Annotated in this window: 110 protein-coding genes and 1 pseudogene (2 of these 111 only partly in view); 47 read left to right on the forward strand and 64 right to left on the reverse strand. The window is 71.4% G+C overall.

Translation table 11 applies throughout. From position 1 onward, the window contains the following. A protein-coding gene (locus IAI59_RS16650) for a hypothetical protein (RefSeq protein WP_207414988.1) crosses the window boundary here: on the reverse strand, nt 1-87 show its 5' end (the start). Its footprint begins 369 nt before the window's first position; 87 of the gene's 456 nt are visible here — the first part of the coding sequence; the start codon lies at nt 85-87; its stop codon lies off the left edge, out of view. Between the two features lie 288 nt (nt 88-375). On the opposite strand from IAI59_RS16650, the gene mgtE reads away from it, so the two are divergent. Further along, nucleotides 376-1,740 carry a magnesium transporter gene (mgtE, locus tag IAI59_RS16655; RefSeq protein ID WP_207414987.1) on the forward strand — a complete coding sequence of 455 codons (1,365 nt, stop codon included), beginning with the start codon at nt 376-378 and terminating at the stop codon, nt 1,738-1,740. 182 nt (nt 1,741-1,922) lie between these two features. Next, nucleotides 1,923-2,132, forward strand: a complete 210-nt coding sequence (locus IAI59_RS16660; RefSeq protein WP_272874580.1) for a tautomerase family protein — start codon at nt 1,923-1,925, stop codon at nt 2,130-2,132. Here the strand turns inward: IAI59_RS16660 and IAI59_RS16665 are convergent. Both IAI59_RS16665 and IAI59_RS16670 read right to left on the reverse strand, forming a co-directional pair. After that, nucleotides 2,119-3,180 carry an aspartate-semialdehyde dehydrogenase gene (locus IAI59_RS16665; protein WP_207414985.1) on the reverse strand — a complete coding sequence of 354 codons (1,062 nt, stop codon included), beginning with the start codon at nt 3,178-3,180 and terminating at the stop codon, nt 2,119-2,121. The two genes, IAI59_RS16660 and IAI59_RS16665, sit on opposite strands and share 14 nt — an antisense overlap. A 380-nt stretch (nt 3,181-3,560) precedes the next feature. Further along, nucleotides 3,561-4,031: an MmcB family DNA repair protein gene (locus tag IAI59_RS16670; protein ID WP_207414984.1), complete on the reverse strand. Its 471-nt coding sequence runs from the start codon at nt 4,029-4,031 to the stop codon at nt 3,561-3,563. A 61-nt stretch (nt 4,032-4,092) separates the two neighbouring features. Here IAI59_RS16670 and IAI59_RS16675 point away from each other — a divergent pair, with 61 nt between their 5' ends. The 5 genes from IAI59_RS16675 to IAI59_RS16695 all read left to right on the forward strand — a co-directional run bounded on the left by IAI59_RS16675 (nt 4,093) and on the right by IAI59_RS16695 (nt 9,156). After that, the gene (locus IAI59_RS16675; protein WP_207414983.1) at nt 4,093-4,557 is read left to right on the forward strand and encodes a YcgN family cysteine cluster protein; all 465 of its coding nucleotides are present in this window, start codon (nt 4,093-4,095) and stop codon (nt 4,555-4,557) included. Between the two features lie 61 nt (nt 4,558-4,618). After that, nucleotides 4,619-4,933, forward strand: coding sequence for a cupin domain-containing protein (locus IAI59_RS16680; protein ID WP_207414982.1), 315 nt, complete (start codon nt 4,619-4,621; stop codon nt 4,931-4,933). Between the two features lie 88 nt (nt 4,934-5,021). Next, nucleotides 5,022-7,616 (forward strand): response regulator, encoded by a 2,595-nt coding sequence (locus IAI59_RS16685; RefSeq protein ID WP_207414981.1) that lies wholly within the window; start codon nt 5,022-5,024, stop codon nt 7,614-7,616. Continuing rightward, complete coding sequence (locus IAI59_RS16690) at nt 7,613-8,350, forward strand: M48 family metallopeptidase (RefSeq protein WP_207414980.1); 738 nt, start codon at nt 7,613-7,615, stop codon at nt 8,348-8,350. The genes IAI59_RS16685 and IAI59_RS16690 overlap by 4 nt, the downstream gene beginning before the upstream one ends. 56 nt (nt 8,351-8,406) lie before the next feature. Beyond that, nucleotides 8,407-9,156, forward strand: coding sequence for an SDR family NAD(P)-dependent oxidoreductase (locus tag IAI59_RS16695; protein WP_207414979.1), 750 nt, complete (start codon nt 8,407-8,409; stop codon nt 9,154-9,156). A 42-nt stretch (nt 9,157-9,198) separates the two neighbouring features. Here IAI59_RS16695 and IAI59_RS16700 read toward each other — a convergent pair whose 3' ends face one another. From IAI59_RS16700 to IAI59_RS16715, 4 genes are all read right to left on the reverse strand, one after another. Continuing rightward, nucleotides 9,199-9,540, reverse strand: a complete 342-nt coding sequence (locus tag IAI59_RS16700) for an Hpt domain-containing protein (RefSeq protein WP_207414978.1) — start codon at nt 9,538-9,540, stop codon at nt 9,199-9,201. Between the two features lie 81 nt (nt 9,541-9,621). Beyond that, nucleotides 9,622-10,851 carry a multidrug effflux MFS transporter gene (locus IAI59_RS16705; RefSeq protein ID WP_207414977.1) on the reverse strand — a complete coding sequence of 410 codons (1,230 nt, stop codon included), beginning with the start codon at nt 10,849-10,851 and terminating at the stop codon, nt 9,622-9,624. Then, nucleotides 10,848-11,711, reverse strand: a complete 864-nt coding sequence (locus IAI59_RS16710; protein ID WP_207414976.1) for a TIGR01459 family HAD-type hydrolase — start codon at nt 11,709-11,711, stop codon at nt 10,848-10,850. The genes IAI59_RS16705 and IAI59_RS16710 overlap by 4 nt, the downstream gene beginning before the upstream one ends. Then, entirely contained in the window at nt 11,711-12,769 is a 1,059-nt protein-coding gene (locus IAI59_RS16715; protein WP_207414975.1) for a quinone-dependent dihydroorotate dehydrogenase, read from the reverse strand. Before IAI59_RS16715 ends, IAI59_RS16710 begins: the two co-directional genes overlap by 1 nt. A 106-nt stretch (nt 12,770-12,875) precedes the next feature. Between IAI59_RS16715 and IAI59_RS16720 the strand changes: the two genes are divergently transcribed. Beyond that, the gene (locus IAI59_RS16720; RefSeq protein WP_237181152.1) at nt 12,876-13,727 is read left to right on the forward strand and encodes a DMT family transporter; all 852 of its coding nucleotides are present in this window, start codon (nt 12,876-12,878) and stop codon (nt 13,725-13,727) included. A gap of 10 nt (nt 13,728-13,737) precedes the next feature. Here IAI59_RS16720 and IAI59_RS16725 read toward each other — a convergent pair whose 3' ends face one another. From IAI59_RS16725 to IAI59_RS16735, 3 genes are read right to left on the reverse strand one after another with little or no spacing between them, the layout of a single operon-like run. Then, nucleotides 13,738-14,094 (reverse strand): DUF952 domain-containing protein, encoded by a 357-nt coding sequence (locus IAI59_RS16725; RefSeq protein ID WP_207414974.1) that lies wholly within the window; start codon nt 14,092-14,094, stop codon nt 13,738-13,740. A gap of 41 nt (nt 14,095-14,135) precedes the next feature. Beyond that, nucleotides 14,136-14,612 carry a cell wall hydrolase gene (locus tag IAI59_RS16730; RefSeq protein ID WP_207414973.1) on the reverse strand — a complete coding sequence of 159 codons (477 nt, stop codon included), beginning with the start codon at nt 14,610-14,612 and terminating at the stop codon, nt 14,136-14,138. Beyond that, nucleotides 14,609-15,001 carry a hypothetical protein gene (locus IAI59_RS16735; RefSeq protein WP_207414972.1) on the reverse strand — a complete coding sequence of 131 codons (393 nt, stop codon included), beginning with the start codon at nt 14,999-15,001 and terminating at the stop codon, nt 14,609-14,611. Before IAI59_RS16735 ends, IAI59_RS16730 begins: the two co-directional genes overlap by 4 nt. A 96-nt stretch (nt 15,002-15,097) precedes the next feature. On the opposite strand from IAI59_RS16735, the gene IAI59_RS16740 reads away from it, so the two are divergent. Continuing rightward, the gene (locus tag IAI59_RS16740) at nt 15,098-15,322 is read left to right on the forward strand and encodes a hypothetical protein (protein ID WP_207414971.1); all 225 of its coding nucleotides are present in this window, start codon (nt 15,098-15,100) and stop codon (nt 15,320-15,322) included. A gap of 82 nt (nt 15,323-15,404) precedes the next feature. Here the strand turns inward: IAI59_RS16740 and IAI59_RS16745 are convergent, their stop codons facing one another. From IAI59_RS16745 to IAI59_RS16820, 16 genes and pseudogenes are all read right to left on the reverse strand, one after another. Continuing rightward, nucleotides 15,405-15,911 carry a MafI2 family immunity protein gene (locus IAI59_RS16745; protein WP_207414970.1) on the reverse strand — a complete coding sequence of 169 codons (507 nt, stop codon included), beginning with the start codon at nt 15,909-15,911 and terminating at the stop codon, nt 15,405-15,407. Between the two features lie 84 nt (nt 15,912-15,995). After that, on the reverse strand, nt 15,996-16,220 hold the full coding sequence (locus IAI59_RS16750; protein WP_207414969.1) for a hypothetical protein: 225 nt from the start codon (nt 16,218-16,220) through the stop codon (nt 15,996-15,998). Between the two features lie 160 nt (nt 16,221-16,380). Beyond that, entirely contained in the window at nt 16,381-16,707 is a 327-nt protein-coding gene (locus tag IAI59_RS16755) for a MafI2 family immunity protein (RefSeq protein WP_207414968.1), read from the reverse strand. Continuing rightward, a pseudogene (locus IAI59_RS23470) lies at nt 16,707-16,970 on the reverse strand (polymorphic toxin type 50 domain-containing protein); the annotation flags it as partial. The pseudogene IAI59_RS23470 and the gene IAI59_RS16755, both read right to left, overlap by 1 nt. Before the next feature lie 446 nt (nt 16,971-17,416). Beyond that, nucleotides 17,417-18,853, reverse strand: coding sequence for a phage terminase large subunit (gene terL / locus IAI59_RS16765; RefSeq protein ID WP_207414967.1), 1,437 nt, complete (start codon nt 18,851-18,853; stop codon nt 17,417-17,419). Next, on the reverse strand, nt 18,834-19,148 hold the full coding sequence (locus IAI59_RS16770; RefSeq protein ID WP_207414966.1) for a hypothetical protein: 315 nt from the start codon (nt 19,146-19,148) through the stop codon (nt 18,834-18,836). Before IAI59_RS16770 ends, terL begins: the two co-directional genes overlap by 20 nt. Before the next feature lie 2 nt (nt 19,149-19,150). Continuing rightward, nucleotides 19,151-21,493, reverse strand: coding sequence for a glycosyl hydrolase family 28-related protein (locus IAI59_RS16775; RefSeq protein WP_207414965.1), 2,343 nt, complete (start codon nt 21,491-21,493; stop codon nt 19,151-19,153). Between the two features lie 39 nt (nt 21,494-21,532). Beyond that, the gene (locus tag IAI59_RS16780) at nt 21,533-21,973 is read right to left on the reverse strand and encodes a hypothetical protein (RefSeq protein ID WP_207414964.1); all 441 of its coding nucleotides are present in this window, start codon (nt 21,971-21,973) and stop codon (nt 21,533-21,535) included. Continuing rightward, nucleotides 21,973-23,853: a phage tail protein gene (locus IAI59_RS16785; RefSeq protein ID WP_207414963.1), complete on the reverse strand. Its 1,881-nt coding sequence runs from the start codon at nt 23,851-23,853 to the stop codon at nt 21,973-21,975. Before IAI59_RS16785 ends, IAI59_RS16780 begins: the two co-directional genes overlap by 1 nt. A gap of 4 nt (nt 23,854-23,857) precedes the next feature. Continuing rightward, nucleotides 23,858-24,427, reverse strand: a complete 570-nt coding sequence (locus tag IAI59_RS16790; RefSeq protein ID WP_207414962.1) for a phage connector family protein — start codon at nt 24,425-24,427, stop codon at nt 23,858-23,860. Between the two features lie 64 nt (nt 24,428-24,491). Continuing rightward, nucleotides 24,492-25,328 (reverse strand): phage capsid protein, encoded by an 837-nt coding sequence (locus tag IAI59_RS16795; RefSeq protein WP_207414961.1) that lies wholly within the window; start codon nt 25,326-25,328, stop codon nt 24,492-24,494. Between the two features lie 224 nt (nt 25,329-25,552). Further along, entirely contained in the window at nt 25,553-26,278 is a 726-nt protein-coding gene (locus tag IAI59_RS16800; protein ID WP_207414960.1) for a capsid assembly protein, read from the reverse strand. Nucleotides 26,279-26,286: 8 nt separating this feature from the next. Further along, on the reverse strand, nt 26,287-27,717 hold the full coding sequence (locus IAI59_RS16805) for a portal protein (protein ID WP_207414959.1): 1,431 nt from the start codon (nt 27,715-27,717) through the stop codon (nt 26,287-26,289). 4 nt (nt 27,718-27,721) lie between these two features. After that, entirely contained in the window at nt 27,722-27,946 is a 225-nt protein-coding gene (locus IAI59_RS16810) for a hypothetical protein (protein ID WP_237180347.1), read from the reverse strand. A gap of 160 nt (nt 27,947-28,106) precedes the next feature. Then, nucleotides 28,107-28,679: a hypothetical protein gene (locus IAI59_RS16815; protein ID WP_237181153.1), complete on the reverse strand. Its 573-nt coding sequence runs from the start codon at nt 28,677-28,679 to the stop codon at nt 28,107-28,109. Continuing rightward, nucleotides 28,676-29,125, reverse strand: coding sequence for a hypothetical protein (locus IAI59_RS16820; RefSeq protein ID WP_207414957.1), 450 nt, complete (start codon nt 29,123-29,125; stop codon nt 28,676-28,678). The genes IAI59_RS16815 and IAI59_RS16820 overlap by 4 nt, the downstream gene beginning before the upstream one ends. Before the next feature lie 143 nt (nt 29,126-29,268). On the opposite strand from IAI59_RS16820, the gene IAI59_RS16825 reads away from it, so the two are divergent. Continuing rightward, on the forward strand, nt 29,269-29,916 hold the full coding sequence (locus IAI59_RS16825) for a S24 family peptidase (protein ID WP_207414956.1): 648 nt from the start codon (nt 29,269-29,271) through the stop codon (nt 29,914-29,916). A 37-nt stretch (nt 29,917-29,953) separates the two neighbouring features. On the opposite strand, the gene IAI59_RS16830 is transcribed toward IAI59_RS16825, so the two are convergent. Both IAI59_RS16830 and IAI59_RS16835 read right to left on the reverse strand, forming a co-directional pair. Further along, a complete protein-coding gene (locus IAI59_RS16830; protein ID WP_237180346.1) occupies nt 29,954-31,861 on the reverse strand; it encodes a phosphatidylglycerol lysyltransferase domain-containing protein in 1,908 nt (635 codons plus the stop codon). Between the two features lie 5 nt (nt 31,862-31,866). Continuing rightward, a complete protein-coding gene (locus IAI59_RS16835; protein WP_408887601.1) occupies nt 31,867-33,513 on the reverse strand; it encodes a lysine--tRNA ligase in 1,647 nt (548 codons plus the stop codon). An 87-nt stretch (nt 33,514-33,600) separates the two neighbouring features. Here IAI59_RS16835 and IAI59_RS16840 point away from each other — a divergent pair, with 87 nt between their 5' ends. From IAI59_RS16840 to IAI59_RS16850, 3 genes are all read left to right on the forward strand, one after another. Continuing rightward, nucleotides 33,601-36,408: an ATP-dependent DNA helicase gene (locus IAI59_RS16840; protein ID WP_408887599.1), complete on the forward strand. Its 2,808-nt coding sequence runs from the start codon at nt 33,601-33,603 to the stop codon at nt 36,406-36,408. A gap of 54 nt (nt 36,409-36,462) precedes the next feature. Beyond that, nucleotides 36,463-36,885, forward strand: a complete 423-nt coding sequence (locus tag IAI59_RS16845; protein ID WP_207414954.1) for a tellurite resistance TerB family protein — start codon at nt 36,463-36,465, stop codon at nt 36,883-36,885. A 78-nt stretch (nt 36,886-36,963) separates the two neighbouring features. Next, entirely contained in the window at nt 36,964-39,060 is a 2,097-nt protein-coding gene (locus IAI59_RS16850) for a prolyl oligopeptidase family serine peptidase (RefSeq protein WP_207414953.1), read from the forward strand. Here the strand turns inward: IAI59_RS16850 and IAI59_RS16855 are convergent. The 4 genes from IAI59_RS16855 to groES all read right to left on the reverse strand — a co-directional run bounded on the left by IAI59_RS16855 (nt 39,034) and on the right by groES (nt 42,086). After that, complete coding sequence (locus IAI59_RS16855) at nt 39,034-39,501, reverse strand: hypothetical protein (RefSeq protein ID WP_207443817.1); 468 nt, start codon at nt 39,499-39,501, stop codon at nt 39,034-39,036. The two genes, IAI59_RS16850 and IAI59_RS16855, sit on opposite strands and share 27 nt — an antisense overlap. 137 nt (nt 39,502-39,638) lie before the next feature. Further along, nucleotides 39,639-39,842, reverse strand: coding sequence for a cold-shock protein (locus IAI59_RS16860; RefSeq protein WP_207414951.1), 204 nt, complete (start codon nt 39,840-39,842; stop codon nt 39,639-39,641). A 244-nt stretch (nt 39,843-40,086) separates the two neighbouring features. Beyond that, nucleotides 40,087-41,733 carry a chaperonin GroEL gene (gene groL, locus IAI59_RS16865; RefSeq protein WP_207414950.1) on the reverse strand — a complete coding sequence of 549 codons (1,647 nt, stop codon included), beginning with the start codon at nt 41,731-41,733 and terminating at the stop codon, nt 40,087-40,089. Between the two features lie 62 nt (nt 41,734-41,795). Then, nucleotides 41,796-42,086: a co-chaperone GroES gene (gene groES, locus IAI59_RS16870; RefSeq protein ID WP_207415484.1), complete on the reverse strand. Its 291-nt coding sequence runs from the start codon at nt 42,084-42,086 to the stop codon at nt 41,796-41,798. A gap of 264 nt (nt 42,087-42,350) precedes the next feature. On the opposite strand from groES, the gene IAI59_RS16875 reads away from it, so the two are divergent. Continuing rightward, complete coding sequence (locus IAI59_RS16875) at nt 42,351-42,626, forward strand: usg protein (protein WP_207414949.1); 276 nt, start codon at nt 42,351-42,353, stop codon at nt 42,624-42,626. A gap of 20 nt (nt 42,627-42,646) precedes the next feature. On the opposite strand, the gene IAI59_RS16880 is transcribed toward IAI59_RS16875, so the two are convergent. The 3 genes from IAI59_RS16880 to IAI59_RS16890 are packed head-to-tail and all read right to left on the reverse strand — an operon-like array spanning nt 42,647 to nt 45,112. Further along, the gene (locus IAI59_RS16880; RefSeq protein ID WP_207414948.1) at nt 42,647-43,573 is read right to left on the reverse strand and encodes an AEC family transporter; all 927 of its coding nucleotides are present in this window, start codon (nt 43,571-43,573) and stop codon (nt 42,647-42,649) included. A gap of 16 nt (nt 43,574-43,589) precedes the next feature. Next, nucleotides 43,590-44,219, reverse strand: a complete 630-nt coding sequence (gmk, locus tag IAI59_RS16885) for a guanylate kinase (protein ID WP_207414947.1) — start codon at nt 44,217-44,219, stop codon at nt 43,590-43,592. Then, nucleotides 44,216-45,112, reverse strand: a complete 897-nt coding sequence (locus IAI59_RS16890; RefSeq protein ID WP_207414946.1) for a YicC/YloC family endoribonuclease — start codon at nt 45,110-45,112, stop codon at nt 44,216-44,218. The genes gmk and IAI59_RS16890 overlap by 4 nt, the downstream gene beginning before the upstream one ends. 39 nt (nt 45,113-45,151) lie before the next feature. Here IAI59_RS16890 and IAI59_RS16895 point away from each other — a divergent pair, with 39 nt between their 5' ends. Further along, complete coding sequence (locus IAI59_RS16895) at nt 45,152-45,961, forward strand: SDR family NAD(P)-dependent oxidoreductase (RefSeq protein ID WP_336512451.1); 810 nt, start codon at nt 45,152-45,154, stop codon at nt 45,959-45,961. A gap of 127 nt (nt 45,962-46,088) precedes the next feature. On the opposite strand, the gene IAI59_RS16900 is transcribed toward IAI59_RS16895, so the two are convergent. The 6 genes from IAI59_RS16900 to fabD form a co-directional block, all read right to left on the reverse strand. Next, nucleotides 46,089-46,967 (reverse strand): DMT family transporter, encoded by an 879-nt coding sequence (locus IAI59_RS16900; RefSeq protein ID WP_207414944.1) that lies wholly within the window; start codon nt 46,965-46,967, stop codon nt 46,089-46,091. Further along, entirely contained in the window at nt 46,964-47,944 is a 981-nt protein-coding gene (mltG, locus tag IAI59_RS16905) for an endolytic transglycosylase MltG (RefSeq protein ID WP_207414943.1), read from the reverse strand. Before mltG ends, IAI59_RS16900 begins: the two co-directional genes overlap by 4 nt. 84 nt (nt 47,945-48,028) lie before the next feature. Next, a complete protein-coding gene (gene fabF / locus IAI59_RS16910) occupies nt 48,029-49,312 on the reverse strand; it encodes a beta-ketoacyl-ACP synthase II (RefSeq protein WP_272877392.1) in 1,284 nt (427 codons plus the stop codon). Between the two features lie 45 nt (nt 49,313-49,357). Continuing rightward, nucleotides 49,358-49,597 carry an acyl carrier protein gene (locus IAI59_RS16915; RefSeq protein WP_120637424.1) on the reverse strand — a complete coding sequence of 80 codons (240 nt, stop codon included), beginning with the start codon at nt 49,595-49,597 and terminating at the stop codon, nt 49,358-49,360. 145 nt (nt 49,598-49,742) lie between these two features. Further along, on the reverse strand, nt 49,743-50,477 hold the full coding sequence (gene fabG / locus IAI59_RS16920) for a 3-oxoacyl-[acyl-carrier-protein] reductase (protein ID WP_207414942.1): 735 nt from the start codon (nt 50,475-50,477) through the stop codon (nt 49,743-49,745). A gap of 15 nt (nt 50,478-50,492) precedes the next feature. Further along, nucleotides 50,493-51,449, reverse strand: a complete 957-nt coding sequence (gene fabD / locus IAI59_RS16925; RefSeq protein WP_207414941.1) for an ACP S-malonyltransferase — start codon at nt 51,447-51,449, stop codon at nt 50,493-50,495. 331 nt (nt 51,450-51,780) lie between these two features. Here fabD and rpsF point away from each other — a divergent pair, with 331 nt between their 5' ends. The 9 genes from rpsF to IAI59_RS16970 all read left to right on the forward strand — a co-directional run bounded on the left by rpsF (nt 51,781) and on the right by IAI59_RS16970 (nt 59,800). Beyond that, on the forward strand, nt 51,781-52,257 hold the full coding sequence (rpsF, locus tag IAI59_RS16930; protein ID WP_207414940.1) for a 30S ribosomal protein S6: 477 nt from the start codon (nt 51,781-51,783) through the stop codon (nt 52,255-52,257). Nucleotides 52,258-52,263: 6 nt separating this feature from the next. Continuing rightward, a complete protein-coding gene (gene rpsR, locus IAI59_RS16935) occupies nt 52,264-52,542 on the forward strand; it encodes a 30S ribosomal protein S18 (protein WP_207414939.1) in 279 nt (92 codons plus the stop codon). A 32-nt stretch (nt 52,543-52,574) separates the two neighbouring features. Beyond that, entirely contained in the window at nt 52,575-53,501 is a 927-nt protein-coding gene (locus IAI59_RS16940) for a DUF2232 domain-containing protein (protein ID WP_207414938.1), read from the forward strand. 18 nt (nt 53,502-53,519) lie between these two features. Further along, nucleotides 53,520-54,089 (forward strand): 50S ribosomal protein L9, encoded by a 570-nt coding sequence (rplI, locus tag IAI59_RS16945; protein WP_207414937.1) that lies wholly within the window; start codon nt 53,520-53,522, stop codon nt 54,087-54,089. A gap of 191 nt (nt 54,090-54,280) precedes the next feature. Then, a complete protein-coding gene (locus tag IAI59_RS16950; RefSeq protein WP_207414936.1) occupies nt 54,281-55,537 on the forward strand; it encodes an SAM-dependent methyltransferase in 1,257 nt (418 codons plus the stop codon). A gap of 116 nt (nt 55,538-55,653) precedes the next feature. Then, nucleotides 55,654-57,162, forward strand: a complete 1,509-nt coding sequence (locus IAI59_RS16955) for a replicative DNA helicase (RefSeq protein WP_207414935.1) — start codon at nt 55,654-55,656, stop codon at nt 57,160-57,162. Further along, the gene (alr, locus tag IAI59_RS16960; RefSeq protein WP_207414934.1) at nt 57,152-58,225 is read left to right on the forward strand and encodes an alanine racemase; all 1,074 of its coding nucleotides are present in this window, start codon (nt 57,152-57,154) and stop codon (nt 58,223-58,225) included. Before IAI59_RS16955 ends, alr begins: the two co-directional genes overlap by 11 nt. Before the next feature lie 16 nt (nt 58,226-58,241). Further along, complete coding sequence (locus tag IAI59_RS16965; protein WP_207414933.1) at nt 58,242-59,027, forward strand: MlaE family ABC transporter permease; 786 nt, start codon at nt 58,242-58,244, stop codon at nt 59,025-59,027. Then, complete coding sequence (locus tag IAI59_RS16970) at nt 59,024-59,800, forward strand: ABC transporter ATP-binding protein (RefSeq protein ID WP_207414932.1); 777 nt, start codon at nt 59,024-59,026, stop codon at nt 59,798-59,800. The genes IAI59_RS16965 and IAI59_RS16970 overlap by 4 nt, the downstream gene beginning before the upstream one ends. Before the next feature lie 153 nt (nt 59,801-59,953). On the opposite strand, the gene IAI59_RS16975 is transcribed toward IAI59_RS16970, so the two are convergent. Further along, nucleotides 59,954-60,844, reverse strand: a complete 891-nt coding sequence (locus IAI59_RS16975; protein ID WP_207414931.1) for a LysR family transcriptional regulator — start codon at nt 60,842-60,844, stop codon at nt 59,954-59,956. A gap of 89 nt (nt 60,845-60,933) precedes the next feature. Here IAI59_RS16975 and IAI59_RS16980 point away from each other — a divergent pair, with 89 nt between their 5' ends. The 6 genes from IAI59_RS16980 to IAI59_RS17005 all read left to right on the forward strand — a co-directional run bounded on the left by IAI59_RS16980 (nt 60,934) and on the right by IAI59_RS17005 (nt 66,244). Next, nucleotides 60,934-61,386, forward strand: a complete 453-nt coding sequence (locus IAI59_RS16980; protein ID WP_207414930.1) for a PACE efflux transporter — start codon at nt 60,934-60,936, stop codon at nt 61,384-61,386. A gap of 18 nt (nt 61,387-61,404) precedes the next feature. Further along, on the forward strand, nt 61,405-61,755 hold the full coding sequence (locus IAI59_RS16985) for a DUF427 domain-containing protein (RefSeq protein ID WP_207414929.1): 351 nt from the start codon (nt 61,405-61,407) through the stop codon (nt 61,753-61,755). 203 nt (nt 61,756-61,958) lie between these two features. Further along, a complete protein-coding gene (radA, locus tag IAI59_RS16990) occupies nt 61,959-63,398 on the forward strand; it encodes a DNA repair protein RadA (protein WP_207414928.1) in 1,440 nt (479 codons plus the stop codon). 35 nt (nt 63,399-63,433) lie between these two features. Beyond that, nucleotides 63,434-63,994: a CvpA family protein gene (locus IAI59_RS16995; RefSeq protein WP_207414927.1), complete on the forward strand. Its 561-nt coding sequence runs from the start codon at nt 63,434-63,436 to the stop codon at nt 63,992-63,994. A gap of 50 nt (nt 63,995-64,044) precedes the next feature. Then, on the forward strand, nt 64,045-65,538 hold the full coding sequence (gene purF / locus IAI59_RS17000; RefSeq protein WP_408887598.1) for an amidophosphoribosyltransferase: 1,494 nt from the start codon (nt 64,045-64,047) through the stop codon (nt 65,536-65,538). Continuing rightward, a complete protein-coding gene (locus IAI59_RS17005) occupies nt 65,531-66,244 on the forward strand; it encodes an SDR family NAD(P)-dependent oxidoreductase (protein ID WP_207414925.1) in 714 nt (237 codons plus the stop codon). Before purF ends, IAI59_RS17005 begins: the two co-directional genes overlap by 8 nt. Before the next feature lie 213 nt (nt 66,245-66,457). On the opposite strand, the gene der is transcribed toward IAI59_RS17005, so the two are convergent. The 8 genes from der to IAI59_RS17045 all read right to left on the reverse strand — a co-directional run bounded on the left by der (nt 66,458) and on the right by IAI59_RS17045 (nt 76,063). Continuing rightward, entirely contained in the window at nt 66,458-67,798 is a 1,341-nt protein-coding gene (der, locus tag IAI59_RS17010; RefSeq protein ID WP_207414924.1) for a ribosome biogenesis GTPase Der, read from the reverse strand. Between the two features lie 130 nt (nt 67,799-67,928). Continuing rightward, nucleotides 67,929-69,257: an outer membrane protein assembly factor BamB family protein gene (locus IAI59_RS17015; RefSeq protein ID WP_207414923.1), complete on the reverse strand. Its 1,329-nt coding sequence runs from the start codon at nt 69,255-69,257 to the stop codon at nt 67,929-67,931. Nucleotides 69,258-69,260: 3 nt separating this feature from the next. Beyond that, a complete protein-coding gene (locus tag IAI59_RS17020) occupies nt 69,261-69,905 on the reverse strand; it encodes a tetratricopeptide repeat protein (protein ID WP_207414922.1) in 645 nt (214 codons plus the stop codon). A 108-nt stretch (nt 69,906-70,013) separates the two neighbouring features. Beyond that, entirely contained in the window at nt 70,014-71,348 is a 1,335-nt protein-coding gene (locus IAI59_RS17025) for a dihydroorotase (protein ID WP_207414921.1), read from the reverse strand. A gap of 81 nt (nt 71,349-71,429) precedes the next feature. Then, the gene (locus IAI59_RS17030) at nt 71,430-72,239 is read right to left on the reverse strand and encodes a hypothetical protein (RefSeq protein WP_207414920.1); all 810 of its coding nucleotides are present in this window, start codon (nt 72,237-72,239) and stop codon (nt 71,430-71,432) included. Between the two features lie 118 nt (nt 72,240-72,357). Next, nucleotides 72,358-74,115 (reverse strand): asparagine synthase (glutamine-hydrolyzing), encoded by a 1,758-nt coding sequence (gene asnB / locus IAI59_RS17035; protein ID WP_207414919.1) that lies wholly within the window; start codon nt 74,113-74,115, stop codon nt 72,358-72,360. Continuing rightward, complete coding sequence (locus IAI59_RS17040) at nt 74,115-75,140, reverse strand: glycosyltransferase (protein WP_207414918.1); 1,026 nt, start codon at nt 75,138-75,140, stop codon at nt 74,115-74,117. Before IAI59_RS17040 ends, asnB begins: the two co-directional genes overlap by 1 nt. Then, complete coding sequence (locus IAI59_RS17045; RefSeq protein WP_207414917.1) at nt 75,137-76,063, reverse strand: glycosyltransferase family 9 protein; 927 nt, start codon at nt 76,061-76,063, stop codon at nt 75,137-75,139. The genes IAI59_RS17040 and IAI59_RS17045 overlap by 4 nt, the downstream gene beginning before the upstream one ends. An 80-nt stretch (nt 76,064-76,143) precedes the next feature. Between IAI59_RS17045 and ygfZ the strand changes: the two genes are divergently transcribed. Further along, nucleotides 76,144-76,956, forward strand: coding sequence for a CAF17-like 4Fe-4S cluster assembly/insertion protein YgfZ (gene ygfZ / locus IAI59_RS17050; protein ID WP_207414916.1), 813 nt, complete (start codon nt 76,144-76,146; stop codon nt 76,954-76,956). A gap of 7 nt (nt 76,957-76,963) precedes the next feature. On the opposite strand, the gene IAI59_RS17055 is transcribed toward ygfZ, so the two are convergent. Then, a complete protein-coding gene (locus IAI59_RS17055; protein WP_336512450.1) occupies nt 76,964-77,866 on the reverse strand; it encodes a LysR family transcriptional regulator ArgP in 903 nt (300 codons plus the stop codon). A gap of 69 nt (nt 77,867-77,935) precedes the next feature. Here IAI59_RS17055 and IAI59_RS17060 point away from each other — a divergent pair, with 69 nt between their 5' ends. Then, nucleotides 77,936-78,562 (forward strand): LysE/ArgO family amino acid transporter, encoded by a 627-nt coding sequence (locus IAI59_RS17060; RefSeq protein WP_207414915.1) that lies wholly within the window; start codon nt 77,936-77,938, stop codon nt 78,560-78,562. A 49-nt stretch (nt 78,563-78,611) separates the two neighbouring features. Here the strand turns inward: IAI59_RS17060 and ppdK are convergent, their stop codons facing one another. The 3 genes from ppdK to IAI59_RS17075 are packed head-to-tail and all read right to left on the reverse strand — an operon-like array spanning nt 78,612 to nt 84,387. Continuing rightward, nucleotides 78,612-81,281 carry a pyruvate, phosphate dikinase gene (gene ppdK, locus IAI59_RS17065; protein WP_207414914.1) on the reverse strand — a complete coding sequence of 890 codons (2,670 nt, stop codon included), beginning with the start codon at nt 81,279-81,281 and terminating at the stop codon, nt 78,612-78,614. 12 nt (nt 81,282-81,293) lie between these two features. Continuing rightward, on the reverse strand, nt 81,294-83,465 hold the full coding sequence (gene glyS, locus IAI59_RS17070) for a glycine--tRNA ligase subunit beta (RefSeq protein ID WP_207414913.1): 2,172 nt from the start codon (nt 83,463-83,465) through the stop codon (nt 81,294-81,296). A gap of 49 nt (nt 83,466-83,514) precedes the next feature. Further along, nucleotides 83,515-84,387 (reverse strand): glycine--tRNA ligase subunit alpha, encoded by an 873-nt coding sequence (locus IAI59_RS17075; protein WP_207414912.1) that lies wholly within the window; start codon nt 84,385-84,387, stop codon nt 83,515-83,517. Nucleotides 84,388-84,491: 104 nt separating this feature from the next. Here IAI59_RS17075 and IAI59_RS17080 point away from each other — a divergent pair, with 104 nt between their 5' ends. Next, nucleotides 84,492-84,908, forward strand: a complete 417-nt coding sequence (locus tag IAI59_RS17080; protein ID WP_207414911.1) for a ketosteroid isomerase-related protein — start codon at nt 84,492-84,494, stop codon at nt 84,906-84,908. 134 nt (nt 84,909-85,042) lie between these two features. Beyond that, nucleotides 85,043-85,822, forward strand: a complete 780-nt coding sequence (locus IAI59_RS17085; protein WP_207414910.1) for a GGDEF domain-containing protein — start codon at nt 85,043-85,045, stop codon at nt 85,820-85,822. A gap of 7 nt (nt 85,823-85,829) precedes the next feature. Here IAI59_RS17085 and IAI59_RS17090 read toward each other — a convergent pair whose 3' ends face one another. From IAI59_RS17090 to IAI59_RS17100, 3 genes are all read right to left on the reverse strand, one after another. Further along, a complete protein-coding gene (locus IAI59_RS17090; protein WP_207414909.1) occupies nt 85,830-87,074 on the reverse strand; it encodes an aminopeptidase in 1,245 nt (414 codons plus the stop codon). Nucleotides 87,075-87,144: 70 nt separating this feature from the next. After that, the gene (locus IAI59_RS17095; protein ID WP_207414908.1) at nt 87,145-87,774 is read right to left on the reverse strand and encodes a DUF1345 domain-containing protein; all 630 of its coding nucleotides are present in this window, start codon (nt 87,772-87,774) and stop codon (nt 87,145-87,147) included. Next, on the reverse strand, nt 87,774-88,751 hold the full coding sequence (locus IAI59_RS17100; RefSeq protein WP_207414907.1) for a threonine ammonia-lyase: 978 nt from the start codon (nt 88,749-88,751) through the stop codon (nt 87,774-87,776). The genes IAI59_RS17095 and IAI59_RS17100 overlap by 1 nt, the downstream gene beginning before the upstream one ends. 360 nt (nt 88,752-89,111) lie before the next feature. Between IAI59_RS17100 and IAI59_RS17105 the strand changes: the two genes are divergently transcribed. The 8 genes from IAI59_RS17105 (at nt 89,112) to mdoH (ending at nt 97,848) form a co-directional block, all read left to right on the forward strand. Then, the gene (locus IAI59_RS17105; RefSeq protein WP_207414906.1) at nt 89,112-90,467 is read left to right on the forward strand and encodes an ABC transporter substrate-binding protein; all 1,356 of its coding nucleotides are present in this window, start codon (nt 89,112-89,114) and stop codon (nt 90,465-90,467) included. 67 nt (nt 90,468-90,534) lie between these two features. Continuing rightward, on the forward strand, nt 90,535-91,452 hold the full coding sequence (locus IAI59_RS17110; RefSeq protein ID WP_207414905.1) for a carbohydrate ABC transporter permease: 918 nt from the start codon (nt 90,535-90,537) through the stop codon (nt 91,450-91,452). Further along, nucleotides 91,449-92,351: a carbohydrate ABC transporter permease gene (locus IAI59_RS17115; protein ID WP_207414904.1), complete on the forward strand. Its 903-nt coding sequence runs from the start codon at nt 91,449-91,451 to the stop codon at nt 92,349-92,351. Before IAI59_RS17110 ends, IAI59_RS17115 begins: the two co-directional genes overlap by 4 nt. Before the next feature lie 46 nt (nt 92,352-92,397). Next, the gene (locus IAI59_RS17120; protein WP_207414903.1) at nt 92,398-93,498 is read left to right on the forward strand and encodes an ABC transporter ATP-binding protein; all 1,101 of its coding nucleotides are present in this window, start codon (nt 92,398-92,400) and stop codon (nt 93,496-93,498) included. Further along, nucleotides 93,495-94,241, forward strand: coding sequence for an SDR family oxidoreductase (locus IAI59_RS17125; RefSeq protein WP_237181154.1), 747 nt, complete (start codon nt 93,495-93,497; stop codon nt 94,239-94,241). Before IAI59_RS17120 ends, IAI59_RS17125 begins: the two co-directional genes overlap by 4 nt. A gap of 1 nt (nt 94,242) precedes the next feature. Then, on the forward strand, nt 94,243-94,806 hold the full coding sequence (locus IAI59_RS17130; protein WP_207414902.1) for an HD domain-containing protein: 564 nt from the start codon (nt 94,243-94,245) through the stop codon (nt 94,804-94,806). A gap of 22 nt (nt 94,807-94,828) precedes the next feature. Next, nucleotides 94,829-95,935, forward strand: coding sequence for a malate/lactate/ureidoglycolate dehydrogenase (locus IAI59_RS17135; RefSeq protein ID WP_207414901.1), 1,107 nt, complete (start codon nt 94,829-94,831; stop codon nt 95,933-95,935). Nucleotides 95,936-96,207: 272 nt separating this feature from the next. Next, nucleotides 96,208-97,848: a glucans biosynthesis glucosyltransferase MdoH gene (mdoH, locus tag IAI59_RS17140; protein WP_207414900.1), complete on the forward strand. Its 1,641-nt coding sequence runs from the start codon at nt 96,208-96,210 to the stop codon at nt 97,846-97,848. A gap of 128 nt (nt 97,849-97,976) precedes the next feature. Here mdoH and IAI59_RS17145 read toward each other — a convergent pair whose 3' ends face one another. Beyond that, a complete protein-coding gene (locus tag IAI59_RS17145; RefSeq protein WP_207414899.1) occupies nt 97,977-100,541 on the reverse strand; it encodes a TIGR02302 family protein in 2,565 nt (854 codons plus the stop codon). After that, nucleotides 100,538-101,881, reverse strand: a complete 1,344-nt coding sequence (lysA, locus tag IAI59_RS17150; RefSeq protein ID WP_207414898.1) for a diaminopimelate decarboxylase — start codon at nt 101,879-101,881, stop codon at nt 100,538-100,540. The genes IAI59_RS17145 and lysA overlap by 4 nt, the downstream gene beginning before the upstream one ends. A 56-nt stretch (nt 101,882-101,937) precedes the next feature. Here lysA and IAI59_RS17155 point away from each other — a divergent pair, with 56 nt between their 5' ends. After that, complete coding sequence (locus IAI59_RS17155; RefSeq protein WP_207414897.1) at nt 101,938-102,453, forward strand: 2'-5' RNA ligase family protein; 516 nt, start codon at nt 101,938-101,940, stop codon at nt 102,451-102,453. Here IAI59_RS17155 and IAI59_RS23380 read toward each other — a convergent pair. Then, nucleotides 102,438-102,569, reverse strand: coding sequence for a hypothetical protein (locus IAI59_RS23380; protein ID WP_272874598.1), 132 nt, complete (start codon nt 102,567-102,569; stop codon nt 102,438-102,440). The two genes, IAI59_RS17155 and IAI59_RS23380, sit on opposite strands and share 16 nt — an antisense overlap. Next, on the reverse strand, nt 102,566-103,984 hold the full coding sequence (argH, locus tag IAI59_RS17160; RefSeq protein ID WP_207414896.1) for an argininosuccinate lyase: 1,419 nt from the start codon (nt 103,982-103,984) through the stop codon (nt 102,566-102,568). Before argH ends, IAI59_RS23380 begins: the two co-directional genes overlap by 4 nt. A 15-nt stretch (nt 103,985-103,999) precedes the next feature. Between argH and IAI59_RS17165 the strand changes: the two genes are divergently transcribed. Together IAI59_RS17165 and IAI59_RS17170 are read left to right on the forward strand one after the other, a co-directional pair. Continuing rightward, a complete protein-coding gene (locus IAI59_RS17165; protein WP_237181155.1) occupies nt 104,000-104,542 on the forward strand; it encodes a TlpA family protein disulfide reductase in 543 nt (180 codons plus the stop codon). A 67-nt stretch (nt 104,543-104,609) separates the two neighbouring features. After that, a complete protein-coding gene (locus tag IAI59_RS17170) occupies nt 104,610-106,052 on the forward strand; it encodes an amidase family protein (protein ID WP_207414895.1) in 1,443 nt (480 codons plus the stop codon). On the opposite strand, the gene IAI59_RS17175 is transcribed toward IAI59_RS17170, so the two are convergent. The 3 genes from IAI59_RS17175 to phaR all read right to left on the reverse strand — a co-directional run bounded on the left by IAI59_RS17175 (nt 105,935) and on the right by phaR (nt 108,474). Beyond that, nucleotides 105,935-107,143, reverse strand: a complete 1,209-nt coding sequence (locus IAI59_RS17175) for a TRAP transporter substrate-binding protein (protein WP_207414894.1) — start codon at nt 107,141-107,143, stop codon at nt 105,935-105,937. The two genes, IAI59_RS17170 and IAI59_RS17175, sit on opposite strands and share 118 nt — an antisense overlap. Before the next feature lie 80 nt (nt 107,144-107,223). Further along, the gene (locus IAI59_RS23135) at nt 107,224-107,715 is read right to left on the reverse strand and encodes a helix-turn-helix domain-containing protein (RefSeq protein ID WP_207414893.1); all 492 of its coding nucleotides are present in this window, start codon (nt 107,713-107,715) and stop codon (nt 107,224-107,226) included. Nucleotides 107,716-107,880: 165 nt separating this feature from the next. Beyond that, nucleotides 107,881-108,474: a polyhydroxyalkanoate synthesis repressor PhaR gene (phaR, locus tag IAI59_RS17185; protein WP_207414892.1), complete on the reverse strand. Its 594-nt coding sequence runs from the start codon at nt 108,472-108,474 to the stop codon at nt 107,881-107,883. A 137-nt stretch (nt 108,475-108,611) separates the two neighbouring features. Here phaR and IAI59_RS23140 point away from each other — a divergent pair, with 137 nt between their 5' ends. Then, a complete protein-coding gene (locus IAI59_RS23140; protein WP_237180345.1) occupies nt 108,612-109,154 on the forward strand; it encodes a hypothetical protein in 543 nt (180 codons plus the stop codon). A gap of 49 nt (nt 109,155-109,203) precedes the next feature. Continuing rightward, nucleotides 109,204-110,047, forward strand: the 5' portion of a protein-coding gene (locus tag IAI59_RS17190; protein ID WP_237180394.1) for an alpha/beta fold hydrolase. 155 nt of this gene lie beyond the right edge of the window; 844 of the gene's 999 nt are visible here — the first part of the coding sequence; its start codon is at nt 109,204-109,206; the stop codon falls past the right edge of the window.

Raw genomic sequence — 110,047 nt, forward strand, 5'->3', positions numbered from 1 at the left:
CTTTCCCTGTTCCGCCACGCGGGCCCCGGGCGAGGTGCAGGCCGCCGCCGCCAGCAGCAGCAGGGGCATCCATCGGCGAAGGGTCATCGGCGCTCCTGTCATGCATTAAGGGGCGGCAATTGGGGTCCCGGGCGGGCGGATGGAACCCCTGACTCCGGGCTTGACGCCGTTTGGGCGCGGGTTCATGGCAGCCGCGCGGCACCCGGTCCCTGCGGTCCGGCGCCGCTCCCAGGAACCCCGATCACCATGCCCAGCGCCAGTCCAACCGACAGTCATAGTCGACGGTCCGCGCCTTCCGCGGCCCTGCGCTGATCCGGCCCTGAGCGGCCGGCTCGCCGCGTGGCCCCGCCCGGCGCGGACGCCCCGAGGTGAGCCATGTACGACCTGCTGCCCCCCACCGCCGCCTTCGGCGCGGCGCCCCACCCCTGCGCGACCGGCCACATCGCCGACCTGGTCGAGCACATCAACGACCTGCCCGACGCCGAGGCCTCGGCCCTGCTGGCCACCCTGCCGGCCGAGCGCGCGGTGGAGCTGTTCGACAGCCCGGAGCTGAACCGCGCCGGCGGCCTGCTGCTGTCGCTGCCCGCGCCGGCCGCCACGGCGCTGCTGGCCGGCATGTCCGCCGACCGCGCGGCCGACGTGCTGCGCCTGCTGGGGCGCGACACCCAGGCCACGCTGCTGCGGCCCCTGGAGCCGGAGCCCGCCGGCGCGCTGAAGCGCCTGCTGGCCTGGCCCGAGCACAGCGCCGGCAGCCTGATGACCACGGAATTCGTCAGCCTGCCCAGCACCGTCACGGTGGCCGAGGCGCTGGCGCATATCCGCGCCGTGGAACGCACGCGGGAAACGATCTACGCGCTGTACCTGCTGGACCCGCGCAGCCAGGCGCTGGTGCGCACCATCTCGCTGCGCCGGCTGATCATGGGCGAGCCGGGCGACCGCGTGCTGGACCTCGCCCTGCCCCGCCCGCCCGTGACCGTCTCGGCCGAAACCGACCGCACGGATGTCGCGCGGCTGTTCGCGCGGCACGACCTGCTGGCGGTGCCGGTGGTGGATGCGCGCGGCCACGTGCTGGGCATCGTCACGGTGGATGACGTGATCGACGCCATCGTGGACCAGGGCACCGAGGACACACACCGCTTCGGCGGCATGGAGGCGGTGGACAAGCCCTACCTGCGCATCGGCTTCGGGGAGATGCTGCGCAAGCGCGCCGGCTGGCTGTGCGTGCTGTTCCTGTCGGAGATGCTGACGGCCAGCGCCATGCAGCACTTCGAGGCGGAGCTGGAAAAGGCCATCGTGCTGACGCTGTTCATCCCGCTCATCATGAGCAGCGGCGGCAATTCCGGCTCCCAGGCCACCTCGCTGCTGATCCGCGCCCTGGCGCTGGGGCAGGTGAAGCTGGGCGACTGGTGGCGCGTGGCGCTGCGCGAGCTGCCGACCGGGCTGGCGCTGGGCGCAATCCTGGGCGTGCTGGGCATGGGGCGGATCGCGCTGTGGCAGCAGCTCGGCATCTACGACTACGGCGAGCACTGGGTGCTGGTGGCGCTGACGGTGGGGCTGGGGCTGATCGGCATCGTGCTGTTCGGCTCCATGGCGGGCTCGATGCTGCCGTTCCTGCTGAAGCGCGTGGGCTTCGACCCGGCCAGTGCCTCGGCGCCTTTCGTGGCCACGCTGGTCGATGTGACGGGGCTGGTGATCTATTTCAGCGTGGCGCTGGCCGTGCTGCGTGGGACGCTGCTGTAAGGAAAGGCCAGGGAAGGAATTCCCCGGACCCCTTCTTTTCTTTTTGCCAGTCTCCGGATGCGCTTTCAGGCACCCGGTGCGCCCTTTCAACAAGCGGCAGCAGACAGAAAAAAGATGGGGGCTCGGGGGAATTCCTTTCCCCGACCTTCTCCTCGCTCCCCGCCCATGGAACGCTGCCGGTTCTGAACACGACAAGGACTCGGACAATGCCCGAAATCATGGTCTTCGCCGCCGCCGGCCGCACCGTGGAGCAGAAGCGCGGCCTAGCGCGCGACCTGACGGAAGCGATGGTCAAGAACTTCGGCGTGCCAGCCGAGTCCGTGACGGTGCAGATCGTGGAATCCGCCCTCGACTCCAAGGCCAAGGGCGGGGTGCTGTTCAGCGACCGCTGAGCAGCCGCTCGGCGATCTGCACGGCGTTCAGCGCCGCGCCCTTCAACAGCTGGTCGCCGGCCACGAACATCGCCAGCGAGCGGCCGGACGGGTCGCCCAGGTCGGTGCGCAGGCGGCCGACCAGCACGTCGTCCTGGCCGCTGGCTTCCGACGGCATGGGGAAGTGGTTGCGGGCGCGGTCGTCGACCAGCCGCAGGCCGGGCGCGGCTTCCAGCAGGCGGCGGGCTTCCTCGACGCTCACCACCTCGTCGAACTCCACGGTCAGCGCCATGGCGTGGGCGCGCAGCACCGGCACGCGGATGCAGGTAATGCCGATGGGCAGCTCCGCCGCGCCCAGGATGCGGCGGGTTTCGGCGATCACCTTGGTTTCCTCGCCGTTGTAGCCGCTGGCCTCGTCCATCTCCGCGTTGTGGCTGAACAGGTTGAAGGCGTAGGGGTGCGGCAGGACCTTGGGCTCGAAGCTCTCGCCCTGCAGAGAGGCGGCGGTGGAAAGGCGCAGTTCCTCCATCGCGGCGGCGCCGGCGCCGGAGGCGGCCTGGTAGGTGGCGGCCTGCAGGCGGCGGATCGGGTGCGCACGGTGCAGCGGCGCCAGGGCCACGGTCGCGATGGCGGCGACGCAGTTGGGGTTGGCGACGATGCCGCGATGCTGCGCCAGGGCGGCGGCGTTCACCTCCGGCACCACCAGCGGCACCTCGGGGTCCATGCGGAAGGCGGAGGAATTGTCCACCACCACCGCGCCAGCCTTCACAGCCGCCGCCGCATAGCGCTTGGAGATGCCGGAGCCGGCCGAAAACAGCGCGATGTCCACGCCCTCGAAGCTGTTGTCGTCCAGCGCCTCGACGCCGATGTCCTTACCCCGGAAATGCATGGTCTTGCCGGCCGAGCGCGGCGAGGCCAGCAGCTTCAGGCGGGACAGCGGGAAGCCGCGTGCTTCCAGGCAGCCCAGCAGTTCCACGCCCACGGCGCCGGTGGCGCCGACAATGGCGACGACGGGGCTGGCGGCGGTCACGCGGCGGAATTCGGCGGGGGCGTCGAGGGTGGTGCTCATGGTCTCTCGTCCGTTCATGGACCGGGAGAGACGGGCGCCGTGTCCGGCGGGCCCCGTCCGTCTCCGGCGGGGCCTTCTGGTGCTATTCCGCGGCGGTCACCGCGCAGACACCAGAGGACGCCCCGCCGGAGCGGTCGTCTTGGTAATGCGCTTGATGATGATCGTCGCGAACATGGGGCGGAGGCTTAGCCAGGGGCGCGCGGGGGCGTCAATCGGAATTCAGTGCAGAAACAGAAAGGCCGGGGGAAGGAATTGCCCCGGACCCCCATCTTTTTTCTTTCCGTTCCCACGCATCCGCCTGCTCGGCGCACCCGCTTCACGGGCGGCAAACAGACAGAAAGAAACGAAGGGGTCCGGGGAATTCCTTCCCCGGCCTTGCTCTACTCCACCCGCAAGGCGGCCCGCATCTCGGCAGCGCCCGCCGGGTCCGCCAGGAACTGCAGCCGCGCCGCCGCGAGGCGCGCGTAGCGCAGCAGCAGCGCGCGGCGGCGGGCGGGGGCCAGCTTGTGCTCGGCCGGGTGGCGCAGGATGGCGGCCTCGCCCTCGTCGGCGACGATCAGGCCGACATCCTCGGGGATCAGCTCCTGCGGGAAGTCGAGGTCCACGGCGAAGTAGAGCTTGTCGCAGAACTCGCGGTATTCGCGCCACTTCAGGTCGGTCAGGAAGTCGCGGGCGCAGGACTTCACCTCGATGGCGGTGAAGCCGCCATCGTTGTCCAGGGCCAGCAGGTCCATGCGCCGGCCGTTGGGCAGGGAGACCTCGGGCACGGCGGTCCAGCCCAGCAGGGCGCAGAGGCGGGAGGCCGCGCGGCAGACGCGCAGCGTGCGTTCGGGGGGCAGCAGCTCGGACATGGGGCGTTAGTTCGCACTCTGTTCCCTCGCCGGTCAAGGCCGCAGCGGCTAGGAAGCGCGCATGGCCGATGCGCTGCCTTTCTGGAAGACCAAGACCCTGGCGCAGATGAGCCGCGCCGAATGGGAAAGCCTGTGCGACGGCTGCGGCCGCTGCTGCCTGCACAAGCTGCGTGACGAGGACACGGAGGAGCTGGTCTGGACCAGCGTGGCCTGCCGGCTGCTGGACACCGACAGCTGCCTGTGCCGCGACTACCCCAACCGGCGCGACCACGTGCCCGATTGCGTCAAGCTGACGCCGAAGAAGCTGGCCAAGATCGACTGGCTGCCGCCGTCCTGCGGCTACCGGCTGGTGCAGGAAGGGCGCGACCTGGAATGGTGGCACCCGCTGATCTCGGGCGACCCGGCCACGGTGCACAGCTCCGGCGCTTCCGTGCGCGGGCGCGCCGTCAGCGAGCGCGCGGCGCGCGACCTGGAGGAGCACGTGGCGGACTGGCCGGGCGAATGGCCGGAGCAACCGGCGCGCTGAGCGGCTGCCCAAGCGGGGCGAAACGCCGCATGATGCCGGCTCCACCACCCAGGATGCCGCCATGAAGGAACCGCTCCGCTGCCGCCCGCCCGCCACCGGCACGCTGCAGATCGACACCGAGGACATGCGCGTGATGCGCTGGGACTTCCCGCCCGGGGCCGAGACGGGCTGGCACCGCCACGGCTTCGCCTATGCCGTGGTGCCGCTGCAGGACGGCGAGATGCTGGTGGAGCTGCCGGGCGGCGAAACCCTCAGCGCCACCCTGACGGCGGGCCAGAGCTATGAACGGCCGCCCGGCGCCGAGCACAACGTGGTGAATAGCGGCGCCACAGCCTTCAGCTTCGTGGAAATCGAGCTGAAATCGCGTCCGGGTTGAGACGCCCGGCGGGGCGGCGGATGACAAGCGGGACACCACTAGCCATATTCCGCCGGTCTGAAGCCTGTGCCCGCGAGGTTTGCCGCCAGTGTCCATTGTCGTGCCGGAAGCCGACTTCGAAAGCGTCCTCGCGGCGGCACCGCATCCCTACATGCTGCTGGCGCCCGACCTCACCATTCGCTGGGTGAACGAGGCCTATCTGCACGCCACTGGCCGGACACGCGGCGAGATCGTCGGGCTTGGCGTGTTCGAGGCCTTTCCGGGCGGCCCGCACGACCCAGGCGGCGAGGGCACGCGGGCGCTGCAGGCCTCGCTGGACCGGGTGCGCAGCACCGGGCAGCGGGACGTGCTGGCGCTGATCCGCTACGCCATTCCGAAGCAGACGCCCGCGGGCCCGGTGTTCGAGGACCGCTACTGGTCCGCCAGCCACACGCCGCTGCTGGACGCGCAGGGCCGGTTACAGGCCATCCTGCAGCAGACCGACGACGTCACCGAGCTGCAAACCCTGAAGCAGGAGCTGGCCGCGACGCCGGCGCGCGTGGAAGGCAGCATGTTCCGCCGCGCCCAGCAGGTGCAGGCGGAAAACAGGCAGCTGGGTGCCGAGCGCGCGCTGCTGCGCCAGCTGCTGGAGCAGGCCGATGCCTTTGCCGCCTTTCTGCGCGGCCCGGAGCATGTCTACGAGATCGTCAACACGGCCTATGCCACGATCACCGGCAAGCCGGACCTGGTGGGCCAGCCGGTGCGGCAGGCGCTGCCGGAGCTGGAAGGCCAGGGCTTCTACGAACTGCTGGACGAGGTCTACGCGTCCGGCCGGCCGCATCACGGCCGCAACGTGCCGGTGCTGCTGGGCAACCCCGACGGCAGCCGGCGGCTGCGCTACGTGGACTTCCTGAACCAGCCGATCCTGGAAGCGGATGGCAGCGTGTCGGGCGTCTTCGTGCTGGGCAACGACGTGACGGATGCGGTGCTGGCGTCGCAGGAGCTGGACCGCTACCGCAACCAGCTGGAAGACATCGTCGCCGAGCGCACGCGGGCGCTGGAAGACAGCGAGGCCGAGCGCCGCCGCACCGAGGCCGCGCTGCGCCAAAGCCAGAAGATGGAGGCGATCGGCCAGCTGACCGGCGGCGTGGCGCACGACTTCAACAACCTGTTGCAGATCCTGTCGGGCAACCTGCAGCTGTTGCAGCGCCGGCAGCGCGAGCCGGAGGACGCCAAGCGCATCGCCGCCTCGCTCGGCGCGGTGGACCGCGGCGCCAAGCTGGCGGCGCAGCTGCTGGCCTTTGCCCGCCGCCAGCCGCTGGAGCCGCGCGCCATCAACCTCGGCCGCATGCTGCGCGAGATGGACGACCTGCTGCGCCGCGCGCTGGGCGAGGCGATCGAGGTGGAAACCGTGGTGGCCGGCGGGTTGTGGAACACGCTGACCGATCCGGACCAGGTGCAGAACGCCATCCTCAACCTTGCGGTCAATGCGCGCGATGCCATGGGCGGCAGCGGCCGGCTGACCATCGAGGCCGGCAACGCCATGCTGGACGACCTTTACACCCTGCGGCACACCGATGTGGCGCCCGGGCAGTACGTGATGCTGGCCGTGTCCGACACCGGCAGCGGCATGACGCCCGAGGTGGTCGAGAAGGCCTTCGAGCCGTTCTTCACCACCAAGCGGGAAGGCAGCGGCACGGGGCTCGGCCTGTCCATGGTTTATGGCTTCGTGAAGCAGAGCCATGGCCACGTGAAGATCTATTCCGAGCCGGGCCAGGGCACCACCGTGCGCCTGTACCTGCCGCGCACCACGGCCGACGAGGACGTGCTGACCGACCTGTCCGCCGCGCCGGTGGAGAACGGCAGCGAAACCATCCTGGTGGTGGAGGACGACCCGGTGGTGCAGAACACCGTGATCGACCTGCTGAAGGACCTTGGCTACACCGTGCTGCGCGCGTCGGACGGGCAAAGCGCGCTGACGCTGGCGCGCGCCGGCATTCCGATCGACCTGCTGTTCACCGACGTGGTGATGCCCGGCCCGGTGCGGGCGCCGGACCTGGCGCGGCAGGTGCAGGCCATGCTGCCCGGCATCGCCGTGCTGTTCACCTCCGGCTACACGGAAAACGCCATCGTGCATGGCGGCCGGCTGGACCCGGGCGTCAACCTGCTGTCCAAGCCCTACCGGCGCGAGGATCTGGCCCGCAAGGTGCGGCACACGCTGAACAACCGCCGGCAGGCCGAAGCCGCCGCCACGCGTGCCGCCCCCGTCCCTGCCCCCGCCCCCTTGCCGGTGGCGCCAGACGCACCGCCGCCGCAGCAACAGCAGCACCCGCCGCCCGCGCGGCTCGGCCTGCGGGTGCTGCTGGTGGAGGACGACCCGCTGATCCAGATGGATTGCGAGGACATGCTCGCCGCGCTCGGCTGCCGCGTGATCGCGGCGCGCGACGGCCGCGCGGCGCTGCGCGAGCTGGGGCGCGGCAGCTTCGACGTGCTGTTCACCGACATCGGCCTGCCCGGCATCTCGGGCCTGGAGCTGGCGCGCCAGGCGGTGCTGGACCACCCCGCCCTGCAAGTGGTCTTCGCCAGCGGCTTCGGCCCGCGGGACGAGGCGCGGCAGGCGGTGCCGGGGGCGCAGTTCGTCACCAAGCCCTACGGCCCCGCCGAGCTGGAAGCCGCCATGCGGCGCGCCGCCCGGCCGGGATGAGCGCCAAAGCCCCGCCGCCCCGCGATCCGCCGCCAGACGAGCCGCTGCCCGACGAGCTGATGGTGGGCCGGCGCTTCTGCCCCGTGTCCTGGCGCCGCGCGCCGCGCGCGCGCCGCGTGTCGCTGCGCATCGACGCCATGCGTGGCCGGGTGGCCATCACCTTGCCGCCGGGCAGCGGCAGCCGGGCCGGGTTGCTGCTGCTGCGCGCCCATGCCGCCTGGGCCTTCGCGGCGCTGGACGGGCTGGCCCCGGCGGTGCCGCTCCGGGACGGCGCGGTACTGCGCCTGGGCGACGTGCCGCACGCCATCCGCCACGCGCCGGACCAGCCGGGGGACAGCCATCTGGGCGATGGCGAGATCGTGGTCACCGGGCCGGCGCCGCTGCTGCGGCCGCGCGTGCTGGCCCTGCTGCGGGCCGAGGCGGCGCGGCGCATCGGCGGCCGCGCCGCGCGGCATGCCCGGCTCCTGGGCGTGTCGCCCCGCGCGCTGCGGCTCAAGGACACGCGCACCCGCTGGGGCAGCTGCGCGCCGGACGGCACGCTCGCTTTCTCCTGGCGGCTGGTGATGGCGCCCGGCTGGGTGCTGGACTACGTGGTGGCGCACGAGGTGGCGCATCTGCGCGAGATGAACCATTCGCCGCGCTTCTGGGCGGAGCTGGCGCGGCTCAGCCCCCACCGGCTGGCCGCGCATGACTGGCTGAAGCGGCACGGCCCGGGGCTGCTGCGGGTGGGCTGACGGGCGGGCCGATGCGGTGCATACCGGAGCCCGCACCCGCGCAAGGAACCCTGCCCATGATCGTCCTCGTCACCGGCGCCACCGCCGGCTTCGGCGCCGCCATCGCCCGGCTTTACGCCCGGGAGGGTGCGCGCATCATCGCCGTCGGCCGCCGCCGGGAACGGCTCGACGCGCTGGCCGCCGAGCTGGGTGCCGACCGCGTGCACCCCGTGGCGCTGGACCTGCGCGACACCGCCGCCATCGCCGCCGCCGTCGCCGCCCTGCCGGCGGACTGGGCGGAGATCGACCTGCTGGTCAACAACGCCGGCCTGGCCCGCGGCATCGCGCCCGCGCAGGAAGCGGATCTGGCGGACTGGGAAGCGATGATCGACACCAACACCAAGGGGCTGGTGGCGATGACCCGCGCCGTGTTGCCCGGCATGGTGGCGCGCGACCGGGGGCACATCGTCAACATCGGCTCCACGGCCGGCGAATGGCCCTACCCGGGCGGCAACGTCTACGGCGCCACCAAGGCCTTTGTGCGCCAGTTCAGCCTGAACCTGCGCGCCGACCTGTTCGGCACCCGCGTGCGGGTGACGGACATCGAGCCCGGGCTGGTGGGCGGCACCGAGTTCTCCAACGTCCGGCTGGGCGACGATGCCAAGGCGGCGGCGGTGTATGACGGCGCCGACGCCCTGACGCCGGAGGACATCGCGGACGCGGTGCACTGGGTGGCGTCGCGCCCCGCGCGGGTCAACGTCAACACGCTGCAGGTGATGCCGGTGTGCCAGAGCTTCGGCCCGCTGCGGGTGCACCGCGGGTCCTAGCCCGTCGCCGGGCCTGGGGCTGCGGAAAGGGCCGCTGCCCCCTCAGGCGGGCGGCGGCGTCCGGGCCAGCAGGCCCAGCTCGGCCAGCGCGGCCTTGGCTTCCTGGTCCAGCATCCGCACCGCGTCGGGGGCCGGCTGCGAATCGGGCGCCATGGCACGGCGCGCCATGGCTTCCAGCCGGAACGCGCCGATCGCGCCGGCGGCGCCCGCCAGCGCATGGGCGCTGCGGCGGTAGGCCTCCAGGTCCGGCACCCGCGACGCATCCATCATGCGCAGCACCAGCGCGCCGAGGTCGGTTTCAAAGGTGCGGACGACGTCGATGAACACGTCATGCGGGAGGTCGGCGGCCAATTGACGGGCAATGGCGGGGTCGAGGGCATTCACGCCGCGAAGGTTGCAAAACCCATCCGTGCGGTCAACGCAGGGATGTAGCGCACCGTTGTTTTTCGGCCATTTCCCGCCGCTTCACGCCCGGGGGTCGCGCAGGTGCTTGACCACCGCCAGCGCCAGCTGGGCACCGATGGCGCATCCGGCCATCACCAGCGCGGTGCCGAATCCGGTGCCGATCTCGGCCAGCCCCGCCAGCAGCGTCATCAGCGCGCCGATCGCCATCTGCGCGGCGCCGACCACGCCCGAGGCGGTGCCGGCCAGTTGCGGCTGCACCGACAGCGCGGCGGCCAGCGAGTTGGGCTGCGAGATGCCGTTGCCCACGCCCACCAGCAACATGGGCAGAAAGAACGACACGATGGACAGCTCCACCGCCACCAGCCCGAGCACCGACAGCAGGGCGCCGCCGGTGGTCAGCACCAGCCCGTAGCGCAGCATGCGCGCGACGCCCAACCGGCCGGAATACCGTCCCGCCAGGAACGAGCCGGCGGCAAAGGCGACGGAGGTGACCATGAAGGCGATGGCATAGGTGCGCGGCGTATGGCCCAGCCCTTCCACCAGCACGCGCGGCGCGCCAGCCATGAAGGCGAAGAACACGCCGGAGGAGCAGCCGGTGACCACCGCGTAGCAGCAGAACAGCGGGCTGCGGAACAGCGTGGCATAGGCGCGCAGCATGCCGAACAGCCCGGGCAGCGGCTGCGCCTCGCGCAGCGTTTCCGGCAGGCGCGACAGGGTCAGGACCGGCAGCACGGCGCCCAGCGCGGCACAGGCGACCATGGTGGCGCGCCAGCCGAACAGGGCCTGCAACTCGGCCCCCACCAGAGGCGCCGCCATGGGCACCACTGTCATGCCCATCATCACGAAGCCGATCTTGCTGGCCGCCTGGTCGCGCGGAAACACATCGCGGATCATGGCCCGCGTCATCACCATGCCGGCGCAGGCCCCCGCCGCCTGGGCGGCGCGGGCCAGCGTCAGCAGCCCGATGGAGGGTGCTGTCGCGGCGGCGACCGAGCCCAGCAGGTACACGGCGAGCCCCGCCAGCAACAGCGGCCGCCGCCCGAAGCGGTCCGACAGCGGGCCGTAGATCAGCTGCCCGAGCGCGATGCCGATCAGGTAGATGGTGAAGGTGAGCTGCGCGGCGGCATAGGGAACCTCGAAGTCGCGCGCCACGAAGGGCAGCGCCGGCAGCATCACCTGCATGGTGAAGGGGCCGACGCCGGTCAGCAGGATCAGCAGCCAGACCGCCGGCAGCACCGGTGCCCGCAGCCGCGGCGCCGGTGCCTCGAAGCCGGCGTCCGGCGGGGTCATGCGGTCCAGCGCAGGCTGCGCAGCGCCGCCACGGGGCGGACATGCTGGCGCGCCGCCTCGGCTTCCAGCAGCGCATCCGTGGGGTCGGCGCCCATGCTGTCGGCGGCCAGCCCGGTCATGGCCCAGACGGCATCGATGCCGGCGTTCTCTGCGCCCAGCAGGTCGGTGTGCGGCGTGTCGCCGATCGCCACCACGCGGCCGGGGGCCACGCCCAGCGTGCTCAGCACGGTCTGGTAAACCATCGGGTCAGGCTTGCCGATCTCCATGACGTCGCCGCCCAGCTCCTGGTAACGGTCGGACAGCGCGCCGGCGCAGATCAGCCGCACGCCACCCACCATCACGGCGCGGTCCGGGTTGACGCAAAGCATCGGCAGATTGTGGCGGGCGCAATCCTCCAGCAGCGGCTGGTAGGGATCGGCGCTGGCGGCGCCGCGTTCCAGGTCCGGGCCGGTGTTGAGCAGCCAGCCGGCCTCGGCGGGGGTGGCCACCCGCACCAGCGGCAGCTTCTCCACCACCGACAGGTCGCGCTCCGGCCCGATATGGAAGGCATCGCCCCGGAGCGCCGCGAACCACGGGTGGCTGCGGTCGCGCAGCATGGTCCAGGCCACCTCGCCACTGGTGACGATGCCGTCATACAGCGTGGCGTCCAGCCCCATCGCGGTCAGCTGGTCGGCAACAAACCAGGAGCGGCGCGGCGCATTGGACAGCAGCACGATGCGCTTGCCCCTCGCCCGCAGCTCGCGCAGGGCTTCGGGAACGCCGGGGTAGGGCTTCTGCCCGTCATGCAGCACGCCCCAGATGTCGAGCACGAAGCCATCGTAGCGCTCGGCCAGCTCGGCCGCGGTTTCCAGCATGCGCATCAGGCGTCCACTCCCACGGCGTCGGCGACCTGGGAAAACCCGTCGCGCTTGAGCAAGGCGGCGAGGCCCTGCTTGAGGTCCGGCACCAGGCGCGGGCCGGCATAGGCGAAGGCGGCGTAGACCTGCACCAGCGCGGCGCCGGCGCGGATCTTCTCGTAAGCCTGCTCCGGCGTGGCGATGCCGCCGCAGCCGATCAGCACCAGCCGCTTTCCCGCCAGCCGCCGCACGCGGCGCAGCAGGATGGTGGCAGGCGCGAACAGCGGCGCGCCGGACAGGCCGCCGGTTTCGGCACGGTGCGCGCTGGCCAGGCTGGGCGGGCGGGCGATGGTGGTGTTGGACACGATCAGCCCCGCCACGCCGTGCTCCACGCAGGTCTCGACCAGGCCCGGCAGCGCTTCTTCCGCCAAGTCGGGGGCGATCTTCACCAACACGGGCGGGCGGCGCTGCGCATGGGCGCGGGCGGCGGCGATGGCGGCCAGGATGGCGGCCAGCCGCGCCTCGCCCTGCAGGTCGCGCAAGCCAGGGGTATTGGGCGAGGACACGTTGACCGTGACGTAATCGGCATAGGGCGCGACGCCGAGGTACAGCTCGGGGTAGTCGCGCTCCGGCTCGGCGCCATCCTTGTTGATGCCGATGTTGGCGCCGAGCACGGACGGCAAGGGCCGCGGCAAGGCCGCCAGCCGGGCCGCGAAAACCTGCAGGCCGAGGTTGTTCATGCCCATGCGGTTGATCACCGCGTTGTCCTGCTCCAGCCGGAACAGCCGCGGTTTGGGATTGCCGTCCTGCGGCCGCGGCGTGACGGTGCCCGGCTCCACGAAGCCGAAGCCCACACGCATCAGCGCGGCGACGGCCTGGGCGTTCTTGTCGAAGCCGGCGGCGAGGCCGAGGGGATTGCGGAAGTCGAGCCCCAGCACGCGGGTGGCCAGCACGGGGTCGTCCGCGCCGGAGTCGCGGCCGGCGAGGCCGAGGCCGAGCGCTTTGAGCGCCAGCCCATGGGCGCGTTCGGGGTCCATGCCGCGCATCAGCGGCATCAGGGCGGAAGCGATGGCAGGGGTCATGACGAGGCCGCTTGTGCACCGCCGCGCGCGCCAAGGGAAGCCCACGACCTTGCATCCCGCGCCCGGCCATGGCTCATGCCGGGCGGGGAAACACAGGGAACGCCGCGTGCAGGGCCCGTTGCTGATGCTGGCCGCGCTCGGCCTGTTCGCGCTGCTGGACGCCAACAGCAAGCTGCTGTCCGGCGCTTATCCGGTGGCGCAGGTGGTGCTGATCCGCCACGTGACGATGCTGGCGCTGCTGCTGGCGGCACGGCTGCTGCGGCCGGGGCTGGGCGGCGCGCTGGGCACCGCGCACCCCATGCTGCACCTGCTGCGCGCCGCCGCCATGCTGGGATCGGCGCTGGGCTTCTTTCTGGCGCTGCGCGAGATCCCGTTGGCCGAGGGCTATCTGGTGTATTTCACCGCCCCCTTCATGACGCTCGGGCTCGCCGCGCTGCTGCTGGGCGAGCCGGTGCCGCGGGCGGTGTGGGGATGGAGCCTGCTGGGCTTCGCGGGGGTGCTGGTCGCCATGGCGCCCGGGCTGCGGGCCGGCGGCAGCGCCGGCGCCTATGCCTTCGCCTTGCTCGGCACCGTGTCCTACGCCGTGGTGCTGACCATCAACCGCCGGCTGCGGGCCGAGGCGGGCGTGGCGCGGCTGATCCTGTGGTCCGCCCTGCCCGGCGGGTTGGTGCTGCTGCCTTTCGCGGCTAGCGGCTGGGTGCCGCCGCCCAGCGCCGACTGGATGGCGCTGGCGGCCAACGGGTTGCTGGCCGGCACCTCCACCATCTGCCTGGCGCTGGCCTTCCGCTTCGCCACGGCGGCGCGGCTGGCTCCGCTGGAGTTTTCCGCGCTGCTGTGGGCCGTGATGCTGGATGTCGCGATCTGGGGGGTCTGGCCGGCGGCGGAAACCCTGGGGGGCGCGGCCATCGTGGTGCTGGCCTGCGCGATGAGCCAGCGGGCGCAGGGGCGCGAGGGCTAGCCGGGCCGCGCTACGGAATCTCGTCCGGAAACACGTGCTGCCCGTCCTGGCCCAGCGGCAGAGGCACAGCGGACCGCAAGGCGGACAAGGGCAGAACGTCATAGAGGTGGGGGAAAAGGCCGGGGCGGCTGCCGCCGGCAGCAGGCTCCCACCGCAAGGCCGCGCCGAGCAGCGCCGCATCAGCCGCCAGCAGCCACAGCCCATGCTGGCCGGCGCGGTGCTTGCGCGCGCTGGCGCGAAGCTGCGCCGCGGTGGAGAAATGCAGAAAGCCGTCGCGCTGGTCATCGGCGCTGCCGCGGTAGCACCCTGCCGCCTGCGCCGCGGCCCAATCGGCGGCCTGCACCATGGTATAGATCACGGGTTCCATGACGTCAGGTTAGCGGCAGCTCGGCCAGCGCGACAAGTTCCCTATTTGTTCCCACGCTGGGTCACCGCTTCGGCCGCGTAGAACAGAAATCCGCCGAGTTCGGCACAGGGCGTGCGGGCGATGGCCCAGTTGGGCAGGTCGTCATCGGCGTGATGGTGGGTCGCGCCAAAGGTCGGGTCTGCCAGCAGGCCGGCCATGGCACGGGTGGCGATGCGGCGGCACATGGCCAGCGCCGGGTCGCCCGCCGGCGCGGCCAGCACCATCAGGTGGCGCGGGTGGCGCGGATTCCAGCAGGAATACTGGAACGGCGCGCGGCACACGCCGGCGACGCCCTGCCCCCAGCGCGCGGCTTCCCCGGCCTCGGCGCGCTTCACGCGGTTCATGACCACGGCCGCCAGCGCCTCGATGGAACGGACCGAGCGGGTGCCGGCCTCCGCCCACAGCGTGAGCGCGAAGATGTCCGCCGGCGCCAGGGCGCGGGCGGCGGGGGTGGTCTGGGTGGGGGAGATCGCGTTCATGCCCGGTCCTCGTTCCGCCAGCCGCGCTGGGGATGCTGTTGTTGCGCCGCCACCGCCGCCGCCGCCGCCGTGGCGGCCCGCGTCGCGGCATCCAGTTTTTCCTCGATCCGCAGCAGCTGCTGCGTCAGCCGCTGGTCCACGTCGCGGATCAGCGACAGCGGCACGTAGGTGCGCGCGACCTCCAGCTTGAAAGCGGCCAGCTCGTCCCGCGTGCGGGACAGCGCGTCGTCGCCGGGCGGGCGGGGCTGGGGCGGTGGCGGGTCAGCGCCCTCGGCCTGGCGGTCGGAGAGGCCACGGCGCAGGCCGTGCATCATCCAGAACAATGCCGCCATCATCGGTGCCTGCACAGCTGTGGCGAGCATCTGTGGCTCCATCTCTGCGGGGATCATGCGGCCCTCCTCGGCCTCCTTGAACGAAAAGGGCGCCGGGGCCACCCTGGAAGCAGGGGGCCGCCGGCGCCCTGCGGCAACCAGTGGTGTGATACGATGTGGAACGAACCCTATCTCGAAACCTGCTGCCGCTCGGCGCTGCACCGCCTGACGCTGGTGGGGCGCCTGGGACGGCCCGAAGGGCTCAAGGATGGCCCGTGCCTGGAACGCCTGACCCAGATGGGACTGGCCGAACAAGGCACGGACAGCCGCTTCCGCATCACCGCGCCCGGGCGGGCACGGCATGCGGAGGAAATCGTCAAGGTGAAGAAGGTGGCATGATCGCCAGGGCGGCGGGCATAGTTCGCCCGCTGACAAGCTCAGGCTTAAAAGGCTTTTTGTCCTAACGCAAGCTAAAATTTTATCATTCGCATCGGCGATAGGCGACCATTCCTGCGGGTGGTGGCCCCTCGCCGGGCACGGCCAGCAGCAGTTCGGATTGCACGGCACAGCATCCGGCGAAGTCGGCGGTCACCTCGGCCTCTACCAGAGCGATCTGCTGCTCGTCGTCGGCAGCGGGCTGACGGTCGAAAACGGCCCGCAGGCCAGCCCTATGGCCGCGCAGGTCCAGCGACACCAGCATCAACGCCAAGCCTCGCGGGGTCTGTCCGATCAAGGCGCGGCGGGCGGACCAGGCAAGGTCCGCCAGCCATTCGAAGCGGGCCTCGGCGCCCCAGGGGGCGGCGGCGAAGCCGGGCGGACGCGCGGGGATGAAGCGGCGGCCGCCCGGCAGGTCGAGGATCATGCCGCAGGTGGTCGGCGCTTCCCGCCCGCCGCGGAAGCGGAAGGTGCCGATCGGGTCGCGGCCGGTATCGAACCAATCCACCGGCAAGGGTGAGAGGTGGGACGGACAGGGCATCAACCGGGCCATGGGCGTTCTGCTCCACTGTGCAGATGCAACATGACAGGGGGGGGTTAAGGTTGCGTCAACATGGAATGTGTTGCGTCTCTGCCGTCACGCCGGCGGATCGCTCCGCCGATAGGCCACGCCACCCGGCAGGAAGTTCGGCTCCGCGCCAGGCGCCAGGACCTCGATTTCGGTCTCGATGAACGTGTCGTCGACGTAATCGCTGAAGATGTCTGTCTCCACACAAAACATGTCTTCGAGGTTGTCCTCGGACGGCGGTACGGCGAAATGCGCGCGCAGCCGCAGCAGTTGCCGGGGGATGTCCACCTCCACCGACTAGGCGACCAGTTCCGCCGGGCTCTGGTCCCGCAGGGCGCGCTGTGCCGACCAGACGAGGTCGCTTCGCATCTTCGACGGATTGGCCCAGGTCACCATGGTCCGGCCTCGTCACGGCGCCATCAGGCTTTCGCCACAGGCTATGACACCACCTGCATTAACGGGGCGAGGCATTTTTCCGATAGGCCAGCCCGCCGCCGAGCGGCTGGATCTCGCGGCCCGGTGCCACGATCTCGATTTCCGTTTCGATGAAGGTGTCGTCGACATAATCTCCAAAGATCTCACCCTCGATGGAATTCAGATCGTCAAGGTCATCCTCCGACGGCGGCGCCGCGAAATGCGCGCGGAGCTGAAGCAGGTGACGGGGGATGTCGACGTCCACCGAATACGCCAGCAGCGATTCCGGCGTCTGGTCCCGCAGCGCGCGCTGTGCCGACCAGATCAGATCGGAACGCATCTTTGCCAGATTGGCCCATACCACCATTATTCGACCCATCCTCTTGGCATGGCGGGCACGATATGTGCCCCGGTTCGTCCGTAAATGATCTGCCCGCGCGTTGTCTGAGCTTCTCGTCCGTCCAGGTGCCTGTAGATTCCAATGATCCGGTCACCCGTGTCAAAGCTCTCCTTGGCGCCTCCAACACCCGGGCGGCTGCCCTGCCTCATCGTGCCGTGGCCGGAGAACTCGCGGTACAGTGCCTCCGCATCCGCGTGGAGCGTACCTCGCCCCGGATCGACCTGCGTCTGCGGTCCGTGCCGGCCTGCTTATCGGCATTGATGGGGGATCGGGCCGCTCTTCCAGGCTGGGGTTGCGCGGTGCGTCCGGATTGCGCTGGCGGTCCTGGCGGGGAAGGCGGGCGCGATGGTCCATTCCCGCCGAAGCTCCGAGGCCCGCCGAACAGGCCGCCACCTCCCTCGAGAAGCTGCGGCTTCTCCATGCCGCCGAGCGGATCGCGTCGGCGCATCACATAGACGACGGAGCCTCCTCCGAACCCGCGCTCGCCGGAAGCCCTTGAGCCGAACCCGATCGCACCCGGGCCGCCGTCGTTCTCCCGGCTGTCCTCTACGGTTCGCGTATGGGCATCGACATGCTCCTGATGACCGTCTCAAACCCGGCTGTACGCCCTGACAGACACAACCGACATCAACCGAATTCCTCTTGGCTCACGTTTCGCCAGGGATCGAGAAGGCTCTCACATGCCCCGCCACCCCGGCCCGCGCGCCGCCGGCGGCGCCCCCGGCAGCCGCACCGGCTCGGCCAGCAGGCAGCCCGAGACGGCGTCCAGCGCATCGTCCCGCAGCCCCGGCGTATCCGGCTTCCATTCCGCCATCTCCACCGGAAACGGCGTGCGGAAGATGCGGTCGTGCGCGTGCAGCTTGCGCGCCGCCAGCACCGGGTCCAGCGCCGAGAGGATGCGGTCCTGCTTAGCGTGCCGGCTGTGCACCTCCACCACCGCGCAGGCGGCGCCGGCACGCGCCATCTCCCGCTTCAGCAGCGCCGGCAGGAAGCGGCCGATGCCGTTGGTCTCCACCCGCAGCACCGGCAGCAGCAATTCGCGGGCGATCTGCGCCACCTGCTTGCACTGCTGCGTGGCGGGATCCTCCGCCGCGCCGGGATCGTGGGTGAGGTAGGCCAGGCGGTGCAGGAAGTGGTTGCCCTCGGCATCGCTGTAGGTGGCGGCGAGCACCGATCCGTCGCCGCTGCCCGGCCGCCCATAGGCCGGGTCCCAGAAGCCGCCGCCCGAAACCATGCGCCTGCCCAGCAGCGTCAGCACTGGGCGCCCCGCGGCCTCGTGGTAGTCGGTATCCTCCGCGTAGCGGATGATCTGCTTCGGATCGAGCCGCGCGGCGCCGCCCGCCACCGGGCGCAGCAGCATCTGCCGGCCGAAATGGATCGGCCCCACCTGTTCGCGCGTGCGCGCCACCATCTCGACCGGGAAGCGCTCCGGCCAGGCACTGCGCCCCTGACCGTCCAGCAGCGGGATCCGCAGGCGCTTGTAGCTGCCCAGAAACGCTTCACCCTCGTCCGGCGCCAGGTACAGGCTTTCGGCACAATGCGGTGTGCCGACGTAGAGGATCGTGCCGCCCGGCGTCAGGATGAACTCCGTTTCCGCCAGCCGCTCGCGCAGTTCCTCGCGCTTGCCAGGGGAATCGCAGTTGCCTGCGACCTCGACGTCGTCGCAGATGATCACCTCGGCGCGCGTGCCCGTGATGTTGCCGCCCAGCCCCGCCGCCAGCACGGAAGGGTCGCGCAACGCCCCCGCCCGCCGCACCGTGAAGCGGTCCACCGCCCAGGATTCCGCGTTCTGCGGGATCAAGTGCCGGCACAACGGATGCCGCTCCACGATGCGCCGGGCGGAGGCCACCATCTTGGTCGCCAGCGCGTGATCCGCCGCCAGCACCAGGATGCGCGTTTCCGGCGCGCGTGACAGCAGCCAGGCGCAATACAGCCCGACCAGCGTGGACTTGCCGCAGCCACGGAAGGCCATCAGCAGCAGCCGGCCGTCCTGCGCATGCTTGCGCGAATCCAGCCACCGCAGGATGCGGCGATGCACCGGTGGCGTGCCCTGGCCCAGATGCGTGTTCCAGACCCAGACGAATTCCAGCAGATCAGCTGGCGGCGCCGTCATCCTCGTCATCCTCCGCCGGTTCCGCGCCGATCATGCCGCGGGCCTGCAGCAGCATGGCCTGTGCCTCGTCCACCACCGCCGCATCGCCATTCGGCGCGGCGGCGCGGGCGATCTTCAGCAAGTGCTCCAGATGGGCCAGTGCCGACTTCGCCGCGGCGTGGTGCGCGGCGAAGGCCTTGGCGTCGTCATGCATGCCCGGTGCCGGCCCGCGCGAAACGAAGGCGCCGTAATCCTCCGCCACGCGCATCACCGCCGATTCCAGCTCGGCGGCCAGCGCCGGTGGGATGCCCTTCATGCTTAGATCCTCGGTTTGGTGGCGCGCACAAACAGCGTGCCGGCATCCACCGTGATGCTGCCGCCGCTGTGGTTCTGCGCCGTGACGCGCACTTGGTCGCTGCCGGCGCTGCCACCGACGGCGGCGTGAAACACCACGCCGCCATTCTGGAAGCCCGCCGTCTTGGCGAAGGAGGCCTGCACGAAGTCGCCCTGCCGGATGCCGGGCATCGCGACATCGCGCGAGGTGCTGGCGCCCGCGGCCAGCGCGGGCACCACCCATCCGGCATCGCTCGTGGTGTATTCCCGCACGCCCCATTTGCGGCTGCCGCCATACAGCAGCGTCGGCGCGTAGAGCGGCGGGCAGAACAGGCGCAGAGCCTTCAGCACCGCCGTGGCGCTGCCACCGCGCACGCCGATGGCCGCGAAGCGCGCATTGGCATGCAGCGTGACCCGCTGCAGCTTGTTGATGGCCAACCCGCCCACCAGGCTATCGAGGTCGGCATTGCCTTCCCAGAAGAATGACGGCGTCCCGGCCCAGACCGTGTTCATGTTGGACAGCAGCACCGGGCTCATGCTGTCCAGCACCGCCTCGTTGGCATCGAATTGCATGACAACGGGCCGCAGCTCGCTGCCCTCGGCGGCGATAAAGAACTCCTTGCACTCGCCACAATCCACCACGAAGGACAGCGCGCGGCTGGTCGGCAGGCCGACACTGTCGGCGTTCAATCCGAACTGCGTCAGTCCCGCAAATGCGAAGCCGGACAGGTTGCCGGGCGGACCGGCCGGATTGCCGGACAGCACCGCCATCTGCTCGAAGCCGACGCCGCCTGCCGTGTCGATGGTTTGCCGGAACGCCCGGGCACGCACGTTCTCGGCCGCCGCCACCAGCCGCGGCGTTCCATGCGCCGCGGCCGCCTGATGCAGCGGCACCACCGTGCCGCCGGCGCGCGTGGCATTGGGGCCGTACAGGATGGCATTGCCGGTGAAGGCGTAGGTACCCGTGTAGGCCACTTCGTAGACGCAATCGTTGGCGCCGCCGTTATGCGCCGCCACGAAGGTGCTGCACTGCTCCATCCGCATGCCGCGCGCGACAATGCCGCGCTCGTCGCCGGCTTCCAGCAGAAAGGGAATGGCGGCGACCGTCGCCGGCGTTCCCTGGCGCTGCAGCTCGAAGCCCGGCCCCATGAAGAGGTGGGCGTTGTGCCGGGGATAGGCGCCGGGGGCAGCAGAAAAGCGCACGCCAAAGCGGTCCATGGTCGGGTGCGTCGCCGAGGAGCAGGCGAAGTGGCCGCCGATATAGCGGATGCTGTTGTTCCACGCCGCCGCCGTCGCGGTGCGCACGTCCAGCCCGAAGCGGTTGTCCACGATGCGGCCGAGGTGCAGCGTGGAATCCTCGAAGCCGCGCTCCACGCCGGTGGTGCGGATGCCGATGGTGAAGCCTTCCGCCTGGCGGATCTCCACGGTCGAGGCATCGAGGTTGCGCAGCTCGATGCCGATGTCGGCCTCGTTCAGCCAGCTCGACAGCATGGCCCGCTTCACCCGCAGCCCGTCGTACAGCTTGTTGGCGTTGCGCACGGCATAGCCGTCGCCCAGCGTCAGCGCCGTGCGGCCATCCGGGCCGGCATAAACGATCACCCCGCGCATGGTCAGGCCGCTGGCGGCACCCGGCAGCAGCAGCGGCATGGCGGTGCGGTAGCTGCCCTCGCCGATCACCAGGTGCTTGGCCGCCGCCGCAGCGGCATTCATCGCAGCCTGCAACGCGGGGCCATCGTCGGTGACACCGTCGCCCACCGCGCCGAAGTCGCGAGCCGATAGCACCTCGCCCATCTTGTCCGCGATGGTGCGCGGGATGGCGCCGGTGAAGGGCACGCGCAGCGTCCCTTCTTCCCGTGCGAAGGCCGTGACGTTGCCCAGGCTGTCGAAGCCCAGCACGCGGTTGGCGCGGGCCGGGCGATCGGGCAGCATCAGCCCCGTCGGCGCCTCGCCAGGATTGGCGCGCAGCATGCTGCCCGTCTCGTCGCGGAACTCCTGCATCGCCGCCACCTGGCGGTCGAGGTCGTCGTTCAGCGTGTTGGCGCGCAGCATGCCGTTGGGCTGGAAGTCCGTGGTGCGGGCAATCACCATGCGCCGCCGCAACGCCACCAGGGCGCCGGCCTGCGGCGGCTGCGCGAAGATGACGCTGCCGCCTTCGGACGCACCCGCACCCTGCACCGCAAAGCCGCCGGCGAACAGCAGCCCATCGATGCGGATCTCGATGTCGGCGGGCTTGAAGATGGGGAAAGGGAAGATGAACACGGTCTGCGCGCCATCCGCCGCGTAGTGCACACGCGGCGCGACGTCGCCGATGCGGATATGCTCGGCCATTCGGATCTCTCGTGCGGAAGGGTGGAAGGAGGGGCTGCCTCAGTCGAGCAGGTTGCGCACCGCGCTGCCGAAGCTGTTGCCGGCGCGCAGCCAGGTGGTCAGCGAGCCGTCGCCGTTCAGCAGGCTGGAGCGGCCCGCGGCCATGCGCCCGGCATAACTTTCGGCACTATCGGCCGAGGCGCTCGCGGCATCCTCCGCCAGCCCCGCCGTGATGGCCCCGGCCGAGCCCTGGTCCGGGCTGACGCCGGAGGCCGCCATCCGCGCGCGGGCGGAGGCGACGGTGCGTTCCAGCTTGTCCTGCTGCCCACGGGCATCGACCGCCTGCGCGGCGGCGAGCTGCTGCGCGCGGCTGTTCAGCGCATCCTGCTGCTGCTGCGCTTGCGCCTTGGCGGTGGCCTGCTGCTGCTGCCCCTGCCGCACGGTGCCGTAGAGCGAGGCGGCGGTGCCGGCGACGGCCGCGATGGGAACGAGTTGGGCCATCAGTCGGTCATCCTGGTTTCGGTGGTGACGGAAAGCAGCGTCATCGGCAGCGGCACGTCGCCCTCGATGCGCCACAGCGGCCGGATGGTGTCGCGCCGCCATCCCAGGCCGCGCAGCGACACGTCTCCGGTGAAGCGGGCGGGCGCGGCATCCAGCATGGGCGTGTCCAGCCGCCGGAATGGCACGGGTGCCGGACCGCGGCCGAGATCGACCGACAGCGACGCCGTTTCCAGCAGGCGGAAGGTTGCCATGACCAGGCGCAGGGGCCCGCTGCGCGCACCGGCGGCACCGAACAACTGTGGCGGCAGCGGCTCGATCACATGCGTGAAGCCGAGGCCGGCCTGCACGCTGCTGGCCGGCTCCTCCAGCGTCACGCCACCGGACAGCACCGGCAGCGGGCGGCGGGGGGCGCCGTCGGCCACCACCTGCACGGTGGCGCCGGGTAGGTGCTCCAGGCCCTTCCACAGGCCGTGTGGCGTGGCGGCTTCGCCGCTCAGCCCGGCATCGACGCACAGCGCGTCGTCCAGCCGCTCCAGCCGCCAGCCGCCCAGCCGTTTGGCGACGCACCAGACGGTGCCGTCGATCTCCGCCAGCGCCGTGAAGGTGCCGTCGGTGTCCTGCCGCGTCCAGGCGGTGACCTGCTCGTTGCGGTACAGCGTCAGCGTGGCGAGCCAGCCGCCTTCCATGGCGACATGCAGCAGCCGCCGGGTCTGGTCGTACGCCATGGAAACTGGTGTCTGCACCAGATGCCGCGCCACCAGCGCCAGGTCGTTCGCCTGATAGGCCTGCTGCACGTCGGTATAGGCGTATTCATGCACGGCCTGGCCGGAACGGCCGACAAAGATGGTGCTGCCATCGACATCCACCGGTTGCACGATGCGGTTGACCGGCGAGCCGATGCGCGTTTGCCGGTGGAGCTGGATGGAGGCGGGCGTCATCGGGTCGCCGGTCACCATCCATTCGGCACCCGAGGTGAAAACCTGCAGGTGGCGTCCGGAAAACACGGCGCGGATGGCGTTCACCTGATCCGACAGGAGGCCGAACTCGATCGCCTGGTCGTCCAGACCGGTGCCGAGGTCGAAATTGAACAAATCGCCCGAGCGGGACAGCCACAGGCGGTTGGGCAGGTCGCGCGATCCGCCCAGCACCAGGCGATCCTGGTGGAAGCAGGCGGTCACCGGCCAGCCGCGCGCGGCGCTGAAGGCGCTTTCGTCCCAGTCCGCCGTGGCGGCGGCGGAAGCCAGCGTGTCCTCCACCATCGCCACCGCGCTGGTGGAGGAGTTCACGGCCGTGATCAGCAGCTTCTGCAACCCGATGCGAAAACGCGCGCCGACATGAGTGTTGCCGAACAGGTCCGCGCTGGCCGTCAGCGTCACGCTGCCACCGGTGCCGCTGGCGGCCAGCGTCAGGCCGGGCGGCGCGAAGCGGTGGAACGGCTCGGCACGGAAGTCCCAGCCCCTCAGGGTCCAGGCGGTGTGGCTGCTGCGCGTCACGCGCTGCGGCGGCATGTCGGGGTGCAGCAGCAGCAGCGTATCGGCGCTTTGCGTGCTTGCGATGTTGTCCAGCATCCCGGCCGTCCAGGGTGCTGGCATGGTGGCGACGGGCGTGTCGCCCATGAATACCTGCAGCTGCCGGTCGCCGAGCACCAGCAGATAGGTCTGCTCGGTGTTGAACTCGAAGCTGATCAGGCGGGACGCGCCGGGCAGCAGCGCCACGTGGCGCGCGCCTGGGCGGCGCGTGACGCCACCGGTGGGTTGGATGAAGACGTTGCGCAGGCGGCGCGCGCCGTTCTCGAAAGCGCGCAGGTCCCCCCGGCCAAGAAGCTGGTCGCCGAGTTCGCCCGCGGTGAAGCTGGTCTTGACGCTGCGGCCCATGGCCATGGTGTCACCCCCGCGCCAGGATCAGCGGAAAGTCCTCGATCGCCCGGGTCGTGCTCTGCTGGCTATCGGTCTGCCGCGCGGCGCGGAACTCGTTTTCCGCGAGACGGTGCAGCAGCTCGGCGCGCGCCGTGCTCTCGGTCAGCGGAATGCAGAACTCCGCCGCCAGCTTGGTCACCAGGGCCGAGGCGAAGAACGGCGGAAACTCGGTTTCCTCCGGCCGGAACACGTAGGTGAGCGTCACGGCATCGGCATCCGTGTGCAGCCGCTGTTCCTGGATGCGATAGCGCAGCCCGCGCCCGCTGCCGCCGGAACCGGCCGACAACACCCGCAGGAAGTCCGCCGGCAGCTGAAAGGCGCGGCGGTAGTCGGCGAAGGGCACGTCGGCCAGTTGCGGCAGGTCCATCTGCCCGCTGGCAAAGCTCCAGGGATGGGCGGACAGCAGCGCGTCGCGCACGGAGGGGTAGAGGTTGGCCGCCACCTCCGCCTCGGCGGTCCCTTCGTCGAAGGATGCGACGGGCTGCGCGCCGATCTTCAGCAGCGCGCGCGAGCAAAGGACGAGGGCGGAGAGCGCCATCGGTGAAGTCTCCTGTGCGGATGCGGAAGAACGGCCGGGGGCACCATGCCCCCGGCCGGATACGTCAGCCCTCGAAGGCGCGCATCCGCACCACGCCGGTCTCATCGACCAGCGAGGCGCCCTGGCTCATCATGTTGTTGACGAAGAAAGCGGCGCGGTCGCCGTGCCAGGTAATGTCCGTGGCGACTTCCTGCGCCACGGCATGGCCGATCGCGGTCTTGTGGTAGAAGTAGCAGAAGCGCAGGTTGCCGCTCTTGGTCAGGCCGGAATGCGGCATCCAGGTCGCGCCCAGCCAACGCTTGGCCTGCGTGCCCTTCCAGGGCAGGTCGGCGTCGCCAATGTACTGGGTGTTGGCGAACTCCTCGATCTGCAGCAGCTGCGACCACTGCTTCCAGCCGACGATCGCGAAGCGGTTGCCGTCGTCGGCCACGTCCGCCGCGCCGAGCTTCTCGAAGGCCAACAGCACCTTGGCCTTGGTCAGCCCGTCGGTATCCGTGGTGCCGGCGGCGGTACCGACCGCCTCGTTGGTGCCGGCGTCGAGCGCCGCGATGATCAGCTCATCGGTCTTGCGGCCCAGCGCATAGGCACCCGCATTGGCCACCACGGCGCGCTCGTCGATGTTGGTCTTCAGCTCGTCCAGGCGGTCGATCCACTCGCCAGCATAGTAGTCCTGCAGGTAGCACTCGACATGCGAGTGGGCGAGGTTCATCACGGGCACCGAGCCGTTGCGCGCCTTGGCGGCGGCGGTGCCGCGGCCGACGATCGGAAACACGGTGGAGGCACCGCGCACGCCGGACTTGCTGCGCACCGTCGGGCGCAGCTTGCTGCCCTGGCGCTGATAGGCCTCGTGCACCTCGGACTCGAACTGCTTCGCGAAAACCTGGTCAATGGTGGCGGACATGCTGTCGTTCCTGCTTGATCAAGGAAGAAAGGGGGGTTGCGCGCCGCGGCCGGTTTGTCCCGCCATGCGGGGCCGGCAGGGCGCGCGCGCCATCGCGCCCGGTCAGGACCGGGTTGGGCGGCGGCGGAAAGGGGAACGGGCCGCCGGGGTGCCATCGGGCACCGCGCCGGCGGCCCGCGGCGGCGGGGCAGGCACCGAAGTGCCCCCTGCCCCGCCGAACGGGGTCAGCCGTTGCCGAACAGGCGCTTGAAGCCGTCGGTCACGCGCTTGACGTATTCCGGCTCGCGGGTGCGCCAGTAGCGCGGGTCGCGCATCATCGCGCGCAGCGCCTTCTCGTCGGTCGCGCCCGGCGCCTCGGCCTCGCGCGCCAAGCTGGGCTCGGCCTTGCCCATCATGCCGTGCAGCGCCAACACGCCCTCGGCCGTGGTGGACAGCGCTTCCACCACGCCGGGCGGCAGGTTGGCGCGGCCCCAGGCGGCGATCTGCGGCGCCAGGCGGCGGAACTGCGCCTCACCACCCAGGGCCTCGTGCAGCTTGGCCGCCTGCTTCTGCGCCTCGTAGTCGGCGGCGGCCTCCGCGATCAGCGGCAGCAGGCGCTCGGCAGCCAGGTCGTAGACCAGCTGCACCTGGGTGCAGGTGAAGCCCGCCTCATGCAGCTTGGCGTTGATGCCGGCATCCGGCCCGCACATCTCGTGCTTCGGCTCGATGCTGTATTCCTTAGGGCTGTCCGGCACGCCCATGGCGCGGCGGAAGCGCTGGCGCTCCTCCTCCGGCGCGTCGGCGGCGGGCGGCGCGAAGCGCTGCGACAGGCGCTTCTCCAGTTCCTTGTAAGACTTCAGCAGCGCATCCACGCGCAGCTGGTTGGCCTCGCCATCCCAGAACTTTTCCGGCACGTCCTCGGGACGGCCAGGGGTCGGGGCAGCGGCGGGCTCGAGCAGGTTCTCGGACATGCGGGGCGTCATTCCTCGCTGGGGGTCGAAGTCAGGATCCCGGCCGGCGCGGCAAGCGCGCGGGCCAGGTGTCGGGTGGCGGCCGGGACGTCGATCTGCTGCACCGCCTCGGCGCCCAGCGCGGACACGGACTGCAGAAACAGCAGCGTGTTCGCGGCGTCCGCGCGGCCCTGCACGCGGGCCAGCGGCGACTGGTAGGTCAGCCGCACCTCGCGCCCGTCCAGCAGCATCGGCGGCACCTCGCCGCGCCGGCGCAGGATGGCTAGGCAGCGCGCCACCAGCGGCGTCAGCAACTCCGCCTGCAGCCGGCCATAGGTGGCGCCGAGCAGCCGCGCCGTCTCGGCGCTGCGCTCCAGCACCTCGGTCGCCGTCATCTGCTTGTCGCGCGGGGCCGACAGCCGGTCGGCCAGCAGCGCGGAGCGGATCCGCTTGCGGAAGTCGTCCAGCACCAGCTGCGAGACATCGAAGTTGCCCGGCGCCGCCAGCGGCGTCAGGCCCGACGACCCCGGCGCCTTGGGGATGATGGCGCCCGGCACCAGCCGCACGGTGGCGGGGTTCAGCACACCGTCATCCTCGGCCTGCCAGATGCCGGTGGCGGCGATGGAGGCATTCTTCAGCACCAGCTCCACCACCTTGTTGGCGGTGCGGATGTCCGGCAGCGTCTTCATCACCGGGCCGCGGCCATAGGTCTCGCCGGGTGCCTTCAGCCAGCGAAAGGCAATGAACGGGCTGTCGGCGAAGCGGCCCGTCGCCAGCGGCAGGGCGCGGCCATCATGGTCCAGCACCGCCATGAAGCCGGCGCCGCCATGGCCGTCCGGCCACACCGCCTCCACCACCCGGAAGCGGGCGGGCTGGTCCTCCTCGCCGCGCGCCATGTCGGCCGGCAGCATCGCCGCCGGATAGCGGCGGGCAATGCCGGCGGCATCCAGCGTCACGGCACGGAAGATGGTATCCAGCCTGCCGCCGGCGCCTTCCTCCAGCACCGCCTGGGTCAGCGGCACGGCGGTGAAGCGCAGCGCGCTGCTTTCGCCCGGCGGCGCTTCCTCCACCAGCAGAACGCCGGTGCCGGCGACCACGAGGTCGAGAAAGGCCTGGTGCATCTCCAGCGCGAAGTTGGAGCGGTCGAAATGCCCCTGCAGCACCTCGGCCGCATCTTCCAGCGCGGCGGCGGCGGCCTGGGCATCCGGTCCCTCGGCCACCGCGCGGCTCGGCGCCAGGCCGAACCAGCGGGACCAGGGGGGTGTCAGCTCGGCCAGCAGGCTGGCGGAAAGCTGCTCGGCCGCATCGGCCGCCGTCGCGTCATACAGCAGCGGGCCGCCGCTGCCGGGGGTGGCGGACAGCACGTGGTCATAGCATTCACGCCACACCGCTTCCCACGGGCGCCGCTTTTCCAGCGCCTGGGCGTGGCGGGCCAGCACGGCCTCGGGGGTCATCTCCATGCGCCTACTCCCCCAGCAAGGTCTTGCGGGGCGCGGCCAGCGGGGCCGCCGCCGCCAGGACGCCGCGCTCGGACGTCGCGATGGTGCCGGCCAGCCCGCGCTTGGCGCGGTCCTGGTTTTCCAGGCGCGCGGCCTGCGCGGTCGCGGCGACGGCGGCGGGGGTCGCGGTGGCCGGGGGCGCGGCGGCGGCCGGGGACGCGGTCACCACCACCGGCTTCGGGGCTTTCATCAGGCCACCCATGCGCAACTGAACTCCTTGAAGGGGCTCCGATCGCCGGGCACAAAAAGACACGGGCCCGGACCGAGGGTTCGGTCCAGGCCCGTGCGAGTTCGCCAGGGATCGGAGAGGAAGGTCAGCGGGCGCAGCTCGCCCGTTGACAAGAGCGGTTCTAGGGGAATAAATTCCTTTCGTCAAGAACTTTTTCTTTGGTGGCGATGCTTTTGCTGAGCGCCATAAACAGGCCGCGCGGCGTGATCGCGAAAGGCGCCCCCTGCCCGAGCACGGCCCGGCACACCGCGACGCAGGAATAGGGTGCGAAGGCCGGCAGCAGCCCGGCATGTGGGGCGCCCGGCCTGAAAGGTCCCACCAGCCGCAGGCCGGCACGGCGGTAGAAGGCCGGCAGGTCGAACCCCGGCACCAGCACGGGGCGCGACACCAGCAGGCGGCCGGACAGCGGCTCCACCACCGTCCATCCCTGGGCATCCTCGATGGCGGCGAAGCAGTGGCGGAAGCCCGGCCGCAGCAGCCGCAGCCAGCCACGATCCGCACGCCCGCCAAAGCCGATCCAGACTCGCTGCGCGTCATCCGCCAGCACGTGGCGGGGCGAGGCCCGAAGCGGCGACGCCGCACCCCCTTGCGGAGATGCGGCGCCGTGTTCCTGTTCCACCATCACCGCGGCGGGCGGGGCGACCGCCCCCGTCCGCCGTGCCGCCGGCGCCAAGCGCCGCGCCGCCAGCGTCACGCCCCTTCCCCGCCGCCACCGAAGCGCGCGGCCAGCTCCACCACCTCCGCCATGCCGCCGGCCCTGGGGGCGCCCGCCACGATGCCCTTCATGCGCAGCGGCCAGTCCAGGCGCTGCATCGCCTCGCTCCACACGCGCCAGTCGTTCCGCTCGCCCAGGTGCCGCGGGTCCGGGGCCACGCCCCGCTCTCCCCAGATCCGCATGATGCGGGCGTGCACCAGATCGATGCGCCGCTGCCGGTACAGCCGGTCCAGGCACTTCACCACGTCGTCCGGCTCGCAGGGCCGCATCTTGCGCCCCGCGCCGGCCACCACGCGGGCGCCGTCGCGGCGCGCGGTCAGCGCGGCCATGGTCCAGATCCAGGCTTCCTCGGCGCTGTCGAAGGGTTCGGTCTTGGCCATGGAGGACAGTACGGATGCGCTGTTGGTGCGGAGGGCGGCGGGCATGGGGCGGTGTTTCCTTTCTGGCCTAAGCAGTGAACGTAAAGAGAACATTAATCTAGTCTTGTTAGGCGTCAACACCTAAATGTGATCATGTTCCTAGGAAACCTATCTTGCAAGGTGATTCAGGGTCCTGGACAATGCGCGTCATGCGGCATGACGACATCTGGCGGGCGCTCGACGCCCTGGCAGCCGAGCACGGGCTTTCCGCCTCTGGCCTCGCGCGGAAGGCGGGACTCGATCCCACGGCGTTCAACCCTTCCAAGCGCGTCGGCGCCGACGGGCGGCCACGCTGGCCGTCCACGGAAAGCATCGCCAAGGTGCTGGAAGCGACCGGCACAGAAATGGAAAGCTTCGCCGGCCTGGTGACCGGCGCGCCGACCCTGCACAACAGCAGCCGCCCCAACCCCGGCCGTCGCATTCCCCTGCTGGGGCTGGCGCAGGCCGGCTCGGAAGGGTTTTTCGGCGATGGCGGCTATCCGGTGGGCGCCGGCTGGGACGAGATCGGCACGCCCGAGCTATCGGACCCCAATGCCTATGCCCTGGAAATTTCCGGCGACAGCATGGAACCGGTGTTCCGTGACGGCGACACCATCATCGTGTCACCCAATTCGCCGGTGCGGCGCGGCGACCGCGTGGTGGTCCGCACCAGCCGCGGCGAGGTGATGGCCAAGGAGCTGCTGCGCCAGTCCGCCCGCAAGATCGAACTGGCCAGCCTCAACCCGGCGCATCCAAACTACAGCTTCGACCTGTCGGAGATCGCCTGGATGCACCGGGTGTTGTGGGCCAGCCAGTAGCCACCACCGGCCGGGGCCTCAGCCCCGGCCGCCCGCCTCACATCACGGCGCGGGCGCGCAGCAGCAGGTCCTTCGGATTGCTTTCCGCCCGGCACACGAGATAGCCGCCTTCGTCCAGCGGGATGGCGGCCAGCCCGCTGTCCTCGTAGGCCCGCAGCAGGGCCGGCCCGACCCGCCAGAAAGCATGCGTCACGCCATTGCGCTCGCAGATGTCGCGGAAGCGCCACAAGGCGGCGATGCGCGCCTGCTCCCCGCCGGCCGGGTCGCCCAGCCCGATCCAGACCTTGTCCAGCTTGCGGAACGCGAAGCCGGCCCCGTCCACGAAAACGGCGCCGTCGGCCTGCGGCGGGGCTTCCGCGCCCAGCGCGGCCAGCCGGGCCCGGGCGGCCTCGTCATACGGCTCCGCCACCAGGCGGGATGGCCGCAGCAGCCGGAACACCGCCACCAGCAGCAGCACGCCCGCCACGCCCACCGCGAGGCGCAGCGAGCCCGGGGCGGAGCCGGAAAACGGCACCACGTACCATGGGTCGTTGGTCACCGGCCCGCGCCAGGCGATACTGGCCAGCAGCAGCGCGCACCCCACGCCCGCGGTCAGCGACATCACCGTGCTGGCGGACATCGGCTCGCCCGTCAGCCGCGCGTCGCGATAAAAGGCGCTGCTCAGCCCGGCCAGCAGGGCGGCGGGGATCAGGAAGATCGCCACCAGCCACCAGGGCTCGCCCTTCACCGCCACCGCCGCGGCGCCCGCCAGCAACAGCAGGATCCCCGCGATGCGCGCGATGCGCAGCCGCCGCAGCATGCCATAGGCGACCACCAGCAGCAGCGAGCCGACGACGGAGGAGGCGAAGTGGCCCACCAGAGCCGCGAACTCCCCCGCCCATTCCGCCAGCCGCGTGCCGCGCGACGGCAGCGCGCCCAGGAACAGGAGGCCGATGCCCATCACGGCGGACAACCCGGCCAGAACCGGCACTTCCAGGGAATCGGTGATGCGCGCTTCCGTGCCCATGCGCGCCAGCAGGTGGCGGCGCTGCGTCAGCTCGAAGCCCGCGAACAGGAGCCCCGCGATGAACAGCGGCACGATGTAGTAGTAGAGCCGGAACAGGAACAGCGCGCCGATCACCTGCGGCGCCGGCACGTAGGGTTGCAGCGCCACCAGCACCACCGTGTCGAACACGCCGAGCCCACCTGGCACATTGGCCGCCAGCCCGGCGGAATAGGCCGCCAGGTAGATGCCCATGAAGCGCACGAAGGTCAGCCCGTCGGCGGCCGGCAGCAGGGTGTAGAAGATCATGGTGGTGACGGCGACGTCGACCACGGCCAGCGCCGTCTGCATCAGCGCCATGCGGAAGCCTGGCAGGTCGATCTTGTGGCCAAAGGCGGTGAAGTGCGGCAGCACGCGCGACAGCACCAGATAGGCCCCCACCACCGCGAACAGCGCCAGCCCGATGCCCTGCATCGCCCAGTGCGGCAGGTTGTCGCGGAACCAGGGCAGGATCTCCGGCTCCAGCACCAGCACCGCGCCGCCCAGCGCCATGCCACCCAGCCCGAAGGTCAGGCTGGTGAAAGCGATGACCTTGGCGATCTCGACCGGCGTCAGCCCCCAGGCGGCGTAGAAGCGGTAGCGCACCGCGGCGCCGGACACGGCGGCGACGCCCAGGTTATGCGCCAGCGTGTAGGCGCAGAACGAGGCGAGCGAGGTTCGCAGGTAGCTCACCGGCTTGCCGGCATAGACGGAGCCCAGCCGGTCGTAGATGGTCAGCACCGCATAGGCCAGCAGCGTCCAGCCGGCCGCGACCCACAGCGCGTGGGAGGGCACTGCCTCCACCGCGGCCATGATGTCGCGCATCGACAGGTCGCGGAATTCTTTCTGGACCACGTAGATGGCGCCCGCCAGCAGCACCAGGCCGAAGGCGGTCGGCCCGTGCCGCCGCAGCAGCGCCAGCATGGTCTTCAGCCCTCCCCGGGGAGGGCGGGTTCGCGCGCCAGGGCTTCTTCGATCAAGCGGATGGTCTCCGGAATGCCATAGGCCGCGGCGACGCTGCCGAAGCGGGGTCCCTGGTCGGCGCCGACCAGCACCTGGTACAACGCGTTGAACCAGCCGCGCGACACGCCGGGCGAGCCGTCTTTCATCACCTGGATGAAAGGTTCGCGCCGGCCGGCGTCATAGACATCCACCTGGATGCGCTCGGCCTGCGGCTGGCCGGGCGGCAGCGCCTCGATCTCCGCCTGATGCGCCCGCAGCAACTCGACCAGCGCCAGGAAGGCCGGGCGCTCCTCCGGCGTCGGCGCGCGGGGCTTCAACCCCGGCAGCACGAAGTCCCGCGCATAAGCGACGGCATAGTCCACCATCCGCGCCAGCAGCGGCTGGGTTTCCGGCGTCGCGCCGGGGGCGTAGTTGCGCACGAACTTCCACAGCCGCTCCGGCGTGTCGGCGGCCGACACGGTGACGAGGTTCAGCAGCATGGCGAAGCTGAGCGGCGGCTCCGGCGTGTTCGGCGCCTCGCCGGCATGGATGTGCCAGGCGGCGGAGGCCATGTCCGGCTGCGCCCGCAGCTTCTCGCGCTGTGCCAGGTAGTCGTCGGTCGCACGGGGGATGACGTCGAAATGCAGCCGCTTGGCGCGCCCGGGCTGCTGGAACATGAAGTGGCTCAGGCTTTCCGGCGGCGCGTAGCGCAGCCATTCCTCGATGGTCAGCCCGTTGCCCTTGGACTTGCTGATCTTCTGCCCGCCGGCATCCAGAAACAGCTCGTAGGTCATGCTCACGGGCGGCTCCGCCCCCAGCACCCGGCAGATGGCGGAGGACAGCTTGACGCTGTCGATCAGGTCCTTGCCCGACATCTCGTAGTCCACGCCCAGCGCGAACCAGCGCATGGCCCAGTCGGCCTTCCACTGCGCCTTGACGTGGCCGCCGGTCACCGGCGTCTCGATCAGCGCGCCATCCTCGGGGTCGCGCCACACCACGGTGCCGGACTGCGGCCGCAGTTCCTCCATCGGCACCTGCATGACGATGCCGCTGCGCGGGTGGATCGGCAGAAAGGGCGAATAGGTGGCGCGGCGGTCCGGGCCCAGCGTCGGCAGGATCACCTGCCGCACCTCCTCATGCGCCTCCAGCATCCGCAGAAGCGCGGCGTCGAAACGCCCGGCGCGGTAGTAGTCGGTGGCCGAGGCGAACTCGTACTCGAAGCCGAAGGCATCCAGGAAGGCGCGCAGCCGGGCGTTGTTGTGCGCGCCGAAGCTGTCATGCGTGCCGAAGGGGTCCGGGATCGCGGTCAGCGAACGGCCCAGGTAGGGCTTCAGCAGCCGCTCCCCGTCCGGCACGTTGTCCGGCACCTTGCGCAGCCCGTCCATGTCGTCCGAGAAGGCCAGCAGCTTGCTCGGCAGCCCGGTCAGGCGGGTGAAGGCATGACGCACCCAGGAGGTGCGCGCCACCTCGCCGAAGGTGCCGATATGCGGCAGGCCGGAGGGGCCATAGCCCGTCTCGAACAGGGCCGTGGTTTTTCCCGTCGCGGCCATGCGGTCGGCGACCTTGGCGGCTTCCTCGAAGGGCCAGGCCTTGACGGTACGGAGCGTGGGATCGGCGTTCATGCCCCGCCCCATGCCAGCGCCCGGCCCCAGGGTCAACGACAGGCCCGTGTCGCTTCGCGCCGGCATGGCCTCGTTCGCCTTTTGCCCCTACAAGGCGGGGTGCCCCCGCCGCCCCTCGCCCCCAGCCTGCTGCTGCCCGACGCGCCCGCGCTGATCGCCGCCACCCATGGCGCGGCGGTGCTGCTGACGCCGGATGGCGAGCTGTCCACCCTGCGCGCCAAGGACGCCGTGGCGGCGCTGCGCGACCTCGGCCCGCCCATCCTGGTGCACGCGCCGGCCATGGCCAAGCGGCTCGGCGTCAGTTCCATCCCCGGCGCCTTTGACCTGCTGGAGCTGTTCGCCTTCGCGCTGCCGGCGCAGCCCGCCGCCCCCACGCCACGCGGCCTGGCCCTGGCGCTGGACCTGCCGGCCCCGGCCGATGCCGAGGCCGCCGCCGCCCTGCTGCCCGAGATCGCCACGGAAATCCTCCGCCGCCTCGCCCGCGCCCGCAACGCCCTGCCCAACCGGGATGCCGCGATGCTGGCGGCGAGGCTGCGGGACGCCAACGACTGGCCCTGGGCGGATGCGGTGCTGGCCGCCCTCGGCCAGCCCAAGGCGCGCGGCAGCAATGACGGCCTGAAGGTCTGGCGCACCCTGCCGGAATGGGAGGAGGCGGCGCCCCCCACCCCCGCTAGCAGCCTGCCCGTCTCCGCCACCGAGGCCCGCGCGCGCCTTGCCGAGATCCTGGGCGACGGCGCCGAGCAGCGCCCCAGCCAGGGCGACTTCGCCTCCGCCGCCTCCATGGCCTTTCAGCCGCGCGAGGTGCCGGGCGAGCCGCGGCTGGTGCTGGCCGAGGCCGGCACCGGCACCGGCAAGACCCTGGGCTACGTGGCCCCCGCCAGCCTCTGGGCCGAGCGCAACGGCGCCCCCGTCTGGATCGCCACCTACACCCGCAACCTGCAGCGGCAGCTCGACCAGGAGCTGGCCCGCCTTTACCCCGACCCGGAGGAGCGGCGCCGCAAGGTGGTGATCCGCAAGGGCCGCGAAAACTACCTGTGCCTGCTGAACTTCGACGAGGCGACCAGCGGCGCCATGCCGTCGCGCATCACCGCCCTGGCGCTCGTCGCCCGCTGGGCCGGCGCGACGCGGGACGGCGACCTGATGGGCGGCGACTTCCCGGGCTGGATCGCCGAGCTGTTTCCCGCTGGCGCCGTGTCCCTGCTGGCCGACCGTAGGGGCGAGTGCATCCATTCCGCCTGCCCGCACTGGAAGCGCTGCTTCGTCGAGCATTCCATCCGCCGCGCCGAGACCGCGCACCTCGTGGTCGCCAACCACGCGCTGGTGATGGTGCAGGCCGCCCTCGGCCCGCGCGGCGGCGACGGGGAAAGCGGCCCGGCGCTGCGCTACGTCTTTGACGAGGGCCACCACCTGTTCGACGCCGCGGACGGTGCCTTTTCCGCCGCGCTGTCCGGCGCCGAGATGGCCGAGCTGCGCCGCTGGCTGCTGGGCAACGAGGGCGGCCGCGGCCGCGCGCGCGGCCTGCGCCGCCGGCTGGAGGAGCTGCTGCCCGAGCACCCCACCCTGATCCCGCCGCTCGACCACACCGAGCAGATGGCCCGCCTGCTGCCTGGCACCGGCTGGTGGGACCGCTGGAACGAGGCCCCCGACCCCGACGCCCCGCGCCCCGGCGAGGACTTCCTGCGCGCCGCCCGCCTGCAGGTGCTGGCCCGCACCGGCGAGGCCGACCCCATCTACGATGCCGAGGCCGACCTTTACCCGCTGCACGAGGGCCTGCCCGCCGCCGCCGCCGCGTTGCAGGCAGCCCTGGAACGCCTGCGCGACCCGCTGAAGCATCTGGCTAAGCTGCTGAACGACATCCTGGAGGACCCGGAGCAGGAGCTGGAAACCGGCGACCGCATCCGCCTGGACACCGCCGCCCGCAGCATCGAGCGCCGCGCGCTGATCCCGCTGACCGCCTGGCTCGCCATGTTGAAGCCGTTGCAGGAACCGCCGCCCGAGCCCGGCACCCGCCCCCTTTACGTGGACTGGGTGGCGCTGACCCGGCGCGAGGGGCGCGACATCGACGCCGGGCTGCACCGCCACTGGCTGGACCCCACCGTGCCCTTCGCGACGCAGGTGGCCGCCCCCGCGCATGGCGTGCTGATCGCCTCCGCCACGCTGCGCGACGCCAGCAGCAAGCGCGACCCCGAGGCGGCGTGGCGCGAGGCCGAGGCCCGCACCGGCGTGCAGCACCTGGCCAGCCCCGCCGTGCGCGCCTCCCTGCCCTCGCCCTTCGACTACGCCAGCCAGACCCTGGCGATCGTGGTGGAGGACATGAACCGCGACAGCCCCGGGCAGGTCGCCGCCGCCATGCAGCAGCTGTTCCTGGCCTCGGGCGGCGGCGCGCTGGGGCTGTTCACCGCCATCCGCCGGCTGCGCGACGTGCACGCCCGCATCGCCCCCGCGCTGGCCGAGGCGGGCCTGCCGCTCTACGCCCAGCATGTCGACCCGATGGACAGCTCCACCCTGGTGGACATCTTCCGCGCCGAGGAGGATTCCTGCCTGCTCGGCACCGATGCGCTGCGCGACGGCGTGGACGTGCCCGGCCGCGCGCTGCGCCTCTTGGTGTTCGACCGCGTGCCCTGGCCGCGCCCCTCCATCCTGCACCGCGAGCGGCGCATCCACCTGTCCGGCGGCCGCCCCACCGCCTATGACGACGGCATCGCCCGCCACCGGCTGCGCCAGGCCTTCGGCCGGCTGATCCGCCGCGCCGACGACCGTGGCGTCTTCGTGCTGCTCGACAGCCGCACGCCGTCGCGCCTGCTGGCCGGGCTGCCGGACGGCGTCACCCCCCGCCGCCTGGGGCTGGCGGAGGCCGTGCGCCAGACCGCCGCTTTTCTTGCATCCCCCACGCCCCCCGCGGGTTGAAGCGCCATCCTGGCCGCGATACGCCTGGATTCAACGAGGAAAGACGCTGCCGCCATGCCGCATACCCGGTCCCACTTCACGGCCCACGAGGCACTGATCTGCGCCATGGTGCTGATGTCCGCCGCCGACCAGCACATGTCGGACGCGGAACTGGGCATGATGTCGCGGCTGGTGCAGGAACTGCCGGTGTTCTCCGACTTCCACGCGCGCGAGATCGAGCCGGTCACCGAGACCTGCCTCGCCCTGCTGGAGCAGAATGACGGGCTGGACCGCGCCTTCACCATGATGCGCGACGCCCTGCCCCCCCGCCTGCGCGAAACCGCCTACCTGCTGGCCTGCGAGGTCGCCGCCGCCGACGGCGAGGCTACCCAGGGCGAGCTGCAGTTCCTGCAGGACTTCCGCATCGGCATGGATATCGACCGCCTGATCGCCGGCGCCATCGAGCGCGCGGCCAAGGCGCGCTACCAGATGGCCTGACGGCTGGCTTGGCCGGGGACAGCAGGAATCGCCTCCCCGACCTTCGCGCCCGCCCCCGCATGACCTACCTTCACGGTCATGACCATCGAACCCGACGCCCGCCCCACCCTGTCCGCCCCCGACGACGACCCGCTGCTCTGGCTGGAGGAGGTCGAGGGCGCCGAGGCCACCGCCTGGGTGGAAGCGCAGAACGACCGGACGCTGGCCCTGCTGGCGGACCACCGCGTCGCCACCGACGCAGAAGCGCTGCGCGCCATGATGGACCGGCCGGACAAGATCCCGCACGTCACCCGCCGTGGCGGCTTTCTCTACAACTTCTGGCAGGACGCAACCCATCCGCGCGGCCTGTGGCGCCGCGCCACCATGGAATCCTATGCCACGGACGCCCCCGCCTGGGACGTGCTGCTGGACCTCGATGCCCTGATCGCGGCCGAAGGCGCCGACTGGGTGTGGAAGGGCGCCACCACCTTCCCGCCGGCGCATGAGCGCGCGCTGCTGAAGCTGTCGCGCGGCGGCGGCGACGCGGTAGTGCTGCGGGAATTCGACCTGACGACCCGCAGCTTCGTGGAAGGCGGCTTCCACCTGCCCGAGGCCAAGAGCAGCGCCGACTGGCTGGACGCGGACACGCTGATCTTCTGCTCCGCCCTGGGGGAGAACATGGCCACCGGCTCCGGCTATGCCCGTACGGCACGCCGCTGGCCGCGCGGCACCGACCCGCTGGCCGCTCCCGTGGTGTTCGAGGTGCCGGCCGACCACATGGCCGCCTGGTGCGGCACGGACCGCTCGGCTGATGGCGAGCGGGTGGTGTTCCTGGACCAGATCGGTTTCTTCGACGTCGCCGTGCATCTGGGCGACCGCCATGGCCCCCGCCAGCGCCTGGACCTGCCGACCGACCTGCGGGTCAACTGGTCGCGCGACCACGCGGTGCTGCAGCCGCGCACGCCCTGGACGGTGGACGGCACCACCCACGCCCCCGACACGCTGCTCGGCACCCGCCTGTCCGCGCTGCTGGCGGGCGAGCGCCGCTTCACCACACTCTTCACCCCGGGCGAGCGGCGGGCGCTGGACGGCTCCTTCTGGGCGGCGGGGAAGCTGGTGCTGTCCGTGCTGGACGACTTGAAGCCGGTGCACACCATCCGCGTCCCCGGGGATGGCGCCTGGACCGAGCACCGCCTGCCCGGCCTGCCGGAGATCGGCGTCGTCAGCGTTTGGCCGCTGGATTCGGAGGCCGAGGAATCCGATGGCACCCTGCTGGCCCTGACCCAGGACCCGCTGACGCCGCCGACGCTGCTGCGGACTTCCGTGGAACTGGCGGCCCCGCTGGTGCTGCGGCAGGCGCCAAAGCTCTTCGATGCATCCGGCCTGCGCGTCACGCGGCACGAGGCCGTGTCCTCGGACGGCGAGCGCATCCCCTACGTGCAGACGGGGCCGGACGGCGAAACCGGCGATGCGCCGGTCTACATGACAGGCTATGGCGGATTCCAGATCAGCATGCCGGCCGCCTATAGCGGCAGCACGGGGCAAAACTGGCTGCGCCGCGGTGGCACCTCCGTGCTCACGCATATCCGTGGCGGCGGCGAGTTCGGCACCCGTTGGCACGAGGCCGGCCGGCGCGAAGGCAAGCGGTTGAGCCATGACGACTTCGCCGCCGTCGCCGCCGACCTGGTGAAGCGCGGCGTGACGCGGCCGGGGCGCATCGCGGCGGAAGGCGGCTCCAATGGCGGGCTGCTGATCGCCAACATGCTGACGCGCTTTCCCGAGCGGTTCGGCGCGCTGTTCTGCACCATTCCGCTGATCGACATGCGCCGCTACGCCAAGCTGCTGGCGGGCGCGAGCTGGATGGCCGAGTACGGCGACCCGGAAAACCCAGCCGACTGGGCCTTCATGCAGCACTTCTCGGCCTACCATGTGGCGGAGCCGGGGCGTCCCTACCCCCCTATCCTGATCGCCACCACGCGGCGGGACGACCGGGTGCATCCGGGCCATGCCCGCAAGATGGCCGCCAAGCTGCAGCGCATGGGCTACGACGCCCGCTTCTACGAGCCCGCCGCCGGCGGCCACGGCTATGGCAAGGACAATGCCGAGACGGCGCGCTTCATGGCCATCGGCGCTGCCTTTCTGCGCCGCGCGATCGGCTGGGAACCGGCTTCAGAAGATCAGGCTGATCCCCGCTAGCCCGACCATGGGGCGCTCGCCTTCCGGGCGCTCCATGCCGGCGCTGACCATGGCCTTCAGCGCCACCTTGCCGCCGCCCCGGGTGCGCCCCAGTTCGTAGCGCCCGCCGAACCCGAATTGCGGCCGGGCATCGAACACGTTTTTCACCCCGCCACCGAACGGCAGCGTGCGGCTGACATCGATGTCGCCGGCCCCGTCGCCCGGGGCGATCAGCCGTGTCACCACATATCCAGCACCCGTGGAATAAGGCAGCGCGCCGCCCACCACGGCGCTGAGGCTGAAGTCGCCGGCCTGCCCGTCGCGCGCCAGGGCCGGCTGCGCCATTCCCATGATGATCATGGCGGCCACAATGAACTTGGCAAAATGGTCCGCGATCAAGGCAATGCTCCAGCAGGCTTTCACCATATATTTACGCGGCGATGTGCAGTGCAGCAAACACATTCTGCCGCATTAAAGCCTTTTTCTTGCCTTGTTTCACACGGGTTTTGCCACATTCCGCCTTCAGTTCAGGCACAAACGCAGAACGGCCCGCCCCTCGCGGGGCGGGCCGTTCCAGGCGCCACAAAGGGCACCCGGGCTTACATCGGCTTGAGGTTGGTCGCGGTCGCCTTGCCACGCTCCTGCACTACCTCGAAGGAGATCTTCTGGTTTTCCTGCAGGCCCTGCAGGCCCGCCCGCTGCACGGCGGTGATATGGACGAAGACGTCCTTGCCGCCATCCTCGGGAACGATGAAGCCGAAGCCCTTGGTGGCGTTGAACCACTTCACGGTACCGATCGCCATGCGACCCGATCCTTCTTTCTGTCGAACCGGAACGGACATCGCCCCGGCCATCTCCCATCCGGGTGACGTCTCTTGATGGGCGACCGGACAGACCGGAGGCACGGCAAGGCGATCAGCAGCGATGGCAGGCAAATTGGGACAGATCGTTTCGGCCCTGTCAACGCAAACCGCCCCTCAGGCGGCCCAACGAAAAAGGGGCGGCCCTTGCGGACCGCCCCTCCTCCGAACGACTGATCCGGAAGGATCAGAAGTCCATGTCACCCATGCCGCCCATGCCGCCGCCCGGGCCGCCGGCCGGGGCCGCGGACTTGGCGGGACGCTCGGCGACCATCGCCTCGGTGGTGATCAGCAGGGCGGCGATGGAGGCCGCGTCCTGCAGCGCCGTGCGCACGACTTTGGTCGGGTCGATGATGCCGGCGGCCACCAGGTCCTTGTACTCGTCGAGCTGCGCGTCGTAGCCATGCTCGTAGGTGTCGGTGCGCAGCACCTCACCGGCGATCACGGCGCCGTCCTTGCCAGCGTTCTCGGCGATCTGCTTCAGCGGCACCTGCACGGCGCGGCGGACGATCTCGATGCCGACCTGCTCGTCGTTGTTCAGGCCCTTCAGCGAGGCGAGCGTCAGCGAGGCGCGGAGCAGGGCCACGCCACCACCCGGCACGATGCCTTCCTCGACCGCGGCGCGGGTCGCGTGCAGCGCGTCGTCCACGCGGTCCTTGCGCTCCTTGACCTCAACCTCGGTGCTGCCACCGACGCGGATCACGGCGACGCCACCGGCCAGCTTGGCCAGACGCTCCTGCAGCTTCTCGCGGTCGTAGTCGGAGGAGGTCTCCTCCACCTGCGCCTTGATCTGCTCCACGCGCGCCTGGATGTCGGCCTTCTCGCCGGCACCGTCGACGATCGTGGTGTTCTCCTTCTCGATCCGGACCATCTTGGCCTGGCCGAGCATGGCGAGCGTCACGGTCTCGAGCTTGATGCCGAGGTCCTCGCTGATCACCTGGCCACCGGTCAGGATCGCGATGTCCTCCAGCATCGCCTTGCGGCGATCACCGAAGCCAGGGGCCTTCACGGCGGCGATCTTCAGGCCACCGCGCAGCTTGTTGACCACCAGGGTGGCCAGCGCCTCGCCTTCCACGTCCTCGGCCACGATGATCAGCGGGCGGCCCGACTGAACGACCGTCTCCAGCAGCGGCAGCATCGGCTGCAGCTGGGACAGCTTCTTCTCGTGGATCAGGATGTAGGGGTTCTCGAGCTCGGCGATCATCTTCTCCGCATTCGTGATGAAATACGGGGAGACATAGCCGCGGTCGAACTGCATGCCCTCGACGACGTCCAGCTCGGTCTGGATGCCCTTGGCTTCCTCAACCGTGATGACGCCCTCGTTGCCGACGCGCTCCATCGCCTCGGCGATCATGCCGCCGATCTCCGTCTCGCCGTTGGCGGACAGGGTGCCGACCTGCGCCACTTCGGCGGAGGTGGTGATCTTGCGGGTCTTGGAAGCCAGCTCCTCGACGATCTTGGCCACGGCCTTGTCGACGCCGCGCTTCAGATCCATCGGGTTCAGGCCGGCGGCCACGGCCTTGGCACCCTCGCGGATGATGGCCTGGGCCAGCACGGTCGCGGTGGTGGTGCCGTCGCCGGCCAGGTCGTTCTGCTTCGAGGCCACTTCGCGCACCATCTGCGCGCCCATGTTCTCGAACTTGTCGGCCAGCTCGATTTCCTTGGCGACCGTCACACCGTCCTTGGTGATGCGCGGCGCGCCGAAGGACTTGTCGATCACCACGTTGCGGCCCTTGGGGCCCAGCGTCACCTTCACGGCGTCGGCCAGGATGTCCACGCCGCGCAGCATGCGCTCACGGGCGGGGGCGCCGAACTTCACGTCCTTAGCAGCCATAATCATGATCCTTTAACTGTTGTCGCAAGAAACCCGGGGTGGGCGGACTCGAGCCAGCCTGTTCAGGCGGCGAGAATGCCCAGAATGTCGGATTCCTTCATGATCAGCAGGTCTTCACCCTTGATCTTCACCTCGGTGCCCGACCACTTGCCGAACAGAACGCGGTCGCCGGCCTTCACGTCCAGCGCGACCAGCTGGCCCTGCTCGTTGCGGGCGCCGGTGCCGACGGAGACGACTTCGCCTTCCTGCGGCTTCTCCTTGGCGGTGTCCGGGATGATGATGCCACCGGCGGTCTTCTCGTCGGCGGTCAGCCGGCGGACGACAACGCGGTCATGCAGCGGACGAAAGCTCATGGTCTTCTCCTCGACGCCCTGATGCTGGCGCATCTGGAATTCCTGGCTCTCCCGGTCCGGCAAGCCCTGTCAGCACTCACCGCGGGAGAGTGCCAGCGACTTAGGCTGCCCCCGGGCCGGCGTCAAGGCTTTGTCAGCACTCTCGGGCATCGAGTGCTAATGCCTTGTTCCAGCATGTTTTTCTTCCCAGCCGCGGCGGCGGCGTGGCAGCATTCCCGCAGGACGGAAAGGCCAGAGCGCCCACTGAAACGGAGTTGCTGCCCGATGCTGCTGCGCGAGATCGATTCCTTTGTGCGAATCCCCGACTGGCGGCTGACCACAGCCGAAATCCTGTACCACCTGCCGGACCACCCCGGGCTCCTGCAAACCTTTATCTGGCAGAAGCTCGACCACGCGCCGGCCTTTCCCGAGTTGCACCGCTTCCTGGAATTCTGGCGGCGCGACATCGAGGGCCCGCTGCATTCCGTGCGCGTCGCTTCCGCCGCCCTGTCCCGCCCTGTGGGCTTTCGCTTCGCGGATGGCGAGTTCCGCCTGCATTGAAAAGCGCCGGGGGCCGGGCGCTAGCCCACCCCCAGCACCAGCAGCAGCCCTGTTACCGTCATCACGGACAACAGGGTGGACAGCAAGACCGTGGCGCCCGAGCGCTCCGCGCCCGCGGCATAGCGGCGGGACAGGAAAAAGGCGTTGGCCCCGGTGGGCAGCGCTGCGGCGACCACCGCCACCGCCATGGGCAAGGGCGGCAAGCTGATCAGCCGGGCCATGCCCCATACCAGCAACGGCATCAGCAGAAGCTTCACCGCCGTGCAGAGCAGCGCGGAAGGCCAGTCGCGCCGCGCATCAAAGGCCACCAGCGTGCCGCCCAGGCAGAACAAGGCCACCGGCGGCCCGGCCGCGCCGGTCAGCTCCAAAAAGCGCCGCGCCGGCCCCGGCACCGGGATGCCCGCCTGATACACCACGAAGCCCGCGACCACCGCGATCATCACCGGGTTCTGCATCACGGACACCAGCGTGGCGCGCAGGATGCGCCACAGCGGCGCCCGGCCGCCATGCGCCACCTCGCCGATCACGGTGCCGATGGGCAGCAGAATCAGCGAATGCAGGCCGATGATGGTCAGCAGCTGCGCCAGCCCGGCCGGGCCGAAGGCCGCCAGCACCAGGGGAATGCCGATCATCGCGCTGTTGCCGAAGGCGGCGTTGAGCCCGAAGGTATTGGCTTCCCCCAGCGGCATCCGCAGCGCCCGGCGCGCCAGCAGCATGGCCAGCGCATAGGCCATCAGGCATCCCGAGAAGAAGGCCACCGCCGTGGCGCCGCCGCCTTCGTGCGGGCTGGTGGCCCCGCCAAAGATCAGGCAGGGCATGGCCAGCCGGAACACGAAGTCGTTCAGCCCGCGCAGGCCCTCCTCCGTCACCCAGGCGCGGCGGGCGGACAGGTAGCCAAGCGCGATCAGCACGAAGACCGGCAGGATGACCTGCAGCAGGATGCTCATGCCGCCGGCCGCCCGCTCACGTCCCCAGCAGCCCGCCCACGAAGCCCGGCAGCCAGGGCAGCCGCGCGCGGGCACAGCGCCCGGCGTGCAGGACGGCGCGCACCCGGTCCACGGTGTGGTGGAAATCCTCGTTCACCAGCACGTGGTCGAAGTCGCCGTAGTGGCTGATCTCGTCCTGCGCGGCGTGCATGCGGCGGGCGATCTCCTCGGCGGAGTCCTGCCCCCGGCCATGCAGCCGGCGCTCCAGCTCCGCCAGGCTCGGCGGCAACAGGAACACCCCCAGCACGTCGCCCGGCAGCGCCGCGCGCAGCAGCCGGTGGCCCTGCCAGTCGATGTCGAACAGCACGTCCCGCCCGGCGGCCAGCGCCGCCTCCACCGCCGCGCGCGGCGTGCCGTAGCAGCGGCCGAACACCTCGGCATGTTCCAGCAACTCGTTCGCGGCGATCATCCGCTGGAACTCGGCATGCTCGCGGAAGAAGTAGTGCACGCCCTCCTGCTCGCCGGGGCGCGGCTGGCGCGTGGTGGCGCTGACCGAAAGCCGCAGCTCCGGCTCGCGTTCCAGCAGCGCGCGGCTGACCGAGGACTTGCCGGCACCGGACGGGGCGGACAGCACGAGGCAAAGGCCCCGGCGGGAAAGCATGGTCATTCGACGTTCGCCGCCTGCTCGCGCAGCCGCTCGATCGCGGCCTTGAGGTCGAGGGAAATGCCAGTCAGCCCTAGGCTGGCCGACTTGGCGCCCAGCGTATTAGCTTCGCGGCCGAATTCCTGGGTCAGGAACTCCAGCCGGCGCCCGGCGGGCTCGCCGCCCGCCAGCAGCGCTCGGGCGGCGGCGACATGCGCGCCCAGCCGGTCCAGCTCCTCCCGCACGTCGGATTTCTGCGCCAGCAGCGCGACCTCCACGGCCAGCCGGTCCTCTGGCACCCGCCGCTCGCCGTCCAGCAACTCGGCCAGCGCGGCGGACAACCGGGCGCGGTGCGCCGCCGGCTGCTCGCCGGCCAGGGCGGTGGCGCGCTCGCACAGCACCGCGATCTCGTCCAGCAGCGCGTGCAGGATGGCATCCAGCTTGGCGCCCTCCTCCGCCCGCGCCTGGGCCAGGTCCTCCACGGCGCGGCGGAAGCCCTCGGCCAGCGCGGCGTTGCGCGCCTCGGCCTCCTCCTCGCGCGGCTCTGGCGTTTCGGTGCGCAGCACGCCGGGCATGGCCAGCACCGACTCGGCGCGCGGCGGCGGGCAGCCGGGAATGCGCGCCGCCACCTGCAAAGCCAGGGTCAGGGCCTGTTCCAGCGCCGCCGGGTCCAGCGTCAGGCGCGGCGCCGGGCGCTCCTCGCGCTTGACGCTGAGGCTGGCGGAAATGTTGCCGCGCTTGAAGCGTGCGGTGGCGACCTCGCGCAGCCGGGGCTCCAGCAGGTCGGGGCCGGGCGGCAGGCGCAGGCGGACATCCAGCCCCCGCCCGTTGACGCTGCGCAGTTCCCACACGAAACCCGCGCCATCGGGCAAGGTGCCCGCCTGCCGGGCAAAGCCGGTCATCGATGAAAGGGCCATGCGCGGCCTTTTCCAACCCCAAGGCGCGGGATGCAAGACATGACAGCCCACCCCTGGCGGCACATCGCCATCACCGGCGCCTCCTCCGGCCTGGGCCGGGCGCTCGCGCTGGCTTCGGCCGCCCCCGGCGCGTGCCTTTATCTGACCGGGCGCGATGCCGCGCGGCTGGACGCCACCGCCGCCCCCTGCCGCGCCGCCGGTGCCACCGTGGCCACGACGCTGCTGGACGTGCGCGACGCCCCTGCCTCCGCGGCCTGGATCGCGGCCATGCCGCGGCTCGACCTGTTGCTGGCCAATGCCGGCATTTCCGGCGGCACCGGCACGGCCAGCGAACCCGCCGACCAGGTGCGCGCCATCTTCGACACCAACCTGCTTGGCGTGCTGAACACCGCCCTGCCCGCGCTGGACCGCATGCAACAGCAAACCCCGGGGCCGGACGGGCTGCGCGGCCGCATCGGCGTGGTCAGCTCGCTGGCCGCCTTTGTCGCCTCGCCCAGCGCACCGGCCTATGCCGCCAGCAAGGCCGCGGTGCAGCGCTGGGCGGAAGCGACCGATGCGTCCAGCCGCCACCACGGCGTCCGGCTGCACGCGGTCTGCCCCGGCTTTGTCCGCACGCCGATGACGGACGCCAACCGCTTTCCCATGCCCTTCATGCTGTCGCCGGAACAGGCGGCGGAACGCATCCTGCGCGGCATCGCCGCCGGGCGGCTGCGCATTGCCTTTCCACGCCGCACCTACTGGCTGTCCCGGCTGGCCGGTGCCCTGCCGCCGCAGGTGCTGGCCTGGGGGGCGGGAGCGGTGCCGGCCAAGGGCGCCCTGGCAAAGGGTACCGGACCCGGACAGGAATGACGTCTTCCCGGCCCGCCTTTCCACGCCACCGCCCCACGGCATCCGCCAGAAGGTAAGTGCCGCCGACTGCCCTCCCGCATCAAACACAGAGGGATGGGGTTCGGGGCAATTCCTTTCCCCGAGCTGGCTACCGCCGCGTTGCCAGCCAGATGCCGCCCAGCACCACGGCCCCTCCCGCCAGCACATGGGCCGCCGGAAACTCGCCCAGCCACAGCGCCCCCACCAGCGCCGCCGACACCGGCTGCAGGTAGCCCACCAATGACGCCTTGGCCGCCGGCGCCCGGGTCAGCAGCCCGATAAACAGCGAAAGCGGAATGGCCGAGCCAAGCACCCCGAGCATCGCCAGAACCAGCCAGACCTCGCGCGGCTGCGCGAGGGCGGCCGCACCGTCCCACAACAGCGCCGCCGGCAGGGCCACGACAAAGGCCACCACCTGCTGGCCCAGCACGAAGTGCTCCGGCACCGCCGGCCGTGCCCAGCGGACGTAGAGCGTGCCGGACGCGTAGCACACCGCGACCGCCGCCATCATCAGCGCCGACAGCGGATCGGCGGCGCCGGACAGGGCGGACGGCCCGAGCACGACGCCGATGCCCAGAAAACCCAGCGCCAATCCGCCGAACAATCCCGGGCCCGGCTTCTCCTCGCGCAGCAGCAGCAGGCTGAAGCCGCCGACCAGCAAGGGCGACATGGCCTGGATCAGCGCGGCAGGCGCGCTTTCCACCCCGCCCATGGCGGCGGCGGTCAGGATATTGGGCAGCCAGCCGTTCAGCGTGCCCACCACGGGGATGTGCCACCAGGTGGCACCGCGCGGCCAGGACAGCCGCCGCGTGAACAACAGGAACAGCATGACGGCCGCCGCCGAAAAGCCGGCGCGCACGGCGGCCACCGCCAGCGGCGGCATGACCGGGGCCAGATGCCGCAGCAAGGGAAAGCACGATCCCCACAGCCCCGCGATGACCAGCAGCCGCAGCCACAGCTGCGACACGGTCAGCGGGGCAGGGTTCAAGGCGTGGTGGAGCGCTGCCGCTCGATCTGCCGCCAGCGGGCGACGTTGCGGTTGTGCTCTTCCAGCGTGCGGGCGAAGGCATGGCCGCCGCTGCCATCCGCCACGAAATACAGATCGTCGCTGTCGGCTGGCTTCAACACGGCGGCGATAGAGGCCTCGCCCGGGCTGGCGATCGGCCCGGGCGGCAGGCCGCGGTTGCGGTAGGTGTTGAAGGGGTGGTCGCGGTCCAGGTCAGCCCGGCTCAGCGGGCGGTCCAGCACGGCGCCGTCGGCGGCGGCATAAGCCACCGTGGGGTCGGATTGCAGCGGCATGCCACGGCGCAGGCGGTTGAGAAACACCGCCGCGACGCGCGGCCGCTCCGCCGCCTGGCCGGTTTCGCGCTCGACGATGGAAGCCAGCACCAGCGCCTCGCGCGGGGTGGTCACCGGCAGGTTGGGCGCGCGGTCGCGCCACAGGCGCTCCATCGCGGCATCCATGGCCGCGTCGGCGCGGCGGACCAGCGCGGCGCGGCTGTCGCCATACTGGTAGGAATAGGTTTCGGGCAGCAACTCGCCTTCCGTCAGCGGCGGCAGGTCACCGGTCAGGCCCGGCGCGGCCTCGACCAGCTGCGCGATCTGCCTGGCGTTCAGCCCTTCCGGAATGGTCAGGCGGCGCTGCACGGGGCGGGCGCGGCGCAGGACCTCCAGCACCTCGGCCAACGAGGCCTGGGCGGGGAACAGGTATTCGCCGGCCCGCAAGGGGCCCTGGCCCCGGGTGATCCAGGCGGCGGGCGCCAGCAGGCGGGCGTCGCGCAGCACGCCGCGCTCGGCCAAGGCGTTGGCGATGGCCTGGGTGCCGCCGCGCGGCACGACAATGGCAGTCGCCTCGGGCAGCGGCCCGGCCGCGCGCCATTGGCCATAAGCCCAGACAGCGCCGCCGCCGGCGGCCAGGCCACCGAGCAGGAGCAGCACGAGAAGGACGATCAACGCCTTGCGCATGGCACCCTGCCGCTCAGAAAGAAAAAGGGCCGGGGCGTCGCTGCCCCCCGGCTGGCCACCGCCGCAATCCCCCCGATCAGACGATCAGGGCGCCCGGCGGAACAAAATACTCGCATTGGTGCCGCCAAAGCCGAAGCTGTTGGACAGCGCCACGTCGATCTTGCGCTCCTGCGGCTGCAGAGCCACGCGGTCGATCGCGCTGTCCCGCGACGGCTTGTGCAGGTTCAGCGTCGGCGGCGCGACGCCGTCGCGGATCGCCAGCAGGGAGAAGATGCCTTCCACCGCGCCCGCGGCACCCAGCAGGTGCCCGATCGCCGACTTGGTCGAGGACATCGCGACGCCCTTGGCATCGTCGCCGAACAGCCGCTCCACCGCTTCCAGCTCCAGGTCATCGCCCAGCGGCGTCGAGGTGCCATGCGCGTTGACGTACTGGATCTCGCCAGGGGCGATGCGCGCATCGGCCAGGGCCGACTTCATGGCGCGATAAGCGCCCTCGTGCCCGTCGGCCGGTGCCGTGATGTGGTTGGCGTCGCCGGACATGCCGTAGCCGATCACCTCGCCATAAATCTTGGCGCCGCGCTTTTTCGCGTGCTCCAGCTCTTCCAGCACCATCACGCCGGCACCCTCGCCCATGACAAAGCCGTCGCGGCCCTCGTCCCAGGGGCGGGAGCCATCGGCGGGGCTGTCATTGAAGGCGGTGGACAGCGCGCGGGCGGAGCAGAAGCCGGCAATGCCGATCTCGCAGACCGCCGCTTCCGTGCCGCCGGCCACCATCACGTCGGCATCGCCGAGCGCGATCAGCCGCGCGGCATCGCCCAGCGCATGCACGCCGGTGGCGCAGGCCGTGACCACGGCGTGGTTCGGGCCCTTGAAGCCGTATTTGATGGACACATGGCCCGAGGCCAGGTTGATCAGCGAAGCCGGAATAAAGAACGGCGACAGCCGGCGCGCCTTGCCGGCGCCAACCAGCTGCGAACCGTTGTAGATTTCCGGCAGGCCACCAATGCCGGAGCCGATCATCACGCCCGTGGACCAGCGGTCCTGGTCGCTTTCCGGCACCCAGCCGGAATCCTCGACCGCTTCCGTCGCCGCCACCAGGGCGAGCTGGATGAAGCGGTCCATCTTCTTCTGGTCCTTGACCGGGATCCACTCGTTGAAGTCGAGCTTCCCCTCGGCCTTGGAACCGGCAGGCACCTCGCCGGCGATCTTCGCCGGCAGGTCCTTCGGGTCGAACAAGGAAATCGGGCCGATGCCGCTCTCGCTGGCAAGCATCCGCTGCCACACATGCGCGACGCCGACGCCGAGCGGGCTGGCGATGCCCATCCCGGTGACGACGACGCGGCGCGGCGTCGTCAGAGAACCGAACACGCGTGCAACCTCCCGACCTTGTTCTCTAGAAGCAGCGAAGGGGCCTCAGGCCGCCTTCTGCGCCTCGATGTAGTCGATCGCGTCCTTGACGGTCGTGATCTTCTCGGCGGCGTCGTCGGGAATCTCGACCCCGAAGGCCTCCTCGAACGCCATCACCAGCTCGACGGTGTCGAGGCTGTCGGCGCCCAGGTCGTCGATGAACGACGCCTCGGAGGTCACCTTGGCTTCCTCGACGCCGAGGTGCTCGACAACGATCTTCTTCACCTTGTCGGCGGTATCGCTCATGGCGATTTCTCCTGCTGAACGCTGCCTGCGCGGCGGGAGGGAACAGCCCCATCCCATGGCCCGCGCGGGCTTAACACACAAACTTCGCGGGGAACAATTCCCCGGAAGAAACTCGGCCGGCCCGGCCGTCAGGCCGGGCCGGCGATCAGATCATCGCCATGCCGCCGTTGACATGCAGCGTGACGCCCGTCACCCAAGCGGCCTCGGTCGAGGCCAGGTAGGCGACGGCGGCGGCGATGTCGGCGGGGCTGCCCATGCGGCCCATCGGGATGCGCTCCATCATGCGCCCCTTCTGCTGCTCGTTCAGCGCGTCCGTCATCGGCGTCTCGACAAAGCCCGGCGCCACCACGTTGACCGTGATGCCGCGCGACGCCAGCTCCTGCGCCAGCGACTTGCTCATGCCGATCAGCCCGGCCTTGGCGGCGGCGTAGTTCGCCTGCCCCGGGTTGCCGGTGACGCCGACGATGGAGGCGATGGAGATGATCCGCCCTTCCCGCCGCTTCATCATGCCGCGCATGGCGGCGCGGGCCAGGCGGAACGGCGCGGCCAAGTCGACCTCCAGCACGTCCGCCCAGTCCTTGTCGGCCATCCGCATCGCCAGCCCGTCGCGGGTGAAGCCGGCGTTGTTGACCAGGACGTCCAGCCGCCCGAAGGCCGCCTCCACCTGCTCCACCAGCGCCGCCGGCGCCGCCGGGTCGGCCAGGTTGGCGGGCGCCACCAGCGCGCCATCCAGTTCCGCCGCCAGCTCCTCCAGCTTTTCGCGCCGGGTGCCGGACAGCGCGACCCTGGCGCCCTGGCGGTTCAGGGCGCGGGCGATCTCGGCACCGATGCCGCCGGTGGCACCCGTGACGAGCGCGACCTTGCCTTCGAGGCTGAACATATCCGGGCGTATTCCTTACAGGCTCTTCAGGAAAGCTTCGATGTCGGCCGGGTTGCCGACCGACATGGCGCCCGCGTCCGGCGCCAGCCGCTTGGCCAGCCCGGTCAGCACCTTGCCGGAGCCGATCTCGACGAAACGGTCGCAGCCCAGCTCCACCATGGCGCCCACGCATTCGCGCCAGCGCACCGTGCCGGTCACCTGCCGCACCAGCAGCTCGCGGATCTCGGCCGGATCGGTCGCCTTGGCGGCGGACACATTGGCCACCAGCGGCACCACCGGCGGGCGCAGCTCGGCCAGCGCCAGGGCTTCCGCCATGGCATCGGCGGCGGGCGCCATCAGCGAGGAATGGAAAGGCGCCGACACCGGCAGGATCATCGCCTTGCGGATGCCCTCGGCCTTGGCCAGCTCCACCGCCCGCTCCACGGCGGCGCGGTGGCCGGAAATCACCACCTGCCCGCCGCCATTGTCGTTGGCGGCCTCGACCACCTCGTGGCTGCCGTCGGGCGCCTCGGCGGCACGGGCGCAGATGGCGCGGGCCTGCTCCATGTCGGCACCCAGCAGCGCGGCCATGGCGCCGGTGCCGGCGGGCACCGCCTTCTGCATCGCATCGCCGCGCAGCCGCAGCACCCGCGCGGCGGTGGCCACGTCAAAGGTCTGCGCCGCCGCCAGGGCGCTGTATTCGCCCAGCGAATGGCCGGCGACCAGCGCCACGCGCGACTTCAGGTCGAAGCCGCCTTCCTGTTCCAGCACGCGCAGCACGGCGAGCGAAACCGCCATCAGCGCCGGCTGGGCGTTGGCGGTCAGCGTCAGCTCCTCGGCCGGGCCCTCGAACATCAGGGCGGACAGCTTCTGCTTCAGGGTGTCGTCCACCGCCTCGAACACTTCGCGGGCGGCGGGAAAGGCGGCGGCCAGGTCGCGGCCCATGCCGACGGTCTGGCTGCCCTGGCCCGGAAAGACAAAGGCGAGCGGCATGAGGGGGTTGTTTCCCACGTGTGAATGGCGGCCGGCGGGGTAGAGGCGTGGCAGGAATGTGTCAAGGAATGCTTGGCCGGCCCCGCCACCGCCGGCGCCGCCCTTCTCTACAAGGATGTTCCGGGCACGCCCGCAGGCCCGCCGCGGGGTCCCATACAGCGACCCAAAAGACACAGCGGGCGCGAATCCTTTGACTCGCCCCCTCCCCCATGCTTAACGCGGCCCACCCTGCCGGGTGCGTGGCATCGCACCCGGCTATGCCCGTTTGCGTCCTCACATGGCATGGTGCCGTGCGGACCGCCCGGGGCTGAGACAGCCACAGGGAGATCCCATGCCGCTTTACGAGACCGTGCTGATCGCACGTAACGACCTGACGCAACAGCAGGTCGACACCATCACCGACCAGATCTCCGCCATCATCACCGACGCCGGTGGCGAGGTGAAGAAGCGCGAGTACTGGGGCCTGCGTGGCCTGGCGTACCGCATCAAGAAGAACCGCAAGGGGCACTACATGCTCCTCGGCCTCGAGTGCCCGCCGGCGGCGGAGCAGGAGATGGCCCGCCAGCTCGGCCTCAACGAGGACGTGCTGCGCCACATGACCCTGCGGGTCGAGGCGATCGACGCCGAGGCGCCGTCGGCCATCCTCGCCAAGCGCGGCGACGACCGCGAGCGCGACCGTGGCTTCCGTGGCCCCCGCCCGGCCGGCCGCTTCTCCTCCGGCCGTGGCCGCGAGCGGAGCGACGACCGCGAGGAGTTCCGCGCCCGCGGCCGTGACGACGACGATTCCAACCGTGGTGGCGAGGAGTAATCCAGCATGTCCGAGACCGCTGACCTGAACCCCGCCGCCCGCCGCACCGCCGTCGGCGCGCGCCGCCCGTTCTACCGCCGCCGCAAGTCCTGCCCGTTCTCCGGCCCCAACGCGCCGAAGATCGACTACAAGGACGTGCGCCTGCTGAGCCGCTTTCTGAGCGAGCGCGGCAAGATCGTGCCGAGCCGCATCACCGCGGTGTCCGGCAAGAAGCAGCGCGAGCTGGCCAACGCCATCAAGCGCGCGCGCTTTCTGGCGCTGCTGCCCTACGTCATCAACGACTGAGCCACTGAAGACGGTTTGACGGACACACGGCGGTGAGCCTGCAATCCTCCGGCACGAGCCTGCCCGACGACCCGCGCATCCTCGCGGGCGCGGCGGCGGGGCTCGTCTCGGCGGTGGCGGCGCTGTTCGCCTTCAACGGCCTGCCGATGGGAACCATGCTGTTCTGGCTTTCGCCATTGCCGCTGTTTCTCGCCGGTCTCGGCTTCGGCCTCGTCGCCTTCGGCCTCGCGCTGGTGGTGGCGGTGGTGGCGCTGCTGCTGGCCAGCCACGGCGTGGCGCCGGCCCTGGTCTGGCTGGGTGCCTACGGCGTGCCCGCCGCGCTGCTGCTGGGGACCGGCCTGAAGGCCGGGCCGCAGTTGTCGCTCGGCCTGCCACTGGCGCTGCTGGGCCTTTGGCCGGCCGTGGTCGTCCTGTTCGCCAGCCTTTGGCTGGCCGGGCCGGATGGCGGGCTGGAAGCCGAGCTGCGCCAAGCCGTTTCGCTGGGCCTGGCCCGCATGGGCGTCGAAGCCCCGGCGGCGATGGTGGAGCGGATCGTCCGGCTCAAGGCCGCGGCGGTGGCATTGTGGCTCGGCTTCGTGCTGGCCGCCAATGCGGGCTTCGCGCAGCGGCTGCTGGCCCGGCACGGGCTGGCACTGCGGCCCGGCGTGGTGTGGCGGCATGCCCGCCTGCCCCGCTGGTATCCGGCCCTGCCGGCCCTCGCCGTGCTCGCCTGGGTGCTGGCGGAGCCGGATGCCACGTTGCTGCCGATGTCGTTGACGCTGGTGCTGGCCGTGCCGCTGCTGTTGCAGGGGCTGGCCGTGCTGCACACCCGGCTGCGGCCGGTGGCGTGGCGCGCCCCGGTGCTCGCCGCCGTTTATGTCCTGCTTTTCGTCTTCAGCCTGCCCTGCGCTGTCATCCTGGTGGCGCTGGGCCTCGTCGAACAATTCGGGCGCGCCTTGCCGCCGCCCGCCAACTCCTGAGGTCGGGGTTCCATACCGATGATCGACGTCATCCTGATGCAGCGGGTCGACAAGCTGGGGCAGATGGGGGAGCAAGTCTCCGTCCGCCCCGGCTACGCCCGCAACTTCCTGCTCCCGCAGGGCAAGGCCATCCGCGCCAGCAAGGCCAACCTGGAGCGCTTCGAGAAGGAGCGTGTCCAGCTTGAGGCGCAGAACCTGAAGCGCAAGGCGGAAGCCGAGCGCGTGGCGGAGCGCATGGACGGCCTGACCGTCGTGCTGATCCGCCAGGCTGGCGAGGCCGGTGGCCTTTACGGCTCCGTCAGCGCCCGCGACATCGCCGACAAGGCGACCGAGGCCGGCCTGACCGTCACCCGCAACCAGATCATCCTGGAGCAGCCGATCAAGACCCTGGGTCTCACCACGGTCCGCGTCGAGCTGCACCCGGAAGTCCTGCTGCCGCTGGTCGTCAACGTCGCCCGCTCCCCGGAAGAAGCCGAGAAGCAGGCGCGCGGCGAGGACCTGCGCGCCGAGCAGCAGGCCGAGGACGAGAGCCTGGAGGCCGAGCTGGCCGCCGAGCTGTCCGAGCTGGGCGCCGCTTCCGAGCAGTAAGGCCACCGCCGGGCTTCGGCTCGGTGTCAGCCGGAACAGGGCACCGCGGCAACGCGGTGCCTTTTTTCGTGCCCGCCAGTCACGATCAAGCTGATGGCATGAAGCTTTGGTAAGCTGCGGGGGGCTGCGACTGGACAACCCCGCTGACCCATCGCCACCATTGCTGAATGGTGACATGGAAAGGCTCGGGCATGCTGTTCGACCGTATTCTAACCCGCCTGATCACGCGCGGGACCCTGACCGTCCGCTACCCGGACGGCCACATCCGGGAATATCGCGGCACCGCCGGACCGGGGCCCGCGGCCGGGCTGGACCTTCGCGACAAGCGCGCCGTGCGGCGGCTCAGCACCAACCCGGGCCTCGCCTTCGGCGAGGAATACATGCGCGGCGGCCTCGCGCCGCTGAACTGCACCCTGTTCGAGCTGACCGACCTGATGGTCCTCAACATGATGGAGGGCGCGGGCCACCCGGCCGAGAAGCTGATGGAATGGGTCCGCTGGGGCCGCAGGCGCTTCGACCAGCTCAACCCCGCCGGCCGGTCCCGCCGCAACGTGGCGCATCACTACGATCTGAACGGCCGCCTTTACGCGCTGTTCCTGGACCGCGACCGGCAATATTCCTGTGCCTGGTTCCCCACCGGCGAGGAAACGCTGGAGGAGGCGCAGCTTCTGAAGAAGCGCCACATCGCGTCCAAGCTCAAGCTGGACCGGCCGGATCTGGAGGTGCTGGACATCGGCTGCGGCTGGGGCGGCATGGCGCTGCACCTGGCGCGCGAGCATGGCGCCCGCGTCACCGGCATCACGCTGTCCACCGAGCAGCTGGAAACCGCCCGTGCCCGCGCCGCGGAGGCTGGGCTGTCCGACCGCGTGCGCTTTGAGCTGATGGATTACCGCGACTGGAAGCACCCGGTGGACCGCATCGTGTCCGTGGGCATGTTCGAGCACGTGGGCATCGATCACTACCGCACCTTCTTCCGCACCGTGAAGGGCGCGCTGAAGGAGGACGGCGTGGCGCTGATCCATGCCATCGGCCGCGCCGACGGCCCTGGCAGCACCAATGCCTGGATCACCAAGTACATCTTCCCCGGCGGCTACTCGCCCGCCCTGTCAGAGGTGCTGCCCGCGGTGGAGCGCTCGGGCCTCTGGGCCACGGATATCGAGGTGCTGCGGCTGCACTACGCCCACACCATCGCCCACTGGCGCCGCCGCTTCGCCGCCAACCGCGACGCCATCCAGAGCCTTTACGACGAACGCTTCTGCCGCATGTTCGAGTTCTACCTGGTGGGCTCGGAGCTGGCCTTTCGCCGCATGGGCCACATGAACTGGCAGATCCAGCTGACCCGCTCCATGGAAACGCTGCCCCTGACCCGCGACTACATGGTGGACGCGGAGCGCGGCATGGCCGCGGAAGCACGGCACGATGCCCGGGGTCCCCTGGCGACGGGGTAAGGCCCGGGGCCATCCATCCCCGCCTTACACTTCCTTTGCCGGCTGATCGCAAAGCATCCCCGTTATCCACAGGCTTCGGGCGCCCTGTGGATGAATGGTTGCGGTAGTGTCGGGGCATGAACAGCGTATCGCCGCCCGACGGCCTGGCGGGCCTTTCGTCCCAGCGCCAGCCCCCCTCGAACCTGCAGGCGGAGCAGGCGCTGCTGGGCGCCCTGCTGGCCAACAACAAGGCCTATGAACGGGTCTCGGAATTCCTGGCGGCCGAGCACTTCGCCAATGCCGCGCACGGCCACATCTTCGGCGCCATCCAGCGCCGCATCGAGGCCGGCCAGCTGGCGGATGCCGTCACGCTGCGCATGGAGTTCGAGCATTCCGGCCGCCTGGCCGAGGTGGGCGGCGCCGAGTACCTGGCGCGGCTGATCGGCGCCATGGTCGGCATCATCAATGCCGGCGACTATGGCCGCATCGTCCACGACGCCTGGCTGCGCCGGCAGCTGGTCGACCTGGGCGAGCAGGTGGTCAACCGCGCCTTCGGCTCCGAGGACGGGCTGGAAGGCCGCGAGCAGCTGGAAGCCGCCGAGCAGGCCTTGTTCGACCTCGCCAAGGACGGCGGCAGCGAGGGCGGCTTCGTCACCTTCGGCCGCGCGCTGACGGAGGCGGTCAACCTCGCCGAGAAAGCCTTCACCAGCGGCGGCGGCGTGTCCGGCCTGTCCACCGGCCTGCGCGACCTGGATGCCAAGACCGGCGGGCTCCACCCCTCGGATCTTCTGATCCTCGCCGGCCGCCCCGGCATGGGCAAGACCGCGCTGGCCACCAAGATCGCCTTTGGCGCCGCGCAGCAGATCCTGCGCGAAGCCGAGGACCGCGACGGCCCCGGCGCCGTACCCAAGGGCGGCTGCGCCATCTTCTCGCTGGAAATGAGCGCCGACCAGCTCGCCAACCGCCTGTTGTCCGAGTCGGCGCGCATCTCCGGCGACCGCATCCGCCGCGGCGAGATCATGCAGCGCGACTTCGACAAGTTCGTGGAAGTCTCGCGCGAGCTGGCCCGCCTGCCGCTCTACATCGACGACACGCCCGCCATCACCATCTCCGCGCTGCGCACCCGCTGCCGGCGGCTCAAGCGCACGCGCGGCCTCGACTTCATCGTGGTCGACTACCTGCAGCTGATGCGCCCCGCCGCGGGCTCCCGCCCCGAGAACCGGGTGCAGGAGATCAGCCAGATCACCCAGGGCCTCAAGGCCATCGCCAAGGAACTGGCGGTGCCGGTGATGGCGCTGTCGCAGCTGTCCCGTCAGGTGGAAAGCCGCGAGGACAAGCGCCCGCAGCTGTCCGACCTGCGCGAATCCGGCTCCATCGAGCAGGACGCCGACATGGTGATGTTCGTCTACCGCGACGACTACTACCTGAAGGCGCAGGAGCCCAAGGACGTCAACTTCACCGACGGCGAGAAGCTGCAGGACGCCATCAGCAACTGGCAGGCGCGCATGGAAAAGGCCCACAACAAGGCCGACCTGATCATCGCCAAGCAGCGCCACGGCCCCACCGGCACCATTCCGCTGTTCTTCGAGGCCGAGTTCACCCGCTTCGGCGACCTCGACCACGTGCATTCCGACGATGGCTACTGAGCCCCTCGCCACCGAGGCGCTGCTGCAGGTCGACCTAGCCGCCATTGTTTCCAACTGGCGCGACCTTTGCGCCCGGCACGGCGCGGCGGTGGCCGGCGTGGTCAAGGCGGATGGCTACGGGCTGGGCGCGCCCGCCGTGGCCCGCGCGCTGGCCGGTGCCGGGTGCCGGCACTTCTTCGTGGCGCAGTTCAGCGAGGGCGTGGCGCTGCGTGCCGCCCTCGGCCCCGTGCCGGCCATCGCGGTGCTCAGCGGCTTTCCGCCCGGCGCCGACCCCTCCGGCACGCTGGTGCCGGTGCTGAACGGCCCGGCCGACATCGCCGCCTGGGCCGCCGCCGGCCCGCCAGCGGCCGGCTGCATCCTGCACCTCGACACCGGCATGGAGCGCCTGGGCCTTTCACCCGCCGAGCGCGCCACCCTCGTCCCCGGCGCGCTGGACGGGCTGGACCTGCGCTTCGTGATGACCCACCTGGCTTGTGCCGACGAGCCGGCGCACCCGCTCAACGCCGCCCAGCCCGCCCGCTTCGCCGAGGCCGCGGCGGCCTTTCCCGGCATTCCCCGCTCCCTGGCCAATTCCGCCGGCATCTTCCACGGCGCGGCCATGGCGTCGGACCTCGCGCGGCCGGGCTGCGCGCTCTACGGCATCAACCCCACGCCGGGGCACGACAACCCGATGCGGCAGGTGCTGCGGCTGCTGGTGCCGGTGCTGCAGCTCCGCCATGTGCCGGCCGGAACGCCCGTCGGCTACGGCGCCACCTGGGTGGCGAAGCGTGACAGCCGGGTGGCCACCATTGCGGCCGGCTATGCCGATGGCTACCTTCGGGCCCTGTCCAGCCGGGGCATCGGCATTGTCGCCGGTCGCCCTGTGCCGCTGGTGGGCCGGGTATCCATGGATCTCATCACCCTCGACGTCACCGACGCCCCCGATCTCCGCCCCGGCGACCGGGTGGAGATGATCGGCCCCGGCCAGACGCCGGACGAGGTGGCGGCGCTGGCCGGCACCATCGGCTACGAGGTGCTGACCGGCCTCGGCGCCCGGTACCGCCGCCAGTACCTGCCGGCATAGAGGCGGTTTCAAGCATTTGACCTGGTTCCTGGATGTCATCGCCGCCGTCGGCGCCGCCGTGCTCGGGCTGTGCCGCAAGGCCGGCGCCATCGTGCTCTTCGCGCTGGAAGGCGTGTCGCACCTGGTGCGGCCGCCCTTCTACCCGCGCATCTTCGCCACAGCCTTCACCGAGATCGCCTGGTTCTCGCTGCCCGTGGTGGCGCTGACGGCGGTGTTCACCGGCATGGTGCTGGCGCTGCAGTCCTATTCCGGCTTTTCCCGCTTCGGGGCGGAAAGCGCTATCGCCAACGTGGTGGTGCTGTCCATCACCCGCGAGCTCGGCCCGGTGCTCGCCGGGCTGATGGTCGCCGGCCGCATCGGCGCCGCCTTCGCCGCCGAGATCGGCACCATGCGCGTGACCGACCAGGTGGACGCGCTGACCACCCTGTCGACCAACCCCATGAAATATCTGGTGGCCCCGCGCCTGCTGGCCGGCACGCTGGCCATGCCGCTGCTGGTGGTCATCGCGGACATCCTAGGTGTCATGGGCGGCTGGATCATCGGCACCGCCAAGCTCGGCTTCGGCTCGGCCGGCTATCTGAATGCCACGCTGAGCTTTCTGCAGCCGGTGGACGTGCTGTCCGGCCTCGCCAAGGCCGCCGTGTTCGGCTTCGTCGTCACGCTGATGGGCTGCTACCACGGCTACAACAGCAAGGGCGGCGCGCAGGGCGTGGGTGCGGCCACCACGGCCGCCGTGGTGTCCTCCTCCATTCTGATCCTGGCGCTCGACTACGTGCTGACCGAACTGTTCTTTTCCCGATGAGCGATACCCCCCCCAAGATCCGCCTGCGCGGCCTCAGCAAGGCGTTCGGCAGCAAGCGCGTGCTGGACGGCGTGGACCTCGACGTCGCGGCCGGCCAGGGCACCGTGATCCTCGGCGGCTCCGGCTCCGGCAAGTCGGTGACCATCAAGTGCATCCTCGGCCTGATCGAGCCAGATAGCGGCAGCATCGAGATCGACGGCCGGGACGTGCTGTCCATGTCCCGCCGCCAGCGGGAGGAGATCCTCGACCGCTGCGGCATGCTGTTCCAGAACGCGGCGCTCTTCGACAGCCTCCCCGTGTGGGAGAACGTCTGCTTCAAGCCGCTGGCGCAGAAGCGGCTGACCCGCGCCCAGGCGCGTGACAAGGCGGCGGAAGTGCTGGCCCGCGTCGGCCTCGCCGGCAGCGTCGGCGACCTCTCGCCGAGCGAGCTGTCGGGCGGCATGCAGAAGCGCGTCGGCCTGGCCCGCGCCATCGCCGGCGACCCGGACATCATCTTCTTCGACGAGCCCACCACCGGGCTCGACCCCATCATGGGCGCGGTGATCGACGGGCTGATCGTCGACGTGGTGCGCGACCTCGGCGCCACGGCGCTGTCCATCACCCACGACATGCCCAGCGCCCGCCGCATCGCCACCACGGCGGCGATGATCTACCACGGCCGCATCGTCTGGACCGGCCCGGCCAGCAGCCTGGGCCAGACCGGCAACGCCATGGTGGACCAGTTCGCCCGTGGCGAACGGGAAGGGCCGATCGGGATGGAACTACGAAAGTAAGCCAAGGCAAGGCCGGGGAAGGAATTCCCCGGGCCCCTTCTTTTCTTTCTGTGAGTCCGCGAGATGGCTCGGCCAGTTCGTGCCGGTCTCCGGCAGCGCCAATAAAACAAGAAGAAGATGGGGGTTCGGGGGAATTCTTTCCCCCGACCTTCTCTACCCCATCGGCCCTATCCGCTCCCGCGCGATCCGGTTCTTCAGCCACGTCGCCGCCGGCCCGCGCGGACACTGCTTGTGCCACACCAGTTCCAGCCCCACCGGCCAGTCGCCGCTGTCGAAGCCCAGTTCCGGCACTACCAGGTCCGGCCGGGTGGAGGAGCCGGCCAGCACGTGGTCCGACACCAGGGACCAGCCGACGCCGTGCTTGACCAGTTCCAGGATCACCCAGTGGCTTTCCACCCACCACACCTCGGCGGCGATCCGCAGGCGCTTTTTTTCCTCGCTGTCGGTCTGCGTGGCGACCATGAGTTGCCGGTGGCGCTTCAGGTCCTCCCACTGCACCACCTCGCGCGCCAAGGGGTGGTCGCGGCCGCAGACCAGCTTCATTGGCACCCAGCCCAGGGTCTGGAAGTCCAGCAGCGGCGGCAACTGCTCCTGCCGCCACATGATGCCGAGGTCGGCGGTGCCGTCCAGCACCAGCCGGCTGACATCCTCCATCAGCGGAAACAGCATCTCCATCTCGACATTCGGAAAGGCGGCGGCGAACTCGGCCATCAGCCCGCCAATCATGTGCTCGGGGTATAATTCGTCCATCGCCAGCACCAGCCGCGCTTCGGTGCCCGCCTCCAGCCCGCGCGCCACGCCGATCAGGTGCTCCCTGCGCTCCAGCAGCACCCGTGCCTCCGGCAGCAGCCGCTCACCGGCCGGCGTCAGCACCGGGTAGCGGGCCGCGCGGTCGAACAGCGCCAGCCCGAGGTCGATCTCCAGATTGGCAACCTGGGTGCTGATGGCCGACTGCGCCCGCCGCAGCCGCCGCGCGGCGGCGGAAAAGGAGCCGGTTTCGGCCGCCGCCACGAAGGCATCGAGCTGTTCCAGCGAGAGCGTCATCTATCGGATTTCCAGATGGAACCTAACTTTGATCCTGCCGTCTATCAGATAGAAAGGCTGCATTCGACCACATCGAGAGTGCCTTCATCATGCGCAGCGTCGCCGACCGTATCCGCCACACCCTGATGTTCGAGCTGATCGGGCTCGTGCTGCTGCTGCCGCTGGGCAACTGGGTGTTCGGCATCCCGGTGGCCGACATGGGCGTGATCGGCGTCGCCAGCGCCACCGTCGCCGCCGGCTGGAACTACGCGTATAACCTGGGCTTCGACCGCATCATGCAGCGTCTGACCGGCAGCACCCGCAAGTCGGTGCCCGTGCGGGTCCTGCACGCCGTGGCCTTCGAGGGCGGGCTGCTGGTGCTGCTGCTGCCGCCCATCGCTTGGTACCTGGGGCTGACGCTGTGGCAGGCCTTCGTGATGGATCTCTCCATCGCCGCCTTCTACGTCGCCTACGCCTTCCTGTTTAATCTGGCCTACGACCACATCTTCCCGGTACCCGCCGCGAAGCAGGCCCCGGAAGGCGCCCTCCCCGCCCGCGGCTGAACCTCCGAGGAGCGTGCCATGAAGACCCCAGGCCCCGACCATCCCATCACCGTCGCGCGGGAAACCGCCCGCGTCACCGTCACCGCCGGCGGCCGCGTGCTGGCCGACACCCAGGGCGCCCTGACCCTGCGCGAGGCCAGCTACCCGCCTGTCCACTACATCCCGCGCGCCGATGCCGAGATGGCGCTGCTGGACCGCACCGATCGCAGCACCCACTGCCCCTACAAGGGCGATGCTTCCTACTTCAGCATCCCCGGCGCGCCCAACGCGGTGTGGAGCTACGAGACGCCCTTTCCGGCGGTGGCGGAAATCGCGGGCTACCTCGCCTTTTATCCGGACAAGGTGGAGATCAGCGCCACGCCGTTGTGACCGGGGTAAAGGCTGGGGGAATGAATTCCCCCAGACCCCTATCTTCTTTCTGATCCATGACATCGCGCTGTCTTCGACGGGGGCGCGACACGGCACCACGGCCACTCGCGGAAGCCAGACAGAAAAAAAGAAGGGGGCTCGGGGGAATGCATTCCCCCGACCTTCCCTACCGCCTGTGCGTGGTTTGTTCTATCATCCGCCACATGGCCAAACCCGTTTCCCGCTTCGTCTGCCAGAACTGCGGCGCCGTCACGCCCAAGTGGCAGGGGCGCTGCGACACCTGCGGCGCCTGGAACACCATCACCGAGGAAACCACCGAGGTCCGCGCCCCCGGCCCCGCCGGCAAGAGCGCGGGCGGGCGCAAAATCGAGTTCGTCGCCCTCAAGGGCCGCGCCGAGCCGCCGCCGCGCACCCGCACGGGCATGGACGAGCTGGACCAGGTGCTGGGCGGCGGCTTCGTGCCGGGCTCGGTGGTGCTGGTGGGCGGCGACCCGGGCATCGGCAAGTCCACCATCCTGTTGCAGGCGGCGGCGCGCGTGGCGTCCGCCGGCAAGCGGGTGCTGTACATCTCGGGCGAGGAGGCGATCGACCAGGTGCGCATGCGCGCGCAGCGGCTGGGGCTCGCGGAAAGCCCGCTGGGCCTCGCCGCCGCCACCAGCCTGCGCGACATCGCGGCCTCCCTGGAGGAGGAGCGCAACGCGACGCTGGTGATCATCGATTCGATCCAGACCGTCTGGCTGGACAGCCTGGAAGCCGCGCCCGGCACCGTCAGCCAGGTGCGCGCCTGCGCCGCCGAATTGACCCGGCTGGCCAAGACGCGCGGCTTCACGGTGGTGCTGGTCGGCCATGTCACCAAGGAGGGCACGCTGGCCGGCCCCCGCGTGCTGGAGCACATGGTGGACGCCACGCTGTATTTCGAAGGCGACCGCGGCCACCAGTTCCGCATTCTGCGCGCCGTCAAGAACCGCTTCGGTGCCACCGACGAGATCGGCGTCTTCGAGATGACGGATCGCGGGCTGGTCGAGGTGTCCAACCCCTCCGCGCTGTTCCTGGCGGAGCGGCGGGGCAACATCTCCGGCAGCGCGGTCTTCGCCGGCATGGAAGGGTCGCGGCCGGTCCTGGTCGAGATCCAGGTGCTGCTGTCGCCCTCCGCCAATGGCGGCTCGCCGCGGCGGCAGGTGGTGGGCTGGGATTCCGGGCGGCTGGCCATGCTGATGGCGGTGCTGGAGTCCCGCGCCCGCGTCGGGCTCGGGCAGAACGACGTCTACCTCAACGTCGCCGGCGGCCTGCGCGTCACCGAGCCGGCGGCCGACCTCGCGGTGGCGGCGGCGCTGATCTCGGCCGCGACCGACCGGCCGACGCCGCCCGACATGGTGTTCTTCGGCGAGGTGGGCCTGTCCGGCGAGGTGCGGCAGGTGGCGCAGTCCGACACCCGGCTGCGGGAGGCCGCCAAGCTCGGCTTCGCGGCGGCGACGCTGCCCAAGCGCGTCGCGCGGGGCGGCCGCGCGCCCTCCGCGCCTGAAGGTCTGCGGCTGTCCGAGATCGGCCATCTGGCGGACCTCGTGGCGCCGCTGGCGGCGGGCGACAAGCCGAAGCCCCCGCCGCGCAAGGCAAAGCCGGAGCCTGCAGAAACCGAGGGCTGACACGGCGCGGCCGCACCGGTATAGGCTGGCGCAGCATGACCTGGGTCGATGGCGTTGTCCTCGCGGTGATCGCGCTTTCGGCGCTCATCGCCTATTTCCGTGGCTTCGTGCGGGAAGTCCTGGGCATCGGCGCCTGGGTGGGCGCCATCGCCTTTGCCCTTTACGCGCAGCCGGTGCTGAAGCCGCTGCTGGCGCGATACCTGTCGCAGGACTGGCTGGCCGAGATCGCGGCGCTGGGCATCGCCTTTCTGCTGGCGCTGCTGGTGCTGAAGCTGCTCATCGCCTGGTTCGCCGGGCGCGTCCGCCATTCCGTGCTCGGGGGGGTGGATCGCGCGCTGGGCATCGTCTTCGGCCTCGCGAGAGGTGCTTTCCTTGTCGTGCTCGCCTATATCGTCGGCGGGCTGTTCCTTCCCACCCCGGCCACCTGGCCGGAGGCGGTGCGGGACGCCCGGTCGCTGCCGGTGGTGGCGGATGCGGCCCGCGCGGCCGTGTCCCAACTGCCGGTCGAATACCGCCCACGCCTGCCGGAGCTGCCCGAACGCGGGTTGCCGAGCATGGATGAACTGCTGCGGCCCCCGGCCAGGACACGGTCGTGAGCACGCCTGACATGAGATTGCCGGCGGACGCGCCGGTCATGAGGATGCCGATGCACTCCATGCTCACGACCAACCCCTGGGACATCGATTCCGGGGACGACGACCATTTCAAGGAGGAATGCGGCGTCATCGGCATCTGGAATGCCGCCGATGCCGCGGCGCTGGCCGCCCTCGGCCTGCATGCCCTGCAGCACCGCGGGCAGGAAGCCGCCGGCATCGTGGCCTTGTCCGAGAAGGGCGAGTTCAACGCCCACCGCGCCCAGGGACTGGTCGGCGACAACTTCAGCAGCGCCAAGATCATCAACGCCCTGCCCGGCCGCACCGCCATCGGCCACAACCGCTACGCCACCACCGGCGAGACGGCGCTGCGCAACGTGCAGCCGCTGTATGCCGACTTCGAGTTCGGCGGGCTGGCGGTCGCCCACAACGGCAACCTGACCAATGCCACGGTGCTGAAGCGCGCGCTGGTGCGCCGCGGCTGCCTGTTCCAAAGCACGACGGATTCCGAGGTCTTCGTCCACCTCATCGCTATCAGCCTGTATTCCAACGTGGTGGACCGGCTGATCGACGCGCTGAAGCAGGTGCAGGGCGCCTACAGCCTGATCGCGCTGCATGACGGCGCGCTGATCGGCGCGCGCGACCCGCTGGGCGTGCGCCCGCTGGTGCTGGGGCGCCTGGGCGCCGCCGAGGGCAATTCCTGGGTGCTGGCCAGCGAGACCTGCGCGCTGGACATCGTCGGCGCCGATTTCGTGCGCGACGTGGAGCCCGGCGAGATCGTGGTGATCGACCAGAACGGGCTGCGCTCCATCCGCCCCTTCGGCCGCACGCAAAGCCGCTTCTGCATCTTCGAATACATCTATTTCGCCCGCCCCGACTCCGTGGTCGAGGGCACGCCGGTCTACGAGACCCGCAAGCGCATCGGCGCCGAGCTGTCGCGCGAAAGCGCGGTGGAAGCCGATGTCATCGTGCCCGTGCCGGATTCCGGCGTGCCGGCGGCGATGGGCTACGCGGTGGAAAGCGGCATTCCCTTTGAGCTGGGCATCATCCGCAACCACTACGTCGGCCGCACCTTCATCGAGCCAACGGACAGCATCCGCCACCTGGGCGTGAAGCTGAAGCATTCCGCCAACCGCCCGATGATCGAGGGCAAGCGCGTGGTGCTGGTCGACGATTCCATCGTCCGTGGCACCACCTCCCGCAAGATCGTCGAGATGGTGCGCCAGGCGGGAGCGCGCGAGGTGCACATGCGCATCTCCTCGCCCCCCACCACGCATTCCTGCTTCTACGGCATCGACACGCCGGAGCGCGCCAAGCTGCTGGCCGCCAACCACGACGTGGAGGAGATGGCCCGCATCATCGGCGCCGACAGCCTCGCCTTCATCTCGCTGGACGGGCTGTACCGGGCGCTGGGCCATGGCGGGCGCGACGCGCGCAACCCGGGCTACTGCGACGCCTGCTTCACCGGCGACTACGCCATCCCGCTGACCGACATCGTCGGCCATCCGGAGCGCGTGCCCCAGCTGCTGGCCGCCAACGGTGTCTAAGCCCCTGCAGGGGCGCGTCGCCCTCGTCACCGGCGCCAGCCGCGGCATCGGCGCCGCGCTGGCCGTGGAACTCGCCCGCCAGGGTGCTCAGTGCGTGCTGATCGCCCGCACCCAGGGCGGGCTGGAGGAAACCGACGACGCCATCCGCGCCGCCGGCGGCCTGCCCGCCACGCTGCTGCCCTTCGACCTCACCAAGACATCCGAGCAGATCGACAACATCGGCCCCTCGGTCGTCGAGCGCTTCGGGCGGCTCGACATCCTGGTGCACAATGCGGGCGAGTTGGGCAAGCTGACGCCCGTCGCGCATATCGACCCCAAGGACTGGGCCAACGTGGTGGGCGTCAACCTGACCGCCACCTGGCGCCTGATCCGCACCTGCGACCCGCCGCTGCGTGCCTCCGACGCCGGCCGCGCCGTGTTCCTGACCACCGGCCGCGTGCAGCGCCCCAAGGCTTACTGGGGTGCCTATGGCGCCACCAAGGCGGGCATGGAGCACCTGGTGCAGACCTGGGCTCAGGAGGTCGAGCAGACGCCGCTGCGCGTCAACCTGTTCGACCCCGGCGTGGTCGCCACCCGCATGCGCGCCACCGCCATGCCGGGTGAAGATCCGGCGAGCATCGCCCAGCCGGACGACGTCGCCATGGCGATCGCCTCGCTTTGCATGCCAGGTGAGGCGCGCAACGGGGCGGTGGTGCTGGCGGCCTGACAAAAGAAAGGCCGGGGAAGGAATTTCTCGGACCCCATCTTTCTTCTATCTGTCCGCGAGAGGGCGCGGTGAGCGCGCCAGAGGTCTTGGACCTCTGGCGACGGATGGTTCAGACCGCGCGGCCCTGAAATATCCGACAGGCGTGACCGAGCCGGCAGCGCTAACTCGGAGAAGATAGAAGGGGCCTGGGGAATTCCTTCCCCCAGCCTTCCCTCAATCCTCGTCCGCATAGGGATTCGTCGTCCCCCGCAGCTGCAGCCGGATCGGCACGCCCGGCATGTCGAAGGTGTCGCGGAAGCTGTTCACCAGGTAGCGGCGGTAGTCTTCAGGCAGGTCCTCGGCGCGCGGGCCGAAGATCACGATGGTCGGCGGCCGGGCCTTGGGCATGGTGGCGTAGCGCAGCTTGATGCGGCGGCCATCAGCCAGCGGCGGCTGGTGCTTTTCCAGCGCGCCCTCGAACCAGCGGTTCAGCTCGCCGGTCGGCACGCGGCGGTTCCAGCGTTCCAGCGTCTCGCGGATCGCCGGCATCAGCTTGTCCACGCCGCGCCCGGTGGCGGCCGACATCGCCACCACCGTCACGCCCTTGAGCTGCGCGAGCGAGGTCATCAGCGTGTCCTGCACGCCATGGCGGGCGGCGGTGCGGTCCTCCACCGCGTCCCACTTGTTCAGCGCGATCACCACGGCGCGGCCCTCGCGTTCCGCCAGGCGGGCGATGCGCAGGTCCTGCTCGTCCAGCCCCAGCAGGGCGTCGAGCACCAGCACCGCCACCTCGGCCTCCTTCAGCGCGTTGATGGTGGCGCCGACGGACATCTGCTCCAGGCCCTCCACCACCTTGGCCTTTTTGCGCATCCCGGCGGTATCGACGATCCGCACGCGGCCGCCCTGGTCGTCGATGAATTCGCTGGTCACCGCATCCCGCGTCAGGCCGGGCTCGGGGCCGGTGATCATCCGTTCCTCGCCCAGCAGGGTGTTCAGCAGGGTGGACTTGCCGGCATTGGGGCGGCCAACGATGGCCAGCCGCAGCGGGCGGTCCTTCTCGTCTTCCTCCTCCTCCGGCTCCTCCGGCAGCAGGGCGGCGGCGGTGGAATGCAGGTCCGAGATGCCCTCGCCATGCTCGGCCGAGATCGCCACCGGGTCGCCGAAGCCCAGCTCATAGGCTTCCATCGCGGCCATGCCGCCATGCCGGCCCTCGGTCTTGTTGGCCACCACCAGCACCGGCGCCTTCTGCCGGCGCAGCCAGGTGGCGAAGGCGCGGTCGGAGGGCGTCAGCCCCGCCTTGGCATCGATCATGAACAGGATCAGGTCGGCCTGGCGGATGGCGGCCTCGGAGGAAGCCCGCATGCGGCCGGCGACGGTGTCGGGCGGCGCTTCCTCCAGCCCGGCGGTGTCCAGCAGGAGGACGTCGCGCCCGCCGATCCGCGCCTCGTATTCCTTGAAGTCGCGGGTGACGCCCGGGGTGTCGTCCACGATGGCGAGCTTGCGGCGCACCAGGCGGTTGAACAGCGTGGACTTGCCCACATTGGGGCGGCCGATGATGGCGATACGGGGGAGCATGGGCGCGGTTTAAAGCAGAACGGCGCGTCAGGGAACGAGGCTTCCGCGCATGACGGCCCGGCGGGCGGCCGATGGGGCCCCGTGGCGCCCGGGAAAGGCATCGCCTTGCCCGGGCGCCACGGGCGGTCCGTTACCCGCGAAAGGCCATCAGCGTCCCGTCATCCGCCAGCAGCACCAGCGTTCCCGCCGCCACGGCCCCCGGCAGGGTGCTGCCGCCCGGCAGGCGCAGCCGGCCCGTCACGGAACCGGTGGAGGGGTCGATCTGCAGCGCCTCCCCCTTGCTGGATGGCAGGATGATGCGCCCGCCGGCCATGAGGGGTGGCCCGAAGCTGGCCGGCTCGTCGTTCTTGTCCTTGCCCGGCGGCGGAGCATTCAGCTCGGTGAGCCACCGCACCCGGCCATCCTCGCGCCCCAGCGCCGCCAGGTTGCCGGTGCTGCCGATCACGAACACCCAGTCGCCCACCACCAGCGGCGTTTCGGTGCCGCCGATCTCGCGCTCCCACAGCCGCCGGCCGGAGCGCAGGTCCACGGCCATGGACAGCCCGCCCATGCCGCAGGCGTAGATGCGCCCGCGGTCGATCACCGGCATGCCACGGATGCCGGAAATGTCGCCCAGCCCGCCCCGGCCATTGGCGAGGCTTTCGCTCCACAACACGCGCCCGTCCTCGGGCCGCAGCGCCAGCAGCTCGCCCGACGGAAAGCCCGCGACCAGGAAGTCATCCATCACGGCCGGTGCCGGCAGGCCGAGCGGTAGGGCCGGCGCCGCCTGGGCGCGGTGGTTCCAAAGGGTACGGCCATCCTCGGCGGACAGCGCCATCAGGCGATTGTCCAGCGTGGGCACGAAGATGCGGCCATCCGCCACGGCGGGCGCGCCCCGCATGGGCGAAGGCAGCGACACACGCCAGCGCGGCTGGCCGGTGCCGGCATCCAGCGCCAGCACCTCGGCCATGCCGGACGCGACGTAGAGGGTGCTGCCGTCAAAGGCGCAGCCGCCGCCCACGGCGCCGACCTCGTCCTCGGCCGGGCGGGTGTCGAAGCGCCAGCGGCGGCCGCCGCGCGCCAGGTCGAAGGCGGAGACGACGCCATAGGCATCGGCCCCGAACACCGTGCCGCCGGCGATCACCGGCCCCGCCGTGATGCGGCGGCGGTAGCTGCTGCCGGTGCCGAGCGAGGCGCGCCAGGCCTCGGCCAGCGAGGCACCGAGCGCGGGGTGGCCGGGCGCATGGGCGGCATTGCCGCTCGGCTGCGCCCAGTCGGCGCGCGCCTCGGCGGGCGGCAGCTCCATGGGGCCGGCGGCGGCCGGGTCGGCTTCCAGCTCGCGGCGGGCGGCCAGCACGGGCAGGCGCTGGCCGGGCAGCGGCTTCTTGCTTTCGCCGAAGATGGAATCGATGGTGTCGCAGCCCGCCAGGAGGCCCACGGCCCCCAGCAGCGCGGCGCGGCGCGTCGTGTTCCCGTGCATCGCTCAGCCCCCCAATGTCGCGGCCACGCGCCCGGCCCGCTCGCGCACGCCCGGAGGGGCGGTCACGTCGGCGGCCAGCGCTTCCAGGTTCTTTTTCGCCTCGGCCGGCTGGCCGCGGCGGATGGCGACCAGCGCCTGCAGCTCGCGCGCCGAGGCACCCCAGGCACCGCCCACCAGCGGCGCCAGCCGGGAATCCAGTGCCGCGGTGTCCTGCGTTTCCAGGCCGTGCAGCGCCCACATCAGGTTGGCGAGGTCGCGGTACAGCGGCGCGGCGCGGTTGTCCTGCGCCACCTGGTCATACAGCGCCAGCGCGGCATCGCGGTCGCCCGTCTCGGCCTTCAGGGCGGCGGCGCGCAGCCGCGCCAGGACCTGGTAGCCATCCGGCGCACCCTGGGCCAGGCTGGCGAAGCGGTCGCCGGCGGCCTTCAGGTCGGCGCCCGGCTGCTCGGCGGTGCGGCTTTCCTGCAGAAAGGCGGCGGCGATCCCGGCGGCCTCGCGCTGCTGGTTCCAGCGCCATGCCTGCCAGCCCCCCACGGCCAGCACCGCCACCAGGGCGACGCCCCCCAGCAGCGCGCCGTAGCGGACCCAGAGCTTGCGCGCCTGTTCGGCCCGCAGCTCCTCCTTCACCTCGTCGAAGATATCCGGCAATTCCGGTCCTCACAGCAGCGCGCGGGGGCGGTCGCCCCCCTGAATAGCGGCGCGGACCATAGCGGGCCGCGGGTCCGGCGTTAAGGGCGGGCGGCCCCGCCCCCGCCTTCAGCCCTGGCTCAGGCCGGTGTCGAAGCGAACCGGGCGCCCGGCGGGGGCACCCAGCACCTCGTCCTCGCGCATCGCCACCTGGCCGCGGATGATGGTCATCGCCGGCCAGCCGGTGCAGGCCATGCCGGCAAAGGGCGTCCAGCCGCAGGGCGAGGCGATCCAGCTTTCCTCGATGGTCCGCTGGCGCTTCATGTCGACAATGGTGAAGTCGGCATCGTAGCCGGCGCACAGGCGCCCCTTCGCGATGGCGTTGTAGACGCGCGCGGGGCCGGCGGCCATCAGGTCCACCAGCCGCGTCAGGGTCAGGCGGCCGGCGTTCACGTGGTCCAGCATCACTGGCAGCATGGTCTGCACGCCCGTCAGCCCCGCCGCCGTGGCGGGCCAGGGGCGCTCCTTGGCCGCGCGCGAATGCGGCGCGTGGTCGGAGCCGATGCAGTCCACCGTGCCGTCTGCCACGGCGGCCCAGGCGGCGGCCATGTGCCGCGCGTCGCGGATGGGGGGGTTCATCACGGCATAGCCGCCCAGGCGCTCATAGGCCTCGTCGGTCTGGCTGAGGTGGTTGACCAGCACCTCCACCGTGGCCACGTCGCGGAAGTCGCGCAGGTATTCCAGCTCCTCGGCGGTGGACACGTGCAGGATATGCGCGCCGCGCCCGGTTTCGCGCGCCAGGGCCATCAGGCGGCGGGTGCCCAGGAAAGCGCATTCCACGTCGCGCCATTCGGCGTGCAGCCTGTGCGGGCCACCGGCGGCGAAGATCGGCTTGCGCTCCTGCAGCCGCTGCTCGTCCTCGGAATGATAACAGATGCGGCGGCGGCCGGAGCGCATCACCCGCTCCAGGCTGGCATCGTCATCGACCAGCAGGTCGCCGGTCGAGGAGCCGGCGAAGATCTTGATGGCGCAGACATCCGGCTGCAGCTCCAGCGCCGCCAGATCCGCGATGTTGGACTTGGCGCCGCCCACGTAGAAGCCGATGTCGCACCAGGCGCGGCCCTGCACATAGGCGCGCTTGTGTTCCAGCGCCGCCTGGCTGGTGATGGAGGGCGTGGTGTTGGGCATGTCGAACACGGCGGTGATGCCGCCGAGGATGGCGGCCCGGGTGCCGGTCTCGATGGTCTCCACCGCCGGGTCGCCCGGGTCGCGCAGGTGCACATGCGGGTCGATCAGCCCGGGCAGCACGTGCAGCCCGGCGCAGTCGATCTCCTCGGCGGCGCTGGCCGCCTTGAGATCGCCGATCGCCGCGATGCGGCCGGCGCGCACGCCGACGTCGGCTTCCGCCTCGCCCCATGGCAGCACGCAACGGCCGTTGCGCAGGATGAGGTCGAAGCTGGTCATGGCACCGGTTCCCTTCTCTTGGTGCCGGTCTAGTAGATCAGATCGCGCGCCGCGTCCTCCCCCCGGCGCCGTGGCGGCCTGTCAGGCCGGCAGGTGCTCGCCGAACTCGGCATGCAGCTTGGTCATCAGCGCCGCGCGCTCGGCGTCCGTCAGGTCGATCCATTCCAGGTCCTGGTCCAGCGGCACCGTCACGCGGCCGTCCGTGCCGCCGGTGGCGCCCAGCACCACGTCCGACCCCAGCATAAAGGGGCTCGCCTTGCCGGGCGCCGACCAGATGCGCGCCTTGCCGCCTTCCAGCGGCACCACGGTCCAGGATGACGCGCCACGCGCGCGGCTGAAGGCGGTCAGCCGCAGCGGCACCAGGCGCATGTTGGTCCAGCCCGCCATCTCCGCGCGCTCCCGCCGGCGCTGCAGCAGCGTGCGCACCGCCGCCACCGTGCCCGCGGCGATCGCCAGCCAGAACAGGCCGATGGTGATGGTGCGGTTGACCAGCTTGTCGAGCCCGAGGTCCGTGGTCAGCAGCGCCGGGCGCGCCGGATCGGCCAGCACGGCCACGGAATAGTCGCCCGCATGGGCATCCACGAACACGTAGTGCACATCGCGGACCACCACGTTCGGGTTCTTGCCGGCGCTCAGCACGACGTCGCAGACGTTGACGAACAGCTTGGACGAGCAGGAGCCGGAATCGATCTGCCCGGCCAGCGCCGGCCGCGCGGCGTCGCGGACCTGCCAGTCGGTCAGCAGCGGCGGCGCCACGAAGATCAGGCTGGCCACGGCCAGCCCCGCCAGCACCAGCAGGCCGAACCCCGCCAGCAGGCGGTGCCCCCAGCCCGGCGGCGGCACGCGGACCTTGAGCGGTCGGTTGGGCAGCTCTGGCATGGCAATGGTCACGACTCGCGTCTCCGGCAGCGGGAATGTCGCCAGGGTTGTTTCACCTGTGACGATCTGTAACCAGGGGCCGTGTGCCGGCCGCCATCCGCGACGGCTTCAACCCGGCGTGAGCGCCGGCTCAGCCGCGCCCCAGAAAGCTGAACACGTCGCCTTCCGCGCGCCGCAGCTCCACGTGCCGGCGGTGCCACAGCGCGTAGAACAGCAGGTGCCAAGCCGCGAAGCCTTCCCGCTTGCCGGCGGCCGCCTTGAACAGGGATACCACCTTGTCCGGCCGGGCGATCTCGGCCACGCCCGCCTGCGCGGCGACCAGCGGCCCCAGCTTGTCGGCCGCGCCGGCGATCCAGGCACCTACCGGCACGGTGAAGCCCTGCTTGGGCCGGAATGGCTCGGACGCCGGGAAGTTCGCCGCCAGCCATTGCCGCAACAGCAGCTTGCCCATACCCTTGCGGGTCTTCAGCGCGTCCGGCAGGCGGAAGCAGGCTTCCGCCACGGCGCTGTCCAGAAACGGCGTGCGGCCTTCCAGGCCATGCGCCATCAGGCAGCGGTCCAACTTGATCAGCAGGTCGTTGGGCAGCCAGTCCGCCACATCCAGCGCCTGCGCCGCCATCAGCCGGGTGCGGCCGGGCAGCGCCGTGGCGGCTTCGGCCGCCACCATGCCGTCGCGCCAGCCCGTCAGCGGCTCGCGCAGCACGTCCAGCCGGTCAAACGCGCCATGGGTGCGCGGCGCCTTGCCGCCCAGCCACCAGGGGCGCATGGCGGCGCGGTAGCGACCGTAGCCGCCCAGGATCTCGTCGCCCCCCTCGCCCGACAGCACCACCTTGACGTCTTCCCGCGCGCGGCGGGCCAGAAACCAGGTGGGGATGATGGCGTAGTCGGCGGCCGGGTCGTCCATGCCCGCCACGATCTCCGGCAGGTGGCGCCATACCTCGCCCTGCGACACGGTGATGGTCTCGTGCCGCGCCCCCACGGCCTTGGCCATCACGGCGGCATGCTCGCGCTCGTCCGCCGCGCCGGGAACGTCGAAGCCGGCGGTATAGGCGCGCACCGGCTGCTCGTTCAGCCGCGACATCATGGCCAGCACCGCGGCGCTGTCCGTGCCGCCGGACAGAAACATGCCGTAGGGCACGTCGGAGCGCTGGTGCAGGTCCACGCTGTCGCGGAAGGCGCTGTCGAAGCGCGCCAGCGCCTCGGCTTCCGTGGTCGCGGTGGGGCCGCCCTCGGGCAGCGCGGCGCGGCGGCGGCGCTCCAGCACCCGGCCCTCGCCCAGCGCCACCGTTTCGCCCGGCAACAGGCGGGTGATGCCCTCGAAGATGGTCTCGGCGCCGGTGGTGAACTGCATCTGCAGCAGCTCGGACCGCGCTTCCGCCCGCACCCGGGGCGCCACCAACCCGGCGGCCACCAGCGCCTGCGCCTCGGAGGCGAAGGCCATGCCGCCCGGCACCTCGGCCAGGTACATGGGCTTGATGCCGAAGGGGTCGCGCGCCAGCACCACCTGCCGCGACACGCGGTCATGGATCGCCACCGCGTACATGCCGCGCAGCCCGTCGGCGAAGCCCAGCCCGTCGCGGCGGAACAGGTGCAGCGGCGGCTCGCAATCCGACTGCGTGGCGCAGGTCAGCGCATTGTCGGCGCGCAGCTCGCGGTAATTGTAGACCTCGCCATTGGCCACCAGCGCGGCGGGGCCGGCGAACAAGGGCTGGTCGCCGGTGGCGAGGTCGATAATGGCGAGGCGGGTATGCGCCAGCGCCACCGGGCCCGCCACATGGTGCCCCGAGCCGTCCGGCCCGCGATGCGCCAGCGCTCCCAGCAGCTTCTGCAGCGTCGTCGCGTCGGGGGCCTGGCCCTGGCGCAGCAGCAGCCCCGCGATGCCGCACATCAGCGCGCCTCCTTCGCCACGCGGCGCAGGAAGTCGCGCCATTGCGCCACCACGGGCGCGGCGGCGTAGCCCGCTTCCCAGTTCGCGCGCCCGCCGGCGCCCAGGGCCGCGGCCAGCGCCGGGTCGGCCAGAAGCGCGCCGATATCCTGCGCCAGGGCTTCCGGCAGCTCGGGCGGGGTCAGAAAGCCATCCACCCCATGGGTGATCAGCGCCGCCGGCCCCTGCGACGCCACGGCCACCACCGGCTTGCCGGCGCTCCAGGCCTCCAGCACGATGTTGCCCAGCGGCTCGTGCCGCGACGAGCAGACGAACACGTCGCAGGCCGCCAGCAAGGCCCCGGCATCGTGTCGCCAGCCCAGAAAGCGCACCCGCCCCGCCACGCCCAGCTCGGCCGCCAGCGCCTGCAGCGCGCCGCGCTCCGGCCCCTCGCCGCCGATCGCCAGCTCCGCGCCCGGCAGCAGCGCCAGGGCGCGCAGCAGCGTGTCGAAGCCCTTGTTGCGGTGCAGCCGCCCCAGCGCCAGCAGCTTCGGCGCGCCCGGGGTCAGGCCAAGGTCGGCGGGGGGGATGCCGGCGAAGTCGTCCGCGAAGTTGGGCAGGTAATGCGCGCGGTCGGCCGGCCAGCCCTTGTCCACCATCCAGCGCACCAGGTCGTGGGTGTTGCCCACCAGGTGGTCGCAGCGGCGGTAGTACTTCAGGTCGTAATAGCCGCCCAGGCGCCCCACCAGCGTGTAGTCGCCGCGCGGCGTATGCCTGGCCGCGCGGTTCATCCAGGCCACCGCCACCTGCGGCCGCTGGTGGCGCAGCAGCAGCGACAGGCGCGGCTTGGTCAGCATGTCCAGCGGCCCGCCGAAGCGCAGCTGCACCGGCGACAGCCCCTGCGCCGCCAGCCGCGCCGCGCGCGGGGCATCACGCCGGATCACCGGCAGCACATCCTCGCCCGCCGCGTGCAGCGCGCCGGTCAGTCGCTCGTAAAAGCCCTCGGCGCCGCCGGCCTTCGCGCCGGCCATGATCTGCGCGATCCTCATGCCGCCGTCTCCGCCACCGGCTGGGCCAGCAGCTCGCGCGCGGCGGCCAGCGCGTCCTCCACCGGCAGGGCCTCCATGGGCGCCATGCCGGGCGCGCCGCGCGCCAGCACGGCGCGGGCGGCGCGCCCGACGGGGGCGTATTCGCTGGCCGGCGTCGGGCCGAACAACCCCAGCGTCGGCGTGCCGGCCGCGGCGGACAGGTGCATTAGGCCGGAGTCGTTGCCCACGAACAGGGCGCAGCGCGCCAGCACCGCCGCCGCTTCCGGCAGGGTCAGCCGGCCCGACAGGTCGACCGCTTCCGGCAATGCCGCCAGCACGGGGGCGACCATCGCGGCCTCCTGCGCGCCGGGGCCGGCCAGCACCACGGGGCGGGCCCCGGGCAGCGGCCCGTCCGGCGCCGACAACGCCCGGAACAGCGCCACGAAGCGCTCCGCCGGCCAGACCTTGCCCGCCCAGTTGGCGCTGGGTCCGAGCGCCACGCAGGGCCCCGCCGCCGGCAGCAGCGCGCCGGCGCGCGCGGCATCCTCGGCCGCGAACCAGGCCACGGGGGGCGGTGGCGGGCGCAGCCCCAGCGTTTCGGCGATGTGCCCGATGCGGTGCCCGGCGCGCCGGCCGCCCTGCATCACCGCCCGCCGCCGCGCCGGCACCAGCCAGGCGAGCGCCGAGCCGCGCAGGTCCACCACCAAATCCCAGCGCGTGCGCGCCACCTCCGCCCACAGGCCCAGCCAGTGGCCGGACAGGCGCTTCTTGCGCAGCACGATGGTCTTGTCCCGCCCCGGCATGCGGGCGAACACGCCTTCCGCCACCGGGCCGCAGGCCACGGTCACGCGCGCATCGGGATGCGTGCGGATCAGGTGGTCCAGCAGGCCGGTGGACAGCACCGCGTCGCCGATCCGGGTCGAGGTCACGAAAAGAATGCGCATGGTCGCGGCCCGCTTAGCACGGCTTCGCCCCGCGCGCATGACGCCTTGCATCGCCCGGTGCCCGCGCCAAGATCGGCGGCATGCCTCAGACCCCGCTCCCCCTCCGCTCCGTGATCGCCCTGTCCGGCGAGGACCGCGTGGGCTTTCTGCAAGGCCTTGTGTCCAACGACGTGGCGCTGGCGGCGCCGGGGCGGGCCGTCTGGGCCGCGCTGCTGACGCCGCAGGGCAAGTGGCTGGCCGATTTCTTTGTCTTCGCCGATGCCGGCCGGCTGCTGCTGGATGCCGAGGCCGCGCAGGCCGAATCGCTGGTGCACCGGCTGTCCCGCTTCCGGCTGCGCGCCAAGGTCGCCCTGGCCCCCGCGCCGGAGCTGTCCGTGGCGGCCGGCTGGGGCGGCGCGCCCATGCCCCCCGGCCTTGGCGCCCCCGACCCGCGCCACCCCGGGGCCGGCTGGCGCGCCCTGCTCGCCGCGCCCCCGCCGGCCGACGCCACGGCTGAGGATTACGACCGCCACCGCCTGGCCCTCGGCCTGCCCGACGGGGCGCGCGACCTGGAAGCCGACAAGTCCGTCCTGCTGGAAGCCGGCTTCGACGAGCTGGACGGCATTTCCTGGAGCAAGGGCTGCTACATGGGGCAGGAGCTGACCGCCCGCACCAAGTATCGCGGCCTGCTGAAGAGGCGGCTGTTCCCCGTGGCGGTGGACGGGCCCCTGCCCGCCCGCGGCACGCCCGTGCTGCGCGAGGACGGCGCGGAGATGGGCGAGATGCGCTCCGGCCGCGACGGGCTGGGGCTGGCGCTGCTGCGCATGCCGGTGGCGGAGGGACAGGCGCTGCGCTGCGGGGATGCGACCCTGCTGGCGCGGGTGCCGGACTGGATGGCGCGGCCGCCGGGCTGACCGCGTTTCAGCCGGGCGGCAGCAGCGCCGCCCGGGCGGCCCGCCGCACGCTGGCCGTCAGGTCGGCCAGCACTTCCGTGCCCAGCCGCAGGTGCTGCCAGTACAGCATCACGTCGGCCGGCCGGCCCGGCAGGAGTTCCGCCAGCGTGCCATCGGCCAGGCCCGGGGCCGCCAGCGGCAACGGCGCCATGGCCCAGCCAAGCCCCGCCCTGCTGGCATGCAGCATCCCCAGGGTGGACGGCACCCGGTGGGCCGGCCCCAGCAGATCCGCGCCCAGCGCCGCCCGCGCCCAGCGGTCCTGCATGTGGTCGCGGCCATCGAAGCGCAGCACCGGCGCCCGGGCCAGCGCCGCGGCGTCGACCCCGCGCGGAAAATGGCGGCGGAGAAAGCCCGGCCCGGCGGCCGCCACGTAGCGCAGCCGCCCGAGCGGCAGGATGCGGCAACCCTGCACGGGCGTGGGGTCGGTGGTCACGGCGGCGAAGACCTCGCCGGCCCGCAGCCGGCCGGCGGTATGCGCCTCGTCATCGGCCAGCAGATCGAGCAGGGCGTCGCTGCGTTCGGCGAAGCCGGCGGCCGCTGCGGGAAACCAGGTGGCCAGGCTGTCGGCATTGACCGCGACCGGCAGCACCGTGCCCGCCGCCGCATCGCCCAGGCTGGGCAGGGCGGCGGCCAGCTCGGCTTCCAGCAGCCGCACCTGCGCGGCATGCGCGCACAGCCGCGCGCCGGTGGCGGTCGCGGTGCAGGGCTGGCCCCGCACCACCAGCACCGTGCCCAGCCGCTCCTCCAGTCCCCGCAAACGCTGCGACACGGCGGAGGGCGTCACGCCGAGGGCGGTGGCGGCCTTGTCGAAGCTGCCTTCACGCAGCACGGCGGACAGGGCGGCCAGCGCCGGGTAATCCAGCATGGACATTAGTTCTGCTTCACTGGCGTTAGCTGAATAAGTTTTACGAAAGCCGGCCGGCCGGGCAAGTGCCGCCGCATGTTCCTCGCCAGCAGCTTCGCCCACGGCTTCGCCGTGTCCATCGCCCTGATCGTCGCCATCGGGGCACAGAACATGTTCGTGCTGCGCCAAGCCCTGCGCGGCGAGCATGTCGGCGCCATCGTGCTGTTCTGCGCGGCGGCGGACGCGGTGCTGATCGGGCTCGGCGTGGCCGGGCTGGGCACGCTGCTGGGGCAGGCGCCGCGGTTGCAGGTCCTGCTGTCGCTCGGCGGCGCCGCCTTTCTGGCGTGGTACGGGGTCGGCGCCTTTCGCCGGGCGGCCGCCCCCGGCGCACTGGTGGCGGCGGGCGGCGGCGCGGCCCTGGCGCTGGGCAGCGCGCTGGCGCGGGCCGCCGGCTTCACGCTGCTGAACCCGCATGTCTACCTGGACACCGTGCTGCTGGTGGGCTCGATCGGCGCCGCCAAGCCGGCGGCGGCACAGCCGGTGTTCGTGCTGGGGGCGGCGGTGGCCAGCCTCGGCTGGTTCTGCCTCCTGGGCTATGGCGGCCGGATGCTGGCGCCGGTCTTCGCCCGGCCCGCCGCCTGGCGGGTGCTGGAAGCCATGGTCGGCGGCATCATGCTGCTGCTCGCCGCCGGGCTGCTGCTGCGCGCGGCGGGGCTAGGCTGAAACGCTGGCCGGGACAGGCGCCACCCTGCCCCCGCACAGCGCATGTGCCTCAGGCCGTGCGGTCGCCGCCGCCCGCCAGCGCCGCCTGCGCCGCCGCCAGCCGCGCCACCGGCACGCGATAAGGCGAGCAGGACACGTAATCCAGCCCGACGCTTTCGCAGAAGGCGATGGAAGCCGGATCGCCGCCATGCTCGCCGCAGATGCCGAGCTTCAGGTCCGGCTTCACGCCGCGCCCCTTGTCCTTGGCGATGCGCACCAGCGCGCCCACGCCGTCCGGGTCCAGCGACACGAACGGGTCCTTCGGCAGGATGCCCTTGTCCACGTAGTACGGCAGGAACTTGCCGGCGTCGTCGCGCGACAGGCCAAAGGTGGTCTGCGTCAGGTCGTTGGTGCCGAAGGAAAAGAAGTCCGCCGCCTCGGCAATGCTGTCGGCGGTCAGGCAGGCGCGCGGCAGCTCGATCATGGTGCCGACCAGGTACTCGATAGTCATGCCGGCCTCGGCGAAGACTTCCTTGGCCACCTTGTCCACCTGGGCGCGGGTCAGCTCCAGCTCCTTCTTCATGGCCACCAGCGGGATCATGATCTCGGGCACGGGCGCCTTGCCGGTTTCCTTGGCCGTCTCGATGGCGGCCTCGAAGATGGCGCGGGCCTGCATCTCGTAGATCTCGGGGTAGGTCACGCCCAGGCGGCAGCCGCGGTGGCCCAGCATCGGGTTGGCTTCCGACAGGTCGGCGGCGCGGCGCTTCATGGTGGCGAGGTCAGCGCCCAGCGTGTCCGCCACCTCGGCCAGCTCCTCCTCGCGGTGCGGCAGGAACTCGTGCAGCGGCGGGTCCAGCAGGCGGATGGTCACCGGCAGCCCCGCCATGATGCGGAACAGCTCGATGAAGTCCTTGCGCTGGAAAGGCAGCAGCTTGGCCAGCGCGTCGCGGCGGCCACCCTCCGACTCGGACATGATCATCTGCCGCACGGCGCCGATCCGCTCGGGGTCGAAGAACATGTGCTCGGTGCGGCACAGGCCAATGCCCTCGGCGCCGAACTTGCGGGCCGTGTCGGCATCCAGCGGCGTCTCGGCATTGGCGCGGATCTTCAGCCGCCGCACGGAGTCGGCCCAGCCCATCAGCGTCGCGAAATCGCCCGACAGCTTCGGCTCCACCATGGCGACGGCGCCGAGGAACACCTCGCCCGTCGCGCCGTCCAGCGTGATGGTCTCGCCGCCCTGCACCACCTGCCCGCCGGCGGAGAGCTGCTGGCTGTGGTAGTCCACCACGATGCCGCCGGCGCCCGCCACGCAGGGCCGGCCCATGCCGCGGGCGACCACCGCCGCGTGGCTGGTCATGCCGCCGCGCGTGGTCAGGATGCCCTTGGCGGCGTGCATGCCATGGATGTCCTCGGGCGAGGTCTCGATGCGCACCAGGATGACGCTCTCGCCCTTGGCGGCGCGCGTTTCCGCCTCGTCGGCCGAGAAGACCACCACGCCGCAGGCGGCGCCCGGCGAGGCCGGCAGTCCCTTGGTCAGCACCTTGCGCGGCGCCTTGGGGTCCAGCGTCGGGTGCAAAAGCTGGTCCAGCGACTGCGGCGCCACGCGGCGCACCGCCTCGGTCTGGTCGATCAGCCCTTCGCGCGCCATGTCCACCGCGATCTTCAGGCTGGCGGCGGCGGTGCGCTTCCCGTTGCGGGTTTGCAGCATGTACAGCTTGTTCTGCTGCACCGTGAACTCGATGTCCTGCATGTCGGCATAGTGCTTCTCCAGCTTGGAGCGCACGTCCACCAGCTCGGCATAGGCGGCCGGCATGGCGGCCTCCATGCTCCGCTCGCCGGGCTTGGCGCGGGCCTCGCTCATCGGCTGCGGCGTGCGGATGCCGGCCACCACGTCCTCGCCCTGGGCGTTGATCAGGTACTCGCCGTAGAAGATGTCCTCGCCCGTCGAGGGGTCGCGGGTGAAGCACACGCCGGTGGCGCAGTCCTCGCCCATGTTGCCGAAGACCATCGCCTGCACGTTCACCGCCGTGCCCCAGTCAGCCGGGATGTCGTGCAGCCGGCGATAGGTGTTGGCGCGCTGGTTCATCCAGGAGCCGAACACGGCGCCGATCGCGCCCTGCAACTGCTGCTGCGGGTCCTGCGGGAAGGGCTGCTTCAGCACCTCCTCCACCATCGCCTTGTATTCGGCCACCACCTGCCGCCAGTCATCGGCGGTCAGCGCCGTGTCCTCGGACACGCCGCGGGTGATCTTGGCCTCCTCGATGATCTCCTCGAAGCGGTGGTGATCGACGCCGAGCACCACCGAGCCGTACATCTGGATGAAGCGGCGGTAGCTGTCCCAGGCGAAGCGCGGATCGCCGGAGGCGGCGGCGAGCCCCTCCACCGTGCGGTCGTTCAGGCCGAGGTTCAGCACCGTGTCCATCATGCCGGGCATGGACACGCGGGCGCCGGAGCGGACGGACACCAGCAGCGGCTTGCTTTCATCGCCGAACCGCAGGCCGACGGCCTGCTCGATGCGCGCCAGCGCCTCGTCCATCTGCGCCTGCAGCTCGGGCGGGTACTGCTTCTCATGCTGGTAGTAGTAGGTGCAGACCTCGGTGGTGATGGTGAAGCCCGGCGGCACCGGCAGGCCGATAGAAGCCATCTCCGCCAGGTTGGCGCCCTTGCCGCCCAGGAGGTTCCGCATCTCGGCACGGCCGTCGTTCTGGCCGGCGCCGAAGCCATACACCCACTTCTGCATCTGCGGTTTCCTCTAGCTTTCGATCTTGGAGAAGTCGGCCACCCGGCCGGTCAGGGCCGTTAAACGCGCCAGCAGGCCCAGACGGTTGCGGCGCAGCATGGCATCCGGGTCATTGACCACAACCTTGTCAAAGAAAGCGTCAACAGGATGGCGCAGGCGCGACAACGCCGTCATGGCGCCGGCGAAATCCTCCGCGGCCAGGGCGGCGGCCACGGCAGGCTCGGCGGCATCCAGCGCCGCGGCCAGCGCCCGCTCCTCGTCCAGCGCCAGCAGGGCGGCGTCGGTGCCGGGCGCGTGCGGGCCGTCCTTTTTGTCCTCGATGCGCAGAATGTTGGCGGCGCGGCGATGCGCGGCCAGCAGGTTGGCGCCGTCCTCGCCTTCCAGGAACAGCCGCAGCGCCTCGGTCCGCGCCAGCAGCCGCACCAGGTCGGCGTCGCCTCCGGCCCCCAGCGTCGCGGCCAGCACGTCGTGCCGCTGCCCTTCCGCGCGCAGCTGCACCCGCAGCCGCTCGGCCAGAAAGCCCACCAGCCCGGCGGCGAAGGCGGCGACCATCGGCGGGTGCATCGACTTCGGATCGGGCTGGAAGCCGGCCTTCATGCTTTCGGCCGCCACCGCCATGCCGAATTCCGGCTCGGCGGTGCTGCCGACGGCCTGCGGGTAGCCGAAGAAGGCCTCGGCCAGCAGGTCGGCCAGGTCCAGGCGCAGTCCGTTCTCGCGCAGGATGCGGATCACGCCCAGCGCCGCGCGGCGCAGCGCATAGGGGTCGCCCGAGCCGGTCGGCCGCTCGTCGGCGGCGAAGAAGCCGGCGAGCTGGTCCAGCTTGTCGGCCAGCGCGACGGTGATCGCCACCGGCTCGGTCGGCACCGAGTCGCCGGGGCCCATCGGGCGGTAATGCGCGGCGATCGCCTCGGCCACGCGCGGGTCCTCGCCGCCATGCAGCGCGTAGTAGCGGCCGATGACGCCCTGCAGCTCCGGGAACTCGCCCACCAGCCCTGTGGCGAGGTCGGCCTTGCTCAGCTTGGCGGCGCGCACGGCCAGCGCCGGGTCGGCGCCGAGCTTCGGCGCCAGAAAGCGCGCCAGCTTTTCCAGCCGCGCCACGCGCTGCCCCTGGGTGCCGAGCTTGGCGTGGAACACCACGGCGGCGAGCTTCGGCAGGAAGCTGTCCAGCGGCTGCTTGCGGTCCAGGTCCCAGAAGAAGCGGGCATCCGACAGCCGCGCCCGCAGCACCCGCTCGTTGCCGGCGACGATGGCGCGGCCGCCGTCCGTGGCATCGATGTTCGCCGCCAGGGCGAAAAAGGGCGCGGCGGAGCCATCCGGCCTGCGGAGGGCGAAATAGCGCTGGTTGACGCGCATGGTGGTGCGCATCAGCTCCGGCGGCAGGTCCATGAAGGCGTCGTCGATGCGGCCCAGCAGCGGCACCGGCCATTCCACCAGCCCGGCCACCTCGGCCAGCAGCCCCTCGTCCGGCACCACCTCGGCGCCCTGGGCGGCGGCCAGGGCCGCGATGCCGTCCCGCACCTTCGCGGCGCGCTCCGCCGGGTCCGCCACCACGTGGCGGGCGGCGAGCTGCGCGGCGTAGCCGGCGAAGTCGCGCACGGCAAAGGCGCCGGGGGCCATCAGCCGGTGGCCTTCCGTCTCGTCGCCGGAGCGCAGCCCGTGCCCGTCGTCCTCGCCCTGCGCCAGGGCAAAGGGCACCACCGCGCCGCCGAAGACGCAGAGAATGCGCTTCAGCGGCCGCACCCAGGTGAAGCCGCTGCTGCCGCCCCAGCGCATGGACTTGGGCCAGGGAAAGCGGCGCAGCAGCGCGGGGATGATCTCGGACAGCAGCTCCGGCGTCGGCCGGCCGGGGCGGTTGATCACGGCGTAAAGATAGGCGGTGCCCTTTACCTCGCGCGTTTCAAGCTGCTCGCGCGTCAGGCCGGTCGAGCGCAGAAAGCCCTCCAGCGCCGGGCCGGTGGCGTCGGCGCGCGGGCCGCGCCGCTCCTCGGCCACCGGCGCGGTGGCCGCCGGCAGCTCCGCCACCAGGGCGATGCGGCGCGGGCCGTATTGCGTGCGCAGGCCGCCGGCGGCCAGACCCGCGCCCTTCAGCGCATCCCCCAGCAGCCGCGACAGGTCGTCCGCCGCGCGCGCCTGCATGCGGGCGGGGATTTCCTCGGAAAAGAGTTCGAGCAGCAGTTCGGGCATCGGGGGCGCGCCTAGAAGGTCAGGGTCAGGACAGGGAGGGACAGCGCGCTCAGGCGCCGGCCACCCAGCACTCGCAGCAGGACTTGGCCAGCGCGCGGACACGGCCGATGTAGCTGGCGCGCTCCGTCACGCTGATGGCGCCGCGCGCGTCCAGCAGGTTGAACAGGTGGCTGGCCTTGATGCACTGGTCATAGGCCGGCAGCGCCAGCTTCCGCTCCACCAGGGCCGCGCATTCCGCCTCGGCGTCCTGGAAGTGGCCGAACAGCTTCTCGATATTCGCGTGCTCGAAGTTGAAGGCGGAATACTCGCGCTCGGCGCGCAGGAAGACGTCGCCGTACGTCACGCCGGCGCCGTTGAAATCCAGCTCGTAGACGTTCTCGATGTTCTGCACGTACATCGCCAGCCGTTCCAGGCCGTAGGTCATCTCAAAGGACGGGTGCACCACGGGGATGCCGCCGACCTGCTGGAAATAGGTGAACTGCCCCACCTCCATGCCGTCGCACCACACTTCCCAGCCCAGCCCCCAGGCGCCGAGCGTCGGGCTTTCCCAGTCGTCCTCGACGAAGCGGAAGTCGTGCAGCAAGGGGTCCAGGCCGATGGCGCGGTAGCTTTCCAGCAGCAGCTCCTGCGCCCGCTCGGGGCTGGGCTTCATGATCACCTGGTACTGGTAGTAATGCTGCAGGCGGTTGGGGTTCTCGCCGTAGCGGCCGTCCGACGGGCGGCGGGACGGCTGCACGTAGGCCGCCTTCCAGGGCGTCTCGCCCAGCGCCCGCAGCGTGGTGGCCGGATGAAAGGTGCCGGCGCCCATCTCCATGTCATAGGGCTGCAGGATCACGCAGCCCTGCTGCGCCCAGAAGCGGTGCAGCGTCAGGATGATGTCCTGGAAGGACAGCGGCTTCTGGGTGGTGGCGGGCTGGGTCATCGGTGGCCTTCGGGCACTCTCGGGGGGCGGCCGCGTCGGTCTTGCGGCCGGGCCGTGCGGCGCAGCATAAGCGTCGCCCCCCCGACCGGCAAGGAAGCCGCCCGATGCCCGACCGTGTTGCCGCCGCCGAGGCCCTGATCCGGCAGTACTACGCCGCCTTCAACGCCGGCGACGTGGAAGCGATGCTGGCGCTGCTGTGCAGCGACGTGGCGCACCACATCAACCAGGGCGGGCAGGAGGACGGCGTGCCCGCCTTCCGCGCCTTCATGGCCCGCATGAACCGGCACTACCGGGAGGAGCTGCGCGACATCGTGGTGATGACCGGCGCCGGCGGCACCCGGGCCGCCGCCGAGTTCACCGTGCACGGCACCTACCTGGCCACCGACGAGGGCCTGCCCGCAGCCACGGGCCAGCGCTACGTGCTGCCCGCCGGCGCGTTCTTCGCCATCCGCGACGGCCGCATCGCCCGCGTCAGCAACACGTACAACCTGGCGGACTGGATCGCCCAGGTCGGCGGCTGAGCGGCAGGCCGCCGGACGCCCTTGGCGGCACCGGCAAAAGCCTTCATCTTCCGGTAAATTTTTTGCGGCAGGCTTGCTGCCGGTGCGGGGAGGATGGAGTGCTGCGGCGTTGCACGGCCTGGCTCCAGCGGGAGATGGAAGACGACGGCCTGCTGCGCGGCGGCGGCGTGCTGTCCTTCGCCCTGCGCCTGACCGCCCGCAACCTCGTGATCGCCAACCTGGCCGGCGCGCTGATCCAGGTGGCGCTGAACATGCTGGGCTGGCTGCCCTACCCGCTGCGCCAGTCGCTGGCCGTGGCGCTGTTCATCACCACGGTGGTGACCTTTCTGGTGTCCATGGCGATCCTGCTGGTGGTCGGCCGCGCCATCCGCGCCCTGGCGCAAAGCCGTGACAGCTTCGAGCGGCTGAGCGCCACCGACCCGTTGTCGGAGCTGCAGAACCGCCGCGCCTTCATGAACAGCTTTCACGCGCCGCGCCCGGGCGGGCTGCTGGTGCTGCTCGACATCGACCGCTTCAAGCAGGTCAACGACAGCTACGGCCACCCGGCGGGGGACGAGGTGATCCGCGGCATCGCCGCTGCCCTGGCCGAACACTTCGCTGGGCCCGGCATCGCCCTCGCCCGCCTGGGCGGCGAGGAATTCGCGGTGCTGCTGCCGCAGGGCGAGGCCGGGCGGCTGCCGCTGCTGCAACGGGTGGAACAGGCCCGGCGCGCGGTGGCGGCGCTGCGCTTCGCCACCGTGCCGGTTTCCGTCACCATCAGCGCCGGCGTGGCCGAGGCCCCGGCCACCGGCCACGCGCTGGAAGCCTTCGCCGCCGCGGACCGGGCGCTCTACGCCGCCAAACGCGGCGGCCGCGACCGGGTGGTCGCGGCCTGGGAACAGCCGGCGGCGGACCCCGGCCGCGCCGCCGCCTGAAGGGCCGTCAGATCGCCCATTCGCCGCGGCGCATCACCGGCGTGGCATGGCCCGCCGCGTCCAGCCCGTCCACGTCCACCTGGTCCGAGCCGATCATCCAGTCCACGTGGATCAGTGAGGAATTGCCGCCGGCCTGCGCGAACTGCTCGTCCGTCAGCGTCTTGGCGTTCAGGAAGCACTTCTTGTAGGCCTGGCCGAGGGCGATGTGGCTGGCCGCGTTCTCGTCGAACAGCGTGTTGAAGAACAGCAGCCCGCTTTGCGCGATGGGCGAGGAATGCGGCACCAGCGCCACCTCCCCCAGCCGGCGCGCGCCCTCGTCGGTGCCGATCATGGTTTGCAGCACCGCCTCGCCGCTGCTGGCATGGGCTTCCACCACCTTGCCACCCTCGAACCGCACCCGGATGTCGCGGATCAGCGTGCCGCCATGCGCCAGCGGCTTGGTGGCGGAGACGGTGCCCTCCGTCATCGCCGCGTGCGGCGTGGTGAAGACCTCCTCCGTCGGGATGTTGGGGTTGGACTGGATGCCGTTGCGGGCGGTGGAGATGCCGCCCATCCAGGCGTGGCCATCCGCCAGCCCGACCTTGAGGTCGGTGCCCGGGCCGGAAAAGCGCAGCGCGCGGAAGTTGTGGCCGGTCAGGGTTTCGCGCTTGCGCAGCAGCGTGGCGTTGTGTTCGGCCCAGGCGGCTTCCGGGTCCGGGCGGTCGGCGCGCGTGGCGGCGAACAGCGCTTCCCACAGCCTGGCCACCGCCACCTCCTCCGCCACGTCGGGGAAGACGGTGCGCGCCCAGGCGGCGTTGGCGAAAGGCACCAGCGTCCAGTTGATGGCGGAGGCCGTGATCAGCTCCAGCGCCGGGCGATAGGCCTTGCTGCGCGCCCGGTTGGCGCGCGAGATCTTCGCCGGGTCCACGCCCGCCAGCAGGTTGGGGTCGTCGCCCACGATCGCCAGCCGCGCGGCGCCTCCGCGATAAGCCGCCGCCATGCCCTCGAACAGCCAGGACGGCGCGTGGTCGAAGCTCTCGTCGCGGGCATACTTGTAGCGCGCCAGCGCCGACTGGTCGTCCGACAGGATGGTGGTGACCAACGAGGCGCCGGCCTTGTAGGCGGCTTCCGTGATGCGCCGCGCCAGCGGCAGCGCGTCCACGCCCGCGGTCATCACCAGCTCCTGCCCCTCGGCCAGGTTCAGGCCGACGCGGACGGCGACCTCGGCGAGCTTGTCCAGGCGGGCGTCGGCGGTGGAAATCTGCGTGTCCATGGGGGGGAACTCCTGTCGTGGTGCTGCCGGGGATTGCGGCGCCGGGGCGGGGGGCTGTCAAGTCGCGCCGCTACTTGCCGCCCCCCGCCAGCCCGGTGACGATCCCCACCGTGCCGGCCACGATCACGGCGTTGAAGGCAAAGGCGATCAGCTGGTGCAAGAGCGCCACGCGGCGGATCTTCACCGAATGCGTCACCATGTCGGTCACGCCGTTGGTCGCGCCCACGCTGAAGGCCAAATACAGGAACTCGGAAAACGGCGGGTCGTCCGAGCCGCCGGGAAAGTGGATGCCGCCGCCGCTGAGCCAGTATTCCCGCGCGTAGTCCTGCGCGAACAGCAGGTGCACATAGGTCCAGGACAGCGCCACCGTGGCGACGCCCAGCGCCGTGTAGCCCGGCGTCTGGTCCGCCAGGTCCAGCCCCACCGCCACCAGCGCGGCGCCGGCGGCCAGCAGCGACAGCAGCAAGGCCGCCACCCGCCCCTCGTCCAGCGCCTTGGCATGGGCCCGCATGCGCGCGGCATCCGCCGGCCACATGCGCAGCATCAGCAGCGTGGCATGCACCAGTACGGCGGCGCACCAGCCGAACATGGCGCTGTGCAGCCAGCTGTCGCCCAGCGCGCGCGCCAGCCCGGTGACGACCAGCCCGGCCGCCAGACCCGCCAGCGTCAATGGCCGGTAGCGCAAAGGCAGCCAGGGCATCAGGCGGCCAGCGCGCGGGAAAACACGGCCGGGTCCACGTTGCCGCCGCTCAGCACCACGCCCACCGTGCGGCCGCGTGCCGGCAGCTTGCCCGCCAGCACGGCGGCCAGCGCCACCGCGCCGCCCGGCTCCACCACCACCTTCAGGCACTCGAAGGCCAGCCGCATGGCGCGGAATACCTCCTCCGGCGTCACCACGGCGGCGCCTTTCAGGCGGGGCTGGTTGACCGCGAAGGTCAGCGCGCCCGGGCGCATGGACAACAGCGCATCGCACAGCAGCGCGCCGTGGCCGTCGTTGCCGATGCGCTCGCCGGCCGCCAGGGAGCGCGCGGTGTCGTCCCAGCCTTCCGGCTCCACCGCCCAGACCTCCGTGCCGGGCGAGGCCCCCTCGATCGCCAGCGCGCAGCCGGCCACCAGCCCGCCGCCGCCGGTGCAGACCGACAGCGCGTCCAGCGCCAGCCCGGCCGCCCGCGCATCCTCCACCAGCTCCAGCGCCAGCGTGCCCTGCCCGGCGATGACGTCCGGATGGTCGAAGGGCGGCAGCACCACGCCGCCGCGCTCGGCCGCCAGCCGGCCGGCCAGTGCCTCACGGTCCGTGGTGGCGCGGTCGAAGAAGGTGATCTCGGCACCCCAGCGGCGCGTGCTGTCCACCTTGATGGCGGGCGCGTCCTGCGGCATCGCGATCAGCGCCCGCACGCCCTCGGCCGCCGTGGCACAGGCGATGGCCTGGCCGTGGTTGCCGGAGGAATGCGTCACCACCCCCGCCGCGCGTTGCGCCGCATCCAGCTTCAGCACCGCGTTGGTGGCGCCGCGCAGCTTGAAGGAGCCGGTGCGCTGCAGGCATTCCGGCTTGATCAGCACGGTGCCGCCGGCGATCTCGTCGATCAGCGGGTGGCGCAGCATGGGGGTGCGCACCACCCGCCCGGCGAGGCGGGCGGCGGCGAGACGGACGTCGTCATGGGTGGGCAGGTCGGTCATGCGAGGCATGTTGCGGGGTGGACCGGGGCGCGGCAAGCGGGGGCGAGGTGAAAGCCCGGCAAGGTCGGGGGCCGGCATTCCTGCGAGCCCCCATCGTTGACTTCGGTGTCCGGCCCGGGTGGCGGGCGGCGTGCGCCAGGGGCCACGGACAACCTGCGACCGGCGCCGCCTTCTGCGGTTGCCGCGGATCGAAAAAGCGCCCGTGCGCGGGGAGATTTCCCTGGCCCGGCCTGCCGGTTCCACCCCCGCGCACAGAACCGTTGCCAGCCGCGCATCCGCCTGCGTAACCTCCTGGCCAGCGACGGTGGGCCCCAAGGCCCGGAGCGGCATGACCGCCCGCGCGGAGGAGGAGTGACGGACATGGAAGGCAACGGGATCACCCGGCGTTCGGTGCTGCGCGCCGGTGCCGCGGGAATGGCCGCCAGTGCGCTGCCGCTGGTCAAAGTGCATGGGCAGACATCGGGCGGAAAGCTGGCGCTGGGGCTGTGGGACCACTGGGTGCCCGCGGGCAACGATGCCATGCGCCGCATCGTCATGGACTGGGGCCAGAAGAACCGGGTCGACATCCAGCTCGATTTCATCACCAGCGTCGGCAACAAGAACCTGCTGACCATCGCCGCCGAATCCCAGGCCAAGCAGGGGCACGACGTGCTGTCGTTCCCCACCTGGGAGATCCACGCCCAGTCCGAGCTGCTGGAGCCGATGGACGACGTGATGGGCCGGCTGGCGCAGAAATACGGCGCGCTGAACCCCATCGTGGAATACCTGGCCAAGGTGGAAGGCAAGTGGCGCGCGGTGCCGGCCGTGTCCGGCAGCCAGAACAAGCCCTCGCTCGGCCGCATCGACCTGTTGAAGCAGCATGGCGGCATCGACGTGCAGGCCATGTACCCGGCCAACGACACCGCCGGCAGCGCGGCCGACGCCTGGACCTGGGACACCTTTCTGAAGGCGGCGGAAGGCTGCCACAAGGCCGGCGTCCCCTTTGGCCTGCCGCTGGGCAACTTCCCCGATGCCAACGACTGGGTGGGCAGCCTGTTCCGGTCCTTCGGCGCCGAGCTGGTGAACGCGAAGGGCGAGATCACCGCGAAGTCGGATGGCGTGCGCGCCGTGCTGGCCTATGCCCAGAAGCTGTGCCAGTTCCTGCCGAACGACGTGTTTTCCTGGGACGATGCCTCCAACAATCGCGCGCTGATCTCGGGCAAGTCGGCGCTGATCTTTAACCCGCCCTCCGCCTGGGCGGTGGCCAAGCGCGACGCGCCGCAGGTGGCCGAGCAGTGCTGGAGCTTTCCGGCGCCGGCCGGCGTGGCGGGGCGCTTCACGCCCTACCTGCCGTATTTCTGGGGTGCCTGGAGCTTCAGCCGCAACAAGGGCGCGGCCAAGGCGCTGGTGGAATACCTGAGCGAGCGCGAGCAGGCGCAGGCCATGGTCACCGCCAGCAACGGCTATGACATCCCGCCCTTCGCCTCCATGACCGACTTCGATGCCTGGGCCAAGGAAGGCCCGCCCACCGGCGTGGTCTACAACTACCCCGTCCGGCCGCACCACAAGGCGGAGCAGTTCATCGCCGACTACCCGGCGCCGCCGGCGGTGGCGGTGCAGATGTACAACCAGGGCATCCAGGCCAAGATGATCGCCCGCGTGGTGCAGAACAAGGAGCCGGTGGACCGCGCGATCGCCTGGGTGACGCGGGAGCTGGAAGGCTTCCAGCGCGGCTGAGCTTCCGCCGCCGGCGGTGGCGCGCGTCGCCACCGCCGGCCTCGCACTGTCGCAGCGGAGAACACGCATGTCGGACGCCGTCCTCCTCGCGCCGCCCCGCCCCAACGCCTTGCGGCGCATGGCGCGGCGCAACTCCACCACCGCCTTCCTGCTGACCCTGCCGCTGATCCTGCTGATCCTTGGACTCGTGGTTTATCCCTTCTGCTACGCCGTCTACCTGTCCACGTTGAACAAGCGGCAGACGCGCTTCATCGGCTGGGACAACTTTTCCTTCCTGCTGGGGCGGGAAACCTTCTGGGACGTGGTGTTCCAGTCCGTGCTCTTCGCCGTCACGGCGGTGCTGCTGAAGGCGGCGATCGGCTTCATCCTGGCGCATGTGCTGCACGCGCTGCCGGCCAAGGGGCAGCGCAAGTGGCGCGGCATGCTCTTGGTGCCCTGGGTGATTCCGCCCGCCATCTCGACACTCGCCTGGTGGTGGCTGTTCGACCCGTCCTACTCCGCCTTCAACTGGGCGCTGATGGGCTTCGGCGTGGACCCGGTGCCCTGGCTCGGCGCCACCGGCTGGGCGCGGTTCTCGGTGATCCTGGTCAACGTCTGGTACGGCTCGCCCTTCTTCATGATCATGTACCTGGCGGCTTTGAAGTCGGTGCCGGACCAGCTCTACGAGGCCTCGGCCATCGACGGCGCCTCTGGCTGGCAGAAGCTGCGTTTCGTGACCTTTCCGATGATGCGCAATATCATCTCCATCACCGTGCTGTTCAGCCTGATCGTCACCTTCGCCAATTTCGACATCGTGCGCATCCTGACCAATGGCGGGCCGCAGGACAGCACGCATGTCTTCGCCACCTACGCCTTCCAGGTGGGCATCCAGTCGGGCGACATCCCGCTCGGCGCCTCGGTCAGCCTGTTCATGTTCCCGCTGCTGGCCGTCTTCGCGATCTTCACGCTGCGCGGCGTCAACAAGCGGACCAAGGAGATGGCATGATGAGCACCACCGCTGCCCCGGCCACCCCCTTCACCCCCGCCGAGCGCAAGCACGGCAGCATCGCCTCCGAGCGCCGCTGGGCGATGATCGGCGCCTATGTCGCGCTGGCCGTCTTCGTGCTGTTCTTCATGATCCCGCCCTTCCACATGCTGGTCACCAGCCTGAAAAGCAGCGCCGAGATCGCCGACCTGTCCGGCAACCCCTGGCTGGTCAGGCACCCCACCCTGCAGAACTACTGGGAACTGCTGACGCAGGGGAACTACCTGATCCACTTCCGCAACTCGATCATCGTCACGGGCTGCACGGTGGTGATCAGCATGGTCATCTCCACCATGGCGGCCTTCGCGCTGTCGCGCATGAAGTTCTGGGGCAGCGCCACGCTGGCCACCGGCGTCTTCCTCACCTACTTGGTGCCGGAAACGCTGCTGTTCATCCCGATGTTCCAGATCGTCGGCAGCCTTGGCCTGTACAACAACCTTTGGGCCATGGTGCTGATCTTCCCGACGCTGACGGTGCCTTTCTGCACCTGGATCATGATCGGCTACTTCGCCTCCATCCCCAAGGAACTGGACGAGGCGGCGCTGATCGACGGCGCCGGGCACATCCAGATGCTGCTCAAGATCTTCATTCCCGTGGCGCTGCCGGGCATCCTGGCGGCGATGATCTTCGCCTTCACCGTGTCCTGGGCCGCCTTCATCTACCCCATCGCCTTTCTGGTGTCCTCGGACCAGATGGTGCTGACGGTGGGCATCGTTTCCGACCTGATCCGGGCGGATACCTTTCAGTGGGGCAAGATCATGGCGGGCGCGCTGATGGCGGCTTTGCCGCCGCTGCTCGTCTATGCTTTCCTGATGGACTATTACATCGCCGGTCTGACCGCTGGCGCAACGAAGGGCTGAGGCCGCGCAGGCGGCCCGCAACAAGAACAACAGGGGAAGATCAGGAATGGCGCAGGTAACGCTCCGCAAGGTCGTCAAGGCCTATGAAGGCGGCACGCAGGTCGTGAAGGGCATCGACCTCGATGTCGCGGACCATGAGTTCGTGGTGCTCGTCGGCCCGTCCGGCTGCGGCAAGTCCACCACCCTGCGCATGATCGCGGGGCTGGAGGAGATCACGGACGGCGAGATCGCCATCGGCGGCCGCGTGGTCAACGACGTGCCGCCGCGCGACCGCGACATCGCCATGGTGTTCCAGAACTACGCGCTCTACCCGCACATGACGGTCGCGGAGAACATGGCCTTCGGCCTGATGCTGCGGAAGTTCCCCAAGGACGAGATCAAGAAGCGCGTAGACAACGCGGCGCGCATCCTGGACATCACCCCCCTGCTGGCGCGCAAGCCCAAGGCTCTGTCCGGCGGCCAGCGGCAGCGCGTCGCCATGGGCCGCGCCATCGTGCGCGACCCCAAGGTCTTTCTGTTCGACGAGCCGCTGTCCAACCTCGACGCCAAGCTGCGCGTGCAGATGCGCACCGAGATCAAGAAGGTACAGCAGGCCGTCCACACCACCACCATCTACGTGACCCACGACCAAGTGGAGGCCATGACCCTGGCCGACCGCGTGGTGGTGATGAACGGCGGCATCATCGAGCAGGTGGGCCCGCCGCAGGAGCTGTACCACAACCCCAAGACGCGCTTCGTGGCCGGCTTCATCGGCTCCCCGGCCATGAACTTCATTCCCGGCCGGCTGGAAAACGGTTCCGGCGCGCTGCGCGTCCACCTGCCCGGCGACATCGTGCTGCCGGTGCCGGAATCCCGCACCGCCCGCTACGCCGCGCTGGCCGGGCGGGAGGTGGTCTTCGGCATCCGCCCCGAGCACCTCACGGAAGAAAAGAACCTCGACCGCCCCAACTTCGTGCGCTTTCCCGCGACGCCGGAAGTGACGGAGCCGATGGGCATGGAAACCCTGGTGCATTTCAAGATCCAGGGCGCTGAGATCTGCGGCCGCGTGGACCCCAACGCGCCGGCGCATCCCGGCCAGCCGCTGGCCATGGCCGCCGACCTCAACAACATGCACATCCTCGACCCGCAATCCGGGCGCGTGCTGTGAGCGGCGGGCTCGCCTGGGTCACCGGTGCCGGCTCCGGCATCGGCCGCGCGGTGGCCGTGGCGCTCGCCGGCGCCGGCTGGCGGCTGGCGCTGACCGGGCGGCGGGAGGAAGCGCTGCGCGAAACGGCCGCCATGCTCGGCGGCGCGGCCGCGCTGGTCCTGCCCGCCGACCTGACGGACGCCGCGGCGGTGGAAGCCGCCGTGGCCAGGCTGCCGGAATCCCCCGCCCTGCTGGTCAACAACGCCGGCGCCAACACGCCGCGCCGGCACTGGCACCAGCTCTCGGCCGCCGATGCGCGCGGGTTGGTGGACGCCAACCTTACGGCGCCCTTTCTCACCAGCCTGGCCGTGTTGCCGGGCATGCGGGCGCGCGGCGGGGGCCTGATCGTGCAGATCGCCTCGGTCGCCGGCAAGGGCGCCTCGGCGGTGTCCGGCCCCGCCTACATCGCCGCCAAGTCGGGCTTCGTGGCACTGTCCGCCTCCTTGAACGCCGAGAACGGCATCCACGGCATCCGCTCCACCTGCATCTGCCCTGGCGAGGTCGCGACACCCATCCTGGACCTGCGCCCGCAGCCCCCCACGGCCGAGGACCGCGCGCGCATGCTGCAGCCGGAGGACGTGGCCGCCGCCGTGCTCTTCGTCGCCAACCTGCCCGCGCATGTCTGCCTGAACGAGATCGTCATCACCCCCACCTTCAACCGCGACCAGGCGCCGGCGGCGCAGGCGGTGTCGAAGCTGCCCTGAGGTGGAGGAGGACGCGCTGCGCGCGCTGCACACCGGCCGCGCCTATCACGGCTGGCCGCATGTGCAAGCCCTGCTGGCCTTGTGGCACCGCCACCGCGCGGCGCTGCGCGACCCGGAAGCCGTGCGCCTCGCGATCCTCTACCACGATGCCGTCTACGATCCGCGGCGCGACGACAACGAGGCGGCCAGCGCCGCGCTGCTGCGTGCCTCGGAAGCCGGCCGCGTGCCCCCTGCCCGCCTGGATGCGGCCGAGGCCCTGGTGCTGGCCACCGCCCGCCACATGGCGCCGGACAGCCTGCCCGAAGCCGTGGCGGCCGATGCCCGCTATTTTCTGGACATGGACCTCGCCATCTTGGGCGCATCGCCCGAGGCCTTCGCCGCCTACGACGCCGCCATCCGCACGGAATACGCGCATGTGCCGGAAGCGGATTACCGCGCCGGCCGCGCCGGCGTGCTCCGGCGCCTGCTGGCGCGAAACCCGCTCTACCTCACCGAAGCCTTCCGCGCGACGCATGACGCCGCCGCGCGCCGCAACCTCTCCGCCGCGCTCGCCCGCCTCGGCTAGCGCGCCAACCGGAACCTGACCCATGGACCACGTCCCCGCCGCCACCCAACCCGCCGTCACGCTGGCCCCCACGGCGCTGGAAGCGATGATCCGCGGCATCTTCCAGGCCATCGGCTGCGACGAGACGGAGGCCGACGACATCGCCAGCCACCTGGTCGCCTCCAACCTCGCGGGGCACGACAGCCATGGCGTGGTGCGGGTGCCGCGCTACGTGGACTGGCACAAGGCCGGCAACCTGCATGCCGGCCGCAAGCCGCAGGTGGTGAGCGACGGCGGCAGCTTTCTGCTGCTGGACGGCCAGCTCGGCTTCGGCCAGCACGTCACCAAGCAGGCGGTGGCCATGGGCATCGAGCGCGCCCGGCAGAACGGCGCCGCCATCGTGGCGCTGCGCCAGACCGGCCATTGCGGCCGCATCGGCACCTATGCCGAGCAGGCGATCGCCCAGGGCATCCTGTCCATCCACTTCGTCAACGTCGCGGGCTCGGTGCTGGTCGCGCCCTTCGGCGGCACGGAACGGCGCTTTTCCACCGCGCCCATCGCCATCGGCGTGCCGCTGACCGACCGGCCGGTGGTGCTGGACTTCGCCACCTCCGCCGTCGCGGAAGGCAAGGTGCTGGTGGCCAGCAACGGCGGCAAGCCCTTGCCGCCCGATGCGCTGATCGAGCCGGACGGCACCCTGTCCGGCGACCCGCACACCCTGTACGGCGACTACCCCCAGGTCGGCCCGCGCATCCCGGGTGCGGGCGCCGGCGCCATCCGCGCCTTCGGTGACCACAAGGGCTCCGGCCTCGCCCTGATGTGCGAGCTGCTGGCCGGCGCCTTCACCGCCGGCGGCTGCGCCGGGCCGACGCTGACGCGCGGCTGCATCTCCAACGGCCTGCTCTCCATCTACCTGTCGCCCGCGCATTTCGGCACGGAGGCCGAGTTCCAGCGCCTGGGCCGCGAATACGTGGACTGGGTGCAGGCCGCCCGCCCGGTCGAGCCCGGCACCCCCGTCAAGCTGCCCGGCGACGTCGAGGCCGCCTACCGCGCCGCCCGCACGCGCGACGGCATTAGCCTGCCGGCGGATATCTGGGAGGACCTGCGGCGTACCGCGACCACCCTTGGGGTGGCGGTGCCGGCGGTGTAGCGGGGGGCCTGTGGCCCTTGAGGAGGCGCTGCCCCCTCAAACTCCCCCGGCAGGGGACTGAGTCCCCTGCACCCCCATCTGTCGGCACTCTGGCTCCAGAAACGTTTCCCCTAATAAAACAATACTTTAAATATCCCCTGCATCTTTCGGGTACTCCACCGACAAATGGGGGTCCAGGGGATTCAATCCCCTGGCGGGGAGAGTTTGAGAGGGGCAGCGCCCCTCTCAACCTGCTACGTCCCCCCAGCGAAGACCCAGCCGGAGTGCCTGCCATGCGCGTCGCGACACCCCCTGCCGTGGCGCGGCGGCGCCGGCTGTTCCTGGCGCTGTGCCTCCTGATCAGCCTTGGCCTGCTGGCGCTGCTGTGGCGCGTGCTGGCCCCCGGCGGCTGGACGGGGTGGGAGGTCGCCATCCTGCTGGCCTATGCCGGCACGGTGCCGTGGTCGGCCATCTCCGGCGGCAATGCGCTGGTCGGGCTGGCGCTGCGGTTCCGCGCCGCCCCCGCGCCTCCCCCCGCCGGCACCGGCACCGGCCGCACAGCCATCGCGGTCTGCATCCGCAACGAGGAGATGGAGGCCGTGCTCGCCCCGCTGCGGCCGCTGCTGCACGGCTTGCACGACGCCGGCGAGGCGCGGCGCTTCACCCTGTGGTTCCTGTCCGACACCCAGGACCCGGCCCGCGCCGCCGCCGAGCAGACCGCCATCGAGGCCTTCCAGAGCCCCATCCCCGTCCGCTACCGCCGCCGCGCAAGCAACACTGGCTTCAAGGCCGGCAATGTCATGGAGTTCCTGGACCACCACGCCGGCCACCACGACTTCATGCTGTGCCTGGACGCGGATTCCGAGATGTCCGCCGCCGCCGTGCTGCGCCTGGTGGCGCGCATGGAAGCCGAGCCGCAGCTCGGCCTGTTGCAGCAGCTGATCGCCGGCCGCCCGGCCGAAGCCGCCTTTCCCCGCCTGTTCCAGTTCGGCATGCGCGCCGGCATGCGCAGCTGGGCCACCGGCCAGGACTGGTGGCAAGGCGACGAAGGCCCCTACTGGGGGCACAACGCGCTGGTCCGCATCGCCCCCTTTCGCCAGCACGCGCGGCTTGACGACCTGCCCGGCGGCAGCCGCCTGCTGAGCCACGACCAGGTGGAGGCCGTGCGCCTGCACGCCGCCGGATGGGCGGTGCGCTGCGTGGCGGACGACGAGGGATCGCTGGAAGCCAGCCCCCCCGCCATGCCGGAATTCCTGGTGCGCGACCGCCGCTGGGGCGCCGGCAACATGCAATACTGGCGGCTGCTGGCCTTGCCCTGGCTGCGCCCCATGGGCCGCTGGCAGCTGGCCCAGGCCATCCTGCTGTTCCTCACCGCGCCGCTGTGGCTGGTGCTGCTGGCCGCGGCCATCGGCAATGCCGCCACCGGCGGCGGCGCCACCACGCCCCCCGGTGCCCTGTTCGCGCTGCTGGCCGCCACCTGGCTGAGCTTTCACGCCCCCAAGCTGTGCGGCTACGCCGAGGCCCTGGCCCGCCCTACCATGGCCGCCCGCCTCGGCGGCCGCGCCGCCCTGCTGCGCGGCGCGGCCGCCGAGATCGCCTTCACCACCCTGTTCGAGCCGGTGAATATCGCCAGCAAGGGCCTGTTCCTGCTCGCCCTGCCCTTTGGCGCCGGCCCCGGCTGGGCCCCGCAGAACCGCGCCGCCCGGGGCGTGGCCTGGCGCGACGCCGCCCGCCTGCTGTGGCCGCAAACCCTGGTGGGCGCGGCGGGCTTCGCCATCCTGCCACCACCCGCCTGGGTCTGGGGCATGCCGTTCCTGCTGCCGCTGCTGCTGGCCATCCCCTTTTGCGTCGCCACCGCATCACCGGGTTTGTCGGACTGGCTGCGGCAGCGGCGGATCTGCGCGACCCCGGAGGAACTCAGGCTGGGAGAATGAATGCCCCCAGACCCCCATCTTCTTTCTGATTCCAGGCCCTGGCGTCGTGGCGCTCTGGCGGGTTGGGGCCGCGCAACCAGACAGACAAAAAGAAGAAGGGGTTTCAGGGGAATTCATTCCCCTGACCTTCAAAACGTCTTCAACAGGCGGTCGATGTAATCCAGCTCGCCCGGCGGCCGCTCCCGCTCGCCGCCGCGCCGCCTCAGTTCCTCCTGCAACTGGCGGGTGCGCAGCGCCTCGGCCTCGCCGGGCACCACGGTGTCGCTGCCGGGGTCGTTGGAATTGGGCTCGGTGCGGGACGGGCGGCCCAGCGGGTCGCGGCCCTCGTTCTGGCCCCGCGCCTGCCCGGCGTTGCGCTGGTTGCCGGGCTCGCGCCCGTCGCCGTTCGCCTGCCCTTGCCCCTGGCCCTGGCCCTCGCCTTCCTGCTGGCCTTCGCCGAACTGCTGCTGCATGGACTGCGCCATCTGCTGCGCGCCTTCCTGCAGCTCGCGGATCGCCTGCTGCTGGTGCGGCGAGGCATCGCCGCCCTGGCCGAGCGCTTCCTGCGCCTCGCGCATCGCCTGGTCGGCGCGGCCCAGCGCTTCCGGCACCTCGCCGGTCAGGTCGCCGAACTGTTGCATCAGCTCGCCCAGGGCGCGGCGCAGGGCGCGCTGCTGGCGGGCATCGCGCTGCGCCTCGGCCTGCCGCGCCGCGGCGTCCGGCGAGGCCTGCGGCTGGCGCTGGCGCCGCTGCTCCTGGCGCTGCTGCTCCGCCGACTGGCCACGCTGGCCGCTGCGGTCCAGCATCTCGCCTTCCCGCCGCACCATGTCCTGGATGGCGCCCATCTGCTGCTGGCCCTGCTGGCGCTGCTGCTGCCGGCGGCGGCTTTGCTCGCTGCCGCCTTCGCGCCGCGCCATTTGGCCGTTCTGCAGGGCGTCCAGCATCTGCTCCAGCTCCGCCAGTTCGCGCTGCAGGTCGTCGGTGCGGCCTTCGCGGGCGGCGTCCTGCATCTCCTGCGTGCGGCGCTGCAGCTCCTGCGGGTCCATCATGCGCGCCTGGGGGTCCTGGGGCATGGTTTCGCCGTTCTCGCGCTGCAGCTGCTCGGCCAGGGCTTCCAGGTGCTGGCGCACGGCCTCGCGCAGCGCTTCCACGCGGCGTTCCAGCTCCTGGCGCTGCGCGGCGTCGGGGGGCGTGCGCTCGGCCTCGGCCAGCGCCTCGCGCAGCGCCTGGCGGGCTTCGGCCAGGGCGCGGGCGGTGCGGCCGGCGCGGCCTTCCTCCAGCGCGATGGCGGTTTGCCACATCAGCTCCTGCGTCGCGGGCACCGCCTCGGGCTGCTGGTCGAAGGTCAGGCGGAAGCGGGCGGAGCGCAGCGCCAGAAAGGTGGTCAGGTCATTCTCAAAGGCATCCGGGCGCATGGCCAGCCGGTCCAGGTCGCGCGCCACGGCGGGGCGGGCCAGCGGGTCCAGCGACAGCGACTTGCGCAGCCCCGCCAGCTCCCGCGCCACGGGGTGGGTGAAGCTGCGTTCCGGCAGCACCAGCTCGGCGCTGTCGGACTGGCCCCGCTGCCCGGCGGTGTCCTGCGCCAGCAGCCGGACGCGCACCGGCAGCCCGGCCCAGGGATGCGCCGAAAGGTCCGGCTGCGCCACGCCACGCGGCGCGCGGGCATTGCCGCCCGGCAGCGGCAGCTCCAGCAGGATGGGCGCGGCGTCCGGCCGGGCGCCCAGGCGGATCTCCGCCTGCACGCGGGCGATGCCCCAGTCGTCCTCGGCCCGCCATGGCAGGCGGATGGCCAGGCCGCGCTGCGCCGGCGCGGGCGGCTCGGCAAAGGCGACGGTGGGGGCGGCGTCGGCCTGGGTGGCCAACGTCCAGCGCGCGACCTCCTGCCCGTCGCGGTGCACGGACACGGCGGTGCCGGCGTCCAGCACCGCCTCGGCGGTGAAGCTGCTGCCGTCCAGCGCCTTGAAGGGCGTGGCGGCCTCGCCCAGCCGCAGCTCTGGCACGCCGCCGCGGCCGCCCGAGAACGCGACCTGCAACCGGCTGCCGGCCGGCACGGTGGCGGCGCCCCCGGCGGGGGGCAGGAACACCGGGGCGGCGCCGGTATAGGCGGGCGGCGAGATCCAGGCTTCCAGCCGCAGCGCGGGCGTGGCGGCGGGCGCGCCAAAGCCCGGGCTGAGCGCGCGGCGCAGCCGTTCCGGCGCCTCGCTCCCCGCCATGCCGAAGGCGGCGGTCAGCGCCACCAAAAGGCCGAGGCGCAGGGCGCGGCGGTCCAGCGCCGCCAGCCCGGGGCGCGGCGAGCCGACCCGCAGGCGGGACAGGGCAACGCCTGCGCGCTGGCGGTGCGCCTGCCACAAGGCCAGCGCGGCGGGGTCGGTGGTGGCGGGGGTGTCGGTCAGGGTGGCCAGCGGGCGGTGGCGCAGGCCGGTGGCGGCTTCCAGCCGGCGGTCGGCGGCGGCGGCGCCGGGCGGCACGAAGCCCCGCAGGCCCCGCCACACCGCCCAGCCCAGCGCCGCCGCGAAGCCGGCGAGCAGCAGGAGGTGCAGCCAGCCCGGCAGCAGCAGAAACAGCCCCGCCAGCGCACAGGCCAGAAACAGCCCGGCCACGCCCAGCACCGGCCACAGGCGCGGCCAGGCGGCTTCCCACAGCAAGGCCCATCGCGCGAGCCGCCGCCCGCGTGCGAGACGGCGGGACAGCGGGTCGCGCGATGGATCGGTCATGCGGTCAGCCACTCCGGCAGGCGCTGGTGCGCCAAAAGGTCCTCATGGGTCTGGCGCGGGCGGATCACGGCGCAGCGGTGCCCGTCCACCATCACCTCGGCCGCCAGGGGGCGGGCGTTGTAGGTGCTGCTCATCACCGCACCATAGGCACCCGCGTCCAGGAACGCGACGCATTCCCCGGGCGACAGAATCGGCAGGGCGCGGCCCTTGGCGAAGGTGTCGCCCGATTCGCAGACCGGCCCCACCACGTCGGCCGGGGAAAGCGGCGCCACATGCGCGACGGGGGAGACAGGCAGGATGCCGTGCCACGCCTCGTACATGGCGGGGCGGATCAGGTCGTTCATGGCCGCGTCCAGCACCAGGAAGCGCCGCGCAGCGCCCTGCTTCTGCAGAACCACGGACGCCAGCAGCACGCCGGCGGGGCCGACCAGCCAGCGCCCCGGCTCCAGCATCACCGGCAGGCCGAGATGCCCCAGCGTCGCCTTGATGGCGCCGGCCAGCGCTTCCGGCGTCGGCGCCGGCTCGTCCCGGTAGGGGATGCCGAGGCCGCCGCCGCAGTCGATCCGCTCCACCGGCAGGCCCTGCTCGCGCAGCGCGCCCACCAGCTCGGCCAAGCGGGCGTAGGCGGCGCGAAAGGCGCTCATGCCGTCGGTGATCTGGCTGCCGATGTGGGTGGCGATGCCGATCGGCCGGATGCCGGGCAGCGCCGCCATATGGGCATACAGCGCGGCCGCGTCCTCGAACGGAATGCCGAACTTGTTGTCCGCCTTGCCGGTGGTGATCTTGGCATGGGTGCGGGCATCCACGTCCGGGTTCACCCGCAGGGACACCGGCGCCCGCACGCCCAGCGCCACGGCGGCGGCGGAGATCATGGCGATCTCCTCCGCGCTTTCGGCATTGAGCTGGTAGATGCCGTGGCCGAGCGCGAAGCGGATCTCGTCGGCCGTCTTGCCGACGCCGGAGAACACCGTCTCGGCCGCCGGGATGCCCGCGGCCATGGTGGCGCGCAGCTCGCCGGCGCTGACGATGTCGGCCCCCGCGCCCTCGCCCCGCAGCACGCGCAGCACCGCCTGGCTGTCATTGGCCTTGGCGGCGTAGTGGATGCCGGCGCGCAGGCCCGCGCCGTCCAGCGCCGCGCGCAGGGCACGGAAGCGGCGGCGCAGCGTGCCGGCGGAATACACCCAGGTGGGCGTGCCGTGCTCGGCCGCGACGCGTGCCAGCGGCACATCCTCGAACAGCAGCCCGTCATGGGCGTGCATGGACAGCGAGGGGCGCGCGGCCAGCAGCTCGGCGAAGGTCGGGTCGGCGCTGGAAGGCGCCAGGGAAAGGGCGGTGGCCATCAGGCTTTCTAGCGGGCAGCCTGGGCGGGATGGAAGGCCGGTGGCATAGGGGAAACATGGACGACGCCCCCCTGATCCTGTCCCTCGGCCTGGACGCCGCCTCCTTCAGCCGGTTGAACCGGCTGCGGCAGGCGCATTTCCCCGCCGCCCGCAACCACCTGGACGCGCATCTGACGCTGTTCCACGCCCTGCCCGGCGCCATGGAAGCCGAGATCGCCGCCAGCCTGGCGACGCTGGCCGCCGGCAGCCCGCCGCCGCCGCTGCGCTTTGCCGGGCTGCGCAGCCTGGGGCGGGGCGTCGCCTTCGAGGTGGAAAGCCCGGAGCTGTCGCGGCTGCGGGGGCTGCTGGCCTCGGCCTTTCATGGCGTGCTGCGCGCGCAGGACCGGCAGGGCTTCCGCCCGCACGTGACGGTGCAGAACAAGGTCGACCCCGCCGTCGCCCGCGCGCTGCTGGAGGAGCTGCGGGCCGGCTTCCTGCCCTGGGACGGCCAGGGCGAGGCGCTGCTGCTGTGGCGCTACCGCGGCGGGCCGTGGGAGCCCGCCGGGGCATTCCCCTTTCAGGTGGAGGGGTAGGAGCGCGGGTAGGTGATCTCGGACGGCGGCCCGGGCGGGCGCACCGGGCCGGCGCGGCCGCAGGCGGCCAGCAGCAGCGCCGCCGCCATCAGGGTGAGGATGCCGCGAACCATCATGCCAGCCGCTCCCGCCATTCCGCCGCCATCCGCCGCACGTTGACCGGTGCCGTGCCACCGTAGGAGGTGCGCGACGCCACCGAAGCCTCCACGCTCAGCACCTGGAACACGCCGTTGTGGATGCGCGGCTCTTCCAGCTGCATCTCCTCCAGCGACAGGCCGGACAGGTCGACGCCCCGGCCCTCCGCCTTGGCCACCAGCCGGCCCGTGACGTGGTGCGCGTCGCGGAACGGCATCCGCAGCTCCCGCACCAGCCAGTCGGCGAGGTCAGTGGCAGTGGAAAAGCCCGCGCCCGCCGCCTCGCGCAGCCGCGCCGCGTCGGGCTTCATGTCGCGCACCATGCCGGCGGTGGCCGCCAGGCACAGCGCCATGGTCTCAGCCGCGTCGAAGATGCCTTCCTTGTCTTCCTGCATGTCCTTGCCGTAGGCCAGCGGCAGGCCCTTCATCACGGTCAGCATGCCGACCAGCGCGCCGGCCACGCGGCCCACCTTGGCGCGCACCAGCTCGGCCGCGTCCGGGTTGCGCTTTTGCGGCATGATGGAGGAGCCGGTGGTGAAGGCGTCCGACAGCGCGACAAAGCCGAAATACGGGTTGGTCCAGAGGACGAACTCCTCCGCCAGCCGCGACAGGTGGGTGCCGCAGATGGCCAGCACCGACAGGAACTCCATGGCGAAGTCGCGCGACGCCACGGCATCCAGGCTGTTGCGCATGGGCTGGTCGAAGCCCAGCGCGGCGGCGGTCATGTGCCGATCGATCGGAAAGCCCGAGCCGCACAGCGCCGCGGCGCCCAGCGGCGACTGGTTCATCCGCGCCCGGCAGTCGCCGAGGCGCGAGCGGTCGCGCCCCAGCATCTCGACGTAAGCCAGCAGGTGGTGGCCGAGCGTCGTGGGCTGGGCCGGCTGCAGGTGGGTGAAGCCCGGCATCACGGTGGCGGCGTGCTCGTCGGCGCGCTCCACCATCGCCTGCATCACGTCGGCGAGCTGCGCGTCCAGGCCGTCGATGGCGTCGCGCACCCACAGGCGCACGTCCAGCGCCACCTGGTCGTTGCGCGAGCGCGCGGTGTGCAGGCGCTTGCCGGCCTCACCGATCCGCTCGGTCAGCCGCGCCTCGATGTTCATGTGGATGTCCTCCAGCGCCTCGCTGAAGGGAAAGGAGCCATCCTCGATCTCGGCGCCGATGGCGGCCAGGCCCTCGCGGATCGCGGCCTCGTCATCGGCGCCGATGATCCCCACATGCCGCAGCATGGCGGCGTGGGCCAGGCTGCCGCGGATGTCCTGCCGCCACATCTTGCGGTCGAAGCCGATGGAGGCATTGATGGCCTCCATGATCGCGGAGGGACCGCCGCTGTAGCGGCCGCCCCACTGCTGGTTGCCCTGGCTCCGGCTTTGAAGGGACGGGGGCTGCTGTGTGGACAAGGAAGGATGTGCCTCGTGTTGCCGATCGGACGCCGCCCGCTTCTCTCGATGCTGGCCGCTGGGGGGACCCTAACCACGCTGCTCGCGGCGCGGCAAGGGATGGCGGCGGCCGGCGGCCTTTCCCCCGCCGCGCCGAAGCCCGTGCCGCCGCTGTCCTTCACCGATGCGGACGGCAAGCCCTACGACCTCGGCGCCTTTCCCGGCCGCATGCTGCTGGTCAACCTTTGGGCCACCTGGTGCGCCCCCTGCGTCAAGGAAATGCCGGCGCTGGACCGCGCGCAGCAGGCGCTGGGGGACGAGAACTGGGCCGTCCTGCCGCTGTCCTCCGACCGTGGCGGCGCGGCGCAGGTGACGCCGTTCTTTGAGCGCACCGGGCTGAAGCACCTGAAGATCTGGCTGGACCCGCGCGGCGCCGCCGCCCGCGCCGTGGGGGCGCGCGGCCTGCCGACCACCCTGGTGATCGACCGCCAGGGGCAGGAGGTGGCGCGGCTGGAAGGCGACGCGGAATGGGACTCGCCCGCCATGCTGGGGCAACTGCAGGCGCTGGCCCGGGGCTGACCCCCGCCCCCTCGACGGATCGCCCGCCCTCGCCGACACTCGCGGCGCAACCACCGGAGCCCGCCGCATGACCGACCTTTGGCGCCTGTCCGCGACCGAAACCACCGCCCGCATCCGCGCCCGCGAGGTTTCTGCCCGCGAGGTCGCGAGATCGGCGCTGAACCGCCTGGCCGCCGTCAACCCCGCCATCAACGCGGTGGTGCAGGAGATGCCGGAACAGGCGCTGGCCGCGGCGGGCGCGGTGGACGCGGCGCTGGCGCGCGGCGAGGACCCCGGGCCGCTGGCCGGCGTGCCGGTCACGATCAAGGTGAACGTGGACCAGCAGGGCTTCGCCACCACCAACGGCCTGCGCATCCAGGCGGAGCAGGTGGCGGAGGCGGACAACCCCGTGGTGGCCAACCTCAGGCGCGCCGGCGCCGTGGTGATCGGACGCACCAACACCCCTGCCTTTTCGCTGCGCTGGTTCACCCGCAACGGGCTGCACGGCCACACGCTGAACCCGCGCAACCCGGCGCTGACGCCCGGCGGCTCCTCCGGCGGCGCGGCGGCGGCCACGGCGGCCGGGATCGGCGCCATCGGGCACGGCACGGATATCGGCGGCTCCATCCGCTTTCCGGCCTATGCCTGCGGCATCCACGGGCTGCGGCCAACGCTGGGCCGCGTGCCGGCCTGGAACCCGTCGGGCGCCGAGCGCGCCATCGGCGCGCAGCTGATGGCCGTGTCCGGGCCTCTGGCGCGGTCCGTGGCCGACATCCGCCTGGGCCTGCTGGCCATGATGGCCGAGGACCTGCGCGACCCCTGGTGGGCCCCCGTGCCGCTGGACCTGCCGCCGTTGCCGCGCCGCGCCGCGCTGTGCGTGCGGCCGGAAGGGCTGAACACGGCGCCCGAGGTGGAGAAGGCCCTGCGCGACGCCGCCGCCCGGCTGCAGGACGCGGGCTGGAGCATCGTGGAAACCCCCTGCCCGCCCTTGCGCGAGCCCGCCGCGCTGCAGGCCATGCTGTGGCTGGCCGAGAACCGCCGCCACGGCAATGCCGCGCTGGCCCGGGAAAACGACCCGGACGCCAACATCGTCTTCGCGCAGATGGAGGCGCTGTGCCCGGAGGTCAGCTTCCACGGCTTCCAGGACGCGTTGCAGAAGCGCGCCGGCTTCACCCGGCAATGGCAGATGTTCCTGCAGCGCTACCCGGTGCTGCTGCTGCCCGTCTGCGCCGAGCTGCCGTTCCCCGACCTGCTGGACGTCGCGTCCCCCGAGGCCTTCCGCCGGGTGATGGAGGCGCAGCTGACCCAGGTGGGGCTGCCACTGATGGGCCTGCCCGGGTTGTCCGTCGCCACCGGCAGCGTCGCCGGGCCGCTGGGTGCCGCGCCGGTCGGCGTGCAGCTGATCGCCGGCCGCTACCGCGAGGACATGCTGCTGGACGCCGGCGCCATCATCGAGGCCGGCAGCATGCCCGTCACCGCCTGCGACCCGGTGCCCACCAGCACGGCGCCCGGCGGGCCGGCGCGGGACTGATCCAGCTCGGCGGAAGGGATGAAGATGCGGGTCATGGGCGCCAGATAGGCGTTCCAGGCTTCGCGGCATTCCTCGCCGCAGCGGGCGATCCAGCCGGGCACCACCGTCTCGGTCAGCAGGCGGCGGCGCACCGTCTCGTCGGCGGCGCCCGGTGCTTCCCAGCGCAGGCTGCCCGGCGTGCCGTTGCGGCAGCCGTCATGCCCGGTGTTGCACAGAAAGCCGTCCTCGGTGTCGCGCGCGGCGGCGCTCCAGATGTCCTGCTCCAGCCCGGCCAGCCCGCGCCGCAGCGCCGGCTTCAGGCCGTCCGGCAGCGCGTCCCAGGCCTGGGCATTGGCGGCGAACACGGACAAGCCCCAGTTGATCGGCATGCCGTGCACCTGGCGGGTCACGCGGTGCAGCCCCAGCTGGTTGCCGGTGGAAGAGCCGGTGATGGCGCAATCGGACCGCCCGTCGGCGATCTCCTCCCGCATCCTGGCATAAGGGGTGCGCAGCGCCTGCCCGCCCAGCGCCTCCACCATGTCGGCCTGGCTGAGCTGGGACACGCGCACGCGGCGCCCCCGCAGCGCTTCCAGGCCGGGCAGCGGCGTGGTGCAGAACAGAACCTGCGCCGGGTAGGCGTAGACCGCCAGCAGCTCCACCCCGTAGCGCTCGCGCAGCACGGAAGCCAGGTGCGGCCGGTAGGCCTGCACCATGCGGCGCAGCGTGCCGATGTCGGGCGCCAGCATGGCGAGGTTGGGCGCGCCCAGTTCCGGCTCGTCATTGGCGGCGAGGCCGAGCAGCACCGTGCCGAAGGGCACCACGCCCAGCCGCATCAGATGCAGCATGTCCTGGCCGCGGATGCCGCTGCTGTCGAAGGGCACGATGTCGGCCTGCACGGCGCCGTTGGACAGCCGGGCCAACTGGTCGCGCCAGAACGGCACCTCGAACTGCTCGTAAAGCCGCACCCCGCCCAGGCTGCCCACCACGGACAGCCGCAGCGGCGGCCCGCCCGTGCCAGGCTCCGCCCGGGCCACGCCGCCAACGGCCAGCCACAGGAGCAGGGCGCCGATGACGGCCCGCAGCAGGGGAATCGGATGCGACGCGGTTTGCACGGGCGCAGGTTACGCGCCCCGAATGTTCACGACAATGTCAGATTGCATTCAACTGAAAGAACGCAACCTTTCGTTGCGGCTCAGTCCAGCGGCTGGCCCTGCGATTGCGCCGCCAGCGCGCGCGCCATCTGGCTGAGCGCTTCCTGGTGCTTCTCGTTGTCGATCAGCACGAAGTTCCGCGCGAGCTCCAGGCACATGCGCTGGCGGTGGCCGAGTGCCGGCACCTGCGCCTCGTGCTCCAACCCCTCAAAGAACCAGGCCACCGGCACGCCCAGCACCAGCCCGATCTCGAACAGCCGCCCGGCCGAGATGCGGTTCAGCCCGCGCTCGTACTTGTGCGCCTGCTGGTAGGTGACGCCGATCATGGTCGCCAGCTGCTGCTGCGACAGGCCGAGCATCAGCCGCCGCTCGCGGATGCGTGCCCCGACATGGCGGTCGGCGTTGCGCGCGCGGGCGTTAGGGCGGTCGTCCACCTCGGCGGCGGCCCCGGGCTCAGGCAGCGGGGCAGGATCGGCCGGCTCGCTATCCGGGGCCGTCGCATCCTGGGCGCGCTTCAGTTCGATGTCGTGCATCCGACTAAGATAGAGCGTCGCGGCAACGGCGTAGCGGTTCAGGATACGCGTAAAATGTGAACAATCCGTGAGGGAAAGCGCGAAATCGGCTTATTCGCCGCCAATCCGTCGGCGAGCTTTACACCCGGCGCCGGCGGGCCCACCGGCCGCCGGCGCCGGGCACTTTTATTCGGCCTTGGTGCCCTGCCGCAGGCGCGCCAGCTGCTCCTGAGTCGCGGCCAGCTCGGCGCGCAGCCGCTCCATCTCCTCCGCCTCGCGCGGGGCACCCTCCTTGCGTGGGGTGAAGGGGCTGAACAGGGTCATGGCGCGCTCCATCATCGCCATGTTCTGCTTGCTGACCTCTTCCAGGTTGCCGAACGGGTTGAAGCCGCCCATCGCCTGCTCCATGGACTGGCGCATCTGCTCCTGCTGCCGGGCGAAGGAGCCCATGGCGACCTCCAGGTAGCGCGGCACCAGCGACTGCACGCTGTCGCCGTACAGGCCGATCAGCTGGCGCAGAAACGGGATGGGCAGCAGGTTCTGCCCTTTGCTTTCCTCTTCCACGATGATCTGCGTCAACACCGCGCGGGTGATCTCGTCGCCCGTCTTGGCATCGTACACCGCGAAGTCCCGCCCGGCGCGCACCATGCCGGCCAGGTCCTCCAGCGTGACGTAGGAGGATGCCTCGGTGTTGTAGAGCCGGCGGTTGGCGTATTTCTTGATGACCACCGATGGCAGAGCCTGGTTGCCGCCTTCGCGCTGCTTCGCCTGTTCGGCCATGTGCTGTGTTCCGCCCTGGATGTCGCGCCGCTTCGCGCATGTTTCGATACGCTAGCACGCGCGTTGATGCGCTGCGAAGCAACTGTGGCGCCCACGGCGCGCTGGACATCGGCGGACGGCCGCCCGAAAGGAAGCGCATGGATCGGCCCACGGACAACACAGGCGCCGCGGATCTGGACAAGCTGGCGGAGGATTGGATCGCGCTGTGGCAAAGCGAGCTGATGGCCCTGGCGGCCGACCGCGAAACCGCGGAAGGCTGGTCGGCCCTGCTGTCCGCCTGGACCGCCGCGGCGCAGGGCGCCCTGCGCCCGCCCCTGGCCGCCGGCTGGCCGCAGCCGCCGGGCTGGCCCGGCATGCCCCCGTGGCCGCAAAGCTGGGCGGCGGCGCCGTTTGCCATGCCGCCTTGGTCCATGCCGCCCCCTGCCCCCGCTTCCCCTCCGACGCCCCCCTGGCCGCCGGCCGCCGCGCATGAGCCCGCCGCCGCCCCCCCGCCGGGGCCCGCGCCCGCTGCCGCTGCACCTGGGGCTGGCGATGGCGCGCGGCATGGCGGCGATGGCGGCGATCCCGCCCTCCGGCAGCGGCTGGACGAACTGGAGCGCCGGCTGGCCACGCTCGAAGCCGGCCCAGGCGGAAGCGGCGCGGATCGCCGCCGCGCTGGCCGCCGGCCGCCACCCGCCTGAGCGCTTTCGCGCCGCCGTGCTGAGCCGGCTGGCGCGCGACGACGCCGGTATGGTAACCGGCATCGCCGCCTATCGCCGCCATCCCTGGCGCCGCGACATGCCGGAACCGCCCGTGCTGTGGCAGGAAGGCGGCAGCCGCCTGCTGGATTACGGCGGCGATGGCCCGCCCCTGCTGGTGGTGCCGTCGCTGATCAACCGTGCCTGGGTGCTGGACCTGGCGCCCGGCCATTCCATGCTGCGCTTTCTGGCCGGATCCGGGCTGCGCGTGCTGTTGCTGGACTGGGGCTGGCCGGGCGGAACCGAGCGCGGCTTTTCCCTCACCGACTATATTGCCGGCCGCCTGGAACGCGCCATGGCCGCCTTGTCCGGGCTGGGGGCGCTGCTGCTGGCGGGCTATTGCATGGGCGGGCTGCTGGCGCTGGCCGCGGCGCAGCGGCGGCCGGACCGGGTGCGCGGTCTGGCCCTGCTGGCCACGCCGTGGGACTTCCACGCCGATGGCGGCCAGGCGGCACGCCAGGCCGCCGCCCTGCTGCCGGCGCTGGAGCCGCTGATGGCGCCGAGCGGCACCATCCCGGTGGACCTGCTGCAAACGCTGTTCGCGGGCATCGACCCCTTTGCCATCGCCCGCAAGTTCCGCGCCTTCGGGCGGCTGGACCCCGCTTCCGCCCGCGCCGAGCTGTTCGTGGCGCTGGAGGACTGGCTGAATGACGGCGTGCCGCTGGCCGCCCCCGTGGCGCGGGAATGCCTGGGCGGCTGGTATGCCCGCAACGAGCCGGCGCGCGGCCAGTGGCACGTGGCGGGCGCCGCCGTGAACCCGGCGCTGTGGGCCGGGCCGACGCTGGTCGCCATTCCGCGCGGCGACCGGATCGTGCCGCCGGACAGCGCGCGCGCCC

Origin of the sequence: Roseomonas haemaphysalidis (assembly GCF_017355405.1) — a bacterium.
GTDB classification, from domain to species: domain Bacteria; phylum Pseudomonadota; class Alphaproteobacteria; order Acetobacterales; family Acetobacteraceae; genus Pseudoroseomonas; species Pseudoroseomonas haemaphysalidis.

Bases quoted from the DNA above. Each gene is read 5' to 3' on its own strand.
- radA (WP_207414928.1), top strand. From the start codon at position 61,959: ATGGCCAAACCCGTTTCCCGCTTCGTCTGCCAGAACTGCGGCGCCGTC.
- IAI59_RS16780 (WP_207414964.1), bottom strand. From the start codon at position 21,973: ATGGCCCAACTCGTTCCCATCGCGGCCGTCGCCGGCACCGCCGCCTCG.
- IAI59_RS16975 (WP_207414931.1), bottom strand. From the start codon at position 60,844: ATGACGCTCTCGCTGGAACAGCTCGATGCCTTCGTGGCGGCGGCCGAA.
- IAI59_RS17040 (WP_207414918.1), bottom strand. From the start codon at position 75,140: ATGAGGATCGCGCAGATCATGGCCGGCGCGAAGGCCGGCGGCGCCGAG.
- IAI59_RS16710 (WP_207414976.1), bottom strand. From the start codon at position 11,711: ATGCGCATGCTGGAAACCGCGGCCGAGCTGGCCGAGCGCTACGATGGC.
- IAI59_RS16755 (WP_207414968.1), bottom strand. From the start codon at position 16,707: ATGGTGGTATGGGCCAATCTGGCAAAGATGCGTTCCGATCTGATCTGG.
- IAI59_RS16805 (WP_207414959.1), bottom strand. From the start codon at position 27,717: ATGGAGATGACCCCCGAGGCCGTGCTGGCCCGCCACGCCCAGGCGCTG.
- IAI59_RS16775 (WP_207414965.1), bottom strand. From the start codon at position 21,493: ATGGCCGAGCATATCCGCATCGGCGACGTCGCGCCGCGTGTGCACTAC.
- IAI59_RS16980 (WP_207414930.1), top strand. From the start codon at position 60,934: ATGCGCAGCGTCGCCGACCGTATCCGCCACACCCTGATGTTCGAGCTG.
- IAI59_RS16695 (WP_207414979.1), top strand. From the start codon at position 8,407: ATGATCGTCCTCGTCACCGGCGCCACCGCCGGCTTCGGCGCCGCCATC.
- IAI59_RS16795 (WP_207414961.1), bottom strand. From the start codon at position 25,328: ATGTCCGCCACCATTGACCAGGTTTTCGCGAAGCAGTTCGAGTCCGAG.
- mdoH (WP_207414900.1), top strand. From the start codon at position 96,208: ATGCGCGTCGCGACACCCCCTGCCGTGGCGCGGCGGCGCCGGCTGTTC.
- IAI59_RS16665 (WP_207414985.1), bottom strand. From the start codon at position 3,180: ATGAGCACCACCCTCGACGCCCCCGCCGAATTCCGCCGCGTGACCGCC.
- IAI59_RS16835 (WP_408887601.1), bottom strand. From the start codon at position 33,513: ATGGGGCGGGGCATGAACGCCGATCCCACGCTCCGTACCGTCAAGGCC.
- IAI59_RS16995 (WP_207414927.1), top strand. From the start codon at position 63,434: ATGACCTGGGTCGATGGCGTTGTCCTCGCGGTGATCGCGCTTTCGGCG.
- lysA (WP_207414898.1), bottom strand. From the start codon at position 101,881: ATGGCCACCGCCCTTTCCCTGGCGCCTTCCAGCGCCGACCCGACCTTC.
- ygfZ (WP_207414916.1), top strand. From the start codon at position 76,144: ATGCCTCAGACCCCGCTCCCCCTCCGCTCCGTGATCGCCCTGTCCGGC.
- groES (WP_207415484.1), bottom strand. From the start codon at position 42,086: ATGAGCTTTCGTCCGCTGCATGACCGCGTTGTCGTCCGCCGGCTGACC.
- IAI59_RS17110 (WP_207414905.1), top strand. From the start codon at position 90,535: ATGTCGGACGCCGTCCTCCTCGCGCCGCCCCGCCCCAACGCCTTGCGG.
- groL (WP_207414950.1), bottom strand. From the start codon at position 41,733: ATGGCTGCTAAGGACGTGAAGTTCGGCGCCCCCGCCCGTGAGCGCATG.
- IAI59_RS16790 (WP_207414962.1), bottom strand. From the start codon at position 24,427: ATGGCGCTCTCCGCCCTCGTCCTTTGCTCGCGCGCGCTGCTGAAGATC.
- IAI59_RS16725 (WP_207414974.1), bottom strand. From the start codon at position 14,094: ATGGAACCCGTGATCTATACCATGGTGCAGGCCGCCGATTGGGCCGCG.
- rpsR (WP_207414939.1), top strand. From the start codon at position 52,264: ATGTCCGAGACCGCTGACCTGAACCCCGCCGCCCGCCGCACCGCCGTC.
- IAI59_RS17135 (WP_207414901.1), top strand. From the start codon at position 94,829: ATGGACCACGTCCCCGCCGCCACCCAACCCGCCGTCACGCTGGCCCCC.
- IAI59_RS17060 (WP_207414915.1), top strand. From the start codon at position 77,936: ATGTTCCTCGCCAGCAGCTTCGCCCACGGCTTCGCCGTGTCCATCGCC.
- purF (WP_408887598.1), top strand. From the start codon at position 64,045: ATGCACTCCATGCTCACGACCAACCCCTGGGACATCGATTCCGGGGAC.
- IAI59_RS17080 (WP_207414911.1), top strand. From the start codon at position 84,492: ATGCCCGACCGTGTTGCCGCCGCCGAGGCCCTGATCCGGCAGTACTAC.
- IAI59_RS16810 (WP_237180347.1), bottom strand. From the start codon at position 27,946: ATGAAAGCCCCGAAGCCGGTGGTGGTGACCGCGTCCCCGGCCGCCGCC.
- IAI59_RS17170 (WP_207414895.1), top strand. From the start codon at position 104,610: ATGACCGACCTTTGGCGCCTGTCCGCGACCGAAACCACCGCCCGCATC.
- IAI59_RS17120 (WP_207414903.1), top strand. From the start codon at position 92,398: ATGGCGCAGGTAACGCTCCGCAAGGTCGTCAAGGCCTATGAAGGCGGC.
- asnB (WP_207414919.1), bottom strand. From the start codon at position 74,115: ATGTGCGGCATCGCGGGGCTGCTGCTGCGCCAGGGCCAGGCCCCCGAC.
- rpsF (WP_207414940.1), top strand. From the start codon at position 51,781: ATGCCGCTTTACGAGACCGTGCTGATCGCACGTAACGACCTGACGCAA.
- der (WP_207414924.1), bottom strand. From the start codon at position 67,798: ATGCTCCCCCGTATCGCCATCATCGGCCGCCCCAATGTGGGCAAGTCC.
- IAI59_RS16715 (WP_207414975.1), bottom strand. From the start codon at position 12,769: ATGACCCCTGCCATCGCTTCCGCCCTGATGCCGCTGATGCGCGGCATG.
- rplI (WP_207414937.1), top strand. From the start codon at position 53,520: ATGATCGACGTCATCCTGATGCAGCGGGTCGACAAGCTGGGGCAGATG.
- IAI59_RS16915 (WP_120637424.1), bottom strand. From the start codon at position 49,597: ATGAGCGATACCGCCGACAAGGTGAAGAAGATCGTTGTCGAGCACCTC.
- IAI59_RS17045 (WP_207414917.1), bottom strand. From the start codon at position 76,063: ATGCGCATTCTTTTCGTGACCTCGACCCGGATCGGCGACGCGGTGCTG.
- alr (WP_207414934.1), top strand. From the start codon at position 57,152: ATGGCTACTGAGCCCCTCGCCACCGAGGCGCTGCTGCAGGTCGACCTA.
- IAI59_RS17115 (WP_207414904.1), top strand. From the start codon at position 91,449: ATGATGAGCACCACCGCTGCCCCGGCCACCCCCTTCACCCCCGCCGAG.
- IAI59_RS16800 (WP_207414960.1), bottom strand. From the start codon at position 26,278: ATGTCCGAGAACCTGCTCGAGCCCGCCGCTGCCCCGACCCCTGGCCGT.
- IAI59_RS16830 (WP_237180346.1), bottom strand. From the start codon at position 31,861: ATGCTGGCGCTGCTGCGGCGGCACGGGCCGACCGCCTTCGGCCTGGTG.
- IAI59_RS16855 (WP_207443817.1), bottom strand. From the start codon at position 39,501: ATGTGTTTGCTGCACTGCACATCGCCGCGTAAATATATGGTGAAAGCC.
- IAI59_RS16845 (WP_207414954.1), top strand. From the start codon at position 36,463: ATGCCGCATACCCGGTCCCACTTCACGGCCCACGAGGCACTGATCTGC.
- IAI59_RS17085 (WP_207414910.1), top strand. From the start codon at position 85,043: ATGGAAGACGACGGCCTGCTGCGCGGCGGCGGCGTGCTGTCCTTCGCC.
- IAI59_RS17055 (WP_336512450.1), bottom strand. From the start codon at position 77,866: ATGTCCATGCTGGATTACCCGGCGCTGGCCGCCCTGTCCGCCGTGCTG.
- IAI59_RS16955 (WP_207414935.1), top strand. From the start codon at position 55,654: ATGAACAGCGTATCGCCGCCCGACGGCCTGGCGGGCCTTTCGTCCCAG.
- IAI59_RS16860 (WP_207414951.1), bottom strand. From the start codon at position 39,842: ATGGCGATCGGTACCGTGAAGTGGTTCAACGCCACCAAGGGCTTCGGC.
- IAI59_RS17075 (WP_207414912.1), bottom strand. From the start codon at position 84,387: ATGACCCAGCCCGCCACCACCCAGAAGCCGCTGTCCTTCCAGGACATC.
- IAI59_RS17100 (WP_207414907.1), bottom strand. From the start codon at position 88,751: ATGACCGACCTGCCCACCCATGACGACGTCCGTCTCGCCGCCGCCCGC.
- fabG (WP_207414942.1), bottom strand. From the start codon at position 50,477: ATGTTCAGCCTCGAAGGCAAGGTCGCGCTCGTCACGGGTGCCACCGGC.
- IAI59_RS23380 (WP_272874598.1), bottom strand. From the start codon at position 102,569: ATGATGGTTCGCGGCATCCTCACCCTGATGGCGGCGGCGCTGCTGCTG.
- mltG (WP_207414943.1), bottom strand. From the start codon at position 47,944: ATGCGCAAGGCGTTGATCGTCCTTCTCGTGCTGCTCCTGCTCGGTGGC.
- IAI59_RS16890 (WP_207414946.1), bottom strand. From the start codon at position 45,112: ATGGCCCTTTCATCGATGACCGGCTTTGCCCGGCAGGCGGGCACCTTG.
- IAI59_RS16735 (WP_207414972.1), bottom strand. From the start codon at position 15,001: ATGATCCCCGCAGAGATGGAGCCACAGATGCTCGCCACAGCTGTGCAG.
- gmk (WP_207414947.1), bottom strand. From the start codon at position 44,219: ATGACCATGCTTTCCCGCCGGGGCCTTTGCCTCGTGCTGTCCGCCCCG.
- IAI59_RS16770 (WP_207414966.1), bottom strand. From the start codon at position 19,148: ATGAAGGGCATCCCACCGGCGCTGGCCGCCGAGCTGGAATCGGCGGTG.
- terL (WP_207414967.1), bottom strand. From the start codon at position 18,853: ATGACGGCGCCGCCAGCTGATCTGCTGGAATTCGTCTGGGTCTGGAAC.
- ppdK (WP_207414914.1), bottom strand. From the start codon at position 81,281: ATGCAGAAGTGGGTGTATGGCTTCGGCGCCGGCCAGAACGACGGCCGT.
- IAI59_RS16730 (WP_207414973.1), bottom strand. From the start codon at position 14,612: ATGAACGCGATCTCCCCCACCCAGACCACCCCCGCCGCCCGCGCCCTG.
- IAI59_RS16705 (WP_207414977.1), bottom strand. From the start codon at position 10,851: ATGACCCCGCCGGACGCCGGCTTCGAGGCACCGGCGCCGCGGCTGCGG.
- IAI59_RS16820 (WP_207414957.1), bottom strand. From the start codon at position 29,125: ATGCCCGCCGCCCTCCGCACCAACAGCGCATCCGTACTGTCCTCCATG.
- mgtE (WP_207414987.1), top strand. From the start codon at position 376: ATGTACGACCTGCTGCCCCCCACCGCCGCCTTCGGCGCGGCGCCCCAC.
- IAI59_RS16825 (WP_207414956.1), top strand. From the start codon at position 29,269: ATGCGGCATGACGACATCTGGCGGGCGCTCGACGCCCTGGCAGCCGAG.
- IAI59_RS16880 (WP_207414948.1), bottom strand. From the start codon at position 43,573: ATGAGCATCCTGCTGCAGGTCATCCTGCCGGTCTTCGTGCTGATCGCG.
- IAI59_RS16740 (WP_207414971.1), top strand. From the start codon at position 15,098: ATGTGGAACGAACCCTATCTCGAAACCTGCTGCCGCTCGGCGCTGCAC.
- IAI59_RS16745 (WP_207414970.1), bottom strand. From the start codon at position 15,911: ATGGCCCGGTTGATGCCCTGTCCGTCCCACCTCTCACCCTTGCCGGTG.
- IAI59_RS16950 (WP_207414936.1), top strand. From the start codon at position 54,281: ATGCTGTTCGACCGTATTCTAACCCGCCTGATCACGCGCGGGACCCTG.
- IAI59_RS17015 (WP_207414923.1), bottom strand. From the start codon at position 69,257: ATGCACGGGAACACGACGCGCCGCGCCGCGCTGCTGGGGGCCGTGGGC.
- IAI59_RS17145 (WP_207414899.1), bottom strand. From the start codon at position 100,541: ATGACCGATCCATCGCGCGACCCGCTGTCCCGCCGTCTCGCACGCGGG.
- IAI59_RS16670 (WP_207414984.1), bottom strand. From the start codon at position 4,031: ATGTCCGAGCTGCTGCCCCCCGAACGCACGCTGCGCGTCTGCCGCGCG.
- IAI59_RS17090 (WP_207414909.1), bottom strand. From the start codon at position 87,074: ATGGACACGCAGATTTCCACCGCCGACGCCCGCCTGGACAAGCTCGCC.
- IAI59_RS16850 (WP_207414953.1), top strand. From the start codon at position 36,964: ATGACCATCGAACCCGACGCCCGCCCCACCCTGTCCGCCCCCGACGAC.
- IAI59_RS16785 (WP_207414963.1), bottom strand. From the start codon at position 23,853: ATGGCCATGGGCCGCAGCGTCAAGACCAGCTTCACCGCGGGCGAACTC.
- IAI59_RS16690 (WP_207414980.1), top strand. From the start codon at position 7,613: ATGAGCGCCAAAGCCCCGCCGCCCCGCGATCCGCCGCCAGACGAGCCG.
- IAI59_RS23140 (WP_237180345.1), top strand. From the start codon at position 108,612: ATGGATCGGCCCACGGACAACACAGGCGCCGCGGATCTGGACAAGCTG.
- IAI59_RS17095 (WP_207414908.1), bottom strand. From the start codon at position 87,774: ATGCCCTGGCTGCCTTTGCGCTACCGGCCATTGACGCTGGCGGGTCTG.
- IAI59_RS16875 (WP_207414949.1), top strand. From the start codon at position 42,351: ATGCTGCTGCGCGAGATCGATTCCTTTGTGCGAATCCCCGACTGGCGG.
- IAI59_RS16895 (WP_336512451.1), top strand. From the start codon at position 45,152: ATGACAGCCCACCCCTGGCGGCACATCGCCATCACCGGCGCCTCCTCC.
- glyS (WP_207414913.1), bottom strand. From the start codon at position 83,465: ATGCCCGAACTGCTGCTCGAACTCTTTTCCGAGGAAATCCCCGCCCGC.
- IAI59_RS17105 (WP_207414906.1), top strand. From the start codon at position 89,112: ATGGAAGGCAACGGGATCACCCGGCGTTCGGTGCTGCGCGCCGGTGCC.
- IAI59_RS17025 (WP_207414921.1), bottom strand. From the start codon at position 71,348: ATGACCAGCTTCGACCTCATCCTGCGCAACGGCCGTTGCGTGCTGCCA.
- phaR (WP_207414892.1), bottom strand. From the start codon at position 108,474: ATGGCCGAACAGGCGAAGCAGCGCGAAGGCGGCAACCAGGCTCTGCCA.
- IAI59_RS16680 (WP_207414982.1), top strand. From the start codon at position 4,619: ATGAAGGAACCGCTCCGCTGCCGCCCGCCCGCCACCGGCACGCTGCAG.
- fabD (WP_207414941.1), bottom strand. From the start codon at position 51,449: ATGCCGCTCGCCTTTGTCTTTCCGGGCCAGGGCAGCCAGACCGTCGGC.
- IAI59_RS16970 (WP_207414932.1), top strand. From the start codon at position 59,024: ATGAGCGATACCCCCCCCAAGATCCGCCTGCGCGGCCTCAGCAAGGCG.
- IAI59_RS16985 (WP_207414929.1), top strand. From the start codon at position 61,405: ATGAAGACCCCAGGCCCCGACCATCCCATCACCGTCGCGCGGGAAACC.
- IAI59_RS16675 (WP_207414983.1), top strand. From the start codon at position 4,093: ATGGCCGATGCGCTGCCTTTCTGGAAGACCAAGACCCTGGCGCAGATG.
- IAI59_RS17155 (WP_207414897.1), top strand. From the start codon at position 101,938: ATGGACGACGCCCCCCTGATCCTGTCCCTCGGCCTGGACGCCGCCTCC.
- IAI59_RS23135 (WP_207414893.1), bottom strand. From the start codon at position 107,715: ATGCACGACATCGAACTGAAGCGCGCCCAGGATGCGACGGCCCCGGAT.